Origin of the sequence: Wenjunlia tyrosinilytica (assembly GCF_014646055.1) — a bacterium.
Taxonomy (GTDB): domain Bacteria; phylum Actinomycetota; class Actinomycetes; order Streptomycetales; family Streptomycetaceae; genus Wenjunlia; species Wenjunlia tyrosinilytica.
This window is the reverse complement of record NZ_BMMS01000006.1, coordinates 169489-265849: the sequence shown is the minus strand read 5'-3', so window position 1 is coordinate 265849 and position 96361 is coordinate 169489. Positions and strand designations below refer to the sequence as shown.

The 96361-nt window shown below is 70.9% G+C and carries 81 protein-coding genes, 7 tRNA genes and 1 riboswitch (1 of these 89 cut by a window edge); of the genes, 42 read left to right on the top strand and 46 right to left on the bottom strand.

Going from position 1 to position 96361, the window contains the following annotated elements; all coding sequences use genetic code 11:
• Positions 1-465: 465 nt before the first annotated feature.
• Positions 466-1017: a MarR family winged helix-turn-helix transcriptional regulator gene (locus tag IEY86_RS09375; protein WP_189131075.1), complete on the bottom strand. Its 552-nt coding sequence runs from the start codon at positions 1015-1017 to the stop codon at positions 466-468.
• Positions 1018-1134: 117 nt separating this feature from the next.
• Here IEY86_RS09375 and IEY86_RS09370 point away from each other — a divergent pair, with 117 nt between their 5' ends.
• The gene (locus IEY86_RS09370) at positions 1135-2412 is read left to right on the top strand and encodes an MFS transporter (protein WP_189131109.1); all 1278 of its coding nucleotides are present in this window, start codon (positions 1135-1137) and stop codon (positions 2410-2412) included.
• 108 nt (positions 2413-2520) lie between these two features.
• Here IEY86_RS09370 and IEY86_RS09365 read toward each other — a convergent pair whose 3' ends face one another.
• Positions 2521-4398 (bottom strand): ATP-binding SpoIIE family protein phosphatase, encoded by a 1878-nt coding sequence (locus IEY86_RS09365; protein WP_189131074.1) that lies wholly within the window; start codon positions 4396-4398, stop codon positions 2521-2523.
• Positions 4399-4552: 154 nt separating this feature from the next.
• Positions 4553-5887, bottom strand: coding sequence for an NAD(P)/FAD-dependent oxidoreductase (locus IEY86_RS09360; protein ID WP_189131073.1), 1335 nt, complete (start codon positions 5885-5887; stop codon positions 4553-4555).
• A gap of 409 nt (positions 5888-6296) precedes the next feature.
• Between IEY86_RS09360 and IEY86_RS09355 the strand changes: the two genes are divergently transcribed.
• Complete coding sequence (locus IEY86_RS09355; RefSeq protein WP_189131072.1) at positions 6297-7136, top strand: TetR/AcrR family transcriptional regulator; 840 nt, start codon at positions 6297-6299, stop codon at positions 7134-7136.
• Positions 7137-7301: 165 nt separating this feature from the next.
• Positions 7302-9437, top strand: coding sequence for a sigma-70 family RNA polymerase sigma factor (locus IEY86_RS09350; RefSeq protein WP_189131071.1), 2136 nt, complete (start codon positions 7302-7304; stop codon positions 9435-9437).
• Positions 9438-9464: 27 nt separating this feature from the next.
• Here the strand turns inward: IEY86_RS09350 and IEY86_RS09345 are convergent, their stop codons facing one another.
• Entirely contained in the window at positions 9465-12692 is a 3228-nt protein-coding gene (locus IEY86_RS09345; RefSeq protein WP_189131070.1) for an AfsR/SARP family transcriptional regulator, read from the bottom strand.
• A gap of 906 nt (positions 12693-13598) precedes the next feature.
• Positions 13599-15689, bottom strand: coding sequence for an asparagine synthase-related protein (locus IEY86_RS09340; RefSeq protein ID WP_189131069.1), 2091 nt, complete (start codon positions 15687-15689; stop codon positions 13599-13601).
• Between the two features lie 888 nt (positions 15690-16577).
• On the opposite strand from IEY86_RS09340, the gene IEY86_RS09335 reads away from it, so the two are divergent.
• The 4 genes from IEY86_RS09335 (at position 16578) to IEY86_RS09320 (ending at position 21771) form a co-directional block, all read left to right on the top strand.
• Positions 16578-17969: an NsdA family TPR-like regulatory protein gene (locus IEY86_RS09335; protein WP_189131068.1), complete on the top strand. Its 1392-nt coding sequence runs from the start codon at positions 16578-16580 to the stop codon at positions 17967-17969.
• A 181-nt stretch (positions 17970-18150) separates the two neighbouring features.
• Complete coding sequence (lhgD, locus tag IEY86_RS09330; RefSeq protein ID WP_189131067.1) at positions 18151-19368, top strand: L-2-hydroxyglutarate dehydrogenase; 1218 nt, start codon at positions 18151-18153, stop codon at positions 19366-19368.
• A 12-nt stretch (positions 19369-19380) separates the two neighbouring features.
• A complete protein-coding gene (trmB, locus tag IEY86_RS09325; RefSeq protein WP_229698261.1) occupies positions 19381-20250 on the top strand; it encodes a tRNA (guanosine(46)-N7)-methyltransferase TrmB in 870 nt (289 codons plus the stop codon).
• Positions 20251-20331: 81 nt separating this feature from the next.
• On the top strand, positions 20332-21771 hold the full coding sequence (locus tag IEY86_RS09320) for a PrsW family intramembrane metalloprotease (RefSeq protein WP_189131066.1): 1440 nt from the start codon (positions 20332-20334) through the stop codon (positions 21769-21771).
• Positions 21772-22027: 256 nt separating this feature from the next.
• Here IEY86_RS09320 and IEY86_RS09315 read toward each other — a convergent pair whose 3' ends face one another.
• Positions 22028-22432: a VOC family protein gene (locus IEY86_RS09315; protein WP_189131065.1), complete on the bottom strand. Its 405-nt coding sequence runs from the start codon at positions 22430-22432 to the stop codon at positions 22028-22030.
• A gap of 59 nt (positions 22433-22491) precedes the next feature.
• Here IEY86_RS09315 and IEY86_RS09310 point away from each other — a divergent pair, with 59 nt between their 5' ends.
• Positions 22492-22947 carry a MarR family winged helix-turn-helix transcriptional regulator gene (locus IEY86_RS09310; protein WP_189131064.1) on the top strand — a complete coding sequence of 152 codons (456 nt, stop codon included), beginning with the start codon at positions 22492-22494 and terminating at the stop codon, positions 22945-22947.
• 26 nt (positions 22948-22973) lie between these two features.
• Here the strand turns inward: IEY86_RS09310 and IEY86_RS09305 are convergent, their stop codons facing one another.
• Both IEY86_RS09305 and IEY86_RS09300 read right to left on the bottom strand, forming a co-directional pair.
• Entirely contained in the window at positions 22974-23627 is a 654-nt protein-coding gene (locus IEY86_RS09305; RefSeq protein ID WP_189131063.1) for an HAD family hydrolase, read from the bottom strand.
• Between the two features lie 67 nt (positions 23628-23694).
• Positions 23695-24096, bottom strand: a complete 402-nt coding sequence (locus IEY86_RS09300) for a (deoxy)nucleoside triphosphate pyrophosphohydrolase (RefSeq protein WP_189131062.1) — start codon at positions 24094-24096, stop codon at positions 23695-23697.
• Positions 24097-24200: 104 nt separating this feature from the next.
• On the opposite strand from IEY86_RS09300, the gene IEY86_RS09295 reads away from it, so the two are divergent.
• A complete protein-coding gene (locus IEY86_RS09295) occupies positions 24201-27434 on the top strand; it encodes a DEAD/DEAH box helicase (RefSeq protein ID WP_229698260.1) in 3234 nt (1077 codons plus the stop codon).
• A gap of 272 nt (positions 27435-27706) precedes the next feature.
• Here the strand turns inward: IEY86_RS09295 and IEY86_RS09290 are convergent, their stop codons facing one another.
• Positions 27707-29869 carry an ATP-binding protein gene (locus IEY86_RS09290; protein ID WP_229698259.1) on the bottom strand — a complete coding sequence of 721 codons (2163 nt, stop codon included), beginning with the start codon at positions 29867-29869 and terminating at the stop codon, positions 27707-27709.
• Positions 29870-30108: 239 nt separating this feature from the next.
• On the opposite strand from IEY86_RS09290, the gene IEY86_RS09285 reads away from it, so the two are divergent.
• The 4 genes from IEY86_RS09285 (at position 30109) to IEY86_RS09270 (ending at position 31756) form a co-directional block, all read left to right on the top strand.
• A complete protein-coding gene (locus tag IEY86_RS09285; protein ID WP_373286981.1) occupies positions 30109-30303 on the top strand; it encodes a hypothetical protein in 195 nt (64 codons plus the stop codon).
• Positions 30304-30312: 9 nt separating this feature from the next.
• On the top strand, positions 30313-30837 hold the full coding sequence (locus tag IEY86_RS09280) for a DUF6879 family protein (protein WP_189131059.1): 525 nt from the start codon (positions 30313-30315) through the stop codon (positions 30835-30837).
• Positions 30830-31417, top strand: a complete 588-nt coding sequence (locus IEY86_RS09275; protein ID WP_189131058.1) for a GNAT family N-acetyltransferase — start codon at positions 30830-30832, stop codon at positions 31415-31417. Before IEY86_RS09280 ends, IEY86_RS09275 begins: the two co-directional genes overlap by 8 nt.
• A gap of 75 nt (positions 31418-31492) precedes the next feature.
• Entirely contained in the window at positions 31493-31756 is a 264-nt protein-coding gene (locus IEY86_RS09270; RefSeq protein ID WP_189131057.1) for a DUF1876 domain-containing protein, read from the top strand.
• Positions 31757-31894: 138 nt separating this feature from the next.
• On the opposite strand, the gene IEY86_RS09265 is transcribed toward IEY86_RS09270, so the two are convergent.
• The 6 genes from IEY86_RS09265 to IEY86_RS09240 all read right to left on the bottom strand — a co-directional run bounded on the left by IEY86_RS09265 (position 31895) and on the right by IEY86_RS09240 (position 40742).
• Positions 31895-32752: a M23 family metallopeptidase gene (locus tag IEY86_RS09265; protein WP_308425117.1), complete on the bottom strand. Its 858-nt coding sequence runs from the start codon at positions 32750-32752 to the stop codon at positions 31895-31897.
• A 120-nt stretch (positions 32753-32872) separates the two neighbouring features.
• A riboswitch (cyclic di-AMP (ydaO/yuaA leader) is annotated at positions 32873-33053 on the bottom strand.
• 198 nt (positions 33054-33251) lie between these two features.
• Positions 33252-34742, bottom strand: a complete 1491-nt coding sequence (locus tag IEY86_RS09260) for an MFS transporter (protein ID WP_189131055.1) — start codon at positions 34740-34742, stop codon at positions 33252-33254.
• A gap of 176 nt (positions 34743-34918) precedes the next feature.
• Positions 34919-36265, bottom strand: coding sequence for an extracellular solute-binding protein (locus tag IEY86_RS09255; RefSeq protein ID WP_189131054.1), 1347 nt, complete (start codon positions 36263-36265; stop codon positions 34919-34921).
• 152 nt (positions 36266-36417) lie between these two features.
• On the bottom strand, positions 36418-39519 hold the full coding sequence (locus tag IEY86_RS09250) for a vWA domain-containing protein (protein ID WP_189131053.1): 3102 nt from the start codon (positions 39517-39519) through the stop codon (positions 36418-36420).
• 4 nt (positions 39520-39523) lie between these two features.
• Positions 39524-39928, bottom strand: coding sequence for an effector-associated constant component EACC1 (locus IEY86_RS09245; RefSeq protein ID WP_189131052.1), 405 nt, complete (start codon positions 39926-39928; stop codon positions 39524-39526).
• A gap of 205 nt (positions 39929-40133) precedes the next feature.
• Complete coding sequence (locus IEY86_RS09240) at positions 40134-40742, bottom strand: hypothetical protein (protein ID WP_189131051.1); 609 nt, start codon at positions 40740-40742, stop codon at positions 40134-40136.
• 182 nt (positions 40743-40924) lie between these two features.
• On the opposite strand from IEY86_RS09240, the gene IEY86_RS09235 reads away from it, so the two are divergent.
• The 4 genes from IEY86_RS09235 (at position 40925) to IEY86_RS09220 (ending at position 44789) form a co-directional block, all read left to right on the top strand.
• Positions 40925-42505: a helix-turn-helix domain-containing protein gene (locus tag IEY86_RS09235; RefSeq protein ID WP_189131050.1), complete on the top strand. Its 1581-nt coding sequence runs from the start codon at positions 40925-40927 to the stop codon at positions 42503-42505.
• 424 nt (positions 42506-42929) lie between these two features.
• Positions 42930-43190, top strand: a complete 261-nt coding sequence (locus IEY86_RS09230; protein WP_189131049.1) for an acyl carrier protein — start codon at positions 42930-42932, stop codon at positions 43188-43190.
• A gap of 114 nt (positions 43191-43304) precedes the next feature.
• Positions 43305-44090 (top strand): 3-oxoacyl-ACP reductase FabG, encoded by a 786-nt coding sequence (fabG, locus tag IEY86_RS09225; protein ID WP_189131048.1) that lies wholly within the window; start codon positions 43305-43307, stop codon positions 44088-44090.
• Positions 44091-44267: 177 nt separating this feature from the next.
• Positions 44268-44789: an NADPH-dependent FMN reductase gene (locus IEY86_RS09220; protein WP_189131047.1), complete on the top strand. Its 522-nt coding sequence runs from the start codon at positions 44268-44270 to the stop codon at positions 44787-44789.
• Between the two features lie 131 nt (positions 44790-44920).
• On the opposite strand, the gene IEY86_RS09215 is transcribed toward IEY86_RS09220, so the two are convergent.
• On the bottom strand, positions 44921-45397 hold the full coding sequence (locus IEY86_RS09215; RefSeq protein WP_189131046.1) for an SH3 domain-containing protein: 477 nt from the start codon (positions 45395-45397) through the stop codon (positions 44921-44923).
• Between the two features lie 188 nt (positions 45398-45585).
• Between IEY86_RS09215 and IEY86_RS09210 the strand changes: the two genes are divergently transcribed.
• Positions 45586-45777: a hypothetical protein gene (locus IEY86_RS09210; protein ID WP_189131045.1), complete on the top strand. Its 192-nt coding sequence runs from the start codon at positions 45586-45588 to the stop codon at positions 45775-45777.
• An 89-nt stretch (positions 45778-45866) separates the two neighbouring features.
• Here the strand turns inward: IEY86_RS09210 and IEY86_RS09205 are convergent, their stop codons facing one another.
• The 5 genes from IEY86_RS09205 to IEY86_RS09185 form a co-directional block, all read right to left on the bottom strand.
• Positions 45867-47492, bottom strand: coding sequence for a M4 family metallopeptidase (locus IEY86_RS09205; RefSeq protein WP_189131044.1), 1626 nt, complete (start codon positions 47490-47492; stop codon positions 45867-45869).
• A gap of 373 nt (positions 47493-47865) precedes the next feature.
• Positions 47866-48861 carry a family 2 encapsulin nanocompartment cargo protein polyprenyl transferase gene (locus tag IEY86_RS09200; protein WP_229698275.1) on the bottom strand — a complete coding sequence of 332 codons (996 nt, stop codon included), beginning with the start codon at positions 48859-48861 and terminating at the stop codon, positions 47866-47868.
• 320 nt (positions 48862-49181) lie between these two features.
• Positions 49182-50597: a family 2B encapsulin nanocompartment shell protein gene (locus IEY86_RS09195; RefSeq protein WP_189131043.1), complete on the bottom strand. Its 1416-nt coding sequence runs from the start codon at positions 50595-50597 to the stop codon at positions 49182-49184.
• Positions 50598-50804: 207 nt separating this feature from the next.
• On the bottom strand, positions 50805-51884 hold the full coding sequence (locus tag IEY86_RS09190; protein WP_189131042.1) for a class I SAM-dependent methyltransferase: 1080 nt from the start codon (positions 51882-51884) through the stop codon (positions 50805-50807).
• Positions 51885-51995: 111 nt separating this feature from the next.
• Positions 51996-52217, bottom strand: coding sequence for a hypothetical protein (locus IEY86_RS09185; protein ID WP_189131041.1), 222 nt, complete (start codon positions 52215-52217; stop codon positions 51996-51998).
• On the opposite strand from IEY86_RS09185, the gene IEY86_RS09180 reads away from it, so the two are divergent.
• From IEY86_RS09180 to IEY86_RS09170, 3 genes are read left to right on the top strand one after another with little or no spacing between them, the layout of a single operon-like run.
• On the top strand, positions 52210-52575 hold the full coding sequence (locus IEY86_RS09180; RefSeq protein ID WP_189131040.1) for a hypothetical protein: 366 nt from the start codon (positions 52210-52212) through the stop codon (positions 52573-52575). The genes IEY86_RS09185 and IEY86_RS09180 overlap by 8 nt on opposite strands.
• Before the next feature lie 23 nt (positions 52576-52598).
• A complete protein-coding gene (locus IEY86_RS09175) occupies positions 52599-53300 on the top strand; it encodes a response regulator transcription factor (protein ID WP_189131039.1) in 702 nt (233 codons plus the stop codon).
• Positions 53297-54658, top strand: coding sequence for a sensor histidine kinase (locus tag IEY86_RS09170; protein ID WP_189131038.1), 1362 nt, complete (start codon positions 53297-53299; stop codon positions 54656-54658). The genes IEY86_RS09175 and IEY86_RS09170 overlap by 4 nt, the downstream gene beginning before the upstream one ends.
• A 60-nt stretch (positions 54659-54718) precedes the next feature.
• Here the strand turns inward: IEY86_RS09170 and IEY86_RS09165 are convergent, their stop codons facing one another.
• The 3 genes from IEY86_RS09165 to IEY86_RS09155 all read right to left on the bottom strand — a co-directional run bounded on the left by IEY86_RS09165 (position 54719) and on the right by IEY86_RS09155 (position 57923).
• The gene (locus IEY86_RS09165; RefSeq protein WP_189131037.1) at positions 54719-55522 is read right to left on the bottom strand and encodes a CAP domain-containing protein; all 804 of its coding nucleotides are present in this window, start codon (positions 55520-55522) and stop codon (positions 54719-54721) included.
• Positions 55523-55713: 191 nt separating this feature from the next.
• The gene (locus IEY86_RS09160; protein ID WP_229698258.1) at positions 55714-57651 is read right to left on the bottom strand and encodes an APC family permease; all 1938 of its coding nucleotides are present in this window, start codon (positions 57649-57651) and stop codon (positions 55714-55716) included.
• A 107-nt stretch (positions 57652-57758) separates the two neighbouring features.
• On the bottom strand, positions 57759-57923 hold the full coding sequence (locus IEY86_RS09155; RefSeq protein ID WP_189131036.1) for a hypothetical protein: 165 nt from the start codon (positions 57921-57923) through the stop codon (positions 57759-57761).
• A 140-nt stretch (positions 57924-58063) separates the two neighbouring features.
• Here IEY86_RS09155 and IEY86_RS09150 point away from each other — a divergent pair, with 140 nt between their 5' ends.
• Both IEY86_RS09150 and IEY86_RS09145 read left to right on the top strand, forming a co-directional pair.
• On the top strand, positions 58064-58564 hold the full coding sequence (locus tag IEY86_RS09150) for a DUF4396 domain-containing protein (RefSeq protein ID WP_189131035.1): 501 nt from the start codon (positions 58064-58066) through the stop codon (positions 58562-58564).
• Positions 58565-58587: 23 nt separating this feature from the next.
• Positions 58588-59067, top strand: a complete 480-nt coding sequence (locus IEY86_RS09145; protein ID WP_229698257.1) for a GNAT family N-acetyltransferase — start codon at positions 58588-58590, stop codon at positions 59065-59067.
• Between the two features lie 60 nt (positions 59068-59127).
• On the opposite strand, the gene IEY86_RS09140 is transcribed toward IEY86_RS09145, so the two are convergent.
• The 3 genes from IEY86_RS09140 to IEY86_RS09130 form a co-directional block, all read right to left on the bottom strand.
• Complete coding sequence (locus tag IEY86_RS09140) at positions 59128-59865, bottom strand: HAD family hydrolase (protein WP_189131033.1); 738 nt, start codon at positions 59863-59865, stop codon at positions 59128-59130.
• Positions 59866-60095: 230 nt separating this feature from the next.
• The gene (locus IEY86_RS09135; RefSeq protein ID WP_189131032.1) at positions 60096-61841 is read right to left on the bottom strand and encodes a SpoIIE family protein phosphatase; all 1746 of its coding nucleotides are present in this window, start codon (positions 61839-61841) and stop codon (positions 60096-60098) included.
• An 883-nt stretch (positions 61842-62724) separates the two neighbouring features.
• Positions 62725-62797 (bottom strand) — tRNA-Lys (locus IEY86_RS09130).
• A 64-nt stretch (positions 62798-62861) separates the two neighbouring features.
• Here IEY86_RS09130 and IEY86_RS09125 point away from each other — a divergent pair.
• Complete coding sequence (locus tag IEY86_RS09125; RefSeq protein WP_189131031.1) at positions 62862-63299, top strand: cupin domain-containing protein; 438 nt, start codon at positions 62862-62864, stop codon at positions 63297-63299.
• Positions 63300-63373: 74 nt separating this feature from the next.
• On the opposite strand, the gene IEY86_RS09120 is transcribed toward IEY86_RS09125, so the two are convergent.
• Positions 63374-65530 carry a DEAD/DEAH box helicase gene (locus IEY86_RS09120; RefSeq protein ID WP_189131030.1) on the bottom strand — a complete coding sequence of 719 codons (2157 nt, stop codon included), beginning with the start codon at positions 65528-65530 and terminating at the stop codon, positions 63374-63376.
• A 927-nt stretch (positions 65531-66457) separates the two neighbouring features.
• Between IEY86_RS09120 and IEY86_RS09115 the strand changes: the two genes are divergently transcribed.
• From IEY86_RS09115 to crcB, 3 genes are read left to right on the top strand one after another with little or no spacing between them, the layout of a single operon-like run.
• Positions 66458-66943: a fluoride efflux transporter FluC gene (locus tag IEY86_RS09115; RefSeq protein ID WP_189131029.1), complete on the top strand. Its 486-nt coding sequence runs from the start codon at positions 66458-66460 to the stop codon at positions 66941-66943.
• The gene (locus IEY86_RS09110; RefSeq protein ID WP_189131028.1) at positions 66940-67332 is read left to right on the top strand and encodes a DUF190 domain-containing protein; all 393 of its coding nucleotides are present in this window, start codon (positions 66940-66942) and stop codon (positions 67330-67332) included. The genes IEY86_RS09115 and IEY86_RS09110 overlap by 4 nt, the downstream gene beginning before the upstream one ends.
• Positions 67329-67682: a fluoride efflux transporter CrcB gene (gene crcB, locus IEY86_RS09105; protein ID WP_189131027.1), complete on the top strand. Its 354-nt coding sequence runs from the start codon at positions 67329-67331 to the stop codon at positions 67680-67682. The genes IEY86_RS09110 and crcB overlap by 4 nt, the downstream gene beginning before the upstream one ends.
• Before the next feature lie 60 nt (positions 67683-67742).
• On the opposite strand, the gene IEY86_RS09100 is transcribed toward crcB, so the two are convergent.
• Positions 67743-68093: a metallopeptidase family protein gene (locus IEY86_RS09100; protein ID WP_189131026.1), complete on the bottom strand. Its 351-nt coding sequence runs from the start codon at positions 68091-68093 to the stop codon at positions 67743-67745.
• 71 nt (positions 68094-68164) lie between these two features.
• Between IEY86_RS09100 and IEY86_RS09095 the strand changes: the two genes are divergently transcribed.
• The 3 genes from IEY86_RS09095 to IEY86_RS09085 all read left to right on the top strand — a co-directional run bounded on the left by IEY86_RS09095 (position 68165) and on the right by IEY86_RS09085 (position 69948).
• Positions 68165-69631: a metallophosphoesterase family protein gene (locus IEY86_RS09095; protein ID WP_189131025.1), complete on the top strand. Its 1467-nt coding sequence runs from the start codon at positions 68165-68167 to the stop codon at positions 69629-69631.
• A 134-nt stretch (positions 69632-69765) separates the two neighbouring features.
• Positions 69766-69838 (top strand) — tRNA-Glu (locus tag IEY86_RS09090).
• Between the two features lie 35 nt (positions 69839-69873).
• Positions 69874-69948 (top strand) — tRNA-Asp (locus IEY86_RS09085).
• 151 nt (positions 69949-70099) lie between these two features.
• Here IEY86_RS09085 and IEY86_RS09080 read toward each other — a convergent pair.
• Together IEY86_RS09080 and IEY86_RS09075 are read right to left on the bottom strand one after the other, a co-directional pair.
• Positions 70100-71425: an ATP-binding protein gene (locus IEY86_RS09080; RefSeq protein WP_189131024.1), complete on the bottom strand. Its 1326-nt coding sequence runs from the start codon at positions 71423-71425 to the stop codon at positions 70100-70102.
• Positions 71422-72210 (bottom strand): hypothetical protein, encoded by a 789-nt coding sequence (locus IEY86_RS09075; protein ID WP_189131023.1) that lies wholly within the window; start codon positions 72208-72210, stop codon positions 71422-71424. Before IEY86_RS09075 ends, IEY86_RS09080 begins: the two co-directional genes overlap by 4 nt.
• A 171-nt stretch (positions 72211-72381) precedes the next feature.
• On the opposite strand from IEY86_RS09075, the gene IEY86_RS09070 reads away from it, so the two are divergent.
• The 5 genes from IEY86_RS09070 (at position 72382) to IEY86_RS09050 (ending at position 74205) form a co-directional block, all read left to right on the top strand.
• Positions 72382-73044 carry a hypothetical protein gene (locus IEY86_RS09070; protein WP_189131022.1) on the top strand — a complete coding sequence of 221 codons (663 nt, stop codon included), beginning with the start codon at positions 72382-72384 and terminating at the stop codon, positions 73042-73044.
• Positions 73045-73046: 2 nt separating this feature from the next.
• Positions 73047-73499, top strand: coding sequence for a hypothetical protein (locus tag IEY86_RS09065; RefSeq protein WP_189131021.1), 453 nt, complete (start codon positions 73047-73049; stop codon positions 73497-73499).
• Between the two features lie 88 nt (positions 73500-73587).
• Positions 73588-73661 (top strand) — tRNA-Phe (locus IEY86_RS09060).
• Positions 73662-73683: 22 nt separating this feature from the next.
• Positions 73684-73758, top strand: a tRNA-Asp gene (locus IEY86_RS09055).
• 156 nt (positions 73759-73914) lie between these two features.
• Positions 73915-74205, top strand: a complete 291-nt coding sequence (locus IEY86_RS09050; protein WP_189131020.1) for a DUF6274 family protein — start codon at positions 73915-73917, stop codon at positions 74203-74205.
• Positions 74206-74695: 490 nt separating this feature from the next.
• Here IEY86_RS09050 and bldC read toward each other — a convergent pair whose 3' ends face one another.
• Positions 74696-74902 (bottom strand): developmental transcriptional regulator BldC, encoded by a 207-nt coding sequence (gene bldC / locus IEY86_RS09045; protein ID WP_003949541.1) that lies wholly within the window; start codon positions 74900-74902, stop codon positions 74696-74698.
• Between the two features lie 557 nt (positions 74903-75459).
• Positions 75460-76353, bottom strand: a complete 894-nt coding sequence (locus IEY86_RS09040) for a DUF8083 family protein (protein WP_189131019.1) — start codon at positions 76351-76353, stop codon at positions 75460-75462.
• A gap of 177 nt (positions 76354-76530) precedes the next feature.
• Between IEY86_RS09040 and IEY86_RS09035 the strand changes: the two genes are divergently transcribed.
• Both IEY86_RS09035 and IEY86_RS09030 read left to right on the top strand, forming a co-directional pair.
• Positions 76531-77637, top strand: coding sequence for a Leu/Phe/Val dehydrogenase (locus IEY86_RS09035; protein ID WP_189131018.1), 1107 nt, complete (start codon positions 76531-76533; stop codon positions 77635-77637).
• A 313-nt stretch (positions 77638-77950) separates the two neighbouring features.
• Positions 77951-78205: a DUF3073 domain-containing protein gene (locus IEY86_RS09030; protein ID WP_189131017.1), complete on the top strand. Its 255-nt coding sequence runs from the start codon at positions 77951-77953 to the stop codon at positions 78203-78205.
• A 104-nt stretch (positions 78206-78309) separates the two neighbouring features.
• On the opposite strand, the gene purM is transcribed toward IEY86_RS09030, so the two are convergent.
• The 3 genes from purM to IEY86_RS09015 form a co-directional block, all read right to left on the bottom strand.
• Entirely contained in the window at positions 78310-79422 is a 1113-nt protein-coding gene (purM, locus tag IEY86_RS09025; protein WP_189131016.1) for a phosphoribosylformylglycinamidine cyclo-ligase, read from the bottom strand.
• A gap of 37 nt (positions 79423-79459) precedes the next feature.
• Positions 79460-81019 carry an amidophosphoribosyltransferase gene (gene purF, locus IEY86_RS09020; protein WP_189131015.1) on the bottom strand — a complete coding sequence of 520 codons (1560 nt, stop codon included), beginning with the start codon at positions 81017-81019 and terminating at the stop codon, positions 79460-79462.
• Between the two features lie 232 nt (positions 81020-81251).
• Positions 81252-82040: a maleylpyruvate isomerase family mycothiol-dependent enzyme gene (locus IEY86_RS09015; protein WP_189131014.1), complete on the bottom strand. Its 789-nt coding sequence runs from the start codon at positions 82038-82040 to the stop codon at positions 81252-81254.
• A 159-nt stretch (positions 82041-82199) separates the two neighbouring features.
• Between IEY86_RS09015 and IEY86_RS09010 the strand changes: the two genes are divergently transcribed.
• Positions 82200-82595: a nuclear transport factor 2 family protein gene (locus tag IEY86_RS09010; RefSeq protein ID WP_189131013.1), complete on the top strand. Its 396-nt coding sequence runs from the start codon at positions 82200-82202 to the stop codon at positions 82593-82595.
• A 106-nt stretch (positions 82596-82701) separates the two neighbouring features.
• Here IEY86_RS09010 and purL read toward each other — a convergent pair whose 3' ends face one another.
• The 3 genes from purL to purS form a co-directional block, all read right to left on the bottom strand.
• Complete coding sequence (gene purL, locus IEY86_RS09005; RefSeq protein WP_189131104.1) at positions 82702-84993, bottom strand: phosphoribosylformylglycinamidine synthase subunit PurL; 2292 nt, start codon at positions 84991-84993, stop codon at positions 82702-82704.
• A 189-nt stretch (positions 84994-85182) separates the two neighbouring features.
• A complete protein-coding gene (gene purQ, locus IEY86_RS09000) occupies positions 85183-85860 on the bottom strand; it encodes a phosphoribosylformylglycinamidine synthase subunit PurQ (RefSeq protein WP_189131012.1) in 678 nt (225 codons plus the stop codon).
• A complete protein-coding gene (purS, locus tag IEY86_RS08995; RefSeq protein ID WP_189131011.1) occupies positions 85857-86102 on the bottom strand; it encodes a phosphoribosylformylglycinamidine synthase subunit PurS in 246 nt (81 codons plus the stop codon). Before purS ends, purQ begins: the two co-directional genes overlap by 4 nt.
• Before the next feature lie 237 nt (positions 86103-86339).
• On the opposite strand from purS, the gene IEY86_RS08990 reads away from it, so the two are divergent.
• The 3 genes from IEY86_RS08990 to IEY86_RS08980 all read left to right on the top strand — a co-directional run bounded on the left by IEY86_RS08990 (position 86340) and on the right by IEY86_RS08980 (position 87072).
• Positions 86340-86657: a histone-like nucleoid-structuring protein Lsr2 gene (locus tag IEY86_RS08990; protein ID WP_189131010.1), complete on the top strand. Its 318-nt coding sequence runs from the start codon at positions 86340-86342 to the stop codon at positions 86655-86657.
• Positions 86658-86812: 155 nt separating this feature from the next.
• Positions 86813-86884 (top strand) — tRNA-Gly (locus tag IEY86_RS08985).
• A gap of 112 nt (positions 86885-86996) precedes the next feature.
• Positions 86997-87072 (top strand) — tRNA-Gly (locus IEY86_RS08980).
• A 192-nt stretch (positions 87073-87264) separates the two neighbouring features.
• On the opposite strand, the gene IEY86_RS08975 is transcribed toward IEY86_RS08980, so the two are convergent.
• From IEY86_RS08975 to purD, 5 genes are all read right to left on the bottom strand, one after another.
• Positions 87265-88179, bottom strand: coding sequence for a phosphoribosylaminoimidazolesuccinocarboxamide synthase (locus IEY86_RS08975; RefSeq protein WP_189131009.1), 915 nt, complete (start codon positions 88177-88179; stop codon positions 87265-87267).
• Between the two features lie 175 nt (positions 88180-88354).
• Positions 88355-88909, bottom strand: a complete 555-nt coding sequence (locus tag IEY86_RS08970; RefSeq protein WP_189131008.1) for a hypothetical protein — start codon at positions 88907-88909, stop codon at positions 88355-88357.
• A 29-nt stretch (positions 88910-88938) separates the two neighbouring features.
• Positions 88939-90414, bottom strand: a complete 1476-nt coding sequence (locus IEY86_RS08965) for a N,N-dimethylformamidase beta subunit family domain-containing protein (protein WP_189131007.1) — start codon at positions 90412-90414, stop codon at positions 88939-88941.
• 237 nt (positions 90415-90651) lie between these two features.
• On the bottom strand, positions 90652-92283 hold the full coding sequence (locus IEY86_RS08960) for a hypothetical protein (RefSeq protein ID WP_189131006.1): 1632 nt from the start codon (positions 92281-92283) through the stop codon (positions 90652-90654).
• A 449-nt stretch (positions 92284-92732) separates the two neighbouring features.
• Entirely contained in the window at positions 92733-93983 is a 1251-nt protein-coding gene (purD, locus tag IEY86_RS08955) for a phosphoribosylamine--glycine ligase (protein WP_189131005.1), read from the bottom strand.
• 250 nt (positions 93984-94233) lie between these two features.
• Here purD and IEY86_RS08950 point away from each other — a divergent pair, with 250 nt between their 5' ends.
• A complete protein-coding gene (locus IEY86_RS08950) occupies positions 94234-95127 on the top strand; it encodes an SLATT domain-containing protein (protein ID WP_229698253.1) in 894 nt (297 codons plus the stop codon).
• 67 nt (positions 95128-95194) lie between these two features.
• Here IEY86_RS08950 and IEY86_RS08945 read toward each other — a convergent pair whose 3' ends face one another.
• On the bottom strand, positions 95195-95842 hold the full coding sequence (locus tag IEY86_RS08945) for a putative DNA-mimic protein (protein ID WP_189131004.1): 648 nt from the start codon (positions 95840-95842) through the stop codon (positions 95195-95197).
• 63 nt (positions 95843-95905) lie between these two features.
• On the bottom strand, positions 95906-96361 hold the 3' portion of the coding sequence (locus IEY86_RS08940) for a GntR family transcriptional regulator (protein ID WP_189131003.1). 261 nt of this gene lie beyond the right edge of the window; the window shows 456 of its 717 coding nt (coding positions 262-717); its start codon lies beyond the right edge, outside the window; it ends in the stop codon at positions 95906-95908.

The following is a 96361-nucleotide window of genomic DNA, read 5'->3' as shown; positions in this document are numbered from 1 at the left end:
CAAGACCCTTTCACCGGTCTCTCCGGGCGCTTCCCTTCTTGTTTCTCCAGCTTATCAGATCTTTTTCTCGATCCGATCCCGGCCGGCCGGGTCGTTCATTCGCTTCGGCCTTTCGGCTTCCACTGCTCGGGACTCTATCAGATCTTCCGATCGAGTCTTTCGCGGCTTGTGTCTTTCCGACCGGCTCGCGCCGCCCGTTCCGACGAGTGAAACGTTAGCGGATCCTCCCCGCCCGATGCCAATCGGGCCGGTTCCCCACCGCATTCCGAATTCAGACACAAAAAAGCAAACAGATGCCCGAGCACGTCGAACACTGCTGAGTTCTTGCGAATGAATTGCGGGATGGCTGCCCGGGGACGTCCGCGACAGACGCCGCGTCCGTTGCTCACGCCGGACAACTCGGAGAACACTACGCACCGGGCAGGTTCGTGTCAACCTCCGGGCTGCCCGGATCGGCCAAGACCATCAGCCGAGGTCGTTGAGCCGGCCGTCGGCGTCCGGCTGAGCTGCCTCGATGCGCACCAGCATGCGGGTCAGCATGCCCGCCAGGGTGCCCCGCTCCTCCGGGCTGAGGTCCTGGACGACGTCCGCCTCGAAGCCCGCGGCCATGCGCATCGCCTCGAGCCACTTGTCGCGCCCCTCGGCCGTCAGCTCGATATTCACGCGCACCCGGTTGGTCTCGTCCCTGGCCCGGGTCACCAGGCCGTCGGCCACCATCCGGTCCACACGGTGGGTCATCGCCGCCGGGGTCAGCCCCAGGCGCTTGGCGAGGTCGCCGGGGCCGAGCCGGTAGGGCCGACCGACCAGGACGAGTGCTTTGAGCACCTCCCACTCGGCGTTGGTGATGCCCAGGGCGGTGAGCTGTCGGCTGTAGGCGACGTTCATACGGCGGTTAAGGCGGGACAGTGCGGACACGATCGTTTCGACCTGGGGGTCCACCTCGGGGAACTCCCGCTGGTAGATCGCCACCTGCTCGTCGAGGTCGGGCTCCGCGGGATCGCCTGGGACTGAAGTCATGGCGGAAAGTATGCCACCAACCCATTCGCCTTTAAGTCTTCACTAGTATACAGTTCAAGTCTGAACTTTAGGTGTGAAGTCTTTAGATTTGTCTGAAGGGTGTGGGGAGTGACTGTCATGCAGGGGGCGCTGCGCCGGGTCCAGCTCGGCAACGCGTTGGGGGCGTTCGGCAACGGGTTCACGGTCCCGTTCCTGTTCATCTATGTCTCGCAGGTGCGGCACGTGGGTGCGGGGACGGCGGGGGCGGTCTTCGCGACGTTCGCCCTGGCCGCGTTCGCGGTGCTGCCCTTCGTGGGACGGGTGATCGACCGGCGGGGGCCCCGTCCGGTGCTGGTCGCGGGTTCCGTCGCGGCGGCGCTCGGCGCGCTGAACTTCGGACTGGCGACGACCGCTCCCCAGATGATGGTGGCCGCCGTGCTCATCGGTGTGGGGATGGCCGTCATCCAGCCCGCGCTCGCCACGATGATCGTCTGGTGCTCGACGAGCGCGACGCGGTCCAGGGCGTTCGCCACGCAGTTCTTCCTGAACAACCTGGGGATGGGCATCGGCGGGCTGATCGGCGGGCTGATCGTGGACACCTCGAGCCCGGCCGGCTTTACCCTGCTCTTCGCGATCGACTCCGTGATGTTCCTGGTGCTCGGCGCGGTCGTCGGCACGGTGCGGCTGCCGCGGACCCCGCGCATCGACGACGCCCTCCCACAGGACAGCGTTCCCGGCGGCGGCCTGCGGGTCCTGCTGAGGGACCGTGCGATGGTGCGGCTGTGCGTGCTCGGCGCCGTGGTCTTCTTCACCTGCTACGGGCAGTTCGAGTCGGGGCTCGCGGCATTCGCCACCGAGGTCACCCATGTCTCGCCCGCGACGCTGGGGGTGGCGCTGGCCGCCAACACCTCCATGATCGTGATCGCCCAGTTCCTCGTCCTCAGGCTCGTGGAGCGGGCGCGCCGCAGCCGGGTCATCGCGTCGGTGGGCGTGATCTGGTTCGTGGCCTGGGTGGTCGCCGGTCTCTCCGGCCTGCTCGCCTCGCACGTGGTGGCGACGGTCGCGCTGGTCAGCACCTACGCGCTCTTCGGCCTCGGTGAGGCCCTGCTGGCGCCCACGGTCGCGCCGCTCGTGGCCGAGCTCGCGCCCGAGTCGATGCTGGGCCGGTACAACTCGGCGTTCGCCCTGGTGAAGCAGAGCGCGCTCGCCGTGGGACCGGCGTTCGGCGGTGTGCTGGCCGGGGCGGGGCTCTACGGGACGTACATCGTCTCGCTCGTCCTGTGCTCGCTGCTCATCGCGGTCCTGGGTGTGCGGCTGGGCCGCCACCTCAGCGCCAGGCAGGACAGCCCGCCGCGTCCGGCGAGGGCCGTCGAGGCCGTCCGGCCGCGGAGCGCCGACGTGGCCAAGGCCGCCTGACGCCGCAGCCGAGGATCCGGGACCCGGTGATCGGCCCGAAGTCGCTGCCGGGACCACCTCCGCCCTGTCCGGCCCATCCACCCTTCCGGCCCATCCGCCCTGTCCGGCTCATCTGCCGGGCAGGGCGAACTCGCACCACACGGCCTTGCCGCCGTCCGGGGTGCGGCGGGCGCCCCAGGAGGAGGCGATGGTCGCGACGATGGAGATGCCGCGCCCCTTCTCGTCCGCCGGCTCCGCGCTGACCCTGCGCGGCAGGTGCTCGTCCCCGTCGGTGACCTCGATGATCAGGCGGCGGTCCGTGCGGCGCAGGCGCAGCCGCATCGGCGGGACGCCGTGCTGGAGGGAGTTGGCGACGAGTTCGCTGGCGGCGAGGACGCCGAGGTCGCGCAGCTCGTCGGTGAATCTCCAGCTGGCCAGGACTCCGGAGGCGAAGGCCCTGGCCCGGGGTGTGGCCTCGACTCCTCCGAGCAGGTCGAGGGAGGCGTTGCGGAACAGCTCGGCGTCGACGCCTTCGTGGTCCGGGAGCTGAAGGACGAGCACGGCCACGTCGTCGTCGTGGTCGGCGGTGATGCCCAGCGCTCTCAGCAAGCGGTCGCAGATGACCTGCGGCGTGCCGGTGGCTCCGCCGAGCGCGGTGGTCAGGGCGGCCAGGCCGTCGTCGATGTCCTGTCCGCGGCGCTCGACGAGGCCGTCGGTGTAGAGGACTGCGGTGGCGCCGGGGCCCAGCGACATGGAGCCGGAGGTGTGCATCCAGCCGCCCGCGCCCAGGGGTGGGCCGCACTCCTCCTCGGCGCTGCGCACGGTCCCGTCGGCGTCGCGGACGAGGATGGGCAGGTGCCCCGCGGATGCGTAGGTGAGCCGGGACTCATTGGGATCGTGGACGGCGTAGACGCATGTGGCGATCTGCGTTGCGTCGATTTCGGCAGCGAGGCCGTCCAGCAGTTGCAGGACTTCGTGCGGCGGCAGGTCGAGGCGGGCGTATGCGCGCACGGCCGTGCGCAGCTGCCCCATGACGGCTGCCGCGCGCACACCGCGACCCATGACGTCGCCGATGACGAGGGCGGTGCGGCCGCCGCCGAGGGTGATGACGTCGTACCAGTCCCCGCCGACGGCGGTGTCGGCTCCGCCTGGCTGGTAGGTGGCGGCCACCCGGATGTCGTCGGGCTGTTCGAGCTCCTGCGGCAGGAGGCTGCGCTGGAGGGTGACGGCTGCCTCGCGGTGCCGGCGTTCACTCTCCCGGAGCCGCTCGGCGGCCCGCACCTGATCGGTGACGTCGGCGCCGAAGACGAGGACTCCTCGCACGTCGGGGGCGGCGTGGGCCGAACGGCGCCTGATGCGCCGGGTGGGGGTGTCGAGCTCGTCGGCGGCCGTGGCTGCCTGGGCGGCGCCCGACTGGACGTCACTGGACTGGGCGGCGCCGGACTGGGCGGCGCCGGCGGCAGCGGAGTCGGCGGCAGCGGAGTCGGCGGCGGCCGCCTCGGTCAGGGTGGCGGCCTCTCCGAGTGCTTCTCCGGGATGGCGGCCCGCGCGGATGGGTGTGCAGACGAAGCTGAAGTAGCCGTGGCGCGGCTCGCCCCCGCCGTCGCCCGCGTACGTGACGCGCCGGGCCTTGACGGTCCGGGGGCGGCCGCTTCGGTAGACCTGGTCCATGAGGGAGAGCAGGCCGAGCTCGGCGAGCTCGGGCAGTCCGTCGCGGGCGGGTCCTCCCGCGCCCCGGGCACCGAAGACCTGGGCGTACGCCCCGTTGACGTACCCGATGCGGTGGGTGGGGCCGTAGGTGACCGCGATCAGGGCCGGGACCTGGCCGAGGACGTCGTGGACGGAGACACCTTCGGCGGGGTGCGGCTCGGGATGACCGTGCTCGCCCCTGGCCGGGGGTACGCCGCCGGGCGGCGCCGCTTGCGCGGGCCGCTGTTCGCCGCGGGGTGCCGAGGCGGTGCGCCGCTGTGTTCCGGGGAGCCGGGCGCTCCAACGCGTGAGGTTCAAACGTCCGATTCCTCGCGATTGTCACTCTTTGCAGGAAGGGGGGCACGCATGGTCACGCTCTCAGTGTGGCCGATCGCGCAGACACCCTGCGGCACCGGGGCACCGCGGAGGGTCTGCGGCGAGGTGCGCGCCGATCAGGCGTTCTATGCCTCGTTCATGATTTCGGGGGTTGGAGCGAGCCCGCCGCCTGCTCGAACTCGGCGCGTGGATGCTCGAGCGAGCCGAGCGAGACGATCTCCCGTTTGAACAGGCCCGCGAGGGTCCATTCCGCGAGCACCCTGGCCTTCCGGTTGAAGGTCGGGACCCTGCTGAGGTGGTAGGTGCGGTGCATGAACCAGGCGGGCCAGCCCTTGATCTTGCGGCCGTAAATGAAGGCGACCCCCTTGTGGAGGCCGAGGGAGGCGACGGAGCCCGCGTAGGAGTGGCGGTACTCCTGCTGCGGTTCGCCGCGCAGGTGGGCGGCGACGTTGTCGGCGAGGACCTTGGCCTGGCGCACGGCGTGCTGAGCGTTGGGGGCGCACTCCTGCCCGGGGTGGGTGAGGTCGGGGACGGCGGCGGCGTCACCCGCGGCCCAGGCCGCCTCGACGCCGTCGATCTGGAGGGTGGCGGTGGACTTGAGCCGGCCGCGCCCGTTGAGCGGCAGGTCGGTCTCGCCCAGCATCGGGTGCGCCTTGACTCCCGCGGTCCACACGATCGTGCGGCTGCGGAACCGTTCACCGTCGCTGAGGACGACCATGCGGTCCTCGCAGGAGTCCAGGCGGGTCTCCAGGCGCACGTCGATGTTGCGGCGGCGCAGCTCGCGCACGGTGTACTTGCCCATCTCCTCCCCGACCTCGGGAAGGATGCGGTCGCTGGCCTCGACGAGGACCCAGCGCATGTCCTCGGGACTGATGTTGTGGTAGTACCGCGAGGCGTAGCGGGCCATGTCCTCGAGCTCGCCGAGAGCCTCGACGCCCGCGTAGCCGCCGCCGACGAACACGAAGGTGAGGGCCGCGGCGCGCACGTCGGCGTCGCGGGTGGAGGAGGCGATGTCCATCTGCTCGAGGACGTGGTTGCGCAGGCCGATGGCCTCCTCGACGGTCTTGAAGCCGATGCCGTACTCGGCGAGGCCGGGGATCGGCAGGGTGCGCGAGATCGAGCCCGGGGCGAGCACGAGCGCGTCGTAGGGGATGTCGATGTCGCCGGAGCCGTCCTCGGTGCTGGCGAGGGTGGAGATCGTGGCCACGCGCTTGGCGTGGTTGATCCGCTTCGCCTCGCCGACGATGACCTGGCACTTCGACAGGACGCGGCGCAGTGGCACCACGACGTGGCGCGGGGAGATCGCGCCAGCGGCCGCCTCGGGGAGGAACGGCTGATAGGTCATGTAGGGCTGCGGCTCGACCACGATGATGTCCGCCTCACCGCGCTTGAGCTTCTGCTGCAGGCGCAGTGCGGTGTACATGCCTACGTAGCCGCCGCCGACGACGAGGATGCGTGCGGGCTCCTTCACGCATCCATGACGCCCTGCCCCGGTTGGGTTTGTCTACAGGTCTGGCGCAACAGCTGTCGGAAGAAGTCGTCGCGGGCTCATGATCACGTTCGCGGCGTCGCAGGTCAATAAGGGGGCGCACGGGGGCGTACAGGGCACGCGCGCGCCCTGACGGACCAGCGCACCGCCAAGGGGAACGCGAGCGGGTGTACGCGGGTGACCGCACCGTCCGACCGCCCGGGACGGACCTCGGACGGACGGCGTAGACGGACCGAAGCGCCCGGTTCCGTCAAGAGCGCATATGCCCCGACCCCTTCTTTCTGGTGCAGCGCTGAACTATGTTCTAACCCCGTCGGCGCGCAGCACCGAGCACGCCGACGACACATGGGGTGGGGAGTCTCCGGGGGGAGACTGCATTTTCGGGGGCAGTATGCGTATTCAGGACCCTCAATGGCAGACGGCAGTGGTGGCAACTGCTTCGGTCGCGGGTGGCACGAACGGCAGCGGGCGGGTGGCTCCCCTGCGCGTCGACGCCCAGCGAAATCTGGAGCATGTGCTGCGCGCTGCGCGTGAGGTCTTCGGCGAGCTCGGCTACGGCGCGCCGATGGAAGATGTGGCGCGACGGGCAAGGGTCGGTGTAGGCACGGTCTACCGGCGCTTTCCCAGCAAGGACGTCCTGGTCCGGCGAATAGCCGAGGAGGAGACCTCCCGGCTGACCGAGCAGGCTCACGCCGCGCTCGTGCAGGAAGAGGACGAGTGGACCGCTCTGACGCGGTTCCTGCGGTACGCGGTGGGCTCGGGTGCGGGCCGGCTGCTACCCCCGCAGGTGCTGCGGGCGGGGGCGGAGGCGGTGGCATCGCCGTCCGCCTCCGTCGCCGACGCGCTCGGCTCCGGTCCCGTCGCCTCGGTCGGGTACATGCCGCCTCAGCGGCTGGACGCACCGGTGGCGGGAATGGCCGGGGCCGCGGTGGCCGAGGCTCCGCCGGTCCGGCTCGCGGTCGAGGACAGCGGCGCCGCGGCGCTGCTGGAGGTCGTGGGCCAACTGGTGGAGAGGGCACGAGGGGTCGGCAAACTCCGGCCCGACGTGACCGTCGCCGACGTCCTGCTGGTGATAGCGACGGCGGCTCCCTCGCTGCCGGACGCCAACCAGCAGGCGGCCGCGTCCGCGCGGGTGCTGGAGATCCTCCTCGACGGCCTGCGTGCGCGGGTCGGCGAGCGGACCTCCTCGCCGGTGCTGGCACAGGCGATGGAGACAACCTCGTTCGAGTGACACCCGAGTCCGGGGGCGGTGAACGTCCCCGGACGGGTGGATCCCTTCAATGTCCGCCGTACGGTGGACGCCGCTGTGCAAGCCTGACCCAGTGGGCGGCCGCCGTGTGCGGCCGCCGCATCCGGACGGCCGCGCACAGGGGCGGGTCGTGCGGCGGACTCAGGGATGGTCGTCGTGACGGACGGGCGTGACGAGCCGGTCGGCGAAGAGGGTGTGCTGCCGCGACGGCAGGTGCCCGGACAGGGTTCCGGGCCGAGGCCCGGCGAGCCCCCGGGAACGGCGCCGGGGCAGGAGCATCCGGCGGGGCACGTTCCCCGGCAGGGCGGGCCCGCGGGCGCTTCCCGCGCGGAAACCTCCGGCACGAGGAAGTCCGGGGCGAGAACTTCTGGCGCGGGGACTTCTGGCGCGGGGACTTCCGGTGGAGGGCCTCCTGCGGGCGGGGCTTTCGCTGGTGGAGCTTCCGGTGGCGGGTCGTCCGGTGGCGGGGCCTCGCGTGACGAGGCTGACGAGTTCGACGGTCCGGTCTCCGACGCCGAGCTGATCTCCCGGGTGCGCTCGGGCGACGACAGCGCCTACGGGCTGCTGTACCGGCGCCATGCCGACGCGGTGCGCCGCTACGCGCGAGGCTGCTGCCGTGACGCGCACACCGCGGAGGACCTGACCGGTGAGGTCTTCGCGCGCACCCTTCAGGCGGTGCGCGGGGGAAGCGGACCCGATGTGGCGGTTCGCGCGTATCTCCTGACGACCGTGCGCCGGGTCGCGGCGTCCTGGGGGAACACCGCCAAGCGGGAGCACCTGGTCGACGACTTCGCGGTCTTCGCCGTCACCGCGGCGGGCTCCTCGACGGCCGCCGGCGCCACCGGGGCCGCGGCGGACGCCCGGGCGATGCAGCGGGCCGACCAGTCGATGGCGGTACGGGCGTTCCGCAGCCTGCCCGAGCGGTGGCAGGCGGTGCTGTGGCACACCGCGGTGGAGCGGGAGTCGCCCAGCGAGGTGGCGCCGCTGCTCGGGCTGACCGCCAACGCGACGGCTGTACTGGCGCACCGTGCGCGCGAAGGCCTGCGTCAGGCGTACCTCCAGGCGCACGTGAGCGAGACGCTCATAGGCCAGGAGGAGTGCGGGCAGTACGCCGACCGTCTCGGCGCTTATGCGCGCGGGGCACTGCGTCTGCGCGCGGACCGGGAGTTGCGCAGGCATCTGGACGAGTGCTCCCGGTGCAGGGCGGCCTCCGTGGAACTGGCCGACGTCAACGCGTCCCTGCGCGCTGTCCTTCCCACGGCGTTCATCGGCTGGTTCGGTGCCGCGTACGCCACGTCGGCCGCGGTCGCGGGGGCGGGGGCGGCGGCAGGGGCCGCAGGAGCCTCGGCGGGCGGGGCGGCGGGAGGTTCCGCGGGAGGGTCCGCCGGTGGCGCCTCGGGCGGCTCGGCCGCCGCGTCCGAGGGCCTGGGACTGCCCGCGAAGGTGGGTATCGGTGCGGGCGCGTTCGTCGTCGCGGCCGGGGTCGCGCTGGGCGCCGGGCTGATCAGCGACGACGGGGCGCCTCCCATGAGGGCGAGGTCCAAGCCCCCCGCGGTGGGGCCCCAGGTACCGCTGCCGCCCGCTTCATCCGATCCGTCGACACCCGGGTCCGCGAACCCGGCACCCGAGCCACCGGCCGCCGCACCGCACCGCCGGGCGGGCTCGTCACCGAAGCCCGGCCGGTCGGGGAGCACTGCCCCGCGGCCCGCCCCGCCGACGCTCGGCCCCGCGCCGAAGCCGACCTTCACGCGGCCGAACCCTCCGCAGACGCACCATCCGACGCCGAAGCCGACGCCCGTCCCGCCCAGCCCCCCGGGGCCGTCCAAGTCACCGAAACCCCCCAAGCCGCGTGTCTTCGCCCTCAACGAGCTCAAGTGGAGCGGTGAGGGAGGCGGCGGCCACGAGCCCACGGTCCGGCGGGGCGAGAGCAGCTGGATGTGGCAGCGGCACCGTATGCGGGTGGGCGGCACCTCCTACGCGGGCGGTGTGAGCGTGCACGCGCCCTCGTCGGTGACCATCGACCTGAACCGCTCCTGCGCCTCGTTCGACGCCATGGCGGGCATCGACGATCTGGGCCTCGGCCTGGGCGCGGCCCGCTTCGAGGTCTACGGCGGCGGCACCCGGCTGTTCCGCTCGCGTGTGGTGGAGGCCGGCGACGAGGCCGTACCGGTCAGCGTGAACCTCACCGGCCACCGCACGGTCCGCCTGGTCGCCCGCCCCGCCCACCTCGTCGAACTGGTGGACCTGGCGGACTGGGCGGACGCGAGGATCACGTGCCGGTAGCGGGACCGGTGCCGGGGACAGCCGTCGTCAGGCCTCGCCGAACAGCGCCGCCGCCTCGGCACCGCTCAGCCGCTCCCCCTCCGCCAGCGCGGCCGCCAGCGCCTGCGCGGGGAGCACCGGGCGCAGCAGTTCCAGCGCCGCCTCGACGTCGTCCTGCTCGGGAACGGAACGGGGCAGCCCGGCCCGCATCGCGGTGGCCGCGCCGAGCAGCCGTGCCGCCCGCGCCGGATCACCGTGCTCGGCGTCGATCAGGGTGGCCGCCTCCAGGATCGTGGCGTAGAGCCGTTCGTCGCACTTGTCCTGGAGGGCGATGTCCAGGGCCTGCCGGCAGTTCAGACGGGCCCGGGCGGCGTTGCCGTCGAGCAGGTCCAGGCGCGCGGACAGGCAGGCGACGGCGGCGGTGAACATCGGCGGGGGCGCTCCCTGGTCCGCCTCCCGTCGCGCCAGTTCCACCTGGGCGCGGGCATCCGCGACCCGCTTCCTGCGCAGATGCACCGCCGCCGCCAGATAGCGGGAGTATGTGCGGGCGTCCCACACCCCGTAGGTCTCCGACTCCTCCTCCGCGGCGCGCATCAGCTTCTCGGCCTCGTCGAAGTCGCCGGCCCGGTAGGCGAGGTCGGCGAGGCGGACGGTGAGGAACGGGCGCTCGTGGTCGGCGCCGAGCTCCTCGCTGAGGCGGATCGCCTCCTCGTAGCGCTGATGGGCGGCGTCGTAGTCACCGCGGAAGGTGTTGATCTCGGCTTTGGCGCCGAGGAGTTGCGCGCGCACCCACAGGTCGCCGACGTCGCCGAGCAGGGCCATGGCCTCGTCCACGTCGCGGTCGCTGTCCTTCAGGCCGCCGTACTGGTCGGTGGAGAGCAGCGCGCACAGCAGCAGCGCCATGGCCAGCTCCCATGCGCCGCCGTACTGACGGCAGGCGGCCACCGTCTTCCGGGCCCGTGGCAGCACTTGCGGGCTTCCGAAGGCCATGAACCCCGCGAACGCCCAGAGCACCCCGGGCATCCGGGCCATGTGCGGACCGGATCCGCCGTAGGCGTCGATGATCATATGTGAGAGCTCGGCGTTCTCCCGGGTCCTGCGGCTGCTCTCGCCCTTCGCCTCGGCGACGTAGAAGAGCAGGTAGAGGCGGGCGTCCATGCGCGGCCAGTACAGGGGATCGTCCGGGTCGAGCGGCTGCCCGGGGCCGTCCGGGGAACCGAGGGCGACGGCGGCGGTGAGCCAGGCGGTCGCCTCGTCGCGGTAGTTGCGCAGGACCCAGAACCACGACATGGCGTTGGTGATCGCGAGCGCGGACTCCTCGTCCCGTTGGGTGAGGCAGTGGCGCAGTGCCGCGCGGATGTTGTCGTGCTCGGCCTCGAGGCGCGCGAACCAGCGCAGCTGCCCGGCGCTTTTGAGGTGGGGTTCGGCGACGCGGACGAACTCGCGGACACCGGCGGCGTGACGGTCGGCGGTGGCCGCCTGATCGGGGCTGCCGGCGGCCTTCTCGGAGGCGTACTCGTGGATCGTCTCCAGCATCCGGTAGCGGAACCCGTCCTCGGGGAGCTCCCGGGACTGTTCTGCGACGAGCAGGGACTTGTCGACGAGTGCTCCGAGCAGGTCGAGGACGTCCTCGCGTTCGATGCCCTCGCCCGAGCAGACCTCCTCGGCCGAGGCGAGGGTGCAGCCGCCGGCGAAGACGGACAGGCGGCGCAGCAGGGTGCGTTCGGGCTCGGTGAGCAGCTCCCAGCTCCAGTCGACGACGGCGCGCAGGGTCTGCTGGCGGGGCAGGGCGGTGCGGCTGCCGAGGGTGAGCAGGCGGAACCGGTTGTCGAGGCGGTCGGCGATCTGGCGCGGGGTGAGCAGGCGCAGGCGGGCGGCGGCGAGTTCGATGGCCAGGGGCAGGCCGTCGAGGCGGCGGCAGATCTCGGCGACGGCGGCGCGGTCCTCGTCCGGGTCGAAGCCGGGGCGCACGGCCGCGGCGCGTTCGGCGAACAGGCGGTGGGCGGTGGGCGGAGGCAGCGGTTCGACCGGGCGCACGGCCTCGCCCGGGACGCCCAGGGGCTCGCGGCTGGTGGCGAGGACGGTGATGCCGGGGCAGGCGGCGAGCAGGGTGTCGGCGAGGTCGGCGCAGGCGGCGATCAGGTGCTCGCAGTTGTCCAGCACGAGAAGGAGGCGGCGGTTGGCGCAGTGTTCGAGCAGGCGGGCTGAGGGGTCGGCGGAGTCGAGGGCCGTGATGCCGTCGCGGGCCCGGCTGTAGACGGTGGTGGCGCGGCCGCCGAGGGCGTTGAGGACGGTGCCGGGCACGGCGGCCGGGTGCTCGACGGGGGCGAGTTCGGCGATCCACACGCCGTCGCAGTAGTGGGTCTGGAGGTCGTCGGCGACCTCTTCGGAAAGGCGGGTCTTGCCGGATCCTCCGGGGCCGGTGAGGGTGACGAGCCTGGCGCGCTCGAGTTCGTCGCGGATGGAGCGCAGCTCGCTCTCGCGGCCGACGAAGCTGGTGAGGCGGGCCCGCAGGTTGCCGCGGCGGCGCCGGCGGGGCGGCTCGGGCCGGGGGGCCTCCTCTCTCAGCAGTTCCTCGTGCAGGGCGCGCAGTTCCGGGCCGGGGTCGGCGCCGAGGCGTTCGACGAGGGTATGTCTGGCGTTCTCGTAGGCGGCGAGCGCGTCGGCCTGCCGTCCCGCCGCGCGCAGGGCGCGGATCAGCAGGGCGCGAAAGGGCTCGCGGAGGGGGTGCTCGGCGACGAGTTCCTGGAGCTGGGGCAGCACCTCGTCGTGGCGGCCGAGCGCGAGTTCGGCCTCGGCCCGGCGGTGCAGGGCGGTGACGCGCAGGCCCTCGGGGCGGGCGGCGGCGGCCGCGCGGTCCGGGAGGTCGGCGAGGACGGGGCCGCGCCAGAGCGCCAGAGCCTCGTCCAGCAGGCAGGTCGCCGCCTCCGGGTCCCCGCTGTCGAGCGCCGCTCCCGCGCGCGCGGTCAGCCGCTCGAAGGCGAACAGGTCGACATCGTCGGGCTCGGCGTGCAGGCGGTAGCCGCCGGGCCCGGAGGATATGGCGTCACGGCCGAGGCCGCGGCGCAGCCGGGAGACCAGGGCCTGCAGGGCGTTCGGCGCGTCCTGGGGCGGGTCGGCTCCCCACACCTCGTCGATGAGGACGTCCACGGGGACCGGGCGGCCCGGCCGCAGGGCGAGCGCGGCGAGGAGCGCCCGCAGCCGGGCGCCCCCGAGGGCCACGGCCCCACCGTGCTCATCACGCGCCTCCGTGGCGCCCAGGATCAAATACCGCACCGCTCCATTGTGTAGGTCCCCGGCCTCGCAGCGCGGCCCGCGCCCCGGCGGGCCATGGTGGGAGGCCGGATCGGTGGGCGCCGCCAGGCCATGAACGGGGCCCTCGACGGGCACGCGAACCCGCGTCGCACACGCCCGATGGGGTCGCACGCCCCCTCGTCACCGCGCGGGCCCCCCACCACCAGGACCATGGCGGACGGTCGATCCATGGGCACCTAGCGCCAAGGGCGCCATGTGCCGTGGGCGGCGCCTCGTACCACGGGCACCACACACCGACCCATGCGCCGTGGGCGCCTCGAACCCCTGGACGCCCCCGCACCACGGGCGCCTCGCACCCCTGGGCACCTCGCACCCCTGGGCACCACGTACCACGGACACCTCTTACCCCTGGGCGCCATACTCCCCGTTGTCGGTGCGCGAGCGGCGCCCGACCTGGACCATGGCAGACGGTCGATCCATGGGCACCATGCGCCGTGGGGCGCCTCGCACCTCTGGACGCCTTCGTACCACGGGCGCCTCACACCCCCCGGGCGCCACGTGCCGTGGGCACCACGTACCACGGGCACCTCGCACCCCTTGGCGCCGCACTCCACGTTGTCACCGAGCGGGCCGCACCCCACCAGGACCATGGCGGACGTCCGATCCATGGGCACCTAGCGCCATGGGCGCCATGTGCCGTGGGCGCCTCGCACCCCTGGGCACCTCGCACCACGGGCGCCTCGCACCCCCTGGGCGCCATACTCTCCGTTGTCACCGCGCGAGGGGCGCCCCACCAAAGCCTCTGGCGAACGCCAGATCTGTCGGCGTCACGGGCCCGTCCGCGCCGCATGCCCGGGTGCGCCGCACGGGCGTCAGTGCCACCCGCGCGCAGGCATGACGCCTCGCCGGCGCGGCGCTGAGCGCGTCTCACATCAGGGGGACCGCGCCGCCGCCTGCGCCTGGTCGGGGGACGCCCGCTGCCACCGCTCGCTGGCGGGGGGCGTCCGTGCCGGTCCAGCAGGAGCCGCGGCGGCTGAGGAGGCGGCCGAGCCACACCTCCGTCGAGACCAGCTCCGCCAGCCCGTCCAGCGGCAGCGGGGCTCCGTTCGCCGCCTCGACCAGGGCGTCGCGCACGACCCGGCCGTCGATCAGTCCGGCGTCCGCCAGCAAGGGCGCGTGGAAGACGTCGATCAGTTCGTCCAGCGCCGTTCTCAGCCCCGCCCTGACGGCCGTCTCCGTGGACAGATGGGTGTTGGCGCCCCACCCCTCGGGCAGGTCCCGGATCCCCGACCCCGCCAGCACCGCCCGCAGCACGGCCGATCTGGCGTCGGGCTGGACCCGCCAGTGCTCGGGCAGGCCCGCGCACGCGCGGACCACCTGGTTGTCGAGGAACGGGGCGTGCACCCGCTGCCCATGGACCTCGGCGGCCTGCTCGAAGACCCGGTGGTCGGCGGCGTGCCGGTTCAGCATCGCGCGTGCCCGCCGTTCCCCCGGACGTTCCACCGGCCCCGGCCGCCGGGCCGCGTCACTCAGCCGAATCGATACTCCAGCAAGGGTCTCCCCCGTCAGCCAGCGGGCCGCGGGACCGGGTCGGCACCAGCTCAGGGCGTCCAGCGACGCCTCCAGCGACGCGCCTCGCTCCATCGGCCCGCCGAAGCGCCGGTCCAGCAGCCGGGCGGCGGCCTCCTCCACACCCTGTTGATAAGGCGTGCGGGCCAGCCGCCGGGCCGCCCGGTACACGGAGAAAGGGATGAGCGCCGCCCGCGCCGAGGGCCCGTCCGCCCGCACCAGCGCCGCCGCCGGGCGCAGCAGGCTGCGGCGGCGCCGGTCGAGCAGGAGGTCGGCGAGGCGGGCCGGGTGCGCGTCGAGCACCTGCCGGGCGCCGTGCCCCACGAGGTGGTCGGCGCCTCCCGCGGCGAGCCGCCGACGGTTGCGTTCCGCCGTGACGAGGGCGGGTCCGGGCTCGTCGGTGAGCGGCAGCTCGCTCAGGTACGCGTACGGCAGCGCCTCGGCGCCCCCGGGGACGACGACATGCCGCAGCCGAGGGTCGGCCGCCATCCGCCGGGCGCGTTCCAGTTCGGCCTCGCGGCCGTCGACGGCGCCGGTGGACATGTCGTTGAACGTCACCGCCAGCAGCCGCTCCCCCGAGGAGGCGGCGAACGATCCGGGGATGCCCGGCGCCCCCGGCAGCCCCGCCGCCAGGAGGGCGAGCGTCGCCGAGGCGCTGCCGCCCGACAGATCGGCGCCGACCCCCGAGGCGGGTCCGCCGGGCCCGTCGGCCGGAATCACCCGGGGCGCTTCCATCCGCGCGCGGACCGCGTCGACGAGGGCGTCGCGGATCGATTCCACCGCCTCGTCGGCGGAGCGGGGGGTGGCGCCCCCGGCGAGGGAGGCCGCGTGCTCGTAGCCGGTGATCTGGGGCTGGCCCTCGCGCAGTACGAGCGCGCGGCCCGGTGCCACCCGGCGCACCCCCAGATAGGGGGTCCCCTCCCCCAGCGCCTCCGGGGAGTCGGGACAGGCGAGGAGCGCGGCCAGGTACTCGACGTCGAGCCCCGCCTCGACGAGGTCGGCGAGCGGCAGCGCCGCGGTGGCATAGGCGGTGCCGCCCTGCCACGGGGTGTGGAAGACCGGGCGGGCTCCGGCCAGGTCACCCAGCACCGTTGTCCTGCGCCCGAGTTGGAGGACGGCGGTGTAACTGCCGGGCCAGGCGGTCAGATGGCGCAGCGCCCCGCCGCGCGCGGTGTACAGGCCCAGTTTCAACTCGGCGTCCGTGGCCCGGCATCGGCCGAGAATCGCGAGGCGCGAGGGTGTGGTCCCGTTCCCATTGCGGGCTCCGGCGTGCGCGGGCCTGCCGGGTTCGGCGTCGACCACGCGGACCTCGTCCGGCCGCCAGTCCCCGACGGCCCACAGGGGATCGGGGTCGTCCCACAGGAGTTGGGCCCCTACCGGGAGCACAGTCCGGCGCGATGCCATGCCGAGGCGCAGGGGAGCGCTGCTCCACCCCACCAACCACCGCATGCCGCCTCCACAGGCTGTGGACAACTGGCCCGAGTCGCCGGCGAAGCCCGATCGAACACATCAGGGGCCCGGTGAACTCCGGGAACTCAGGAACATGGTGCCAGAGGGCAGGCCCGGAAGCGGCAGTTGGGGCGCAGCGCGCACATGCCAAAGTGGGGACCGGCCGGTCCGGGCCGCCCCCTCCGCGGCCCGGACCTGAGGGCGGGCCAACGAGCCGACGGGCGCGCACGAAGCGCCCGCACCATGTCAACTCCCTTGGCGCGGCGGTCGTTTCGCGCCATCGTTGCTCAAGGCCGTACATGTGGAAACACAGTCGGCAGGGGGGCGGCTGCCAAGCCGCAGTCCGGGAGGCGTCCGCACGCCCCCCGGACCGGTCCGCCGCCCGCGGGGAATGTGGCGGCGGCGTCCCCCGGCCCGCCAACGTTCTGCGCTGCGCAGTCTCGGCGGCAGGCCGACCCACGACTTCAAGGGAAGCGCTCCCTGGCGGAGGGAGGGCAGAGCGCACAGCCGGGCGCACAAGCACATGACGGGAGCACAAGCATGAAACCAACCGGAGCATCAGGTACTGATTCTCGCCATCCGGAACACTTGCTCTTAACGGTCGGGAGGCATGGAACTACGCTGGGTGCTACCCGAGCACGGACCGTCGCTGCATCTCGGCCCCGCTCCTCCGAAGACGCCGACCGCGACGACCCGCGGCCGGCGGCTCAGGGCTGTGAGGGCAGGGTACGAGCCGCTGCACGGGCCTATATGCGGTGGCAGGGGCGCCGAGGGGGTGGCAGGGGACATGGGTGAGCACGGCGGAACCGCATCCGGCGGATATGGCGTTGGCACATGCCGCACATGCGTCCTTCGTCTCGAGCGTCCGGAACGTTTCGAGGAGTCCGCATGAGCAAGGCAGCGCGTGGGCCCAATGAGAAGCTCGGCACTCTGCTGGCGCTGGCCGGAATCAGTAATGCCGGTCTTGCCCGTCGGGTGAATGACCTTGGCTCACAAAGGGGCTTGACACTTCGTTATGACAAGACCTCGGTGGCCCGCTGGGTTTCCAAGGGCATGGTGCCACAGGGCGCCGCGCCCCATCTGATCGCCGCGGCCATCGGCCAGAAGCTCGGCCGGCCCGTCCCGCTGCACGAGATCGGGCTGGCCGACGCCGACCCGGCACCCGAGGTCGGTCTGGCCTTCCCGCGCGACGTGGGGGACGCCGTGCGCAGCGCCACCGATCTGTGGCGGCTCGACCTGGCGGGGCGGCGGGACTTCCTGGCGGGCTCGTTCGCGGTGACCGCTTACGCCACCCCGGCCTCGCGCTGGCTGATCACCCCGGCGGACGGCTCGGTCGCCCGGCACGTCACCGAGCCGACCTCGCAGCGCGTGGGCCACAGCGACGTCTCCAAGCTGCGCGAGGCCGCGGAGGACGCCCGCCGCTGGGACAGCAAGTACGGCGGCGGGGACTGGCGTTCCGGCATGGTGCCGGAGTGCCTGCGCGTCGAGGCGGCGCCCTTGCTCCTCGGCGCCTACAGCGACGAAGTGGGCCGGTCGCTGTTCGGGGCGACGGCCGAGCTGACCAGGCTGGCCGGCTGGATGGCGTTCGACACCGGGCAGCAGGAGGCGGCCCAGCGCTACTACATCCAGGCACTGCGGCTGGCCAGGGCGGCGGCGGACGTGCCGCTGGGCGGGTATGTGCTGGCGTCGATGAGCCTTCAGGCCACCTACCGGGGGTTCGCCGACGAGGGCGTGGACCTCGCCCAGGCGGCCCTGGAGCGCAACCGCGGGCTCGCCACCGCCCGCACCATGAGCTTCTTCCACCTCGTGGAGGCCCGCGCGCACGCCAAGGCCGGCGAGGCGGCGGCCTGCGGGACGGCGATAGGCGCGGCCGAGGCGCAGCTCGAGCGCTCCCGCAAGGGCGACCCCGACCCGTCCTGGCTGGGCTTCTACTCCTACGACCGGCTCGCCGCCGACGCGGCCGAGTGCTACCGGGACCTGGGGGCGCCCCTTCAGGTGCGCAGGTTCACCGAGAAGGCGATGGCCAGCCCGACGGAGGAGTTCGTGCGCTCGCACGGCCTGCGCCTGGTGGTCTCGGCGGTGGCCGAGCTGGAGCTGGGCAATCTCGACGCGGCCTGCGCGGTCGGCACCCGGGCCCTGGAGGTGGCGGGGCGCATCAGCTCCGCCCGCACCACGGAGTATGTCCGGGATCTGCTGCACCGGCTCGAGCCCTACGGCAACGACACACGGGTGATGGAGCTCCGGGAACGGGCGCGTCCGCTTCTGGCGGCGCCCGCGTAGTGTCAAAGGCGTCGTGGCAGGCAATGATCGGGGACAGGACGGGGGACGGCGGAACGCCGGAGCGCGGCGGAAGGCCGGGCGGCGGCGAGAGGCCGGTGTCCGGCGGCAGGACGCCGGGGACCGGCGAGTGTCCCGGGCTCGGCGAGGATCCGGGGCCCGGCGAGAGGCGAGGAGGCGGCCGGTGGCGTACGGCTACGACGTGCTGGTGGTCGGTGGCGGGATCATCGGCCTTTCGACGGCACATGCGATCACTCAGGCCGCTCCCGGCACATCCGTCGCCGTCCTGGAGAAGGAGACCGCCCTCGCCACGCACCAGACCGGCCGCAACAGCGGGGTGATCCACAGCGGGGTGTACTACCGCCCCGGCTCGTTCAAGGCACGGTTCGCGGTGCGCGGCGCGGACGAGATGGTGAAGTTCTGCCTCGACCACGACATCGCGCACGAGGTCACCGGCAAGCTGATCGTGGCCACCGCCCGCGAGGAGCTGCCGAGGCTGCACGCCCTGGCCCAGCGCGGCCGGGAGAACCGCATCCCGGTGCGCGAGCTGGGGCCCGCCCAGATCGCCGAGCGCGAGCCGCACGTCGGCGGGCTGGCCGCGATCCATGTGGGCTCCACCGGTATCTGCGACTTCGGCGCCGTGGCCCGGACCCTGGCGTCCCTGGCCCAGGCGGCCGGGGTGGAGCTGCGCACGGGCACCGGGGTGCGCGAGATCGCCCGCCGCCCCGACGGCATCACGGTCCAGACGGACATCGGCGAGGTGCGCGGCCGGGTCCTGGTGAACTGCGCGGGGCTGCACTGCGACCGCGTGGCGCGGATGGCCGGGGAGGACCTGGGCATGCGCATCGTCCCGTTCCGGGGCGAGTACTACGAGCTCGCCGAGCGCAGCCGTGACCTGGTGCGCGGGCTGGTCTATCCGGTGCCCGACCCGGCGTTCCCGTTCCTCGGCGTCCACCTCACCCGCGATGTGCACGGCGGGGTCCATGTCGGGCCGAACGCGGTGCCTGCCCTCGCCCGCGAGGGCTACTCCTGGCTGCGGGCGCGGCCCCGGGACATGGCCGAGGTGCTGGCGTTCCCCGGCTCATGGCGGATCCTCCGGCGGCACTGGCGCTACGAGGCGGGCGAGCTGCGCCGCTCGCTGTCGAAGAAGGCGTTCGTCACGGCGGTGCGGCAGCTCCTGCCCGCAGTGAGCGCCGACGACCTGGTCCCGGCGGCGGCCGGGGTGCGGGCGCAGGCGGTACTGCGGGACGGCACGCTCGTGGACGACTTCCTGTTCGGGGGCTCGGGCCCGTTCGTCCATGTGCTCAATGCCCCGTCTCCGGCGGCCACGGCGTCGCTGCCCATCGGCAGAGAGGTCGCGCGGAGGGCGCTGGAGGCCCTGGCGGGGTCCCGCAGCACGTAAAATCGAGACATCGTGTCTACTACACCCATCGCCGCACCCGAGGGCGCGCGGATCGAGCCTCCGGCCGCGGCTCCGGCCTCGCCGACCGGGGCCCCGGCCTCGACGGCTCCCCTCCCGACCGAGCCGACTGAGGGCCCGGTCTCGACGGCTCCCCTCCCGGCCTCGCCGACTGGGCCCCCGGCCTCGACGGCCGAGGCCACGGGCGGCACCGCGCCCGAGCAGCGCATCCGCAGCTTCCACCCGCGGCGCGGCCGGATCACCGTGGCCCAGGCGGACGCGCACGAGCGCCTGTGGCCGACGTACGGCCTGGAGGTCGACGGGCGCCCCCTGGACCTCGGCGAGCTCTTCGGCGACCCCGACCTCCCCGTGGTCCTGGAGATCGGCTTCGGCATGGGCGAGGCGACGGCGGGCATGGCCTCGGCCGCCCCCGAGACGGGCATCCTCGGCTGCGACGTCCACACCCCCGGCCAGGGCAACCTGCTCGGCATGATCGAGGCCGAGGACCTGAAGAACGTGCGCATCGCGAACGGGGACGCGTTCGTGCTCCTGCGCGACATGCTGCCGCCCGCGAGCCTCGCCGGGCTGCGCGTCTACTTCCCCGACCCGTGGCCGAAGAAGCGGCACCACAAGCGCCGCCTGATCCAGCCCGGCTTCGTCTCCCTGGCCGTCTCCCGGCTCGTCCCCGGCGCCCTCGTCCACTGCGCCACCGACTGGGAGCCGTACGCCGAGCAGATGCTCGAGGTGCTCGGCGCCGAGCCGACGTTGAAGAACCTCCACGACGGCTACGCCCCGCGCCCTGCGTTCCGCCCCATGACCAAGTTTGAACGCCAGGGGATCAAGAAGGGCCATATCGTGCACGACCTGCTCTTTGAACACCTGTAGTACGCCCCCCGTAACCCCGGACAGCCCCGCAAGTCCCGGTACTCCGTGTCCGCCGTCCGCCCGCGCCCTTAGGGTCGTGTGATGAACCCGTACGCGGCAGGCTCCGAGCACGGCGGCGGCTGGCCGTCGGCCGGCCCGGTCGGTCAGCACCCGGTGCCCGCCTACCATCCGGAGCCCCGGTTCTCGCTGCCGCCCGCCGAGCAGTGGCGCTACCGGCCGCGCCGGGCCTTCCTGGAGAACAAGGCGCTGCGCGCGGGCGCCGTCACGACCACGCTCGCGCTGTGCGGACTGGGCATCCTGGCGCTCGTCCAGCAGTCGGTCGGCACGGAGGGGTTCTTCGTCGGCCTGGGACTGTCGTTGCTGCCGGTCCCGCTGCTCGTCGGGGCGTTCATGTGGATCGACCGCGTCGAGCCCGAGCCCTGGCGCAATCTGCTGTTCGCCTTCGCCTGGGGCGCGTGCGCCGCCACGCTGATAGCGATCTTCGCAAATGAGTGGGCCACCCACTGGCTGGGGTCGATCAACCCCGACGACTCCGAGACCCTCAGCCTGACGGTGGCCGCGCCGATGGTGGAGGAGACCACGAAGGGCGCGGCGATCCTGCTCCTGTTCCTGTTCCGAAGAAAGGACTTCGACGGGATCGTCGACGGGGTGGTGATAGCCGGGCTGACCGCGACCGGCTTCGCGTTCACCGAGAACATCCTCTACCTCGGCGACGCCTTCGGTGAGGACCTGGCGTTCGGGAACGAGACGCTCGGCGGCATCACGATCATGACCTTCTTCATGCGGGTGATCATCTCCCCGTTCGCGCACCCCCTCTTCACCTGTATGACGGGCGTCGGCTTCGGCCTGGCCGCCGTGACCCGCAACCGTGCGCTCCGCGTCCTCGCGCCCATCGGCGGCCTGCTGGTCGCGATGGTGCTGCACGGGGTCTGGAACGGCTCCTCGGTCATGGGCCTGCTGGGATTCGTGCTGATCTACGGGGTGTTCATGGTCCCGGTCTTCGGCCTGATGGTGTGGCTGGCGGTGTGGTCGCGGAACAACGAGCTGAAGACCGTGGGCAGGCAGCTGCCCGTCTACGCCGCCGCGGGCTGGATATCCCACCCCGAGCCGCTGGCGCTGTCCTCCATGAAGGCCCGCAAACTCGCCCGCGACCTCGCCAGGTTCACCCAGGGCGAGGCCGGTGTCCGGCTGATGCGCGAGTACCAGGGCTTCGCCACCGCGCTGGCGTTCCTGCGGGCCAAGGCGGCTCGCGGGGGCACACCCGCGGACTTCACCTCTCGGGAACAGGAACTCCTGCACCACCTGTGGCAGCGCAAGGCCGCGGTCCAACCGGCGCTGGCCCAGGCCGCGTTCTCCGTCTGCCGCCCGCCGGCACCCCCGCCCCCGCCGCCGGGGTGGGGCCCGCCGGGCTGGGCGCCAGGACCGGGACCGGGATGGGGCCCACCGGCCTGGAACCCCGGCCCGGGCCCGCTGCCGGGCAGCCCCCACTTCCCCCGCCAGGACCCGGGACGGCACCGATAGGGATCGGCCGGCGTCCGGTCCGGCCTGTCGCCGGGCCGGCCGGTCTGGCCGGGCTGCCCGGATCTGGGCGCTCCTCACCGAGGTCCGCGAAGCGTCCACCCAGTCACTCAGTGGGACTCGGTCGGACTCGGCAGGACTCGGCAGGACTCGGCAGGACTCGGCAGGACTCAGAAAGGATCGAAGGGCTCAGCAGGGCTCAGCAAGGGTCAGCGGGGCTCAGCAAGGGTCAGCGGGGCTCAGCAAGGGCCGGCAGAGGTCAGTAGGACTGAAGCTCGAGCAGATTCCCGTCGGGATCCCGCAGGTGCGCCGTACGGAGATTCGGCGCCCACTGCGGCCGGTCCCGCGCCGGGGCCACCACCACCGCCCCGTACCGCTCGCACACCGCCACCGCCTTGTCGACGTCGCCCACCCGCAGCACCAGCGCCAGCCCGTCCTGGTCCCGCGTCCGCGGCTCGGGCGGGGGCGCTCCGACAGCCGCCGCCATCGCGGCCCGGTCGAAGAGGACGAGAACGGCCTCGTCCCCGAGATCCCAGTTGGCGTAGGGCCCGCTCTCGTCGCCTTTGACGGCGGTCGCGCCCACGATCTCGCCCAGCACTCCTCGGTAGAAGCGGAACATCCGCCCGAAGTCGTCCACCAGCAGCCGCGGACAAAGGGCATCCATGGGCTCGCACTCCATTCGTTGGTTATCACCTACGATTGGTGACAGCCTACGATATGCCCATGCCGGAGACCCACTACCCGCCCAGCCTCCTCGACCAGGACGTCTTCGTTCTGTCGCGCATTGCCCTGACCGCCCGCCGCCGCCTCGCCGAGCGGTTGGCGGAGCGCGACATGAACCGCTGGGACGTGGCGGTCCTGGCGGTCCTCACCGACAGGGGGCCGACCGTCCAGCGCTCCATCGCCGCCGCTTTGGGCATCGACCCGAGCGATCTTGTCGACATCGTCGACCACCTGCTGTCCGCCGGGCTGGCGGCGCGGGACCGAGACCCCGCCGACCGGCGCCGCTACATCCTCCGGATCACGAGCGAGGGCCGTGAAGCCTTCGCCTGGGCGCGGAAGGAGGAACAGGCACTGCGCGAGGCCCTGTTGACCCCGTTGAACGCCCCCCAGCGAGAGGCCTGGCACACCCTCCTGACCGCGCTGCGCACCCACCCCGAAGTGACCGGGCAGCGGTGACGCCGGGGCGCCGTTGAGGCAGCCCCTCACCCCTCCCCGTTGGCCCGCGCCACCCACTCAGGCAGTTCATCGAGCCCGCCGAGCCGGACGTCGGGAAGCCGGTGATCCCCGTTCTCCCGCGCCAGGAACCCCCACGGCCCGCGCCGCAGCCACGCCGCCCGCATGCCCAGTGCCTTGGCGGGCACCACGTCGTTCTCCATCCGGTCACCCACGTAGAGGATCTCGCCGGCCGGGAAAGGCACTTCTTCCAGCACCCGCTCGAAGAAGGCGGGATCCGGCTTGGACACCCCCCACTCGGCGCTGACCCCGATCAGGTCCACGGGCAGCCGCAACGACTCCAGATTCCCGCGCGCCCGCTTCGGCTGGTTCCCGGCGATCCCGACCCACAGCCCGGCCGCCTTGAGCGCCTCGACGCAGGGCCGCACATCCGGATAGAGATCCGCCACCCCGAACCCCTCCGCCACCCCGGCGACGGCCCGCTTGCGCGCCTCGACCTCGATGTCGAAGTCGGGCTTGAAGGTCCGGAACACATCGAAGTGATCGACCTCCCGCGTCAGCGAGGCCCCGAACACCGCCGAAAACGTATGCCGCGGCACCCCCAACCAGTCGGCCCACGACCCAAAGACCTCGGTCTCGTCAACGAGGGTCTCCCCCACATCGAACACGACAGCTCTGATCATGCGCCTCAGGCTACGGACGCCCCCCGAATCCGGGGAGAGCTCCAGGGGCGACAGCCCACTCGAAGACTCAACTCCCCGTAGTGAGGAGCTTGGCCACGCACTCGAGAACCACTCGATCTTGGGGCAGCCAGTCCACGTGGTCCAACTGACCGGCGCTCAGCCACTTCAAGGCATCATGGTCCTGAAGTGGCCTAGGCTCCCCCGACACCAACTGGGCCGTCCAGAAGCGCAGAACGAGCCCTGGACGAAGAACGGACTCACCCTCCAACTGTGCTCCCACCTGGACCTCGATCCCGAGCTCCTCACGCAACTCTCGGGTCAACGCTTCCTCGGGGCTCTCTCCAGGTTCAACCTTTCCGCCCGGGAACTCCCACCGGCCAGCCATCTCGGGCGGCGCACTCCTGCGCGCAGCTAGCAACTGCCCACCCCTGATCACTGCTCCACCGACCACGACTTGTTGCGCATCCATGCCATCACCCTATGGGCCGGGGCAGCTACGACCTTCCTCCACCAGGCCCCGCCTGTCGGCGTTACCTGTTACAACGAGAAGACACACAGTCACTCGGAGGTGCCGTGCCCGATCGTTCCCCACGCCGACTCGATCAGAAGCTGCCCACGGGGCTCTACGAGGAGCTGATCACCGAACAGCTCTCGGTCACCCTTAAGGAGCTTCAGGAGGGCGGCTTGGAGCCGGTGCAAGGGATGGTCGAGGCGGAGCGAGCTCCTCATGCCCTCGCTGAACACATCCGCAATGCTGCGCAACAAGCACTGGCCGGCGTGCCCCTTGAGCTGCAAGTGAACGCGGCTAACAACATCCTTCAAGCGATCGCTGCAGCGAAGATGGCGACAGAGACAATCGACGGGCCCTTGCTGCACGAGCCGCCGAAGTCCTTGGATCGACTCATCCCTGGTCCGCGCGAACTGCTTGCTCTAGCTGAACCAGAGCCGGGAACTAAGGGTGTGTACAAGGTACGTCCGGTCCGGCCCACAACTCCGCTTGTTGAGGCCGGGCTGCTCACCAACGCGAAAGGTGACACGAGCCTCGGCGCAGAGCTTCGGGCCGAATTGACAACAGCCGACGGCGTAGACCTGTTGTGTGCCTTTGTGAAGTGGACAGGGCTTAGCGTACTGCATGATCAGCTCACCTTGGCTGCCGAGCGGGGCGTACCCATCCGGGTTATCACGACCACCTACATAGGAGCTACCGAGCGACAGGCCCTCGACTGGCTGGTAAGACGATTTGGCGCGCAAGTAAAGGTCAACTACGAAGTTTCCACAACTCGGCTGCACGCAAAAGCGTGGCTCTTCCGTCGACGCACTGGCTACGACACCGCGTATGTGGGTAGCTCCAATCTTTCCAAGGCCGCGCTGCTCGACGGGCTCGAGTGGAACGTCCGACTCTCCTCTATCGCCACTAAGAAGGCCTTGACAAAGTTCGAAGCCACATTCAACGCCTATTGGGAAGACGACGCGTTCGAGGCGTACGATCCTGACCGCGACGCCGAACGCCTCGATGCTGCTCTCCAACAAGCCTGGGGTTCGCACGGTGGGAAGGGCAATATTCCGCCAGAGACAGAGGCAAATCTTGGCCAGTTGACTAGCAACACAGGTATCCGAGTCCGCCCGCTCCCTCACCAGCTAGAAATGCTCGAACACTTGCGCGTCGCCCGAGAAGTCTATAATACCAACCTCCTGGTGGCGGCCACCGGAACGGGCAAGACCGTAATTGCCGCCCTGGACTATTTGGGCTTGCGACGCCAACTAGGCCAGAAGCAATTGAAACTACTGTTCATTGCCCACCGTCAAGAAATTTTGGAGCATGCCCAGCGAACCTATCAAGTCGTCTTGAGGGAGCCGAATTTTGGGAAGATTCTAAGCGGAAAGCAAAAGCCAGACGTCTGGGATGCTACCTTCGCAACGATTCAGTCACTAACTGGAAAGGTGGAAAACTTCGACAAAGACATGTTTGACATCATCGTCATCGATGAGTGTCACCATGCCGTCTCTCCGACTTACAAGAAGGTGATGAATCACTTCACCCCGCTACAATTTCTAGGCTTGACCGCAACCCCTGAACGAATGGATGGGAAGCACGTCCAGGACGTTCTATTTCAAGGACGAATTGCTGCAGAGATGCGTTTGTGGGAAGCGCTGGAAGATCGCCTTCTATGCCCGTTCCACTACTTCGGCCTCCATGACGGCACCGACCTCCGCAATGTAGATATCACGGGTGGAGAGTATGAAGTAGAAGCACTGACTGACGCACTGTTGGCCAATGGTGTTCAAGCACGCCACGTCATCGACGAAATTTACCGAAGGTTCGCCACACCACAGAAGATGCGGGCTATCGGATTCTGCGCCTCAGTGCGACACGCTGAATACATGGCTGAACACTTTCGCAGTGCCGGGCTGGAGGCCATGGCCGTAACCAGTCAAACTCCCGATAATGAGCGAAGGGATGCCTTGACGGGCCTTCACTCCGGGGACATTCAGGTCCTCTTTACGCGAGATTTGTTCAACGAGGGTATCGACATTCCTGATATCGATACCCTCTTGATGCTTCGTCCTACTTCTAGCGCCACCATCTTCCTTCAGCAACTCGGGCGAGGTCTGCGCCGTTCACCCAACAAGACAGTGTTGACTGTTCTCGACTTTATAGGGCATCAGCACCAGAAGTTCCGATTCGAGCCCCGCTATAGAGCATTGACCGGCTATACGCACAGAGAACTAGTGTCAGCACTTGAACGCGAGTTCCCTCAGCTACCTGCGGGTTGCGAGATCATTCTGGATGCAGTCTCACAGGAGAGAGTTCTCAAGAATATCCGCGACCAGGTCGATTGGAACGTCCAAACACTGGCTGCCGACATTAAAGCGAGCCAAGAAACAACGATCGCGGGCTATCTGCATCGGAGTCAGCGTGACATCGCCGACTTGTACGATAACCGAGATCGCTGTTGGACAAATCTGCTGCGCCGAGCCAAACTTCACACCGATGCGCCGAGGGAACGTGAGGCAGAGCTACTCAGCCGAATTCGCGCCTTCCTAAATGTCGACGATGCTGAACGTCTGGTGGCCTACTCCCGTCTACTCCAGGAAAATGCGCCACGTTATGAGGACTTGAACCCAAAGGATCAGGGCTACGCTCGAATGCTCTTCTTCTCGTTCTTTCCCAACGCCACCGGGTTGAGCACATATCAGCAGGGACTCGATCTCATCCGAAGGAACCCGGCAGTTGTCATGGAGCTTAGCCAAGTCCTTGCTCTTGACCTGAGCCGCAGCCCTTTCAAGCCTGCACCTCTACCAGATCCGTTCAGTGAGCTCTCCCTTGCACTACACGCTTCCTATACTCGAGAGGAAATCTGGACTGCACTCAACTACACTAAATTGGGCGGACGTCTACCTGCCTCATTCAATGCAGGTGTCGCCCACTGCAAGGAAATCAACACCGACGCCTTCCTCATTACAATCGAAAAGGATCAGAAGAAGTTCACTCAAAGCACGATGTACAACGACTACGCGAGCGCACCAAACATTTTCCATTGGGAAACCCAGAGCGGGGTGGGTGCCACAAGTGCAACCGCTCAGCGCTACATCCACCACGTCGAGCGGGGTAGCCATGTCCTCCTCTTTGCTCGCCGGCACAAAGAAACCGAGCGCAGACTTCCTCAGCCATGGCTGCTACTAGGGCCAGCTCGCCATATTTCACACGAGGGCAGTAGGCCGATGAAGGTGGTCTGGAAGCTGGAGCATGCGATGCCCAACGCGGCCTTCCAGGAGTTCCGAAGGGAAGCTTCGTCCTCCAACTGACCCGTCAGTTCGAGCTAGTAGAGCTAGAGGTTCTAGGCCAACGGACGGACCATGGTCAGCATGACGGGGCATCGGGGAAGGGTTGCTGTTCGTGAGGTCTGATTCCCATCCGGGGCGAGATGCATCCGAGGGAAGTCGGCGGTCGAAGGAGGCCCGGGAGCGAATTTGCTGCTCGAAGGATCACTGCGCGTTGGTGGACCGACGCCGACGGAGAGCCCCTTCCGCCCATTCCACTGAATCGGTCTCGGTTCGCGGTCCCCGGATCCCGGGTCTCAGAGAGGGGGTTGCGGTAGGTCCCCCAGTCGCGAGCGGACCGTTGATGCCTGTGGGTCGTCCAGTTCGGTGAGCAGGGCAAGGGCGCGTTGCCATGCCTGCCGGGCTGCCGCATAGTCGCTGGCCGTCGAGTGGGCTTGGCCCAGACAGTCCAGTACAAGGGCCTCGTGGCGGCGATCCCCGAGTCCAGCGAAGGATGCAGCAGCATCCTCGAACGCGCTGATTGCCTCATGGTGCCTTCCGAGATCCTGCAGGGCCAAGGCTAGGCGGAATGTGCCCAGCGTCTCGCTCCACCGGTTGTCCAGTTCACGGAAGATCTCCAATGCCGACAGATACTGAGCTACCGCTTGGTCCGGATGTCCCAGCCCATGCTGCCCTTGCCCGATGCTGAGCAGGCACATCCCCTGGCCTCGCCGCTCGCCGAGGTCGACGAGGGCGGGGAGTGCCCGCTCCGAGTAGTCGATGGCTCGCTCGAAGCTCCCCTGTTCCAGGTGCACCAGACTGATACCGCGTAGCGCGAATGCCTCACCCCAGCGGTCGCCGGTGTCCCGTGTCACCTCCAACGCCTGGGCATAGGCTTCTTGAGCGGAGCCGAAGTCCCGCAGGTCCCAATAGGCATCACCGAGACTGAGTGCCGTCCACCCCTCTCCGAACCGGTCGCCCAGGTTCCGGGCAGCGGCAAGGCCCACGCGATGTGTGGAGATCCAGTCGTCCCAGTAGGAGCGCCGCTCGAAGAAACCCATCAGCGCGACCGGCAGTTTCCAAGCGATCTCGTATCTTCCCAGCGCATCGGCTTGGCGTACCGCATCGAGAAGTACCAGCCGTTCCTGTTCGCACCAGGCCAGAGCAGCGTCCAGATCGGCGAACGTCTCCGGGTCAGGTTGGGGAGTCTGGTCAGGTAAGGGGACGGCGCGGCCCTGCGGAAGAATGACACGTGCGGCGGCACACGCGGTGTGGAGATACCAGTTCAACGTCCGGTCGACGGCATCGCCTCGAAGGATGTCCGACTCCTCAGCCATGGCCTGCTCCAGTGCATATGAACGAAGTAGATCATGGAAACGGTACCGATCCCGACTTGTCTGCTCTATTAGGTGAAGACCATGCAGTCTGTCCAGGCGTCGCCTCGCCTGCACCGCGGAGATACCGGACAGCGCTGCGACAGCACGGGTGCTGAACTCCGGCGCCGGATGCAGCGCCAGCAATCGGAAGGTCTGCGCGACCGCCTCGGGAAGGGCTCGGTATGACCACGAGAACACCGTGCGTACGGCCGTCACCTCGTCGTCGTCCGTGGCCAGCGCATCCAGCCGGTCGCGCTCGTCGGCCAGTTCACCGACGAGGTCCCGCAAGCTGCTGTGTGGATGACCCATCGCACGCTCAGCCACGATGCGCAAGGCGAGCGGTAGATGGTCGCAGCGTTCCGCCAGTTGAGCGGCCGCTGCCAACTCGGCGTCCACTCGCACGCGGCCGATAATCTCCCTGAGCAGTTGGAGGGATCCCTCGGGTGACAGGTACTGGAGGACCATGCGGGTGGCTCCCTCCCGGGCCACGAGACCTGACAGTCGGCTACGGCTGGTGACCAGGACTAGGCAACGGTGGGAACCCGGTAAGAGCGGCCGCACCTGGTCAGCCGCTGCAGCGTTGTCCAGGACGAGCAGCACACGCCTGCCGTCGAGCAGGGACCGGAAGAGGGCGGATCGGGCCCCCAACTCGCTGGGGATACGCGCGGCAGGCACATTGAGACAGTGGAGGAAGCCGTCCAGCGCCTGGGCTGCGGTCAGGGGAGGCCCTAGATCGTAGCCACGCAGGTTCACGTAAAGGTCGCCGTCCGGGAAGGCTTCGCGTACTCGGTGCGCCCAGTGCACCGCCAGAGCGGTCTTACCGACTCCCGCGGCTCCCGCAATCGCTGATATAACGATCGGCGAAGGAAGGAATACGGGTGATTGCTGAGCGCAGTGTGACAGGAGTGAGTCGAGCTCTGCAATGTCTCGGCGCCTGTTGACAAATCCGGTCACATCCAGAGGCAACTGCCTGGGGGCGGTCCAGCCCTCATCCGTCGCGACCGAGATATGTACTCCGCCCTGGACAGTGCCTGCTTGCACGACGGCTCCCGCAGTGCCTGACAAGTCGTTCCTGATCGCCCCCTGATCATGACCGCTACCCATGATTCCCCCGAATCCCTCACTGCACCTCAGCAGTCCATTCCGGCATGGTTACCACAGTCTTCGTGGGAATAATCCATTCTGCTCCGGGATGGCCGCGCCAGGATTGTCGATGGCCGAAACCCAGCTGCTTCCCATCGAGTCACACCCTGACCTCGGATAAGGCCGCACTGCGGTCTGGCGCGCCTCCCTGACCCCCAGTACGATGCACGCACGCACTGACATAGCGGATCGAAGGAGAGATGATGAAATTACGTTTCCTGCGCAGTTCCAGCAATTCCGGAAGCTGCCCGTCGCTCTACGAGACCGACTCGGGCGACATCGTGGTGCAGGGCTACGAGCTGACCGACCCCGAGGCGCTCTCACAGCTGCGTGACGTGCTGCCCGGCGAGCGGTTCGTCGTGGTCCCCCGGTCGCTCCTCGAGTCCTTCAAGTGAAAGCGTGACATGGGGGAACCGAACAGCGATCCGGACTCTTTCCTCGCGCTCTTCACTGATTTTGAGCACACTGCCTATCGCCTAGAGGTCAGGACCTCATATGGAGTCGCCGGGGAGGATGAACCGTATCAGCGCTTTCTCGCGGGCGATGATCCTGGCGTGAGCTGGCTACAGCCATGGCTCGATGTGATGTCCGAGCAGACAGGGCAGGGCAAACGCGTAGAGCGGGTACGAGTTGTCGACGATCCGCCCAGCGACTATCTGCGCTGGGAACTCGCCAACACGCCGCACAATCTCAAGGCCGGGGAGGACATCAGGTACTTATCGCGGGAGAAGGCCATGGAATTACGGCTACCCCAATACGACTATTGGGTTTTCGATAGCCGACTCCTGGTCTCGCTTAGGTTCGACAAGGACGACCGGTTCCTGGGATTCGAGTCGGACGACGACGCGGGCGCGGTCTTGCTGCATCTTCAGTGGCGTGACGCCGCGTGGCATCACGCATTGACGTTCGAGCAGTACATCAATGGTTGACGGCCCCGGCCCCGCTCACCATTCCCTCTGGGAGAACAAGCACATAAGGCTGCGGGGTTTCAAGGCTGACGACTGGCCCTACTTCTCTCGGTTCGAGAAGGACTCGAACGACGCCCGAAGTGTCTTCCGGATCGTTCCACCCAGAGCAGATGAGGCCCATGAAGCGGAGACTGCCGAACTGGTCCGCAAGCCGGTCGATGAGGACTGCTTCTCCCTGGCGATCGAGAGCCGGGATTCCGGGGAGATCGCCGGGGCGATATCGGTCATCGATGCTGACCGCCGGGCTGGGCGGTTCACCTGCGGTCTGGCGGTTGACCGTGACCACCGGCGGAGGGGCTACGCCACCGAGGCGGTGCTGACTCTTCTGCGCTACATGTTCGACGAGCGGCGCTTCCACAAGTGCGAGGTCTACATCTATGCCTTCAACACTGCGTCGCTCGCCCTGCACGAGAAGATCGGCTTCACGCAGGAAGGGCGGCTGCGGGAGCGAGAGTTCTTCGAAGGCCACCACTGGGACGTCGTCGTCATGGGGATCACCTCCGACGAGTACAGGGAACGCCGTTCCCCCGTGTCCCTTTGATCACCCTTGCCAGGGTGGGCACGGCAGGCGCAGGCTGGGAGGTGGCGCAGCGCTATGCCGAAGAGGTGGTCCGCCATGAAGAACCGTTGGAATATCTACCTGGCATTCGAAGAGGACGAGCAGCGCACGGCCTGCACGGCGACGCTGAGTGGAGAGGGCGCCCCCGATGTGAGGGGTCACGGGTACTCCCGGCGCAATCCGCAGGATGAGCCCGACACCCGGATCGGGGAGGAGATCGCCGCCGCGCGGGCGTGCTCGAACCTCGCGCACGAGATCCTGGAGAAGGCGGCCGGCGACATCGAGGCGCGGACGCACCGGCCCGCGCACCTGTCGGTGTAGCCCGCGCACCTGTCGGTGTAGCCCGCGTATCTGTTGGTGTCCCGCGTAGCTGTCGGTGTAAGGGAGAAGGGAGCCGACGGCCCTGATGACGGGGGTTTCACCAGGGCCGTCGGGATCCAGGGGTGGAATCGGGGGGCGTCAGACGTTGAGGCCCTTGCTCTGCAGCCACGGGCGCGGGTCGATGGGGGTGCCGCCGCCCGGGCGGACCTCGAGGTGGAGGTGGGGGCCGGTCACATTGCCGGTGGCGCCGACGCGGCCGATGGTGTCGCCGGGGGCGACCTTGCCCGAGGTGCGGACCATCGAGGAGAGGTGGCAGTACCAGGTCTCGGTTCCGTCGGTGTGCTTGACGATGATCCGGTAGCCGTAGGCGCCCGCCCACCCGGCGGAGGTGATCTCGCCCTGGGCCACCGAGTACACCGAGGTGCCGGTCGGGGCGGCGAAGTCGAGGCCGGTGTGGTTGTGGGACCACAGGTTGCCCGCCTGGCCGAAGCCGGCGGTCAGCTGGAAGTTGGTGGTGGGCAGGACGTAGCGGCCGAGGTTGGCCTTGCGCTCGGCCTCCTCCTTGGCCTTGCGCGCCCTCTCGGCCTTCTCCCGGGCGGCCTTGTCGGCGATGGCCTTCTTCGCGGCCTCCTCGCGGACCTTCCTGGCCGCGGCTTCCTTCGCCGCCTTGCCGGCCGCGTCCTTCTCGGCCTGGGTGCGGTCCGCGTTCTCGGCGGCGCTCTGCTGCCCTTCGGCCTGGGCGAGTATGCGGGTGCGCAGCTGCTCGCCGGCGTTCTGCACATTGGCCGCGGCCGTCGTGGTCCCGGCCGCGTCGGCGGAGGGGTGCCCGTCGCCGAAGCCGAGGTCCGGCATGGACAGGGAGACCGGGGAGCTGCCCTCCGCCGTGGCCACACCGCCGACGCCCACCGCCGCCATCGTCGCCACGCCGAGAACCGTGCCGCCCCTGGACATCGAACGCTGCTTGGGGAGCCGGTGGCGCCCGCGAACCGCAGCCACGTCCTCTTCCGAGGGGTTCCAGGTCGAAACGGGTTCCGGAACCGGTTCCGAAACGGGTTCCGAATCGGGCTCGGAAAGAAGTTCCGGGGCAGGCTGGTTGGACGCCACGACTGGCGCACTCCTTTCCTTCCTTCTCGCCGACCGGGTTAGCTGACGGGTTCGGAGCAGGAAGGTCCCCTACGAGTCTGCTGGTTGCCCAGCCGACCCGATTCACCCCAGTTCCCTCCGCGTTGGGAGGGAGGTGGTTCCCCGGTTCCCTGACACCCTGACCAGGGTGTTCGGGATTAGGCGATGGCGCACGGTGCCGCTTGGGACGGCGTTGCCGACCGCGCTGCGTTATCAGACGTTAATAGAACTCCCCCGTAGATACCAAGCTGTTCCGCTGATTGCTTCACGGATCATTGCGGACGAAAGGGGTGTTGGGGGCGACCTTGTCGAACGGGAGGTCTCGGGGAGGTCTCGGGGAGGACACGGAGGCGGATCAGTCGGTTACGTTCCGTCAGACCGTCGCCGAGCGGGGTGCGGGGACGGCGGCCGCCTGAGCGGACAGCGGCTTGGCGATGTTCTCGAGCGAACGCCCCTCGGCGGCGACGGCGAAGAACGCCGCCACGAGCCCGGCCGCGACCATCAGCGCCGCCCCGATGCAGAACGCCAGCACGGTGTCCCCGACCACGCCGCTCGATGTCAGGTCGGCGAAGAGCATCGGCCCGGTGATGCCGCCCGCGGCGGTGCCGATGGCGTAGAAGAACGCGATCGCCATGGCGCGTGTCTCCATGGGGAAGATCTCGCTGACCGTGAGGTAGGCGGAGCTCGCCCCCGCGGAGGCGAAGAAGAGGACGACGCACCAGCAGGCGGTCATCGTGAACGCGTTCAGCCAGCCGTTGTTGAACATCCACGCGGTCACGAAGAGCAGGACACCGGAGACGATGTACGTTCCGGCGATCATGGGCTTGCGGCCGACGGTGTCGAAGAGCTTGCCCAGCAGGAGCGGCCCGAGGAAGTTGCCGAACGCGATGACGACGAAGTAGTACCCGGTGTTGCCGCTGGAGACGTCGAAGAACTTGACCAGAATCGAGCCGAAGCCGAACGTGATGGCGTTGTAGAGGAACGCCTGCCCGATGAAGAGGGCGAGACCCAGCACCGCCCGCTTCGGGTAGGAGCGGAAGAGCGTGCGGGCGATGGTGAGGAAGCCGATGCTGTGCCGCTGCTTGATGGTGATGGCGTCCTCGGGCTCGGGCAGCGGTCGGCCGGTCTCCTCCTCGACCTGCCGCTCCACGTCCTCGACGAGCTTGTCCGCGCCTTCGGCCCGGCCGTGGATGAACATCCAGCGCGGGCTCTCGGGCACATGGCGGCGCACCAGCAGGATGACCAGGCCCAGGACGACACCGAGGGCGAAGGTGAGCCGCCAGCCGATGTCCTTGGGGAAGATGTCGGTGTTCAGCGCCAGCACGGACAGCAGCGAACCGCCCATGGCACCCAGCCAGAAGCTGCCGTTGATCATCAGGTCGACCCGGCCGCGGTACTTGCTCGGGATCAACTCGTCGATCGCGGAGTTGATGGCCGCGTACTCACCGCCGATGCCGAAGCCGGTGAAGAACCGGAAGACGAAGAACCACCACGGCGCGAAGGAGACCGCGGTGAGCGCGGTCGCGGCCAGATAGACGGCCAGGGTGACGAGGAAGAGCTTCTTTCGCCCGAACCGGTCGGTCAGCCAGCCGAAGAACAGCGCTCCCGCACACGCTCCGGCGACATAGAGGGCGGCCGCGAGACCGGTGACCTGGGCGTCGCTGATGGCGAGTCCGCTGCCCTTCTCGGACAGGCGCCCGGCGATATTGCCGACGACGGTGACTTCGAGGCCGTCGAGGATCCACACCGTGCCGAGGCCTATGACGATCATCCAGTGCCAACTCGACCACGGCAGGCGGTCGAGCCTGGCGGGAACCTTGGTCGTGATGGTTCCGGTCCGAACTCCAGCTCCTGTTTCGGTCATGGGTGTCCCCCTGCCGGCGGCGCGAACGTTGCTGGCTTCGGTTACCCGGCCCTGAACGCCGGAAACGGGGGGTGGGGGGTGCCGGGGGCGGGGCGGGAGGGGGAGGGGGAGGGGGAGGGGGGCGGGTGCGGGAGGGGGCGCGGGACGCGGGACGCGGCCACGAGTCGCGGGCGTGGTCAGCGGCCCTGGAGCGTGCGGGCGGACCGGTGCATCAGCGTGTCCGCGGCCTCGTTGCCCGTGATCCGGTTCCTGAGCATCGTTGCCGCCGTGGACTGCACGGAGTGCGTGAACGCGGCGTAGTACGGGGTCACGGGACGCGCCCGGGCACGTTTGATGGAGGCGAGCAGCAATGGGTACTTGTCGGCGGGCAGGGCGCTTTGGGCGGACGGCCTGCCCTCCCCGGCTGGGCCGGTCCCCGCACTTCCCGCACCCGTACTTCCCGCACCCGCACTGCCGCCCTCCGGGGTGCCGTTCTCCGGGGTGCCGTTCTCCGGGGTGCCGTTGTCCGGGGGCGCCGGGACCCGGGTGCAGATCTGCCCGCCGTTCCCGAGGTAGGCGGATTCACGGGTGGCGGCGAAGCCGCGCTCCAGCAGGCACCGCTCGCTCTGCCTGTCGGTCAGGTACCTGATGAGCCTTCTGGCCCAGGCCGGATTTCCGGCGTGGGCGGTCACCGCGAGATTCTGGCCGCCGAGCACCGAAGGTCCGGGCAGTCCGGTGACCACGACCTTGTCGGCGAACCCGGGCATGCGGTCGGCGAGCTGGTTGTAGGCGAAGGGCCAGTTGCGCATGAACGCGACCTTCCCTCCGCTGAACTCGGTGACGGACGCCGTCTCGTCGACCGTGAGCGAGTCGTCGGGCATGCCCTGCCGGTAGAGCTCCTTGAGGTTGTTGAGCCCTTCCTGGATCCGGCCGCTGTTCCCGTCCTCGGCGGGCAGATCGCCTCCACTGGCCCAGATGGCCTCCATGACATTGACGGTCAGACCCTCGTACTCCTTGAGCTGGGCGGTGTAGCCGGACTCGGCGTGCCGGTCCTGGATGTCCTCGGCGACGCTCATCAACTGGCCCCAGGTACGGGGTGCCTGGAAGCCGTACTTGTCCAGAATCTCCTTGTTGTAATAGAGCAGCGCGGCATCGGTGTTGAAGGGAACGCCCCACACCTTGCCGTCGTGGACGACGGTGTTCTTCACCGATGCGATGAAGTCGGCCGGAAGGGGCTCCGGCCACCGCTGGATCAGCCCTCCGGCGGCGAACTCCGCCGTCCAGGTCACATCGAGGTTCACCACGTCGTAGCCACCGCTGCCCGACTGGAGGGCGCCGACGAGCTGGCTGCGCTGGAGGTCGGCCTCGTCGGGCAGCACGACGATCCGCGCCGGGTGGTCGGGGTGCTCCACGTTCCACTGCTTGATCAGGCTCTGCCGTATCCCCGAACTGGTGAGGTCGCTGCCGCTGGCGAGGAGGATGGGCTCGGTGGCGGCGCCGTCGGCCCGCGGTGCCTGCCCGGCGCAGCCCGCTGCGGCGAGCACGCACAGCGCGGTGAGGACCGCCGCGGCTGTCGCGGCCTTCGCGGCGACGGTCCGGTGGAGCGGACGGCGAAGTGGGCGGTGCGGTGGACGGCGAAGTGGGCAGTGCGGCGGGAGGGGAAGTGCGCGGTGCGGCGGGCGCCGACGAGGTGGGGTCACGGTGTCCTCCCGTCCGCGGGATCCGGTGTGTCGACCACCGCGAGCTTCCCGGCGAGTTCCTTGGCGACATCGCCCTTGGCGGGCAGGCACTGGGAGGAGCCGCTGATGATGTCGAGCTCATAGGCGCCGCATCCGGGACGGCCGACGTCCACGACGACGAAAGGGACCGTGGCCGCGGAGTCGTCCTTCAACCGGTTGAAGAACCTGTGCGCGGCGGTGGCCTGCCCCTTGTCGCCGGGCTCCCGGTCGTCACCGCCGTCGGTGACCAGCAGGATCGCCTGCTCGGTCCGCTCCTTGCCCGGCGCATGCCGCATGGTGTCCAGCGCCTTGGTCAGCACCTCGTACATCGCGGTGCCGGTCGTCCTGCCCAACTCGGCCTTCTCCACAGCACGCAGACCCTCCCGCGCCTGCTTGACCCCGGTGCCGAGGGGAACCAGTTCACGGTGGCCGGTGCGCTGCGTATCGGACTTGGGGTAGGCCCAGACTCCGAAAGTGTCCTCCGGGCCCAGCACCTCCAGGGCTCTGGCCACCACCGCTTCCGCCTCCGCCTTCTTGCGTCCCTCCCGCATGGACGGCGAGACATCGAGCAGGATCAGGACCCGGCTCGGGGCCCGGGCCTTGTCATAGGCGCCGATCACCGCCCGCAGCCGCCGCGCGGTGAGGTCGGCCGCATGGATGGGTATGGACGGCTGGGCCCCCGAGTGGGAGCACCCGAGCGCCGAATCGTGGTCGGCGAGCGGGGGGACCCCGCCGGTTCTGGCCTTGCGGTAATCGGCGGCGGCCAGTTGGGACTGGCCGTCCTTGCCGAGCAGCCACGCCCGGAAGCGGTTGACGGCGTCGGAGCGCTGAACGCGGTCCTCGTCGGCGCCCGTCCAGGAGACGGGGACGAACGGGTGATCGAGCGCGGGAACGCCCTTGAGGTAGTACGCGGTCAACGATTCCGCGGCCCGGAAGCCGGAACAGCGGTCGCCGCCGTCGCCCGTTCCGGGCGCCCCCTCCGCGGCCCGGTTGAAGTCGACGAGCGCCTTCTCGGAGACCAGGGCCTCGAGGTTCTCGATTCGGCGTCCCGGCCTGGCGGCCGCGCGGTGCGCCACGCGGTCGAGGAGTTCGGTGCTGTCGCCGGAGGGGAAGCCGGAGGCGGACAGCTTCTGCTCGATGGCGGCGACCACGTCGGGCGCCAGGACCGTGTCGAGGCCACCGCTCGTGTCGGCCCCGGTGTCCGGCAGGCTCCCGTCCCCGGCCAGATAGCGGCCCACGGTGTGCAGGAGGCCCGCTCCCGATGTGGTCGGGCTCGGACGCAGCAGGCGCGGCGGGTCCGGCAGGCCGCTCACCGCCTTGAGGAGGTCGTTCCAGGTGATCTCCACGGATACGCCGGGCAGTTGAACGGCGGTTCGTGAGGGCAGACCCAGGACGAGGGGCGAGTAGGCCACGGGGGTACCGGTGCCCAGCCGGACGACGGGGGATCCACTCGTCGCCTCCCGGGCCAGCGCCACCTCGGCGGAGGTGTCGGGAATCCAGATGTCGGGCTGCGGTCCAACGTCGTTGAGGGGGATGAAGTGCTTGGCCGAGTCGGCGCTCCCGCCGGGCGTAGCGGCCGAGGTCCCGGTACCGGCCGAACTCCCGCCCGCCGTAGCGACCGAGGTCCCGCCCGCCGTACCGGCCGAACTCCCACCCGCCGTAGCGCCCGCGGACCCGAACGACGTCGTCCCGCTCGCCGTCTGCCCTGTCGTGTCCGGATTCGAGGGGTGGACGGAGTCGAAGGCGTCGGTCGGATCGGCCGGGTCGACTCCGGCACCGTCCTCGGGCGGGGCGCCGACCGGATCGCCGGAGTCGGTCCCGTCCTCGGACACCCGCGATCCGCTCCAGGTGTCGGCGCGGGCGAAGGCGTCGCCGACCTTGTCGGAGGGGGCGTCGAAGACCGTCAGATGGACGGCTCGGCAGCCGTCGGGGGCCGAGGCGTGCCCGTCCCCCCGGCGTAGGGCCCGCTGGTTGGCATCGGACTCCTCGTAGGCCGTGGCAGCGGTCCTGACGGCGCCGCGGATCTCGGGCGAGGTGAGGACCCGCAGCTCCAGTGGGGGAGGGCAGGACGTATCGGACCCGGCGAAGCCGTACTGGACACCTGCCGCGAGGCCGCCGAGAGCCGCCACCACCGCCAGCCAGGCGACGCAGCGCCGCCACAGCGGAACGGTCCCGTCGAGAAGCTGCTGTTTGGCCGCGGTGGCGGCGCCGAGGATTCCGGCAGGCAGCGCCTGGACGCCCGGGAGCCGCCACAGTGCCTGGAGGCGGCTGCCGAGGGAGGCGAGGAGAGCGGGCTGCGGGCTCTCGGAAGCGCTCACGCCGTCTCCGGGGACGTCCCGGGCATGGGAGACGACCACCTCGGGCCCGGCCTTGTAGTGGATGAGCCAGGGGTCGAACACCTCGGTCCGCTGCTGTCGCATCGTGTCTTCGAGGCGCCCGCACAGCGCGCCCATGGTCACCCGGGGCGCATGGGGGACGCCGTCACTCAGCACGGCGGCGAACTCGCGGGTGAACGGGGTGCACCCGTCCTCGCCCGAGGGTTCGCAGGAGACCTCGCGGGTCGCCGATGTGGAGGCGAGCACCCAGTAGTGGGCGCGGGCGGCCTCGGTCCCGGCCTCCAGAACGGCCTGGCCGGAGTAGCAGCAGTCCAGGACGAGGACGATGTGCAGCGGGGCGCACTGGTGGCGGATCTCCTCGAGCCGCTTGAGCAGGTCCTCGACCGCGAGGCCGTTGACGAACAGGTTGTCCGGGGTGCAGTCGCTCAGGCTCAGGTAGAGCTTGTCGTACCGGTCGTCCACGCGGGCGTGGCCGGAGTAGTAGCACAGCAGCACGTCCTCGGCCCGGGCGGCCGCCGCGTCGATCCGCTCCCAGACGACGCCGGCGTGCTCGGGGTTGTGGACGGTCTTGACCTTGCCGGACGAGCAGACACCGGACCCGGGGTCCTTGAGGACCTTCTCCAGCTTCTTGATGTTCTGCTCGACCGCCGGGATCCTCGAGAACTCGTTCGCCGCGCGTGCGTAGCCGCTGACCCCGATGAGCACGGCGACGGCCCGCCTGCCGCCGCCCGCCGGAGCGGACACCGGTCTACTCCCCCTCCCCGGGGGGCTGCGGGGGATCACCGTCCAGCAGGCGCCGGACGAGCTCCGCTATCTCACCCGGAGTCGCACCCTCGACACCGGTCAGCCGGATCACCCTGCCGTTGCGCCGGACCTCGACGAAGGCCTCCTGGTCGCGTTCGCGGCGGTTGCGCAGCCAGCTCAGCAAGGAGCGGATCAGCATGGCCAGGAGCGCTCCGGCGCCATTGGTCGTCAGGTCGAGGGCGAAGTCGGTGACGACACCGAGAGTGCGGTCCTCCGACTCACGCTCGACGGCGGTGACGCGCTCGTTGATCTCGGGTTCCTTGGCCAGCCAGTTGCGCAGGCCCTTGGCCCTCGACTCCCGCTCCTCGGTCGTGCCGGTGCGGCCGATGACGACCACGACCTCACTCATGCCTGCCCCCGCCTGGCCGTTCTTGATGGGTCATCAAGTAATCAATCCTCGCACGGGCGGTGGCGGTGCGTCACGGGGATGTGTGTGACGGATCACATCGGCGGGTGGGTCGCAGGACGGGTGCCCGCGGGCGCGGGCCTGCCGGGCCCGTTCCCCGACCACCCCCGTGGGACGAAGAACGGGCCCGGCTCCGCCAGGAGAGCCGTCAGTAGAGCTTGGCGACGGCGGTCCTGGTCGTCTTCTTGAAGCCCTTGAGGGGGGCGTCCTTCAGATCGCCCATCTGGCCCCAGTCGACGTAGGTGACGGTCCTGCCGTCACGGCCCACGGAGGAGAGGTTGATGTCGGTCGAGCCGACCTCGGTGTCCTTGGTGTCGAGGCTGTAGACGTAGGCGCCCTCCTCGACGTCGATCCTGCCGTGGTACTTCCCCTTGGCCTCAACGGAGGGGTACTTGTGCTCCAGGCGGTCGGCGCAGCTCGCGAACGCCTTGCGCAGGTCGGTGACGAGCTTCTTCGCCTTGGCGGTGGTGGCCGCGGTGTGGGTGATCTGGCGGGCACCCGTGTCCAACTCCGTGCGGAAGTCGCGGTAGCTGGTCTTGGCCGCCGGGATCACGCCGCGGGTGCAGAACGACTGCGACCCCGGCAGGCCCTTCTTCACCTTGTCGGCGTGCCACGGGGTGGACGCGTGCGGGAGCTCCGACGCCGTGAGGAACTTCGGCGCGGGAGCGGCGGTCGCCGCCGAGCTGAGCGGCGCGGCGGCGACGGTCAGGCCCGCGGCGAGGACGGCGGTGGTGAGAGCGGCACTGATCTTGTTCATGGACGGGTGTTCCCCCGGGTTGTCGGTTGCGGCTGAACGCTCATCAGCTTCTGCGGAAGCGGTCGGGAACAGCAATGGCCGCGGGGCATTCCGGGAAGGTGGAACCATTCCAACCCCCTTGACGTGGGGGAATGTGGGTGGGGTGGAACGCCGTCCTGGAACGGTTGGGGGAACGGGAGCCAATGGGCGCGCCGAAGGAAGCCGAAGTCGATGAGTTCGCCGAGCGGTTGCGCAAGCTCAAGGACCGGTCCCGGAAAAGCTACGGGGCCTTGGCCGGACGGCTGAACGTGAGCCCGTCCACGCTGCACAGATACTGCTCGGGCGAGGCGGTCCCCGTGGAATTCGCCCCGGTGGAGCGCCTGGCAAGGCTGTGCGGCAGCGAGGGCGAGGACCTGATCGCGCTGCACCGGCTGTGGATCCTGGCGGACGCGGCAAGGAAGAAGCGCAAGGACGCGACGGGCGTCGTCTCGGGTTCGGACTCGCCGCCGGATACGGACGCGCGCCAGGGGCGGGACGCGGGCCAGGGGCAGGACACGGTCCTGGGTCCGCTTCGCGGACCACATGGGGACGCGGACCCGGATCCCGGCACGGGCACGGGCACAGGTACGGGCACGGGCACAGGTACGGGCACGGGCACAGGTACGGGCACGGGCACAGGTACGGGCACGGATACAGGTACGGGTACGGATACAGGTACGGGCACGAGCTCGAACTCGGGGGCGGGCGCCTGCCCTGACGCGGACGCACGTGCCGCGGTGGATTCCGGTCCGGGTGCGGACCCTTCGTCCCGTTCCGACTCGGCTTCCGGCTCCGCCATCAACGGCAGCCCCTCCCCGCGGGCGCGGCGTCTGCGGTGGGGAGCGCTTGTCGCGGCCGTCGTTGCCGGGGCGGTGGCGTCCACCGCGCTGGGGTTGGGGGAGGTTTCCCACCGGGGTGCGGGCGAGCGGTCCGGCGCCTCCGGTACCAAGCCGGGGCTTGCGTCACGGGCGCCTGTTGGTCAACCGCCCGGCTCCTCCCCCTCCGGCTCCCCCTCCGCCGCTCCCTCCGTCGAGGCGTCCAAGTCCGGCGCCCCCAAAGGGTCGCCCTCCCACCGTTCCGACGCACCCAAGCCCTCCCGCCCCGCCGGACCCGAGAACGCGAGCGGCGTCCCGTTCACCTGGACCGTCAACGATCAGATCTGGCAGAACGGCTGCGACCACGTCTACCTCGTCAACCGCGGCCCCGCCGACGTCCCGCCGCCGCCCCCGGAGCAGGACGCCGAGCAGTGGGTACGGGCCACCGGAGCCCTGCACGGGCGGGACACCCAGGTCCGGATCACCCTCCAGGGCAAGTCCGGCCGGGCCGTGGTGCTGGAGGCGCTGCGAGTGCGCGTCACCGACCGGCGCACCCCCACTGCGCGGAACGCCTACTTCATGAGCAACGGCTGCGGCGGGGCCCTCACCCCGAGGCTCTTCGACGTCGACCTCGACAGGCCGCGCCCGGTTGCCCACTCCGAGGCCGGCTCCGACGGTGAGCACGAGATCCCCGCGGTCTCGTTCCCGTACACCGTCTCGGCCATCGACCCGGAGGCCTTCCTGGTGACCGGCCGCTCGGCCGACTGCGACTGCGGCTGGTACCTGGAGCTCGAATGGAGCAGCAACGGCCGCTCCGGATCAGTCCGGATCGACGACCACGGACAGCCTTTCCGTACGAGCGGCATCAAGGGCATGACGGCGTACGGCTACGACACCGCCCAACACCGCTGGGCCACCGACCAGTTCTGACCCGAGCGCGATTTCCGCGGTTGACCTCAACCTCGCTTGAGGTCGCACGCCGCCATCGACCTGGCGGACTTCCCCCTGCCCACCGCCTTGATGGCGGCCCCCGTCGTCGACGGCGCGTCTGGTGGGGCGTGGCACTGCGTACGGCACGGGCCGCCCGCCCGCCCGGTTCATGGATACGCCCGGCACACGGTCGCGGCACCGAAGCCGAGAAGGCGGGTCCCCTTCGAAGGGGCCCGCCTTTCGCGTGCCACAGGACGACATGAGCACGCACGACCCGCCCTATAGCCCTTTGCCCCTCCGCGCTCCAGAGGTATCTGGAAACTTCGGATCCGGTGTGCGCCTGACGAGCGCGTGCGCCCTCGTATCCGGGCTCGCCCCTCCCGCACACGCCAGCGCACCAGACGGAGAAGGGAAGCGGACCCCCATGCCCAAGACACCCCTCACACTCGAGGACCTCAAGCGCATCCTGAGCGAATCCGCCGGCACGGACAGCGGGGACATCGAGTTCGACGGCTGCGTCCTCGACATCGACTTCTACGAGCTGGGCTACGACTCCAAGGCCATGCTGAAGACCGGCAGCTTCATCCAGCGCGAGTACGCCGTGGAGATCGAGGGCGACACGATCGCCTCCGCGCAGACACCCCGTCTGCTGCTGAGGATGGTCAACGGGACGAGGGCCGCCTGAGCGCTCCGCCACCCGTCACGCCCCTGCCCCGCCATGTCCCGTTCCGGCTTCGGACCAGGACTCGGCCACGGCTGGGCACCACAGCGCCGTAGATCGCAGTTTCTGGAGGAATGCATGTCGGATCAGGGGCGGCGGGTCGCCGTCGTCACCGGGGCCACGAGTGGAATCGGACTCGCGGTCGCCACACTGCTGGCCGAACGGGGAGCCAGCGTCTTCATCTGCGCGCGCAACGCGGGCTCCGTGACGGCGACGGTGGGGCGGCTTCGGGATGGCGGGCTCGAGGTGGACGGGACCACCTGTGACGTCCGCTCCCGGGAGGACGTCCGGTCCTTCGTGCGGGCCGCCGTCGACCGGTACGGTCCGGTGGACATCCTGGTGAACAACGCCGGGCGCACCGGCGGCGGAGTCACCACCGAACTCACCGACGAGCTCTGGTACGACGTCATCGACACCAACCTCAACAGCGTCTTCCTGATGACGCGGGAGGTGCTGACCACCGGCGGTATGCAGCGCAGGGCCAAGGGGCGCATCATCAACGTGGCCTCCACGGCGGGCAGGCGCGGGATGCCGCACGGCGCTCCGTACTCGGCCTCCAAGCACGGTGTCGTGGGGTTCACCAGGGCGCTCGGCAATGAGCTGGCCAGGAGCGGCATCACGGTGAACGCGGTCTGCCCCGGCTATGTGGAGACCCCGTTCGGGGAGAGCGTCGTGCGCGGGCACATCGCCGACGGCGCGGGCTCCGAGTCCGACGTCCTGCAGAAGTTCCAGGCGGAGATCCCGCTGGGCCGCTACTCCACGCCGGAGGAGGTGGCCGGGATGGTCGAGTACCTCGTGTCCGACACCGCCGCCTCCATCACCTCCCAGGCCATCAACGTCTGCGGGGGCCTGAGCGGCTGCTGACCCCGGCCACCGGGCCGGCGTCGACAGGGTGTCGTCGAGCGGGTCAGGGCGGCGGACGCCCAACGGCTCAGCGAGAACGGCCACGGCCGGGGCAAGATCGTCCTCACCGTCGGCTGACGGCCCGCCCGTCCTCGAGCCCGCGAAGGCCGCGAAGGCCGCGGGGGTAGCGTCGCCGGTATGAAGTTCTTCGCGCTGTGCGGCAGCCTGCGGGACGGATCGCTCAACGCGGCCGTGCTGCGAACGGCGGCGGGGCTGTGCCCGCCCGGTACCGAGTTCTCGGTCCACCCGGACCTGGCGCGGCTGCCGTTCTTCAACCACGACGACGAGTTGGCGGGGCCGCCCGCGGTGGTGAAGGACCTGCGGGCCCAGGTGGGGGAGGCGGACGGTGTGGTGATCGCGAGCCCGGAGTACGCGGCGGGCACCTCTGGGGTGCTCAAGAACGCGTTGGAGTGGCTCGTCGGGGGCGTCGAGATCGCGGACAAGCCCGTGGTGATCGTCACCGCCTCCCCCTCCGGCGGGTACGAGGCGCAGAAGTGGCTGCGCCAGACGCTGACGATGATGAGCGCACGCGTCCTGCCCGAGTCGCTGCCGATCCCGGCGGCCGCGAGCAAGATCGCGGACGGGCGTGTCGTGGACGAGGGGACGCTGCGCGCGCTCGAGGAGCTGATGGCCGCACTGGCCCGCGCGGCTCGGGAGTAGGCAAACCGGCGCCCCGCGATGAGCGTGCAGACGCCCCGGCAGGTGACGATGGCTCACCTGCCGGGGCACTGTCGTGCCGGCCGTCCACCGGGGCCGCAGCCGCGGGCCCGGTCTACCGGACTGCTACCGGATCAGCGGCACCACGGCACGGGGCTGAGGTTCTGCACCCAGCGGGCGGCGACGAAGCCGGGGCGGTCGTCGAGCTTGTACCAGCGGTTGTTGCCCAGGACGCTCTCGCCGATCACCTTGCACTCGATCTTGATCAGCGCGCCGGAGCGGAAGCTGCCCAGAACCCGCCCCTTCGTGGACGGCGTGGACCGGATGTTCACTCCGGAGCGGGCGACGACGCGGCCGAGGATCTCGCGGTCACGGCGGTTGTCCTCGCGGCGCTCGTCCTGCCGGCCCTGCTGCCCCTGCTGGCTCTGCTGGCCCTGGCCCTGCTGGCTCTGACCCTGCTGGTTCCCGGTCGAGGTCGAGTTGCTGCTCTGCGGGCCGTCGTCGTGCGGGCCCGCCACAGCGGGCGCCGCGCCCAGGACACCGAGGGCAACGGCCCCGACGGCACCCACGGCGGCCGCCGTCTTGAGGTTCTTCCATGACGAGATGTGCACAGCCGACTCCCTGAGGTGGTGAGACAAACCGGTGGATCGACCACCACCGTCCCGCGAGGGTCCATCACCACTGGGGGCGACATGCCAGAACTGCCCACTAATGAGGTAGTACGACTACTCTGACTGGCCTCTCCCCCGTCCGGCCTGCTCCGCGCACACCGTGGACAGCGCTCCCGAGCGGTTCCACCTTGCGCACGAGAGCGCTCAGCGAGGAACAGCGGAAGGCGATCCTGGCACTGGCAGCGGCACCAGTGCGGTGCTCGGAGTTCCGGGCGGACTTCTTCAACGCCTGGAACGCGAGCGAGCTCCAGCGGCGGGTGAGCGGCTGCGTCAACGCCGGATACATCTGCGGCAACGACGGCAGCCCGATCCAGCAGTGACCGCACCCCGTCAATAGCGGCGGCGGGCCCCGCCGGCGCTTCTCCTGCCGACGGGGCCCGCCCATGCGCTGCCGGGCCGGGAAGGGGGACTACTTGACGTTGACCCCGGTCCAGGCGGCGGCCACGGCCTTGGCCTCCGCGCTGTCGGCGCCGTAGAGGTCACCGGCCGCCTTCAGGGTCGCTTTGCGGGCCGCCTTGTAGTCGGTGGTGGAGGTGAAGTACTTGGTCAGGGCGTTGTACCAGATCGCCTCCGCCTTCTCGTGGCCGATGCCGGTCACGGTCGAGCCGTCCTGGGTGGGGCTGTCGTACTCCACGCCGTTCACCGTCTTCTTCCCGCTGCCCTCCGACAGCAGGTAGTAGAAGTGGTTGGCGACGCCCGAGGAGTGGTGCACGTCCTTGTCCCCGACGCCGGCGGCCCAGTAGTCGGCGGAGCTGCCGTCCTTGGACGGCTTGTCCATGTAGCGCAGCGGGCTGCCGTCGCCCCTGATGTCGATCTCCTCACCGATGAGGTAGTCCGGCTTGTCGTCGGCGAGGTTGGCGTGCCACTCCACACCGGTGCCGAGGATGTCGGAGGTGGCCTCGTTCAGGCCACCGGACTCACCCTCGTAGACCAGCTGGGCGGTGGCGCTGGTGACGCCGTGGGTCATCTCGTGGCCGGCCACGTCCAGGGCGGTCAGCGGGTGGTTGTTGCCCTCTCCGTCGCCGTAGGTCATGCAGCGGCAGTCGTCGGACCAGAACGCGTTGACGAAGTCCTTGCCGTAGTGGACCCGGCTGACGGCGCCCTTGCCGTCGTTGAAGATGCCGGCGCGCTTGAAGACCTTCTTGTAGAAGTCCCAGGTCGCGGCCGCGCCGAACTGGGCGTCGACCGCCGCGGACTGCGGGTCGTCCGCCTTGCCGGTGCCCCAGGCGTCGTCGTCGTCGGTGAACGGCGTGCCATTGCCGTCGGTGCCGCCCTTGAGGTCGACGGTCGAGCCGTCGCCGCGGGAGGGGTCCTTCAGCTCGAAGCCGCTGCCCGACTTCTTGGTCGAAAGGTCCACCGTGCCCACGTGCACGCCCTTGTCGTCGGCCGCGCCCTTGATGCCCTCGTACTTCGTGAGCACCTTGCCGGTGGCGGCGTCGCTGACGACGTGCAGCTCACTGGGGCCGTTGTCCTGCTGGACGCCGTTGACCGTGGTGTCCCAGGCCAGCGCCGGGGTCCCGGAGGCGGCCCAGACGATCAGGTCAGGGCTCTGCGCGCCCTTGACCCGCTTGAGCGAGTCGCTGTCGCCGCGCCCGCGCTCAGTGGCCATCGACTGGGCCACCCCGTGCGCCTTGTTCTCGGCCGAGGCCCTGGAGACGGCGGGCTTGACGGCGCCCAGGCTCAGCGAGCCCTTGTGCGCCCAGGTCACGGACTTCACCCGCTGCTTGGCGTCCTCGTGGACGACGAGGTCTCCACCGATCACACGGAGCCCGTCGTAGGTGCGGTCGTAACGGACGTGACGGACGCCGTTCTCGCCCACCACGACATCGCGGGGGACGAGCCTCTCCTTGCCGCTGAGGGCGAGGGACTTGGCTATGCGCGGAGCGGCCTTGTGGGCCTGGTCCATCAGCTGCGCCCGGCCCGTCGCGGCGTGGGTGGGTGCCGCGTCCGGGGCTGCGTTGGCGGCAGCCTGCACACCTGCGGCGATGAGGGCCGAGGCGGCGGCGATGGCTCCGAAAGCCAGCTTGCGGTTCACATGATCTCCCGTTCGATCGCTCGACGAATCGTTCGATGCGTGCAGTGGGGCAAGTGCACAGGGATCGTGAACCTCGGTACGACACAAGCGGAATGACGGTCACCGCTTGAATTCGAAAACTGACCAGCCCCTTCACAACTGTTACGAAACCGCGGGAATGGTATTTCTCGAATGCCTCAACTACCCCTGGGAAGTGCGGCTGTTGGGGGCATTGCCCGATAAGCCGGGACATCGCCGCCGCTGGTAAGGGCCGCGAAGAGCCGCGGTCGGCACCCGCGGCGGCACGGTGGCCTCGTGGTGATCCGGTCATGAGCGGAGGTCGGCGAGCGGATGACGGGACCCCGTACCCGGGGCCGGCACCGGCGGGTTCCGGCTATTTGTTCCGGCGGGTGACGAGCTCCGCCAATGCGAGCAGATCGCCGGCCGCGGCGGGCTCGGGCACCGCCTCGGCCAAATGCTCGATGGCCGCCGCCATCCGGTCGAACGCCTGGATCTGCGCCCAGTTCCGCCCGATGGCCCGGTCGATGGCGTCCGCGGCCCGGCGCAGGTCCTCGGCCTCCAGTGGTCCCGGAGCGAAGTAGACGTCGGCGAGGTCGGAGGCGGCGGCCGTCCCCGAGGTCAGCGCCGCCACCACCGGCAGCGACTTCTTGCGCGCCGCCAGATCGGCGCCGACCGGCTTGCCGGTGACCGAGGGATCCCCCCAGATCCCGATCAGGTCGTCGATCAGCTGGAAGGCCAGCCCCATCTGACGGCCGAACGCGTCCATGGCATCCGCCACCGCCGTGTCCGGACCGGCGTACAGGGCGCCGATCGCGCAGGCGCACCCCAACAGCGCCCCCGTCTTGGCCTCGGCCATGGCCAGGCACTCGTCGACCGACACATCGGCGCGGTGTTCGAACGAGCAGTCGGCGTGCTGTCCCTCGCACAGTTCCACCACGCACGCGGCGAGCCTGGCCGCGGCCGCGATGGCCGCCGGGTGGTCGTCCTCGGCGAGGATCCGCAGCGCCAGGGAGTGCATGGCGTCACCGGCGAGGATGGCGTCCGAGGAACCGAACACCGACCACGCCGTCGCCCGGTGCCGCCGGGTCGCGTCGCCGTCCATGACGTCGTCGTGGAGGAGGGTGAAGTTGTGCACCAGCTCCACCGCGGCCGCCGCGCGCACGGCGTGCTCCGGGCTGCCCCCGAGCGCCTGGGTGGTGGCCAGGACGAGGGCGGGCCGCAGCGCCTTGCCCGCGGGTGCCTCGGCCTCGGCGCCGTCCGCGTCGCGCCAGCCGAAGTGGTAGGCGGCGATCGCGCGCATCGCGGGCGGTAAGGAGCCGACGGCCGCTCTCAGCGCCGGATCGACCAGTCGGCGGGTGCGGCCCAGCACCTCCTCGGCCTCGTGCTCGTGCCCTTCGCCGTTCCTGTCCCCCTTCCGGCCCCCGTCCGCTGTGTTGCCGTCTCCGGCCCGGTGGTCGCCTGCGGCCTGGTCGCCTGCGGCCTGGTCGCCTCCGGCCTGGTCGCCTCCGGCCCGGTGGTCGCCTCCGGCCCGGTCGCCTCCAGCCCGGTGGTCGCCTTCGTGGTCCTCACGATCGAGCGTGGTCGTCCCCACTCGCCCCTCCCCCAACACATGTCCGTCGTCCGCCGGGACCGGGCGGCCCGGGCCCTGTCCTCCGGGCCGCCCGTCATTGCCGTGCCGCCGCGCCCTCTCTACGCGTGCCGGGAGATCTCGACGTTCTCGAGGACGCCGAGCGCGTCGGGCACCAGCACCGCGGCCGAGTAGTAGGCGCTGACGAGGTAGGAGATGACCGCCTTCTCGTCGATGCCCATGAACCGCACGGACAGGCTGGGCTGGTACTCGTCCGGGATGCCGGTCTGGTGCAGGCCGACGACACCCTGGCTGTCCTCGCCGGTGCGCATCACGATGATCGAGCTGGTGCCCTGCTCGGTGATCGGGATCTTGTTGCACGGGAAGATCGGCACACCGCGCCAGGACGGCACCATGTGCCCCTGGACCTCGACGCTGTCGGGGTAGATCCCCCGGGAGCTGCACTCCCGGCCGAACGCGGCGATCGCGCGCGGATGCGCCAGGAACAGCCGCGAGTTCCTGCGGCGGCTGAGCAGTTCGTCGAGGTCGTCGGGCGTGGGCGGCCCGCTGTGGGTCTGGATGCGCTGGCCGTAGTCGGCGTTGTTGAGCAGGCCGAACTCGGCGTTGTTGATGAGCTCGTGCTCCTGGCGCTCGCGCAGCGCCTCGATGGTCAGCCGGAGCTGCTGCTCCATCTGGTCCATCGGCTGGTTGTAGAGGTCGGCGACCCGGCTGTGCACCCGCAGGACGGTCTGCGCGACGCTCAGCTCGTACTCGCGGGGCGAGAGCTCGTAGTCGACGAAGGTCTGCGGCAGGGCCGGCTCGCCCACGTGACCGGACGAGAGCAGGATGTCGGCCTCGCCGCGCTGGTTGGTGGGCCCGTGGTCGTCGCAGTGGTAGCGCCGGACGTGTTCGCGCAGCGCCGCGTGCTGGTCGGCCAGGGTCTGGAACGCCGACCGGGGCAGGACCAGAACGGTGGCCCTGGTGGTCGCCTTGACGGTGAAGTCCCACTCGCCGTCGGCGGCCGCCAGCGAGTGCTCACCGAAGTGGTCTCCGTCGGCGAGGACGCCCAGCACCACTTGTTCGCCGTATTTCCCGGATCCGAGCCTGGTCACCTTTCCATGCGCGACGAGGAATACTTGGTCGGCGGGCTGCCCGGCTTCAACGAGGATCTCCCCCGGCCGGAATTCCCGTTGTTCGAACTGCTGGGCAAGCGCGCTCAGGACGTCCGCGTCCTCGAATTCACGCAGCAGTGCCAGCTCCCGCAGCTCGTCCGGAATGACCCGCACGTCGGACCCGGTCTGGACGAAGGTCACCCGGCCGTCGCCGACCGTGTAGGTCAGTCGCCGGTTGACCCGGTAGGCGCCGCCCGAGACCTGGACCCAGGGCAGCATGCGCAGCAGCCAGCGCGAGGTGATTCCCTGCATCTGCGGAACGGTCTTGGTGGTCGTCGCCAGATTCCGCGCCGCCGCAGTCCCCAGGCTCGACTGCGCGTTCTGCCCGTTCTGCGTCTGCGCGCCGGTCTGTGCGTCAATCGACATCGGCAATGCCTCCCCTTGGTGTTCCTGGCCTTCGCCGTGATCGTGCCCGAGAGTGCTCCCCGGCCACTCCACCTCTTCGAGTGAGACTGGATGCGCCGACACCGGATTTGGAACACGTGTTTAAGGAAGAGGCGTCCGACACCGCCGGCACACGGCGGTCGGTTTCCGCGGCGAGCTCCGCGGCCGGCTCAGCGGCCGGCCCTGCGGTCAGCTCAGCGGTCGATTCTTCCGGGCCACGTAGTACACATTGAGGATGTCGTCCTCGGCCTTCTCGACATCCACGCATCCGAACCCCGCCGCGCGCAGCATCCCCAGCGCCCTCTGCTCGCCCCACACCGTTCCCAGGCCCTCGCCGCCCTCGCTCAGGGAGACCGTCATGCAGTAGAAGACCGAGAAGGTGTAGAGCACCGGGCCCAGCGGGTGGTCGACGTTCTCCTCGAGATTGCTCGACGCCGCGATGTCGCCCATGAGGAACACCCCGTCGTCCCGCAGCGCACGGGAGACGGCCTCGAGCGTCCTCGCGGGCCGCGCCAGGTCGTGGACCACGTCGAACGCGGTGACGAGGTCGTACGTCCCGTCCAGCTCCGCCGAGTCCCCGACGTCGAACGAGACGTTGTCCAGCCCCATCTGCCGGGCCTCCCGGCGGGCCGCCTCGATGCCCTTCTCCGAAATGTCCACCCCGCGGAACCGGCTGCGGGGGAAGGCCCGGCCCAGCACATTGACCGCGTGCCCCTGACCGGTTCCGACGTCCAGGACGTCGATGCCCTCGCGCAGCCGCTCGGTGAGCCCGTGGGCCAGCGGAACGATGGTGTCGACGAGGGCCGCGTCGTAGACACGGGCGGTCTCCTCCGCCTGGAGCTCCTGGAAGCGCGGATAGGCCGAGTACGGCACTCCCCCGCCCTTGCGGAACGCCTCCAGCAGCTGCGGTTCGACATTGCCCATGAGGGCGAGGTCCTGCATCAGACCGGCCAGATTGCCGGGACCGGCGGCTCGGGTCAGGGATGCGGCGTGTTCGGGCGGCAGGCGGTAGGTCCCCGCCGACGGCTCGTACTCGATGAACCGGCCCACCACCATGCCGCCGAGCCATTCACGGACATACCGCTCGTCGAGGCCCGCGGCCTCCGCGATCTCCTCACTGGTGGAGGGCGGCATCTCGGCCATCGTGTCGAACAGGCCGGTCCGGTGGCCGAGGCTGCTCAGCAGGCCCAGGCAGGCGTCGTTGAGCACCTCCACCACCCGGCCCGCGAACTCTTCCTGCTTCGCGGTGTCGAATGTGTGGACTGTCATGCGACTCACCTCACGGCAACCACGCTACGCCCGGGCCGGAAGGTCCCGCGCGCCGTCGAGGGGGCGCGGGGCGCTGTGGAACCGCTCACACCGCGCCGGTGGGAGGCGGCGCTACCAGGAGACCTCTCGGATCGTCGCCTTGCTCTGCGGGATCGTGGTCGCCGTGATCTCCGAGCGGTGCCGGTCGCCGGAGAAGGTCACCGTCAGCTCCTGCGGGCCGGACCGGCCGGTGGTCACCGTGAAGCCGCGGGTCGGCACCGCCGAGACCAGGCACACCCCGCGCTCGCCGAAGCGCACCGACGCCTGACCGCCCTGGGACTGGAACGTGTGCACCCCGGCCCCGCCCTCCCCGCAGTCGACCGCCGAGCCGTCCCCCGAGGGCGGGCGGTGGGTGGCGGTGCTCAGCACCGGTGTGCTCGGCCGCGGCTTCGGGCTCGCCGCACTGGGGGACGGCGAGGGGGACCGTTTCGAGGCCTTGGGACTGGGCTTGGGTTTTTCGGACTTCGCCGACGTCACCGATGCGTCGGGCGACGAGGTGACCACCGCGGGCATGTCACGTGCGACCGGCGGTGTGGGCCGGGTGGAGCCGACCACGAACCGCACGGCGAGGATCACCGCCGTCACGCTCAGAGCGGTGCACGACAGCCATATGACGACGTTGCGCAGGTACCGGGACACGACGCCATACTGACGGACCGGCTACCGTGCCTGCCCATGGCATCCGTACTACTGGTCGAGGACGACCCCGCGATACGCGCCAGGCTCATCGAGGTCCTGACCGCGCACGGGCACGTGGTGCGCAGCTCGTCCCAAGGTTTCGAGGCCCTGCGCGAGGCGACGCAGCGGCCTCCGGACGCCGTCGTGCTCGACCTCGGCCTGCCCGACCTCGACGGGATCGACGTCCTGCGGATGCTGCGCGGCATCTCCCAGGTGCCGGTGCTGGTCGCCACCGCCCGCGACGACGAGGCCGAGGTCATCCGGCTCCTCAACGCGGGCGCCGACGACTACCTCGTGAAGCCTTTCTCGGGCGGCCAGCTCGCCGCCCGCCTCGGCGCCGTGCTGCGCCGCTCCTCCACCGCGGCCCAGCAGGCACCTGCCCCCCAGGCCGCCCCCGAGGCGGTGCGTGTGGGCGGCCTGGTGGTCGACCCGCTGGCCCGCTCCGCCCGCCTGGACGGGCGGGAGCTGCGGCTGACCCGCCTCGAGTTCGACCTGCTCGCCTACCTCGCCGAGCACGCCGACCGGGTCGTTCCCCGCCGCCGCATCCTCGCGGACGTGTGGCGGCAGCCGTACGTGGAGGACCAGACCATCGACGTCCATGTCTCGGCGCTGCGCCGCAAGCTGGGCGAGCGGGCCGCGCAGCCCCGCTACCTGCACACCGTGCGCGGTGTGGGAATCAAGCTGGTGACCCCGAGATGAGACGTGCCCTGGCCGGGGTGGCCCTCGCCGTGACCTCCATGGTGGCGCTGTCCTTCCTCATCCCGCTGGCGCTGCTGGTGCGGTCGGAGGCCAGGTCCCGCGTGACCACGGTGGCCGAGCAGCGGGCCGCCGCCCTGGCCCCCGTCCTCGCCATCACCACCCGCCCCGACGACGTCCAGCAGGCGGTGGCCGGGCTCGACGCGGGCGATCATCTGAGCGTGCACCTGCCCGACGGGCAGCTGATCGGGTCGATCCACGCGCCCGCGAGGGCGCTGAAGCGGGCGGCGCGCGAGCGCGAGACGATGGCCCTGGACACCCCCAGCGGCTGGGTCTACCTCCAGCCGGTGATCCTGGCCAGGGAGCGGGTCGCGGTGGTCGAGGCGTTCGTCCCCCGCGAGGACCTCAACCGCGGGGTGGGGGCCTCCTGGGCGGTGATGTCGGTGCTGGCGCTCGGCCTGGTGGGCGGGTCGGTGCTGGTGGCCGACCGGCTGGGGGCACGGGTCGTACGGGCCTCGCAGGGCCTCTCGCGCGCCTCCCACGCCCTGGGGAAGGGGGATCTGGAGATGCGAGTGGAACCGGGCGGCCCGCCCGAGCTGCACGAGGCGGGGCAGGCGTTCAACGCGATGGCCGACCGGGTGGTGGACCTGCTGGCCATGGAGCGTGAGCTGGTCGCCGACCTCTCCCACCGGCTCAGGACCCCGCTGACCGCGCTCCACCTGGAGTCGGAACGGATCTCCTCCATCGTCCCCGGGCACGACGCGGACCGCCTGGAGGCGGCCATCGCCAGCCTGGACAACGAGATCGACTCGATCATCACCGCCGCCCGCACCCCGCTGTCCGTCACCGCGGACAGCCCGCTGCCGGGCAAACGGTGCGAGGTCTCGGCGCTGGTCGGCGCCCGCGTCGACTTCTGGTCGGTCCTGGCCGCCCAGCAGGGGCGGGAGTGCAGGCTGTCCATGACCACCGAGGCGACCCCGGTACTCCTGCCGGAGGAGGATCTCGCGGCGGTCGTCGACGCCCTGATCGGCAATGTGTTCCGGCACACCCCGCAGGGCAGCGCCCTCGCGGTCTCCGTGGAACGCACGGCCCAGGCGGTGGTGCTCACGGTGGACGACGCCGGGCCGGGGATCAACGACCCGGACCTGGCGCTCGCCCGAGGGGTGAGCGTGGGCGGCTCCACGGGGCTCGGCCTCGACATCGCCCACCGCGCCGCGAGCTCGGGGCAGGGCCGGATGGAGATCGGCCGGGGACCGCTGGGCGGCGCGAGGGTACGGGTGGTGCTCGGGCTCGCCCCCGAGTCGCTCACCCGGCCCAGGCGCGCGGCACGGCGCGAGCGGCGTCGCCGACCTCCCGTCTAGCGACACCGCCCGCGGCATCCGGCCCGCACCGGCCCTCGGGCCGGCGCCTGCGGGGAGCGGTCAGCGACCCTTGCCGAAGTCCTGCGTCCACCAGGGACCGGACGAGGCGGTGTTCACGCCGACGCCTATCTCGCGGAAGTCGCAGTTGAGTATGTTCGCGCGGTGGCCGGAGCTGTGCATCCAGGCGTCCATGACGGCGGCGGCGTCCTTCTGCCCCTGCGCTATGTTCTCGCCGAGCGCGGACCAGGAGTATCCGGCGGCCTCCACTCGGGAGGTCATCGTCGAACCGTCGGGGCCGGTGTGGGACAGGACTCCGGAGCGCGCCATGACATCGGTGTAGTCCTGGGCGGCGCGCGCCAGCTTCGAGTTGAGGGTCACGGGTCTGCAACCGGCGGTGGCCCGCTCCTTGTTGACGAGCTGGACGATCTGGCCCGCGACCCCGCCCGTGCTCGGCGGCTTGGTGCTGCTGTGGGTCGGCCTGGGGGTCGACGGCCTGGGGGTCGTCGGCGTGGGCTTCGGCTTGGGCTTGACCGGCCCCTTCGTGGGGGTCACCGACGCCGTCGGCTTCTTGGTCGGCTTGTGCTTCGGCTTCTTGTGCTTCTTCGCCTTCTTCGGCTGCGCGGACGGGCTCCGGGACGCCGACCGCGCCGCGAAGGTGTCGGTCGTGGGGGCGGAGCCGCCGTTCGGCGCGGCCTTGGACTCGGCCACCGTCGACGAGCCGTGGCCGCCGCCCGTACCGCCGATCGCGACACCGGCGCCGACCAGCGCGCCCACCGCGACCGAGGCCGCGCCCAGCGCCAGCGGCCAGCGCCGACGTGCGCTCTGACGGCTGTGGGAACGGTGTCTGCTCTTGCGGGAACTCATGTTTCGGGCACCTCCGGGCGAAGTGAAGCCCGAGCGCGGCGAGAGGGGTTTGCCGCGCACGGGCAGGTTCGACCCTAGGGGCGCCTCGGAGTCCGACCCCGTTCTTGAACAAGATCTTCAGGAACGCATAAGGATCCGCTCAGGCTGGGCTAACCGCCCCCGCCCCGCTGCGTCGCTCGCACACCCGGCGCTCACATCCGGCTGCGGGCGTGCTGCCGCTCCCGGTCCCTGGCGGACCGCAACTGGTACGGCACGCTCGTCACCGTCACCCCCGGAGTGAAGAGCAGGCGGCCCTTCAGGCGCAGCGCGCTCTGGTTGTGGAGGATCTGCTCCCACCACCGTCCCGGTACGTACTCGGGGATGATGACGTTCACCGTGTCCCGGGGGCTCTCGGTGCGGCGGCTGCCGACGTAGTCCAGCACCGGACGGGTCACCTCCCGGTACGGCGAGTCCAGGATCTTCAGCGGCACCCCCATGTCGTGCGCCTCCCACTGCTCGCGCAGTTCCTCGGTCTCGGCCGGGTCCACGGAGACCGTCAGCGCCTCCACCGTCTGCGCGTGGATCGCGTGGGCGTACCCGACGGCCCGCAGCGTCGGCGCGTGGATCTTGGAGACGAGGATGATGGCGTAGATGCGCGACGGCGGATCGGGCCGGGCGCCGGGGGCGATCCGCAGCTCCTCGGCGACCCGGTCGTAGTGGCCCTGCACCCCCTTCATCGCCATGAAGATCAGCGGCATCGCGATGATGACGATGTAGGCGCCGTGCGTGAACTTGGTGATCAGGACGATCACCAGCACGATCCCCGTCATACAGGCCCCGACCGCGTTGATCGCCTGCGAGTGCCGCATGCGCAGGCGGGCGGACCGGTCGGTGGTGGCGGCCAGTTCCTTGGACCAGTGCCTGACCATCCCCGACTGGGAGAGGGTGAAGGAGATGAAGACGCCGATGATGTAGAGCTGGATGATCGAGGAGACATGCGCCTTGAAGGCGACGATCAGCCCGATCGCGGCCAGCGCCAGCAGGATGACGCCGTTGGAGTAGACGAGCCGGTCCCCGCGGTTGTGCAGCTGCCGGGGCAGGTAGCGGTCGCGGGCCAGGATCGAGGCGAGCAGCGGGAAGCCGTTGAACGCGGTGTTGGCGGCGAGGATCAGCACCCCGGCGGTGGCGGCCTGCACGTAGTAGAAGAGGAAGTGCCAGTTCGCGAATGTCGCCCGCGCGATCTGGGCGAGCGCGGTCGGCATGGAGGTGCCCGGGGGCAGCCCCAGCCGGCGCGGGTCGGTGGCGACATGGACGTGGTAGACCATCGCCAGAACGGTGATGCCGGTGAACATCGTCACCGACAGCAGGCACATGACGGCCAGGGTGGTGGCGGCGTTGCGGCTCTTGGGCTCCTTGAACGCCGGAACGCCGTTGCTGATCGCCTCGACGCCGGTCAGCGCGGTGCAGCCGGAGGCGAACGCCCGCATCGCGAGGAGCACCGTGCCGAGCCCGACGAACGTTCCGCTCGAGTGGATCGGCAGATGGGCGGACTCGGCCCGGATCGTCGCCCCCGTCGCCATCCGCACGGCGGCGAACGCGAACATCACATAGATGCCGAGGACGAAGCCGTAGGTGGGGACGGCGAAGGCCCGGCCGGACTCGCGCACCCCGCGCAGATTCATCAGCGTCAGGAGCACGACGAAGCCGACCGACAGCCCCACCGCGTGGGGGCTCAGCGCGGGCGCCGCCGAAGTGATCGCCGCCACCCCCGCGACGACCGAGACGGCGACGGTGAGCACGTAGTCGACCATGAGGGCGCTGGCCGCGGTGAGGGCGGCATTGGGGCCGAGGTTCTCCGAGCCGACGATGTAGGCCCCGCCGCCGCCCGGATAGGCGTGGCAGGTCTGCCGGTAGGAGGCGACGACCACGATCATCAGGAGCACGATCGCCGCGGCGACGTACCAGGTGAGGTGGAGCAGTGCGGTGCCGCCGAGGGCGAGGATCAGCAGGATCTCCTCCGTGGCGTACGCGACCGAGGAGAGCGGGTCGCTGCAGAACACCGCGAGGGCGATGCGCTTCGGCAGCAGCGTCTCGCCGATCTGCGTCGTGCGCAGGGGGCGGCCGAGGAGAAACTGCTTGGGGAGGCTCACGCCAATGGATACTAAGCAGGCCGAAAGGGCACAACCTGGTATCAGTGGCGTGAATGGCGCGCGCCGCCCCGCTCCGCCTTCCGGGGAGGACGCTCGTACCCGAGCACTCAGTACTCGAAGTCGTCCCCTTCGGCCTGGGAGGTGTCCTGGGCGTGTGCGGTCTGTTCGGAGGTGGAGTCCTCGACCACCGCACTCCGGTCCACCTCGGCGGGGTCCTGAGGAGCCATCTCGCGATTCGCGTCCGCGGCGCGGTCCTGGTTCCGCTGTGTCATGGCTGCCTCCTCGGCGAGGGCCTCTGACTCCAGCCTGCTCCTCGGCGCGCCGGCCGCCAACTCCCGAGGGATCCAGGGAATACCCCCCAGGGGTATATTGCTAGGAAGAGGGCAAGGGCAGGCAACCGGGAGGAAGAGCCATGAACCACCAGCACAACGGTCACCCGCACGCTCATGCGGCCCCGCCCTCCCGTGCTGAGACCTGGAGGACGGCCGCGCAGGCGACGCTGCACTGTCTGACCGGATGCGCGATCGGCGAGGTGCTGGGCATGGTCATCGGGACGGCGGCCGGTCTGCACACCGGCGCCACCGTGGCGCTGTCGATCGCCCTGGCCTTCGTCTTCGGCTACGCGCTGACCATGCGCGGGGTGCTGAGCGCCGGGCTGGACGTCCGGCAGGCGCTGAAGGTGGCGCTGGCGGCGGACACCGTCTCGATCGCCGTGATGGAACTGGTGGACAACACCGTGATGGTCGGTGTGCCGGGCGCCATCGACGCCGGGCTCTCGACGGTGCTGTTCTGGGTGTCCCTGGGGGCGTCGCTGGTCATCGCCTTCGTCGTGACCGTCCCCGTCAACCGCTGGCTCATCGGCCGCGGCCGCGGCCACGCCGTCGCCCACGCGTACCACGGCGGCTCGCGATGAGGCCCGGGGCGCGTGTCGCGCCCATGACCGAGCACCACGCCGACGAGGTTCTCGCGATCTATCAGGCGGGCATCGACGAGGGCGAGGCGACCTTCGAGACCCTGGCCCCGACCTGGTCCGCCTTCGACGCCTCCAGGCTCCCCGACCACCGGTTCGTGGCGCTGGAGGAGGGGACGGGGAACGTTCTGGGGTGGGTGGCGGCGAGTTCGGTGTCCAGCCGCTGTGCCTACGCCGGAGTCGTCGAGCACTCGGTGTACGTCGGCGCCGGTGCCCGTGGCCGGGGCATCGGACGCGCCCTGCTGGACGCCCTCTTCGCGTCGACGGAAGCCGCCGGGATCTGGACGATCCAGTCGGGCGTCTTCCCCGAGAACACCGGCAGCCTCGCCCTCCATCGGGCCGCCGGGTTCCGTGACATCGGGATACGCGAGCGGATCGGCTGCCATCACGGCAGATGGCGCGATGTCCTTCTCATCGAGCGGCGCAGCCGGGTCGTGGGCGTCTGAGCGCAGGCGCCCGCCCCGCGCCGGGCGGGGCAGCAGGATGAGGACGGCCAGGAGCTCCGGTCATGCTCCGGCCCTCCGGGCCAGGTAGGACGGCAGGTCGGCGAAGTGGGCGATCACCGGGATCCGCTCGTCCAGGCCCGGCGGCCGTCCGTCCGGGGCGACGAGGACCGACCGCATCCCGTGAGCCCTCGGCCCGAGGATGTCCTTGTCGGGGGTGTTGCCGACGAAGAGGATCTCCTGCGGCGGGCAGTCGGCGGCCTCGACCACGGCGGCGTAGAAGGCGGGGTTGGGCTTGCGCACGCCCAGTTCGCTGGAGAGCACCAGGGCGTCGAAGCAGTGGCCGATCCCCGCTCTCTCGAGCGTGCGGCGCCGTACCGCCTCCGGGCGCTCGGTGTCCGCCGCCATGACGCACACCAGCCCGGTCTCCCTCATCAGCCGCAGCGCTCGGGCCGCCTCGGGATCCACCTCGGCGTCGGGCAGCGCCGTGAAGACCACCGGCACCGCGCCTTCGGGGTCGGGGACCACCGCGCCGCACTCGCGGGCCGTCCGGCGGATCTCCTCGGCGAACGGTGTGTGCCCGCCGTTGGCCCGGTCCGCCTCCCGTACCCGCTGGTGCACGGTGTCGAAGAGCGGCGCGAAGCCGTCGGGGATCCGCGTGCCGGCCATGCCCTTGAGCGCGGCCGCGACCACCTCACCGGTGGGCCGCGGCCCCGGCCGGGCCAAGGTCCCCCCGAAGTCGAGCGCCAGCGCCCCCACCGTCATCCGCCCATCCCCGTCCGCACCGCCCACTCGCTCCACAGTGCTGGTGTACCGCAGCCGCCCGCCAGACGTCAGCAGGCATGCCGGACCGGACGGCGCCGTTGAAGGCGTCCTGATCGGCAGCGCCCGCGGCCAGGAGCGGCCATTGGCGTTCGCCGACTCACGACCGCGCTGTGCTCGCACGGCCCCGGCGATGGCCCTGCCCGTGTCCGCTCACGCGAACGCCCCCGGACGAGGGGCGAATTCAAGGGGCCGTCGGATGAGGTGGGTCACCGGCCGACGGGGGTGCGCACCGCGATGACGGTCATGTCGTCGCCGGGATCCCCAAGGGCGTTGATCAGCGCGGTGCACATCTCCTCAAGGGGACGGCCGACTTCGGCGGCCGCGCTCCGGCGCAGGCGAGACATGCCGACGTCGATGGACCGGGTGCGCGATTCGACAAGGCCGTCGGTATACAGCAGCACAGTCGCGCCAGGAGGGAGCATGGTCATGTCGGTGGGTCGGGGCTGGCCAGGTGCGACGCCGAGCAACAGCGTGCCGCTGCCCTCCAGCCAGGCGGTCTCGCCGTCGGCTGTCAACAACAACGGCGGAGGGTGGCCGGCGTTGGACCAAGTGAAACGCCAGCGGTGCTGCCCGGCCGGGCGCAGGCGGCTGTAGATGGCCGTGGCCGACTCGGCCACATCCAGGTGCACCATGGCTGCATCCAGGCGCTGCATGATCTCCCCGGGGGTCCTGGCGCGGTCCACCGCCAAAGCCCGCAGCATGTTGCGCAACGCCCCCATGCGGGAAGCTGCTTGCAGGTCGTGCCCAACCACGTCGCCGACGACGACGGCCAGGTCGCCGCCGGGTAGAACAAAGGCGTCGTACCAGTCCCCGCCGATCTCCGCCTCCCGCTGGGCAGGCCGGTAGGAGGCGGCCAACTCCAGATCCTCCACGTTCGGCAGGTCGGTGAGCAGGCTGCGCTGGAGCACCGTGGCGATGCCGGCCTGCTGCCCGTACAGGCGGGCGTTTTCCAGACTCAGGGCGGTCCGCCGAGCGACTTCCTCGGCCAGCACCACCTCGTCGTCGGTGAACGGGCGGGCGGGATCGGTACGCACCAGGGTCATCGCGCCAAGGGCGTCCCCGCGCAGGCGCAACGGCAACAGCAGCACGAAGACCGCTCCCAGGGCCGCGAACTGCTCCCTTTGCGCCTCGTCCATGGCGTCGCGGCCTGGCCCCGCCTCGCCGACGTCGGTGAGCAGCCGAGTGCCGGCGCCGCCCAGTGCCCGAGCCAGCGGGGTTGGCGACGACGGCGCGAACCGCGGCAAGGGGCCGACACCGGCCCGCTCGATTGCGGGTAGGCCGTCGCTCCAGGCGCACGCCATCCGCCGCGCCTGGCCCGGCCCGGTCGCCACATCCAGCGCCGCCCAGTCGGCCAGGCGCGGCACCAGCAGCTTCGCAAGCCGCCCCAACGCCTCCTGCGCGTCCAGCGTGGACACCAGTGCGTCTGTCACCTCCACCAGCCAGAGCACCGCGGCATGCGCGTCCTCAGCCTGTCGGCGGGCTTCCTGTCCGCGCGCGTGCCGCTCGGCCCGCCGTGCCCGCGCCTGATGCCGATGCGTGACGTCCCGCAGGACGACCACCGCTCCGGTGATGCGCCCCATCTGCCGCAACGGCGCACTCGTCCACGCCACAGGCAGGACACCGCCATCCGCACGAACGAGAAGATCCTCATCGCCGGCAGCGAGCCGACCGGTGCGCGCGACCCGCAGCAGCGGACACTGCGACGTCGGCTCCGCCTGCCCGCCCGGACCGCGGAAACAGACGTCCTGATGCAGACCACGGCCGAGCAGTCCGCCCGGCGGGTGGCCCAGCAGCCATTCGGCCTGTGGATTGCAGGCCGCCACCGCGCCGCCGGTATCCACCACGAGCACCCCTGCCCCCATGCTGGCGAACGCAGCCTCCAGCAGCGCGGGATCCGGCGATGCCCCGGCGCGGGCCGGATTCCGCTCGTCGGGGTTGATGCGATCTTGCATCCGCTGATTGTGCGACACGGGCCACCAGGGCACGACACGAGACGCCGCGCCCAGTCCCTCTCTGTGCGCTCTGCCTCCACGAACCGGGACGGGACGTGGAGGAGGCGGCATCCGCCCCGGCGCGATCCTGTCTCAGGCGGCGGGACGATTGACGTCATCGCGAGAGTAGTGGGTTATCGCGGCGTCCGTGCCTGCTTCTCGAACCTCTCTCTTGGCCGACGGAATGAGCCGGGGGTGCGGCGCCCCTAATGGATCCGAACGGGAGTACGGCGAATGAATCGAACGCATTTCGCATGCCGGCACCGTGGCGGACGTCATACTCCGGCAGAAGCTCGCCAAGCCCAGCGGATTCCAGCATCTGTCCTCGGCCAGCAAGGGGAATTAGCAGGTAGAGAGCGCACGCTCTGGGGCGGGAGTGGTGCTTGTGGCATCCCGGAGGCGAAAGCGACCCCGGTGCTTTCGCACCGAGGTCGCCCCTTCCAGGCCGTTGCACGTGAGAGTGCACGACCCGTATTCAACGTTACCGCGAGTCACAGCCCCCGAGGCAGAGCGGGCTCTCGTCGTACCCGGGAACGCCAGGAAGAGGAGAGAAAGCGTTACGTGTGTCGACGACGGCCGTGCGGGGTGTATCGCGGGCCCGTCCGGCGCTCGGCCCGGGGAGCGCCGCGAGCGGCCTGCTGCCCGAGGTCGGCAAAGCCGCGGCCGAAGCCGCCGCGAAGCTTGTCCCGCGTGCCCGTTCGGCATCCGCTTCGGTGGGGGATGCCGGGCATCCCCTCACCCGTCGCTCACGCGATCGGCCCGAGAACGGAACAGCACCCCGGTCAAACGAAGTGACCGGGGTGCCGCGTCGCGGGGCAGGTGCGGTCCGGTGCCGCGTGACCGGTGGGCCGCCAGGGGCTCGAACCCTGAACCTACGGATTAAAAGTCCGCAGCTCTGCCAATTGAGCTAGCGGCCCCGGGTGGCAAGACTACCTGGCCCGCCCTGTACGTCGTCCACGGCATTCCGCGAGGATGACGGGCATGGCAGACACCTCTGAACTGGTCACGCTTCTCGGCCTCGAGCCGCACGTCGAGGGCGGGTGGTTCCGGGAGACGTGGAGGGCGCCCGGTCAGGTCGTGCCCCCGGGGTACACCGGGCCGAGGGCCTTCGCGACCGGGATCTACTTCCTCCTCCACCCCGGCGAGCGCTCGCGCTGGCACCGCGTGCGTTCGGACGAGTTGTGGCTCTGGCACCGGGGCGGCCCCCTGCGGCTGCGCCTCGGCGGCAGCGGGGAAGCTCCGGACGAGGCCCGGGTCAAGGATGTGCTCATGGGGCCGGGGATCGAGCGGCACGAGCGCCCCCAGATGCTCGTACCCGGCGGCGTCTGGCAGTCCGCCGAGCCCGCGGGCGACGAGCCCGTCCTGGTGACCTGCGTCGTAGCCCCCGGCTTCGACCTCGAGGACTTCACCTTGGCGTGAGGCATCCGCCGAATGGGACGGGCCCGTGCGACGCGGATGCGTCGCACGGGCCCGGGGGTCTGCCGTCGGCCGGGTCAGCCGTTGCGCTTCCAGCGGGGCTTGCGCTCCGCGACGCCGGCGCGGCTGCCGCTCGGGCGGTCGTCACGGCGGTCGAAGGAGCGCGGCGCGCGGTCGCGGTCGAAGGAACGGCCGCCACGGTCGTCACGGCGGTCGTGGCCGTGGCCGCGGTTCTCCGGACGGTCGAAGGAACGGCCGCCGCTCGGGCGGTCGTCACGGCGGTCGAAGGAGCGCGGCGCGCGGTCGCGGTCGAACGAGCGGCCGCCGCGGTCGTCACGGCGGTCGCGGCTGTAGCCGCCGGCGGAACGGTCGTCACGGCGGTCACGGCTGTAACCGCCACCGGAACGGTCGTCACGGCGCTCGAAGGAACGGCCGCCACGGTCGTCACGGCGGTCGAACGAACGGGGGGCACGGTCGCGGTCGCGGTCGTTGCGGTCGCGGTCGAAGGAACGGCCGCCGCGGTCGTCACGGCGGTCGCGGCTGTAGCCGCCGGCGGAACGGTCGTCACGGCGGTCACGGCTGTAACCGCCACCGGAACGGTCGTCACGGCGGTCGAAGGAGCGCTCCTCGCGGCGCGGCTGCTCCACCTTCTCGGCGGGTTCGTCGGCCACGGGCACGACCGGCTCGGCGGGCTGGGCCGGGATCGTGACCTCGGCACCGGCGGCCGGGACCTCCTCGCCGCGCTCGCGGGCGGCGCGGGCGGCCAGGCGGTCGGCGTCGCCGCGCAGTTCGTCGGCGCGGCGCTGCACCTTCTCCAGCTGGCGGGTCAGGTCCTGGACCTCGCGCTCGGCCTGCTTGGCGGCGTTGGCCGCCGACTCGGCCTGAACCTCGGTCAGCGAGCGGGCACCGGTGATGGCGGCCAGCTCGCCGTCGAAGGCACCCCCGACGATGTGGCGGGAGGCATCCACGCCCGCGTCCTCGAGGAGGCGGAAGGTGGAGCGGCGCTGGTGCGGCAGGACCAGGGTGACGACGGTGCCGCTCTGGCCCGCGCGAGCGGTGCGGCCCGAGCGGTGCAGGTAGTCCTTGTGGTCGCCGGCCGGGTCCACGTTGAGGACCAGGTCGATGCCGTCGACGTGGATTCCGCGGGCGGCGACGTCGGTGGCGACGAGGACGTTGACGTAACCGTCCTTGAAGTCGGCGAGGGTGCGGGTGCGCGCGCCCTGCGTCATACCGCCGTGGAGCGCGTCGGCGCGCACCCCGGACTCGATGAGCTGCTCGGCGACGCGGTCGGCGCCCATCTGGGTGCGCACGAAGATGATGGTGCGGCCCTTGCGCGCGGCGATCGCCGCGGTCACGGGGGCCTTGTCCTTGGGCTTCACCACCAGCAGGTGGTGGGTCATCGTCGTGACCGCGCCCGCGGACGGGTCGACCTCGTGGGTGACCGGGTTGGACAGGTAGCGCTTCACCAGCGAGTCGATCTCGTTCTCCAGCGTGGCGGAGAACAGCATCCGCTGGCCGCCCGGGGGAACCAGGTCGAGGATCTCGGTGACCTCGGGCAGGAAGCCCATGTCGGCCATCTGGTCGGCCTCGTCGAGGACGGCGATCTCCACCTTGTCGAGCGAGCAGGCGCCGCGGTCGATCAGGTCGCGCAGACGGCCCGGGGTGGCGACGAGGATGTCCACGCCGCGCTCGAGAGCGTAGATCTGACGGGGCATCGAGGTGCCGCCGCAGACGACCTTGAGGTTCAGGCCGAGCACGGAGCCGTAGGGCTCGAGCGCGTCGGAGACCTGCATGGCCAGCTCACGGGTGGGGGTGAGGATGATGCCGCGGGGGCGCTTGGCCTGGGTGCGGCCGCCGTCCGCGAGGCGGGTCAGCAGCGGAAGACCGAAGCTGAGGGTCTTGCCGGAGCCGGTACGGCCGCGGCCGAGGATGTCCTTGCCCGCCAGCGCGTCCGGGATGGTCGCGGACTGGATCGGGAACGGCGTGGTGACGCCGCGCTTGGCGAGGGCGCGCACGATGTCCTCGTGCAGGCCGAGGTCGCCGAAGGTGAGGGTGGGCTCGTCGGCCGGGGCGGTCTCGGAGGCGCCGGTCATCGAGACGGCAGCCTCGGAGGCGTTGGTCTCGGAGACGGCGGTCTCGGAGACGTTGGTCTCGGGAGCGGTGGTCGCGTCGTTGAGCTGCTCGTCCACGTCGTCGATGGGCATGGCGAAGCTGTCAGCGGCGGTTACAGACATGCGAAAGTAGAACCTTCCGGGATGTGGCACGCGCCAGTTCCCGCGGTTCGCATAGACCGCCTCATGCGGTCAGCCACGGAATGATCGGAACGCGCCGTAGGGCGCGTCTCGTTCAGCGCCGGGCAGATGGGATCAAACGATCTATCAGCGTACGCTCCGGGCCCACCGAACAGCAAATCGCATCTTCAGGGCTGTGCGCACACGATCGTCCGAGGAAGCTTAACACGATGGGGTCACCCCCACCGAATCCAAAGGATTCAGGCGGCGGAACCCTCCGGTGGCGTCGAATCCGTCGGTGTGGGGGTCGGGGTGGGCGTGGGAGCCGGCGGAGTCGGGGACGGGGTCGGGGGCGCCGGGGGCTCCGTGGTGGGTTCCGGCCGGGGCTCCGCCGGCAGCGACGGAGGCGGGCCCTTCGGGCCGTCGGGGGCGCTGGGGCCCGGGGTGTGCCCCCGGGGGCGGCCCCCCTTCTCCTCCCGCGGACGGGACGACCGCTCGGGCCGTGAGGACGGGTGGCCACTCGCACCGTGCGTCTCACCGGGCGCCACCGCGCCCTCGTCCCTCTGCGCACCCCGCCCCACACCGGCGCCCGGACGGCCGTCCACCCTCGGGACGGCGGAGGCCCCCGGTCCCGGACGCCCGACCTCGTCGCCCACGCTCATGCATCCCCCGCACAGGACCAGGACGGCCGCGGGGAGCAAAGTGAGCGCGCTGCGCCGGGCTGCCACTGTCCTCGACATGCACTGAACAACGCCGCCGCTCCCCGCAGGACACGGATCCCGCCGACCGGATCGAAAGCCGCGGCCCGTCGAGAGCGACCGAGCGGAAGCGACCCAGCGGAAGCCACCCAGCGGAAGCGACCCAGCGGAAGCCACCCAGCAAAAAGAGCCGCGCTCCGCCCGGCACCAACGAGGTGATAGGAGTCTGTCCATGGCTGCGGCAAGACCAGGACATCCCTCCCAGTGGCCCGTACTCGCCGCGGTGGCGCTCGGCGGTGTGCTCGGGACGCTCGCCCGCTACGGCGCCACCGAGGTCCTGCCCACGCGCCCCGGCCACTACCCGTGGACGGTCTTCGGCATCAACGCCCTCGGCTGCCTGCTGATCGGCGTGCTGATGGCAGCGGTCAACGAGGGCCCGCCCCCGCACCGCCTGGTCCGCCCCTTCCTCGGCATCGGCGTCCTCGGCGGCTTCACCACCTTCTCCGCCTACATGGCCGACATCCGGGCCCTCCTCGCAGAAGGCGCAGCCGCCACCGCCGCCTTCTACTGCCTCGGCAGCGTCCTCGCGGGCCTCGCCGGGGTCTGGCTGGGGACGGCGGCGACCCGGGCGCTGCTGCGCAGAGCGGCGCGCGGGGGAAACGCCACGCCGGACGATCGGGAAGACCAGGAAGAACTGCCCGAAGGAGCCCAGCCGTGAAGGAACACCACCGCGGTCGCCGCGTCACCGTCTTCGTCAGCGAGCAGGCGACCTGGCACCACCGCCCGCTCTACGCGGAGATCGTCCACCGGGCGCACCGGGCCCGGCTCGCCGGGGCCACGGTGCTGCGCGGCTTCGAGGGGTTCGGCGCCTCCCACCGCGTGCACACCAGCCGCATCCTCAGCCTCAGTGGCGGGCTGCCCGTCGCGGTGCTCATCGTGGACACGGCCGAGGCGATCGACGCGTTCCTGCCGCAGCTCGACGAGATCCTGGAGCGCGGCACGATCACCATCGACGACGTGGACGTCATCCACTACACACCCGGCGGCCACGACGCACCCGGCCGCCGTACCCCCGGTGGTCCGGCGTCCGGCGGCGAGGGCTCGTGAACGTCCTTCTCGTCGCCCTCGGCGCGGCCGTGGGGGCGCCGCTGCGCTATCTGACCGACCGCTGGGTGAGCGCCCGGACCGCGTCGGGATTCCCCTGGGGGACGTTCACGGTCAACATCGTGGGGTCGCTCGTCCTCGGCGTGGTGCTGCGGGCGGGTTCGCCCGATCTGCGGCTCCTGATCGGCACGGGGCTGTGCGGAGCGCTGACGACGTTCAGCACCTTCGGCTACGAGACGCTGCGGCTGATCGAGTCGGGCGCCAACGGGCAGGCGGCGGCCAACGTCGGCGTGAGCCTGGCCGTGGGCCTGGGCGCGGCGGCTGCGGGCTGGGCCCTCGGCTCCGCGCTCTGAGGGCTGCGGTCCTCCCCCGGCGGCGCCGCCCCCGTGGCAAGGCCGAGCCGACCGCCCCGCTCACCCGTACCCGAGCGCGTGCAGCCTCTCGTCGTCGATGCCGAAGTGGTGCGCGATCTCGTGGACGACGGTGATCTCGGTCTCCTCGATCGCCTCCTCGCGGGTGGCGCACATGCGCAGCGTGGGGTTGCGGTAGATGGTGATGCGGTCCGGAAGCACCCCCGCGTACCACTCGCCGCGCTCGGTCAGGGGGGTCCCCTCGTACAGTCCGAGCAGCTCGGGGTCCTCGGGGGCCGGCTCGTCCTCGACGAACACCGCCACGTTGTCCATGAGCCGTGTCAGCTCAGGGGGGATGCGGTCGAGGGCCTCCCCGACCAGCTCTTCGAACTCTTCCCGCGTCATCTCCAGCACAGCGCCATTCTGCGGGACCGAGGGCCCCGACACACCCGCATAACCGCCCTGCGGCTGGGCATGGGTCGGCAATGGCGCCAGTGCGACTCGGACCCGAGGTCCAACTCGAACCGGACCAGCCACCGTTGCGCCGTGCCCTGGTCCTCGCGGCCGTCACCCTTGTCGGGGCGTGGCTCGGCCTCGTCGTGGTCGGCGCGGTGCACGCGCCCGTGGGCCCGGTGGATACGCGGATGTCGCTGCACCCGTCGTTCAGCGGGGGCACCGACGTCAACGTTCCCCCGCTGGGCGCCCTGGAGTTGGACACCCATCACGCGCCCGTCCGCCTCGACGTGGATGTGCGGCGGCTCGACCCCGTGCGAGCCGGCGCCATCGTCAACCACCCCGAACGCCTCGAGGGTCTGGACGAGGAAGTGGCGGGGGACGTCCGGGGCAACGCGGTGAACCTGGCGGTCCGCTCCTCGGCCGCCGTCGTCGCCGGGGCCACCGCCGTCGGCCTGGTCGTCTACCGCAGGCCCCGCCGGGCGATGGCCGCGGGCGCTCTCGCCCTGGCCCTGCTCACGGCCAGCGGGGTGACCGCCTGGGCCACCTGGAATCCGAAATCGGTGCTTGAGCCGCGCTACTCGGGGCTGCTCAGCAGCGCCCCCTCGGTGGTGGGCAACGCCCGCAGCATCGCCACGAACTTCGACGTCTACCGGCAGGAGCTCGCCCGGCTGGTCACGAATGTCACCAAGCTCTACGACACGACCTCGTCCCTGCCCGCCTACACCCCGGACCCGACGACCCTGCGGGTGCTCCATGTGTCCGACATCCACCTCAACCCCACGGCCTGGAACCTGATCCGGTCGATAGTGGCCGACTACAAGGTGGACGTGATCATCGACACCGGCGACACGATGGATCACGGGACGGCGGCCGAGAACAAGTTCACCGAGGCCGTCCCCGACCTGGGCGCGCCCTATGTATGGGTGCGCGGCAACCACGACTCCATGTCCACCCAGGAGGCCATGGCGACCCGCAAGGGCGCGCACGTGGTGGACAACGGGGACGTGGTGAGCGTCGCCGGGCTGAGGATCGCGGGGATCGGCGACCCGCAGTTCACCCCCGACCGGTCGGTACGGGCGGAGGGGGACCCGGCGGAACGGGGCGCCGGGCGCCGGCTCGCGGACGCCATCCGGACCAGGGACGGCCGGGTCGATGTGGCGATCACGCACAACCCGGTGGCGGCCGAGGAGACCGATGGCGTGGTGCCCCTCGCCCTCGCCGGGCACACCCACCAGCGGGACACGACCGTCCTGCGCCGGGGCACCCGGCTGTTCGTACAGGGCACTACGGGCGGTGGGGGCCTGCGGGCGGTGGAGAGCGACGAGCCGCAGAAGGTGCAGACATCCGTGCTCTACATGGACCGGGACACCCACCGGCTCCAGGCCTGGGACGACATCACGCTCGGCGGCCTGGGGCTGGCCAAGGCGGAGATCACCCGGCACCTGCCGAAGGAGAACGAGAAGGCGGCGATGCCCCGCTCGGAAGGGCAGCCGTGAGCCCCCTGGTGAGCCCCCTCCCCGGTGCCCTTCCGGGGCGCGGCCGGGCCTGGGCAAACCCGTTTTGGCGAAACCCCCGGCATCCCATATGCTTCTCACGTCCCCGGCGGCAACAAACGCCAGGAAGGCCACCAGCCCTCATCGTCTAGTGGCCCAGGACGCCGCCCTTTCAAGGCGGTAGCACGGGTTCGAATCCCGTTGGGGGCACGTACCATCCTGTTCAGGCGTTAGCGCCTGCGCCAGGTCCTGTGGAGCAGTTTGGAGTGCTCGCCACCCTGTCAAGGTGGAGGCCGCGGGTTCAAATCCCGTCAGGACCGCAGTCGAGTGAGCCTCGGGCCAGTGGCCCGGGGCTCGCTGCGTTCCCGCGGTTCTCCATGAGCCCCTTACGTCTCGTCCCTCCGTGAGCCCCCACGCCTCGACTGTCCACGTCTCGACTGTCCACGTCTCGTCCCGCTACGCCTCGTCCCGCTACGTCTCGCCTCTCCAGGTCTCGTCGTTCCCGACCTCGTCCGCGAGGCCGGGAACCGATCTCAGGACGAGCGTGGTCACGGCGCCGCCGTCGGGGGCGTTGGAGAAGTGCAGATCCGCGTTGAGGACCTGCGCCTGGCCGACGGCTATGGTCAGGCCCAGGCCGTGGCCCTTCTTGCCCGAGGCCGTGGACTCGGTACGGAACCGCTGCGGTCCGTGGTCCAGAAGATCGTCCGGGTAGCCGTCACCGTGGTCGCGCACGCTGATGAGGGACCCGTGCACGGTCACGACGACCGGTGGGCTGCCGTGCCGGTGGGCGTTGGCGATGAGATTGCCGATGATCCTGTCGAGGCGGCGCCGGTCGGTCTCCAGCACCGCGTCCTCCACCACGTGCACCTCGGCGTCGAGGCCCGTACTGAAGACGGCCTGCGAGACCAGCGGGCCGAGGCGGTGCATGTCGAGGTTCGCCTGCTCCACACGTGCGTCGAGGCGGGAGATCTCCAGCAGGTCCTCGGTGAGACGGCGCAGGGCCTGGACGCGGTCGCGGACCAGCTCGGTGGGACGGCCGGGGGGCAGGAGCTCGGCGGCGGCGTGCAGACCGGTGAGCGGGGTGCGCAGCTCATGGGCGACGTCGGCGGTGAAGCGCTGCTCGGTCTTGATCCGGCTCTGGAGCGCGGAGGCCATGGAGTTCAGGGCGTGGGCGACGGCGGTCACCTCGTCGTGCGCCCGTTCGGGGCGCGACGAGGTGCACCCCTTGCCGACCCGGGCGTCCAGGTCACCGGCGCTTATCCGGCGGGCGACCTGAGCGGTGTCGTGGAGCCTGCGGCTGATGCGGGAGGCGGCGAACAGACCGGCGAGTGCGGTGATGCCCACGGCCAGGACGGCGGAGCCCGCGATGGCCCGGTCCAGGCTGGAGATGGCCTTCTCGGACTGGGCGTAGTCGACGCGGACAGCGAGCGCCTTGCCGTCCGCGGGGCCCGCCGCCCACATCGTGGACCGGCCCTTGTAATGGCCGAGCATCGTGCCGCGCCCTCCGTGCAGGGCGACGCTGCGCAGGCTCGACGGCAGGTCCGGCGGGTCCACGCCCGCGTAGGACTCGAGCGGGTCGCCGAACGAGTAGTTGTCGGCGGCGCTGTCGAGCCTGGCCAGGGCCTCCTTGCGCGCGAAGTCGGCGTTCTGGCGGGCGGCGGAGTTGTGCACCAGCAGGCTGAGCACGACGGCGACCAGGCAGGCGACACCGGCGATGGTCACGGCGAACTTCCAGTAGAGGGTCGCCGTGAAGGAGGGAATGCGGGGCCGCAGCCGGCCGTGGCGGTGCTTGGTCATCGTGGCGCCGCCGAGGGCAGGACGGGGGGGACCGTGGTTTCGGTGCGAGGGGCCTTGGTGGGGCCCGGGGCGGCGTTCGGCGAGGTGGGCGCCTTGCGCGAGGGGGTGGGGGCGGGCTTGACCTCCAGCAGGAGGTTGCCGAGGTAGACCATGCCCTTGTTCCAGCCGTCCCAGCCGTAGAAGGTGGCGTTCTCGAAGCCCGCCGCCTGGTCGGGTGAGCGCATGGTCAGTTGCTGGTCGGAGACCTCGACCGCAGAGGAGACGTCCACGGTGGACAGGATCCGCACCACCTTCTTGTTCCGGAGGGCGTAGGCGCGCACCGAAAGATAACCCGCGTCCATGTCGATGGCGACGATCAGATCGGCCTTCCCGTCCCCGGTCAGGTCGTGGTAGGCGGGGGTGCGGACCGGGCAGTCCTCGGGGCAGTCCCGCACCCGCTGCCGCGTCTGGTCGTCGAGGGCGTCGGAGCCGGTGACGTTCTGCGTGTCCGCGACGTCCCTCTGCACGATCCTGAGGGCGTTGGCGTCGCGGATGTCGTCCGAGGGCACCTCGGGGACACCGTTCACGCGTGAGGGCCGGTTCGCCGGAGCGTCGCCGGGCGGAGGCGGAGGCGGCGAGGGGGTGTGGTCGGGCCAGAGCCTGACGGGGGCGGAGGCGCCGGGGGTCGGCCCGGAGCTGCGCAGCTCGCCGGGGGCTCCGCAGCCCGCCAGTACGGCGGCGACCGCCGCGGTGACGAGCAATGCACAGGCCGCCCGGGCTCGCCGGGGGGCGGACATGGTGGACAACGGCGGCATGATCCCCAGTAAACCGTCCCGGGGAGCGGATGGGGGCGTGGTGCCGAAGCACGGACGACGGGCGGCTGCTGTCGTTCTGTTACATAACCTAGCGAGCACTGCAATACCCGACATTTAACGTTGTCGTGAAGGGCCGCCGGCCGACCACGATCAGGAGAACGGATGCCCAACGGGAAGAGCAGGAGCAGGCGCGCGCCGCGTGCCGCCGTGGCGGTGGTGGCGCTCGGAGCGGCCGTTGTCCTGCCCACGACCGCCCGGGCCGACCACGGGGGCGGCGCCGCGGTGGAGGGCGCGGTGGTGGGCGCGGTGGGCAAGAGCGCCGCCGAGAAGTCGGTGCCGATCAGCGGCGGCAAGATCGACCTGACGAACGGGAGGGGCGGACCGAGAGCCGTAGTGAAGTCCGCCACACGCGGCACCCTCGGCGTGTTCGACCGTCACCACCGATCGGGCAGGACGGCCGGCCTCCGTCTGAGGATCACCGACCTCGGCGGCCCGAGCCCCCGCCTGGTAGTGAGCACCGCCGCCCGGGCGCCCCGTACCTACGCCTTCCCGGAGGCATCCCCGAACACGCCGGCCAGGACGGCCGACAGGACCGCCGCCAAGGCAGCGGCAACGCGCCCGGACACGGCGTCGGCCGACAGGGGCGGGACGGTCGGCAGGGCCGGGACGGTCGGCAGGGCCGTACACACGGCAGCGGGGGCGGCCGCTGCCGAGGCGGCTCCCGGCGCCGCGCCGCCGCTCGGCCGGGGCGTCGGCCATGGCCTCCGAACCGGCGTCAAATCCGAGGGCGTGGCCGTGGGCCGTACGTCTCGGGGGAGGTGGTGATCTTGGCTCCCACCTCCTGCACCCCTGCCCCCTCCCCCGTCCCTTCCCCCAGTGGCGGGGCGCCGTGGTGGCGCTTCCTCGGGCCCGCGCTGCGGGCCGCCGGTGCCGGGGCGTTCATCGGGGTGCTCTTCGTCGCCGCCATCGCCACCGAGGGGGTCAACAGCCGCCCGGGCACCACCGACGGGACGACCGCGCTCGTGCTGGCCGGGGTGGCGGCGCTGCTGGCGTGGCCCGCCCTTCAGGTGGCCGGGGTGCGCCTGGCGGGCGCGACCGCCCTCCTGGCGCCATGGACCGTCCTCGCGCTCGGCTGGCTCGCCCAGGAGGCCACCGGGGCCCGTCACCGCCCCGCGCTCGCCTTCGTGGTGCTGCCCGCCGTCGGCTACGCGGCCGCAGCCGCGCTCGCCGTCGCCCTGTGCCCTCGAGGCACCGCTCTCCCGCCCCGGAACGGCCGTTAGACCGGCCCGCGCCGACGGCACATATGCGTTCGGAGGCACTCCACCCCATCCGGTATGCTCTTTCCCAGTGCCCGGGCGACCGGGCATCGGCCAGGTAGCTCAGTTGGTACGAGCGTCCGCCTGAAAAGCGGAAGGTCGCCGGTTCGACCCCGGCCCTGGCCACTGCGCGGCTCGCGCAACACCAGGTCCTGTGGAGCAGTTTGGAGTGCTCGCCACCCTGTCAAGGTGGAGGCCGCGGGTTCAAATCCCGTCAGGACCGCAGTGATTCGGCCCGGATTCCCTTGGGGATCCGGGCCGTTCGTCGTTTCTCGGCTCCCGCCCTTGACGCAGACCCCCGCACCGTGGCTAGCTGTTCGCCAAGGGCGATTGGACGATCACATTGAGTGATTGACCGCGGGGGAGTCGGAGGGGTGAGATGGGGTCCGCCAGGCACGAGACCCGGGCGTTACTGCGCGCGCACCTGTCGGCCGCCGCTGACGGCGGCCACCTGACCCGTCACTGCGCCGTCTGCCACCGACTGCACCGGTTGGCGATGCTGCTGCCGGCCGAGCCGCCGGAGGACGCCGACGACGCCGTGGAGTCCTCCGGACCTCTGGAGCCGCCTGTGCCCCTGGAGCCGCCTGTACCTCTGGAGCGCCCCCGGGGGGCACCCGGCCCCCTCGACAGGGCGCTCGAGCCGACCCGTCGCGCGGCAGGGGAAGGGTGAACCCGCTCTGAACCGTCACCGCGAGCCCCGGCGCGCCCCGACGGCGTCCTCGGTGCCCTGGAGATCCCCGAGCGCCCCTCGGCCGACCGTCCGCGAAGGTGTGACCGGCGTCACGAAATGAGTTTTGATTACCTGGGAACTCCCCCACCCCTCCAGCACCATCAATTTAATATATGCAATTACACTGCTGTGGGAACGCTCCCTACTTGGCCGGATTGCACCCATGGAAGGCCGGATTCCAACCGGAGTGCCAGCCACCGCACCGGGCATGGACCCCTCATGCGAAAGGCCCCGGGGGTCAAGTACCCGGAGCCTGTGGAAGCCGGTGGAACTCGGCAAAACACACGAGAGACCGCAGCGGACCCGGCGGAGTCCGATGCGATCTCTCGTTGAAAGCCCTGATTGGACTGCCCCAGTTGGATACTGGGCGCCCGGTCCGGGGCGGGTGCTACGGGTTTGGGGGACCCGACGACACGCCTCGGAAGGGGTGTCAGGCCTCGCTGCGCTGCTGGGGAATGCCCGCCAGCAGAGCGCGGACCTCCGCCTCGCGGTAGCGGCGGTGCCCGCCGAGCGTGCGGATCGACGTGAGCTTGCCTGCCTTTGCCCAGCGCGTGACCGTTTTCGGGTCAACGCGGAACATGGTGGCGACCTCAGCCGGGGTCAGCAGCGGCTCGGCATCAGGGGTGCGAGCGGTCATGAGCGGCCTCCTCGGGAGAACCGAACCAACACGGTTCTTTCCTTCAAATTCTGCACCTTGACCCGCGATGCCCGAAATGGCGCACGCGAGCCGAGTCGGTAATAGGACGAACGGCTTGTCCTCGGCACTACAACTACACCATCTGTCCAGCCCCATCGGCCAAACCGATGGAATTGACCCCTCAGGTGCGCAACCTCGGCGGATGCCGATGGACCGTGCCATAACGGACGGTCACCCAAAGGTAACGATCAGTCACAGCGGGCCCACAGGCCCCCATCCCCCCTAAAGGTGTCGAACGTAGATCAATCCACTCGAAAGTGGATGGAAGCCCCGTTCCCGAGGTCGCTTGTCCTACTTTGGCACATGTGAAGCGCTGCTAACCAGATGTCCTCGAGTGCTCTCCGTCACGCTTAGGGCCGCTATACCCGGAACGGGACAAACGTCCCCCCGGAACAGCCCCGGACGGCCCGACCCGCCCGGGAAGCCCCGCCGACGTCCCCGCCGATGTCCCTGCCCACGCCCTCCGCCCGCCCCTCGCCCGGCTCCGGAGACCCCGTTCAGCTGGCGAACTGCAGTTCGCGGATCGTGCGCCACCGCTCCGTCAGACGCTCGTACGCGGCCCCCGCCCGCACCCCGTCGCTCTCCCGGAGCGCGGCCAGCCCCTCCGCCACATCGGCCGCCGAGCGGTCCCGCTCCAGCGCGTCCTCCGGGATCGCGTGGACCAGTCCGCCGTAGTCCAGCTCGACCAGGGACCGGGGATGGAAGTCCTCCAGCCACCGCCCGACCTCGACCAGCCCCTCGATCAGCGGCCCCTCGTCCATCGTCTCCTTGAGCACCTTCAGCCCCCGAGCCACCCGGCGCCTGGCCTGCACCATCGGCGTGCGGTACCGCAGCACGGGCCCGGAGCGCCGCTTGCCGTTCTCGGAGGCCTTCCCGGACTCCTCCGTCCCCTCCTCGGCCTCCAGCCGCCCCGGCTGGAACTCCCGCTCCTCGTCCCCGAAGAGCACGAACCAGCGCACCGGCACATGCCAGGTGCTGGAGAGGATCCACGGCCGCACATCGGGGTTGCGCTCGCGCCAGCGCTCGTAGTCGGACTCCACCTGCACCCGCACCACGGGCGGCAGCACGGCGTCCAGCACCGGAGGGGAGAACTGCTGCTTGAGCTCCTCGAGCGCCAGCCAGGACCGCAGCCTCGTGCGCCACGGGCAGATGTGGGTGACCCCGTCGACGAAGGCCACGAAGGCGTCCCGGCTCTCGTGTACGGGAACGGGCATCGGCGGCATCGGGACGAGATCCGCCAGCGACTGCCGCATCTCGTCCTGGGCGGTCGGCACATCGGCCGCCGTCGCGTATCCGTACCAGTGCGAGCGCTCGGGCTCCGGGAAGGCCGCCAGGGGCTCGTAGACACGCAGGTATGCGTTGTACGGCACCGCGATTGACGACTGCGCCACGCGCTCACTCCCTAGTGCCTCAAGTAAGGGCCGTCAGCATCGTCGCACGTGGCAGGGGTTCCTGGAGAGCGATCCGGGCCACTCGTCACAGCACGCGGACCCCAGGTTCTACGCTGTGCGCATCCTTCCCGCCCCAACCCCTGGCGGGACACCTTCTCGACATCGGGAGTCACCACCGTGACCGACGTACGTCAGGCCGACAGCGTGGTCAGCCGGCTGTTCACATCCGAGCAGGGCGGCCACGAGCAGGTAGTGCTCTGCCAGGACCGCGCCAGCGGCCTCAAGGCGGTCATCGCCATCCACTCCACCGCGCTCGGCCCCGGGCTCGGCGGCACGCGTTTCTACCCCTACGCCTCGGAGGACGAGGCGCTGGAGGACGCGCTGAACCTCTCGCGGGGCATGTCCTACAAGAACGCCCTGGCCGGGCTCGACCACGGTGGCGGCAAGGCCGTCATCATCGGGGACCCGGACACGGTCAAGAGCGAGGAGTTGCTGCTCGCCTACGGGCGCTTCGTCGCCTCTCTCGGCGGCCGCTACTTCACTGCCTGCGATGTCGGCACCTACGTGGCCGACATGGACGTCATCGCTCGCGAGTGCGCCTGGACGACCGGCCGCTCGCCCGAGAACGGCGGCGCCGGCGATTCCTCGGTCCTGACCGCGTTCGGTGTCTTCCAGGCCATGCGCGCCTCCGCCCGGGCACGGTGGGGCGCCCCGACGCTGCGCGGCCGCAGGGTCGGCATCGCGGGCGTCGGCAAGGTGGGCCACTACCTGGTCAAGCACCTGGTGGAGGACGGCGCCGAGATCGTGATCACCGATGTGCGCGACGAGGCGGTCGACCGCATCCGGGCCAAGCACCCGCAGGTGGCCGCCGTGGCGGACGCCGAGCGGCTGATCCGCGCCGACCTGGACGTGTACGCGCCGTGCGCCCTCGGAGGCGCGCTCAACGACTCCACGGTCCCCGCCCTGACGGCGACGATCGTCTGCGGCGCGGCCAACAACCAGCTGGCCCACCCGGGGGTCGAGAAGGACCTGGCCGACCGCGGGATCCTCTACGCGCCCGACTACCTGGTCAACGCCGGAGGTGTGATCCAGGTCGCGGACGAGGTCCACGGCTTCGACTTCGACCGCGCCAAGGCCAAGGCGGCCAAGATCTTCGACACGACGCTGGCGATCTTCGCCCGCGCGGAGGCCGACGGGGTGCCGCCAGCGGTGGCCGCCGACCGCCTGGCCGAGGCCCGCATGGCCGAGCGGGTGCCCGCCGACACGTGGATCCTGCCCGTCTGACCGGTGCCGCCGGACCGGAGGGCGCCGGGTCGGGGGCTGATCGGGGGCCGTCCGAACGGGGGTCGTGGACGGAACGGGACGAGTCCGGCCGCGTTGCGCGGGCCAAGACCGTAAAATCGGTGCTGACCAGCGGGAACGGGGCCGGATTCGGTACCCGCCGACCCCGTGGTCGTGCGGGCGGCGTACCGTACGGCCTCGGAAGCAGGTACCGTTGGTGGCCTACGGACCGGTCTTTCCTTCGAGGGACCGTTCCAGATCATGAACGCGTGTCAGACTCGGGGCCGTCGAGCCCCGTCGTTGAGGGGGTCGAGCCATGGGGCGCGGCCGGGCCAAGGCCAAGCAGACGAAGGTCGCCCGCCAGCTGAAGTACAACAGCGGTGGGACGGACCTTTCCCGCCTGGCCGAAGAGCTGGGCGCATCGACATCGCAGCCGGTGAACAACGAGCCGGTGCATGACGATGACGAGCTGGACGACGACCCGTACGCGGCGTACGCCGCGTACTACGACGACGATGATGACGACGACTACGGGGACGGCGAGTCCGGCTCCAACCGTCGTCGCGCCTGAGTCGCGAGGGATTGTCTCTCACGGACCCGGTCCGGGGCATTTGCCCAGGACCGGGTTTCGTCGTGCCTCCGTACCGGGCGCGGCCCGACCCGGTCCTGACCGGGTTATGCCCCGGCCGGGTGGTCGCCGCTGAGCGCCGCGGCCTCGGGTGCGGTGTCGGAGCGGTCGACGACGTCGCCGAGCACCCATGCCTCGACGTCGCGGTCGGCCAGCACGGACAGGGTCACGTCCACCGACTCCTGGGGGACCACGGCCACCATGCCGACGCCCATGTTCACGGTCCTCTCCAGCTCCAGCCGCTCCACGCCGCCGAGCTCCCCGACCATGGTGAACACCGGGGAGGGGGTCCAGGTGCCGCGGTCGAGGCGGGCGCTGAGGTGGTCGGGAACGACCCGGGCCAGGTTGGCCGCCAGGCCCCCGCCGGTGATGTGCGAGAACGCGTGGACCTCGGTGGTGCGGGCGAGCGCGAGGCAGTCCAGCGAGTAGATCCTGGTCGGCTCCAGGAGTTCCTCGCCGAGGGTGCGGCCGAACTCCGGGACCTCGCGGTCCAGGCTCCAGCCGGCCCGGTCGAAGAAGACATGGCGGACCAGCGAGTACCCGTTCGAGTGAAGTCCCGAGGCGGCCATCGCGATCACCGCGTCACCTGATCGGATACGGTCCGCGCCGAGGACCCGGTCGGCCTCCACGACGCCCGTACCGGCGCCGGCGACGTCGTACTCGTCCGGATCCAGCAGGCCCGGGTGCTCGGCCGTCTCACCGCCGACCAGGGCGCATCCGGCCAGCACACAGCCCTCGGCGATGCCCTTGACGATGGACGCGATCCGCTCGGGGTGGACCTTGCCGGTCGCGATGTAGTCGGTCATGAACAGCGGCTCGGCGCCGCACACCGCCAGGTCGTCCACGACCATGCCCACGAGGTCCCGGCCGATGGTGTCGTGCTTGTCCATCCGCTGGGCGATGGCGACCTTGGTGCCCACACCGTCCGTGGAGGTGGCCAGCAGGGGCCGCTCGTAGGACCGCAGGGCGGAGGCGTCGAAGAGCCCGGCGAAGCCGCCGAGGCCGCCCACGACCTCGGGACGGGTCGCCTTGCCCACCCACTGCTTCATGAGCTCGACGGCGCGGTCGCCCGCCTCGATGTCGACGCCTGCGGCGGCGTAGCTGGAGCCAGAGGTCGAACCGGGAGTCGAGCCGGGATTCGAACCAGGAGTCTCGGACACGAGAGTGCTCTTTCGGGTGTCGTTGTGCGGGGGTCGGCTACGGGCGGCGCAGCGCGTCCGACGCCCCGGGGCCGCCGAGCAGGCCGGCGACGCCGTCCACGTCGGTTCGGGCGGGGGCGGCGGCCTCGGACTCGAGCAGGTGCTTGCCGAGCAGTTCGGGGTCCGGCAGGTCGATGGGGTACTCCCCGTCGAAGCAGGCACGGCACAGGTTCGGCTTGGCGATCGTGGTCGCCGCGACCATCGAGTCGATCGAGATGTAGGCGAGGGAGTCCGCGCCGAGCGACTTGCCGATCTCCTCGACGCTGAGGCCGTTGGCGATCAGCTCCGCGCGAGTGGCGAAATCTATGCCGAAGAAGCACGGCCACTTGATCGGCGGGGAGGAGATCCGGATGTGCACCTCGGCGGCGCCGGCCTCGCGGAGCATCCGCACCAGAGCGCGCTGGGTGTTGCCGCGCACGATCGAGTCGTCGACGACGACGAGGCGCTTGCCCCGGATGACTTCCTTCAGCGGGTTGAGCTTGAGCCTGATGCCGAGCTGCCGGATGGTCTGGCTGGGCTGGATGAAGGTACGGCCCACATAGCTGTTCTTGACCAGACCGGAGCCGTAGGGGATCCCACTGGCCTCGGCGTATCCGACCGCGGCGGGCGTCCCGGACTCCGGCGTCGGTATGACCAGATCGGCCTCGGCAGGGGACTCCTTGGCCAGCCTGCGGCCCATCTCGACGCGCGAGAGGTAGACATTGCGGCCCGCGATGTCGGTGTCGGGGCGGGCGAGGTAGACGTACTCGAAGACGCAGCCCTTGGGCTTGGCGTCGGCGAACCGGGAGGCCCGCAGGCCGTCCTCGTCGATCGCCACGAGTTCGCCCGGCTCTATCTCGCGGACGAAGGAGGCTCCGACGATGTCCAGCGCCGCCGTCTCGGAGGCCACCACCCAGCCGCGCTCGGTGCGGCCGAGGACCAGTGGGCGGATGCCCTGCGGGTCGCGGGCGGCGTAGAGGGTGTGCTCGTCCATGAAGACGAGGGAGAAGGCGCCCTTGACCTTGGGCAGGACGCGCAGCGCGGCGTCCTCGATGGGGAGCGGCTTGCCGTCCTCGTCGGTCTGGCCCGCCAGCAGGGCGGTCACCAGGTCGGTGTCGTTGGTCGCCGCCACCTGGGCCGCGCGTCCGCCCGAGGTGGGCAGCTCGGCCACGAGCTCGGCGAGCTCGGCGGTGTTGACCAGGTTGCCGTTGTGACCGAGGGCGATCGAGCCGTTCGCCGTCGCGCGGAAGGTCGGCTGGGCGTTCTCCCAGACCGAGGCACCGGTCGTCGAGTAGCGGGCGTGGCCGATGGCCAGATGTCCGCTGAGCGAGCTGAGGGAGGTCTCGTCGAAGACCTGGGAGACCAGGCCCATGTCCTTGAAGACGAGGATCTGGGAGCCGTTGCTCACCGCGATTCCCGCGGACTCCTGTCCACGGTGCTGCAGTGCGTACAGCCCGAAGTAGGTGAGTTTGGCGACCTCTTCGCCCGGAGCCCAGACACCGAAGACGCCGCAAGCGTCCTGGGGGCCCTTCTCGCCGGGGAGGAGATCGTGGTTGAGTCGTCCGTCACCACGTGGCACGTCACCGAGTCTAGGGCAGGTCGGCACGTCGGCCGAACGAGGAAGGGCCCCAGGGGTCGTCCGGGCCCGTCCGGGCGGGGCGACGACCGGTGGCAGTGCTGGTGAGCACGGAAACGATCTCGCGTCCCGCCCGCCGCGATTGAAGCGCAGATCACACCCGAGGGGCCGCGAGAGGGCGGGGAGTTGGCGGCGAGGAGGCCCGAAGCGGACCGGCGCGGGCCCGAAGCCGGGGCTACCCCAGGACCGGGAGGAGCTCCGAGAGGTCCGAGCGCTCGCCGCTGGCTGTGATGTGCGCCTCATCCGCGGCCCGGGCCCAGGACAGGCGGCCCGAGGCGAGCCGGAGCCAGGTCAGCGGGTCGGTCTCCACGACGTTCGGCGGGGTGCCGCGGGTGTGCCGGGGGCCGGCCACGCACTGCACGACGGCGAACGGCGGCACCCTCAGCTCCACCGCTCCGCCGGGCGCCTTGTCCGCGAACGCGTCGGCCAGCAGCCGGGTCACCGCCGCCAGCGCCTGCCGGTCCAGCGCCACCTCCACGCCCGTGGCCGCCGCCAGGTCGTCCGCGTGCACGACCAGCTCCACGAGCCGGGTGACGGCGAAGTCGGCCACGGGCAGCGTCCCCGGCCAGATGTGGACCAGCCGGTCGGGCAGGGGGCCCGCCAGGGCCCCGTCCAGCTCCTCCACGGCGGCGTCCAGCCGTGCCACCGGGTCCGGGGTCTCCCCGGCGACCGAGCGGGTCTGGGCATCCAGGCGGTCCGCGAGCGAGGCGGTGGACCGCGCCCAGCGCACCGGGGACAGATCGGCCGGCCCCGCCGCGGGCTCCTCCCCGAGGACGCGCGGCAGCGCCTCGGTCTGGAGGGCGATGTGGACGATCAGCTCGCCCACCGTCCAGTCCCCGAGCCGGGTCGGGTCGGCGAAGCGCTCGGGGTCCAGGCCCCTGGCCGCCTGTCGTAGGGCGTGGGCCTGGGCGAGGACGGCCTTGCGGGTCCTGTCGGGGTCGTAGGAGCGGGAACGCGGCGGCATGAGGGGGAGCGTAATGGGGCGGGGCGACACCGAACCTGGACAGCCTCACCGAACCAGGCGGACGATAAGGATGAAAGCTGACATCCCAGGACACGCTGATATCTCAGGACACGCTGACATCTCAGGAAGTGTTCCTGGAAACGAAGGGTGTGAGTGGTGATGGCTGAACATCCGGACTGCGCCTTGGTACGCAGGGGCTACGAGCTGTTCAACAAGGGCGACATGGAGACGCTGGCCACGATGATGACGCGGGACTGCGCCCACCATGTGCCCGGCAGCAACCCGCTGTCAGGACACCACAAGGGCATCGACAACGTCATGGCGCTCTACCGGCGCATGGGCGAGATGACCCAGGGCAACATGCGGGGCGAACTCGAAGGACTCTTCGCCGACGGGCGCGGACACGTCATGTCGGTCCACCGGAACGTGGCCGAGCGCGACGGCCGCGGCTACAACCAGCGCGGCGGCATCTTCTTCACCATCGTCGGCGGGAAGATCTCCGACCTCGACGAGTGCGTCGAGGACATCGACCTCGAGGACGAGTTCTGGAGCTGAGCGAGCGCGGACCTCCATGGGTCGGCCCCGCCCCGGTAAACGGGAGCGGGGCCGATGGACATCCGGCTCGGGCGAGGTCGGCTCGGACGAGGTCGGCTCGGACGGATCAGGCGAGCAGGGCGGGGATGGTCGACTCCCCGGCCTCGCGCAGGTCCTCGAGGCCGATCGCGAACTGGCCCTGGATGTCGAGGCTGTCGCCGTCCACGACACCGATCCGCGTGGCGGGCAGGTTCCTCGCCCGGCACATGTCGGTGAAGCGCAGCTCCTCGCTGCGGGCCACGGCCACCACGGCACGGCCGGTCGACTCGCTGAAGAGGGCGACGAACGGGTCGGCGCCCTCGGGGAGCACGATCCTGGCGCCCCTGCCGCCGCGCAGGCAGCTTTCGACCAGCGCCTGCACCAGACCGCCGTCGGACAGGTCGTGGGCGGCCTCGAGCATGCCGTCCCTGGAGCCCGCGATCAGGACCTCGGCCAGCAGCCGTTCGCGGTCGAGGTCCACGGCCGGCGGAAGCCCGCCGAGGTGGCCGTGGGCGACCTGGGACCACGCTGAGCCGCCGAGCTCCTCCTTGGTGTCGCCGAGGAGGTAGAGCAGATCGCCCTCCGAGGCGAACCCGATCGGGGTGCGGCGGGTCACGTCGTCGATCACGCCGAGCACCGCGACCACTGGGGTCGGGTGGATCGCGGCGGCGCCGGTCTGGTTGTAGAGCGAGACATTGCCGCCCGTGACCGGGGTGCCGAGCTCCAGGCAGGCGTCGGCCAGGCCCCGGCAGGCCTCGGCGAACTGCCACATGACCGCGGGGTCCTCCGGCGAGCCGAAGTTCAGGCAGTCCGAGACGGCGAGCGGCTTCGCACCGGACGCGGCGACATTGCGGTACGCCTCCGCCAGGGCGAGCTGCGCGCCCGCGTACGGGTCGAGCTTGGTGTAGCGGCCGTTGCCGTCCGTGGCCACCGCGACGCCGAGGTTGGTCTCGTCGTCCACGCGGATCATGCCGGAGTCCTCCGGCTGCGCCAGCACGGTGTTGCCCAGCACATAGCGGTCGTACTGGTCGGTGATCCAGGACTTGGACGCCTGGTTCGGGGAGGCGACCAGCGCCATGACCGCCGCCCGCAGCTCGTCCGGGGTCCCGGGGCGGGGCAGCTTGTTGGCGTCGTCCTGCTGGAGCGCGTCCTGCCACCGCGGCCGCTCGTACGGGCGGTGGTAGGTCGGGCCCTCGTGGGCGACGCTGCGCGGGGGGACGTCCACGATCTGCTCGCCGTGCCAGAAGATCTCCAGGCGCTCGCCGTCGGTGACCTCACCGATCACGGTGGCGATGACGTCCCACTTCTCGCAGATCTCGAGGAAGCGGTCGACCTTGTCGGGCTCGACGATGGCGCACATGCGCTCCTGCGACTCGCTCATGAGGATCTCCTCGGGCGAGAGCGTCGCGTCGCGCAGCGGAACGGTGTCCAGCTCCACCCGCATGCCCCCCGAACCCGCGCTGGCGAGCTCGCTGGTGGCGCAGGAGAGGCCGGCGCCGCCGAGGTCCTGGATGCCGGCGACCAGCTTCTCCTTGAAGACCTCCAGGGTGCACTCGATGAGGAGCTTCTCCTGGAACGGGTCGCCGACCTGGACGGCGGGCCGCTTGGCGGGCTTGCCCGTGCCGGAGGCGCTGTCGCCCGCGGCGTCGAAGGTCTCCGAGGCCAGCACGGAGACGCCGCCGATGCCGTCGCCGCCGGTGCGGGCGCCGTAGAGGATGACCTTGTTGCCGCTGCCGGAGGCCTTGGCGAGGTGGATGTCCTCGTGCTTCATCACGCCCACGCACAGGGCGTTGACCAGGGGGTTGCCCTGGTAGCACTCGTCGAAGACGACCTCGCCGCCGATGTTGGGCAGGCCCAGGCAGTTGCCGTAGCCGCCGATGCCCGCCACGACGCCCGGCAGGACGCGCTTGGTGTCGGGGTGCTCGGCGGCGCCGAAGCGCAGCGGGTCCATGACGGCGACCGGACGGGCGCCCATCGCGAGGATGTCGCGCACGATGCCGCCGACGCCGGTGGCCGCGCCCTGGTAGGGCTCGACGTAGGACGGGTGGTTGTGGGACTCCACCTTGAACGTGACGGCGTAGCCCTGGCCGACGTCCACGACGCCCGCGTTCTCACCGATGCCGACGAGCATGGCGTCGTTCTCGGGGGCCTTCTCGCCGAACTGCTTGAGGTGGACCTTGCTGGACTTGTACGAGCAGTGCTCGGACCACATCACCGAGTACATGGCCAGCTCGGCGCCGGTCGGGCGGCGGCCGAGGATCTCGCGGATGCGCTCGTACTCGTCCTGCTTGAGCCCGAGCTCGGCCCACGGCTGCGCGGAGTCCGGGCTCTGCTCGGCATTCTTCACGGTATCGNCCGGGCTCTGCTCGGCATTCTTCACGGTATCGAGGGTCACGCTCGCTCGCTCCTTCGCGCGACAGTGGTCCAATAGCCGCCGAACGGGGCGCTCAGTCGCTCACTCGCCGTTCCGGTGTCAAGGGTCACGCTCGCTCGCTCCTTCGCGCGACAGTGGTCCAATAGCCGCCGAACGGGGCGCTCAGTCGCTCACTCGCCGTTCCGGTCTCGAGAGTCATGCGTCCACCAGTCGCTTCAGGATCGAGGCGAAGAAGCCGAGCCCTTCGGTGGTCGGGCCGGTCAGCGGCTCGACGGCGTGCTCGGGGTGCGGCATGAGGCCGACCACGTTCCCGGCCTCGTTCGTGATACCGGCGATGTCGCGCAGCGAGCCGTTGGGGTTGACGTCGAGGTAGCGGGCGATGACCCGTCCCTCCGCCTCCAGCTCGTCCAGCGTGCGCTCGTCCGCGGTGTAGCGGCCGTCCATGTTCTTCAGCGGGACGGTGATCTCCTGGTCCTGCTCGTACGCGTTGGTCCAGGCGGTGTCCGCGTTCTCGATACGCAGGCGCTGATCGCGGCAGACGAAGTGCAGATGATTGTTGCGCAGCATGGCGCCGGGCAGTAGGTGCGACTCGGTGAGCACCTGGAAGCCGTTGCAGATACCGAGGACCGGAAGGCCGTCCTTGGCTCCCGCAATGATCGTCTCCATCACCGGAGAGAAACGCGAGATGGCGCCGGCGCGCAGATAGTCGCCGTAGGAGAAGCCGCCGGGCAGGACCACCGCGTCGACCTGGCGCAGATCGGGGTCGCGGTGCCACAGGGCGACGGGTTCCGCGCCCGCGAGCCGGACCGCGCGCTGGGCGTCACGGTCGTCGAGCGATCCGGGGAATGTGACTACTCCGATACGAGCGGTCACGATTCCACCTTCACGGCGAAGTCTTCGATGACAGTGTTCGCGAGGAACGTCTCCGCCATCTCACGGATACGGGCGAGGGCGGCATCATCGACCGGCCCCTCCACCTCGAGTTCAAATCGCTTGCCCTGTCGAACATCGGAGATTCCTCCAAAACCCAGGCGCGGCAGTGCTCGCTGCACCGCCTGGCCCTGGGGGTCGAGAATCTCCGGCTTGAGCATGACGTCGACGACGACGCGTGCCACTGGCACTCCCGGTGGTGTGGTGCGTGAGGCTGTCCCCACAGGGTACCGGCCCTTCGAGGGAGCCTTCCCCTCCGGACCTTGATCACAGTTGGGCATCACCCCGTGCCACCCCTGTAGAAAACCACAAAGTAAACGTATCTTTCCCTTCCGGGAACTGGGCTCCGCAATATGCGGCGGTATATGTTCGCCTGGACAATTGAAAACACCGGGATACTCCGACCATAAGGACCGACATCCATGGCTCAGCGCGTAGTGGTCACCCTCTTCGACGACATCGACGGCGGTGAAGCGGCAGAAACGGTCTCCTTTGGCCTCGACGGAAAGACGTACGAGATCGACCTTTCCTCGGCCAACGCCGACAAATTGCGTGACGCGCTCGCCCCCTTCGTCGGTGCCGGCCGCCGCCGCAGCAAGTCGGGCCGGGCGTACCGCACGACGTCCGTCGCGCCGGACCCGGCCACCGTGCGCGCGTGGGCCCGCTCCCACGGGATGGACGTTCCCCCGCGCGGCCGCATCCCCAAGAAGGTCTACGAGGCTTTCGCCGAGGCGAGCTGACTTCCCGCCACCGGCCCGAGCGCGGCCCCCGCCCGACCGTCAACATGGCGGGCGGGGACCGCACTTGAACGGATTGGACAGGCACCCCGGTTGATCCGCTATGGTTCTGGCACGCGCCGGGGACACGGGCCGCAAGGCAAGTGGAACCGGATCTCGCGGGTGTAGCTCAGTAGTAGAGCGCCCCCTTTCCAAGGGGGAGGCGCAGTGTGCAATCCCTGTCACCCGCTCTGACTCCCTCCCGGGAGCCTCCGCAAGGGCACCGCCCGAGCACTCCGGAGGATCCGGTAGAGTAGTCCTCGCACCGGCGGCCCCGAGAGGGAATCCGCTCGGCGGCACCATGCGGACGTGGCTCAGTTGGTAGAGCATCACCTTGCCAAGGTGAGGGTCGCGGGTTCGAATCCCGTCGTCCGCTCCACATACGAAGGCCCCACTCGATCGAGTGGGGCCTTCATCGTTGCCGGGGACCGTCTCGCCGGGGATCGCGCCGCCGGGGACCGTCTCGCCGGAGAACGCCCTGGCCAAGGACGGCCGTTCCCGGGTCCGCGGGCGGGGGCGACGGGCGCGCCGGGCCCGGTGCGGGGCCCGGCGCGTGCGTATTGGGGGTGGCTCAGGCCCAGGGAGTGCCGGTCAGGCGCTCGTACGCCTCGATGTACTTGTCCCGGGTGCGCTCCACGACGTCCTTCGGCAGCGGGGGCGGGGGCACCTCGGACGCCCGGTCCCAGCCGGACTCGGCGGACGTCAGCCAGTCGCGCACGTACTGCTTGTCGAACGACGGCTGGGAGCGGCCCGGCTCCCACTGCTCCGCCGGCCAGAAGCGGGACGAGTCCGGCGTGAGGACCTCGTCGGCCAGGACGAGCGTGTCACCGTCGAGCCCGAACTCGAACTTGGTGTCCGCCAGCACGATCCCGCGGTCCCTCGCCATGTCCCTGGCCCGCCCGTAGACGGCGAGGGTGGTCTGGCGCAGCTGGGTGGCCGTCTCGGCACCGACCTCGCGGGCGACCTCCTCGTAGGAGACGTTCTCGTCGTGCTCGCCGACCTCGGCCTTCGTCGCCGGGGTGAAGATGGCCGCGGGCAGCTCCGAGCCGTCGACCAGGCCCTCGGGGAGGGCGAGGCCGCAGACCGTGCGGTCGCGGTTGTACTCGACGAGGCCGGAGCCGGTGAGGTAGCCGCGGGCCACGCACTCGACCGGGAGCATTCGCAGGGAGCGGCACACGGTGGTGCGCCCGGCCCAGTCGGCCGGGGCGCCCTTGGGGAGTTCCCCGACCGTGTTGAGCGGCCGGATGATGTGGTTGGTCACCAGGTCGGCGAGCTGGTCGAACCACCACAGGGAGAGCTGGGTGAGGACGCGCCCCTTGTCCGGGATCTCGGTGGGCAGCACCCAGTCGTACGCGGACATCCGGTCGCTGGCCACCATCACCAGCTCGCCCTCGTCGTTCTGGTAGAGGTCGCGCACTTTCCCGGTGTGCAGATGCACCAGGCCCGGGACCTGTACAGGCTCGGGTTTGTCAACAAATCCGGACATGTGTCCTCCCCGCTCGTCTGGGCCGCTACCGATTCTCTCCTACGTAGCGGTATACGGCCCCTCTGGGCCCGCCCGATGGTATGGAGCCCCACGACGGGTACATGATCCAGCGGTGTGAGTCCCGCGAGGTGAAGCCCGCCGGTACGGGGCCGGGCGGTCAGGGGACGCCGGGCGGTCAGCGGACCACGAAGACCGTGGTGCCCACCGCGGAGAACCTCCAGAGCCGGTCGCCCTCGGCGGGGCGCACCCGTATGCCGCCCGTCCTGCGGCCGGGTACCGGCTTCGGCGACGAGCCGTCCACGGCGGCGGAGAAACCGATCCCCCGGGCGGTGCCGAAATATACGACATGTTCAATGGCGACGCCGTCGCCTCCCGTGGTCGCCTCCTTCCTCGCGTAGACCCGCTGTTCGCCCAGTGCCGGATCCAGCGTTCCCGGCCACACCGGGAAAGTGGCGATCTGCGCTCCGGTCGAATCCACCAGCCACGCCCGGTCCTGGCTCAGTGAATAGACGACCCGCTTTCCCGTTCCCGACTTCCCCGGAACGGCGGGGGATTTCGGCGGGCGCGGCTTGCCGCTCGGACGCGAGGGTCCCGCGCTCGGTGTTCGCGCCTTCCCGGCGGAGTGTTCGGCCGGGGATCCGTCCGCCTGGAAAGCGAGAACGGAGAGCGTGACGAGCGCTGACGCTGTGAGACCTGTCACGGCGATCCAGGACGGTATCGGTCGGGCCATGGCGCGATCGTATCCGGGCCGCGAGCGGGCTAGCCGCGCTTGCAGAGGCGGTCCAGGAGGTTGGCGGTGGTGCGCTGGATGCGCTCGTCCACGTGACCCGGGCGGTCGAGCGCCGGTGACCAGGCAAACGTTCCCGCGGCGAAGACCAGCGCTCCGCTGGGCGCGCGGTACAGCGACGTCTCCTGGTGACGGCGCACCCCCTGGGTGTCCTCGTACGGGGAGTGGGCCAGCAGGATCCGCCCCCGGTACTCGGGCAGGGCGGTCCGCGGGTAGTAGCGGTCGGCCTCCCCGGCGACGAGCCCGGACAGCTCGTCTCCCTCCCCCGCACCCGTGGCCTCCCACATCCAGTGGTCGGCGTTCCGCACGACCAGGGGGGCGGGCTCGGGGACCCGGCCGGCGTACTGGATGCCGAGCAACAGCTGCTCGGGCATGCCGGCCTCCCGCCACAGCGCCGAGCGGCCCCGCCGGTCGCGGCGGTGCTTGCGGCACCGCAGAAGCCGGTCCTGGTCCCCCGAGGGGGAGGGGCCGAGTTCCACTTGCCAGTACATGGTGTTGGCGGAGAGGAACACCAAAGACGTTCCTGCATCCCTGGCCCGCTCGACCGCCTTGCGCATCGGGGCGGTCCAGTACTCGTCGTGACCTGCGAAGACCAGGCCGCGGTAGCGCGAAGGATCGATCCGCCCGGCATGCAGGTCCCGGGTGTCGGCGTGGGCGACGTCGTAGCCCCACCGGTCGGCCCAGCGGATGAAGTCGTAGGCATGGCCCACGTGGAGCGGCAGCCCCGCGCCCGCGTAGGGGCGGTCGAACGAGACGGTGACCGCGGCCTCGTCCTCCCCCAGCAGCCGCCCGTGCTCGTCCCAGGCGTGGTAGAGGCTCGCCCCCGTGCGGCCGTCCTCGGGATAGAGGTTGTACGCCTGCCAGGTCAGGTCCGGCAGGACCAGCAAGAGGTCGGCGGGCCGGTCGTCCCGGACGGTGAACGGGATGTGGCTGCGGTATCCGTCGGCGGTGGTGAGCACGGCGACGTACGCCCCGCTGCTCCAGTAGGAGGGGATCTGGAGCCGCCAGGACAGCCACCAGTGGTGGCAGGAGACGGTCCGCCCGGCCACGAGCGGCATCGGCTGCACGATCCCCGACAGTCTCGGGCTCGCGGTGATGTGCCGGGCGCCGTCCCCGCCGTAGTGGCCGATGCGGTAGACGTCCACGCTGAACTGCTGCGGCGGATCGACGGTGATCCGGAAGTCGATCGACTCCCCCGGGGCCACGGAGCCGGAGGAGGCGAAACCTTTGATCTGGCGGTGGACGTCGTCGGCCGTGCGGGGCTCGGTGTGGGTGCCGGTCGAGCCCGCCCGGCCGTCGGCGGGCCGGGCGTACCAGGGCACCACCTGCCCCTTGTCGTCGAGGTACTGCTCGCTGTCGCGCAGCCAGGGCAGAGGGCCCTGTCCGAACGGGTCGCTGACGGCGTGCGCCAGCGCACCCGACTCCCAACGCCGGATCTCCGTACCCACGACGTGTCGCCTCCCGGCCCTGCCCATGCTTCCCCCGTCCGGCTCCAGCACATCACAATCAGCACCAGAGCCGTAACTGTTCGTGGCGAATCTGTTGCACCGCGGGCCGGGGCGGCCGTCGCCGAGCCCGCCCGCCGCGTCGGCCCCAGTCGGTGTGCCCGGCCGTGCGCCCAGCCGGTGCGCCCAGCGGTGCGCCCAGCGGTGTGCCCGGCCGTGCGCCCAGCGGTGTGCCCTGCCCTACACGAGCCGGACCGGCTTCTCCAGGCGCACCCCGGCACGGCCCAGCCAGGAGCGCAGCGGTGCCGCGTCGCCGTATTCGACCAGGCGGCCCACCGGCCAGGCCAGGTCGGAGCGGCGCTCGCCACCGACGAGCAGGGTCGGGCCGTCGAGCCAGTCCAGCCCCGGCCGGGCGCCCGCGGTGTCCACGGCGGCGCAGCACACCATCGCGATCACATGCTCGGTCAGCAACTCCCGCGCCGTGCGGGGCGACTGGAGCTGGTAGACGGGTACGAGCACCGGGGCGTCGGCGCCGTCCGGCCCCGTCGGCCGGCCGGCCGCCTCCTCCCTGGCCACGGCGCCCATCAGGCTCGCCGCCAGGTCCTCCGCGCCGCCGCCGCCCGCGAGCCGGTCCAGCACCCGGGCGACCGTGGCCCGGGAGTCGTCGACCGTCACGGGCGCCAGCTCGTCCAGGACCCGGTGGAGCCGGGCGGCCTCGGAGCGCCAGATCCGGTCCACCACCTGCTCGGGGTAGTCGTCCCAGCCGACCGGCGACCAGTCCGGGCCCGGCTCGACCGGGCCGCCGTGGAAGAGCCTGGCCGCCAGGAGCGAGGCGGCCTCGTCCACCAGGCCCGGCTCCTCCAGCAGATCGCAGGCCGGGCGCTCGCCGAGGCGGCTCTCGAACCCCTCGGCCAGCCGGTCGCGGCGGGACAGCTCGGTCAGCGCCGCGACCACGCCCGCGTCGAGCCGCGACGGCCAGCGGCCGATGCGCCAGGCGGGCAGCGCCACCCGCGTCAGCAGCCGGTCCCAGCCCGCGTAGGCGAGACCCACCTGCTCCTGCGCCACGATCCGCAGGCCGTAGTCGACCTGCTGGGCGCGCTCGGAGGCCCAGGCGGCCACCGCCCGCTCCATCTCGGCGGCATGGCCCCGGCAGGCCCGCAGCAGGGCCCGGGAGGTCCAGCTGAGGACGGCGAGGGCGGGCCTGCGCATCAGGGCCGCCCACCGACGGCCCCGTGGGACGTGGGGCGGGGGTGTGGCGATGGCCACGGCGGCGTCGAGCCCGCGCACGAACCTGCGGGCGGCGGCCACCTCCACATCGGCGGCGGGCCCCGTGCCGGCGACGACGGGTGCGAGGAGGGCACGCAGCTCGGCCACCCGCATCCACCACAGGAACGGGGAGCCGATCACCAGGACGGGAGCCACGGCCTCGGTCCGGCGGCGGGGCCGGGGCAGGCGTGGACCCGCGCCCGTCCTGGCCGGGCGGCGCTCCTCGAGCCAGCTGTCGCAGTCCGGGGTCAGGGCTATCGCCGAGGGGGCGGGCACCTGTAGCCGCTCGGCGAGGTCACGCACCATCCGGTACAGCTCGGGGGCGGACGACTCGTCGACCGGGACGGTCGGGCTCTGCGCGGGGCTGGCCCGCACGAGCACGGCGGCCACCGCGGCGGCGACGAGCAGGACGGCGAGCGCGCAGCCGACGGCGATCCAGCGGACCGTCGTCCAGGCACCCGTGCCCGACCCGCCTATCCGCCCGGTGGCACCGCCGAAGAGCAGCACCACCGCGACCGCGGTGGGCACCAGGGCCACACCGAGCGCGGTGCCGCGGATGCGCAGCACCGCCAAGGCGCGAGAACGCGCCATTTCTGCACCGGCCATGACCCTGATCACCCCCAACGGACGATGGAGCGGGCCCAGGCGGGCACGGTCGGCGGCACGTGGCAACCCGGTGGCGAGGAGGGGCCGTGCCCCGCGCACCGGGTGGTGCGCCGTTGCCTCGCCGTGCGTTCCCACGCGACACCTGCCGCGCCGTCCACTCCACTGTGACACCGCGCACTGACAGTGCGTACCGGCAGCGACCGGCCGTTCTCGCGGGATCGCCACGAATCCGGCATGGCGTTGCGGAAGTGCGCTTGCCGCGCACCATAGTTGGGCAATCGTGGCGGCGTCAGCCCGTTACCCAGGGCTTCACTCGATGGGATTGCCGGGCGCGGCAGTCGGTGCAGGTGCCCCCACCCGTGTCTTCCAGGCCGGATCCAGCCGGGGGGCAAGCCCTGGGACGGGGGCGGCGCGCTCGGAGGTGAGGTGGGGGCGCGAGGCGCCGCGGGTCACTCCCCCGCAGCCGCCTTCGCGATGTCCGTGCGGTGGTGGGAACCGTCCAGGCTGATGCGCTCGACGGCCCGGTAGGCGCGCTCACGGGCCTTGGCCAGATCGGCACCCGTGGCGGTGACCGACAGGACCCGGCCGCCCGCGCTCACGGTGCGGCCCTGCTCGTCCAGTCCGGTGCCCGCGTGCAGGACGTAGGCGTGCTCGTCCTTCTCGGCGACGGCCTCGAGTCCCTGGATGGGGTCGCCGGTGCGCGGGGAGGCCGGGTAGTTCTGCGAGGCGATCACCACGGTGACGGCCGCGGCGTCGCGCCAGCGCAGCGGCGGCTCCTCGTCGAGGCGCCCGGTGGCCGCCTTCAGCAGCACTCCGGCGAGCGGGGTCCTGAGCCGGGCGAGGACCACCTGGGTCTCGGGGTCGCCGAAGCGCGCGTTGAACTCGATCACCCGCACACCGCGCGAGGTGATCGCCAGGCCCGCGTACAGGAGTCCGGAGAACGGGGTGCCGCGGCGGCGCAGCTCGTCCACGGTGGGCTGCAGGACGGTCTCCAGCACCTCGTCGACCAGCTTGGGGTCGGCCCAGGGCAGTGGCGAGTAGGCGCCCATGCCGCCGGTGTTGGGGCCCTCGTCGTTGTCCCCGACCCGCTTGAAGTCCTGGGCGGGCTGGAGCGGCAGCACGGTGGTGCCGTCGGTGACGGCGAACAGGGACACCTCGGGGCCGTCGAGGAACTCCTCGATCACGACGCGCCCGCAGGCGGCGGCATGCTGCCGGGCGGTGTCGAGGTCGCCGGTGACGACGACGCCCTTGCCCGCGGCGAGGCCGTCGTCCTTGACCACGTACGGCGGGCCGAAGGCGTCGAGCGCCTCCTCCACCTCGTCGGCGGTGGTGCACACGTAGGAGCGGGCCGTGGGCACCGCGGCCGCGGCCATCACATCCTTGGCGAAGGCCTTGGAGCCCTCGAGGCGGGCGGCCTCGCGGGACGGGCCGAAGCACGCGATGCCGCGCTCGCGCACGGCGTCCGCGACGCCCGCCACGAGCGGGGCCTCGGGGCCGACGATCACCAGCCCGGCGCGGAGTTCGGCGGCGAGATCGGCGACCGCGCGGCCGTCGAGCGCGTCCACCGGGTGCAGCTCGGCGACGTCCGCGATCCCCGCGTTACCGGGGGCGCAGTGCAGCGCGGTGACGTCGGGGTCGAGGGAGAGGGAGCGGCACAGGGCGTGTTCGCGGGCGCCGCCGCCGATAACGAGGACCTTCACGCCGCCCTAGCGTAGTGCCTGGCCGGACCGGCTCCGCGGGTCGCTCTTTCGGGTGAGAGCGCGCGGGGTGCCGTACCGGCGTTTGCGCCACTTCCCGGCGAACTCTTCCCGGCGAAGCCCACGCGCCACCGCGACCGGGGTCAGCCGTTTGGAGGTAGGAAGGTCCCTTTGCGGCTTCGACGTCCGCCGTCACACCCCGGACCCGATGAGCCCCAAGCACCCAAGTCCCCCACCTCGCAAGGAGTGCACGGTGAGCCAGCCGGACATGCAGCCCGAACAGGCTCCTCGGCACGAGGGCGTCCCCCGCGGGGCCGTCCCCCGCGGGGGCGGCTCCCCCGAGGGCGTCTTCCACGAGGGCGTCTTCCACGAGGGCGTCTTCCACAGGGGCGTCTCCCAGGAAGGCGTCCCCCGCGAAGGGGTCTCCCGCGAAGGTGTCCCGGAGTGCACCGGCAGGCGCGGCCGCGCCGGCGATCTACGGGCCCGTCCCTTCCCGCTCGGCGACTGGGGCGAGCCCGCGGAACGCCTGGACGAGCTCTATCTGTGGGCGGAACGGCGGGCGCTGAGCACCGTCGACTGGTACCTGCGCGACCGTGAGTGGAAGCGGCGCGGGGCTCGGGCGACACGGCCGGCCGCCGTGGTGCTGACGGCGGTGGGCGCGGTGCTGGCGCTGCTGGACCACGGCTCGGGGCTCGGCGGGCCCGCGCAGTGGGGCTGTGCGGCGCTGCTGGCGGCGGCCGCCTGCCTGGGGCTCGACCGCTGTTTCGGGCTGACGTCCGGGTGGATGCGGGATGTCGGCACGGCGCAGGCGGTGCGGCGCAGGCTGGAGGCGTTCCAGTTCGACTGGGCGTCGGAGAGCGTGCGGGAGGTGCTGGGGCCGACCGAGGGCACGGCGAGCGAGGCGGCCGAGCGCTGCCTGACCGTGCTGCGGCGGTTCTGCGAGGACGTCTCGGAGCTGGAGCGGGCGGAGACCACGGAGTGGATGCTGGAGTTCCGCTCCTCGATGGCGCACACGCGGACGCAGGGGCCCGTGGCGTGGGAGGCGGCACGGGTGGTGGAGCCGGGTCCGCCGCCGACGAGGATCCAGCTGCCGCCGGGCAGCCGTCCGAGCATGCCCCGGCAGCGGCCGCCGGAGATGCCCCGTTAGCGAAGCGACACGAAGCCGGAAGGCCGGGCAGCGGCGGGGCGCGGGCCCGCGAGCCTGCAACGGCCCCTCAGCCGAAGATGATCATCGACCCTTGGCCGAGACTGCGCGTCGCGGCGGCGTGCAGCCCCAGCCACACATGGCGTTCCCGGGCGAACGGGCTGTCGTCGTAGGGGATCGGCGCCGCCGGCTCGTCCAGGGTGGTGGGCGCGGGCGGCAGCGGGGCGGGCGGCGGGTTCTGCGGATCGATCCCGAGGGCCGGGGCGATTGCCTCCAGTTCCCGCAGAAGGCCGTGGCTCGAGCCCAGCGGCCCGCCCGAGGCCAGCAGTTCGTCGTCCACGAGCGGGGTGGGGAAGTCCACCGGCACATAGGCCCCGGCGTGGTCGTAGTGCCAGACGAGGTGCGACTGCTCGGCCGTGGACTCGAACATCTCCAGCATCTGCGCGTAGTCGTCGCCCAGTCCGTCCCCCGGTGTGACATCGAGCCCGGTGAGCTGGAGGAGGTAGGCACGGCGCAGGAAGTGCAGGGCGTCGTAGTCGAATCCGGCGACGGGCGCGACATCGCCGGAGAGCCCCGGCATGTAGCTGTACACCGGCAGGGGCGGCAGCCCCGACTGGGTCAGCACCCGGTCGTAGACGGCGAGATCGTGGTGGAAGGGGTTCTCGGGGCTGTGGCAGAGCACGTCGACGAGCGGGACGAGCCAGAGGTCACATGCCACGTGCGCTCCTGATCGGCCGGGGACAGGCAGGTCGGCCAAGGGTACTGGTCGCGGGCCCCGCCGTCAGGAGTGCGCCGCCTCGTACGGCTGTTCCCCGGCGAGGCGCCGCATGACCTCCACGGAGCGGGAGTTGTAGCCGTCCACTATCCGCTGCGACTCCTCGATGTCGTTCGCCGCGATGGCCTCCACCAGCTCGAGATGGCCGCCCCAGCACAGCTCCGCCAGGTCTTCACGGCCACGCAGGTAGGGCACGCAGAACATCCAGGACTGCACCCGCAGCCGGTCGAGGAAGTCGCAGATGTGCTCATTGCCGCTGAGGGCGTCGAGTTCGCGCCAGTAGCGCAGGTCGCAGCCGATCAGGACATCCAGCTCACCGGTGCGGGTGGCCCGTTCGGTGGCCTCGGCCCGGCGGCGGATCGAGGCGGTCACGGCCTCGGGCACGGAATAGTACTCATGTCCGGCGATCTTCCCTCGGGCCTTGCGGAAGACGCCCTCGTTGACGAGGGTGCGGGCCTCGAC

Bases quoted from the DNA above. Each gene is read 5' to 3' on its own strand.
- IEY86_RS09375 (WP_189131075.1), bottom strand. From the start codon at position 1,017: ATGACTTCAGTCCCAGGCGATCCCGCGGAGCCCGACCTCGACGAGCAG.
- IEY86_RS09370 (WP_189131109.1), top strand. From the start codon at position 1,135: ATGCAGGGGGCGCTGCGCCGGGTCCAGCTCGGCAACGCGTTGGGGGCG.
- IEY86_RS09355 (WP_189131072.1), top strand. From the start codon at position 6,297: ATGCGTATTCAGGACCCTCAATGGCAGACGGCAGTGGTGGCAACTGCT.
- IEY86_RS09350 (WP_189131071.1), top strand. From the start codon at position 7,302: ATGGTCGTCGTGACGGACGGGCGTGACGAGCCGGTCGGCGAAGAGGGT.
- IEY86_RS09340 (WP_189131069.1), bottom strand. From the start codon at position 15,689: ATGCGGTGGTTGGTGGGGTGGAGCAGCGCTCCCCTGCGCCTCGGCATG.
- IEY86_RS09335 (WP_189131068.1), top strand. From the start codon at position 16,578: ATGAGCAAGGCAGCGCGTGGGCCCAATGAGAAGCTCGGCACTCTGCTG.
- IEY86_RS09320 (WP_189131066.1), top strand. From the start codon at position 20,332: ATGAACCCGTACGCGGCAGGCTCCGAGCACGGCGGCGGCTGGCCGTCG.
- IEY86_RS09315 (WP_189131065.1), bottom strand. From the start codon at position 22,432: ATGGATGCCCTTTGTCCGCGGCTGCTGGTGGACGACTTCGGGCGGATG.
- IEY86_RS09310 (WP_189131064.1), top strand. From the start codon at position 22,492: ATGCCGGAGACCCACTACCCGCCCAGCCTCCTCGACCAGGACGTCTTC.
- IEY86_RS09305 (WP_189131063.1), bottom strand. From the start codon at position 23,627: ATGATCAGAGCTGTCGTGTTCGATGTGGGGGAGACCCTCGTTGACGAG.
- IEY86_RS09300 (WP_189131062.1), bottom strand. From the start codon at position 24,096: ATGGATGCGCAACAAGTCGTGGTCGGTGGAGCAGTGATCAGGGGTGGG.
- IEY86_RS09290 (WP_229698259.1), bottom strand. From the start codon at position 29,869: ATGGGTAGCGGTCATGATCAGGGGGCGATCAGGAACGACTTGTCAGGC.
- IEY86_RS09285 (WP_373286981.1), top strand. From the start codon at position 30,109: ATGATGAAATTACGTTTCCTGCGCAGTTCCAGCAATTCCGGAAGCTGC.
- IEY86_RS09280 (WP_189131059.1), top strand. From the start codon at position 30,313: ATGGGGGAACCGAACAGCGATCCGGACTCTTTCCTCGCGCTCTTCACT.
- IEY86_RS09275 (WP_189131058.1), top strand. From the start codon at position 30,830: ATGGTTGACGGCCCCGGCCCCGCTCACCATTCCCTCTGGGAGAACAAG.
- IEY86_RS09270 (WP_189131057.1), top strand. From the start codon at position 31,493: ATGAAGAACCGTTGGAATATCTACCTGGCATTCGAAGAGGACGAGCAG.
- IEY86_RS09260 (WP_189131055.1), bottom strand. From the start codon at position 34,742: ATGACCGAAACAGGAGCTGGAGTTCGGACCGGAACCATCACGACCAAG.
- IEY86_RS09245 (WP_189131052.1), bottom strand. From the start codon at position 39,928: ATGAGTGAGGTCGTGGTCGTCATCGGCCGCACCGGCACGACCGAGGAG.
- IEY86_RS09240 (WP_189131051.1), bottom strand. From the start codon at position 40,742: ATGAACAAGATCAGTGCCGCTCTCACCACCGCCGTCCTCGCCGCGGGC.
- IEY86_RS09235 (WP_189131050.1), top strand. From the start codon at position 40,925: ATGGGCGCGCCGAAGGAAGCCGAAGTCGATGAGTTCGCCGAGCGGTTG.
- IEY86_RS09230 (WP_189131049.1), top strand. From the start codon at position 42,930: ATGCCCAAGACACCCCTCACACTCGAGGACCTCAAGCGCATCCTGAGC.
- fabG (WP_189131048.1), top strand. From the start codon at position 43,305: ATGTCGGATCAGGGGCGGCGGGTCGCCGTCGTCACCGGGGCCACGAGT.
- IEY86_RS09220 (WP_189131047.1), top strand. From the start codon at position 44,268: ATGAAGTTCTTCGCGCTGTGCGGCAGCCTGCGGGACGGATCGCTCAAC.
- IEY86_RS09195 (WP_189131043.1), bottom strand. From the start codon at position 50,597: ATGTCGATTGACGCACAGACCGGCGCGCAGACGCAGAACGGGCAGAAC.
- IEY86_RS09190 (WP_189131042.1), bottom strand. From the start codon at position 51,884: ATGACAGTCCACACATTCGACACCGCGAAGCAGGAAGAGTTCGCGGGC.
- IEY86_RS09175 (WP_189131039.1), top strand. From the start codon at position 52,599: ATGGCATCCGTACTACTGGTCGAGGACGACCCCGCGATACGCGCCAGG.
- IEY86_RS09170 (WP_189131038.1), top strand. From the start codon at position 53,297: ATGAGACGTGCCCTGGCCGGGGTGGCCCTCGCCGTGACCTCCATGGTG.
- IEY86_RS09165 (WP_189131037.1), bottom strand. From the start codon at position 55,522: ATGAGTTCCCGCAAGAGCAGACACCGTTCCCACAGCCGTCAGAGCGCA.
- IEY86_RS09155 (WP_189131036.1), bottom strand. From the start codon at position 57,923: ATGACACAGCGGAACCAGGACCGCGCCGCGGACGCGAATCGCGAGATG.
- IEY86_RS09150 (WP_189131035.1), top strand. From the start codon at position 58,064: ATGAACCACCAGCACAACGGTCACCCGCACGCTCATGCGGCCCCGCCC.
- IEY86_RS09145 (WP_229698257.1), top strand. From the start codon at position 58,588: ATGACCGAGCACCACGCCGACGAGGTTCTCGCGATCTATCAGGCGGGC.
- IEY86_RS09135 (WP_189131032.1), bottom strand. From the start codon at position 61,841: ATGCAAGATCGCATCAACCCCGACGAGCGGAATCCGGCCCGCGCCGGG.
- IEY86_RS09125 (WP_189131031.1), top strand. From the start codon at position 62,862: ATGGCAGACACCTCTGAACTGGTCACGCTTCTCGGCCTCGAGCCGCAC.
- IEY86_RS09120 (WP_189131030.1), bottom strand. From the start codon at position 65,530: ATGTCTGTAACCGCCGCTGACAGCTTCGCCATGCCCATCGACGACGTG.
- IEY86_RS09115 (WP_189131029.1), top strand. From the start codon at position 66,458: ATGGCTGCGGCAAGACCAGGACATCCCTCCCAGTGGCCCGTACTCGCC.
- IEY86_RS09095 (WP_189131025.1), top strand. From the start codon at position 68,165: ATGGCGCCAGTGCGACTCGGACCCGAGGTCCAACTCGAACCGGACCAG.
- IEY86_RS09080 (WP_189131024.1), bottom strand. From the start codon at position 71,425: ATGACCAAGCACCGCCACGGCCGGCTGCGGCCCCGCATTCCCTCCTTC.
- IEY86_RS09070 (WP_189131022.1), top strand. From the start codon at position 72,382: ATGCCCAACGGGAAGAGCAGGAGCAGGCGCGCGCCGCGTGCCGCCGTG.
- IEY86_RS09050 (WP_189131020.1), top strand. From the start codon at position 73,915: ATGGGGTCCGCCAGGCACGAGACCCGGGCGTTACTGCGCGCGCACCTG.
- bldC (WP_003949541.1), bottom strand. From the start codon at position 74,902: ATGACCGCTCGCACCCCTGATGCCGAGCCGCTGCTGACCCCGGCTGAG.
- IEY86_RS09030 (WP_189131017.1), top strand. From the start codon at position 77,951: ATGGGGCGCGGCCGGGCCAAGGCCAAGCAGACGAAGGTCGCCCGCCAG.
- IEY86_RS09015 (WP_189131014.1), bottom strand. From the start codon at position 82,040: ATGCCGCCGCGTTCCCGCTCCTACGACCCCGACAGGACCCGCAAGGCC.
- IEY86_RS09010 (WP_189131013.1), top strand. From the start codon at position 82,200: ATGGCTGAACATCCGGACTGCGCCTTGGTACGCAGGGGCTACGAGCTG.
- IEY86_RS08990 (WP_189131010.1), top strand. From the start codon at position 86,340: ATGGCTCAGCGCGTAGTGGTCACCCTCTTCGACGACATCGACGGCGGT.
- IEY86_RS08975 (WP_189131009.1), bottom strand. From the start codon at position 88,179: ATGTCCGGATTTGTTGACAAACCCGAGCCTGTACAGGTCCCGGGCCTG.
- IEY86_RS08970 (WP_189131008.1), bottom strand. From the start codon at position 88,909: ATGGCCCGACCGATACCGTCCTGGATCGCCGTGACAGGTCTCACAGCG.
- IEY86_RS08960 (WP_189131006.1), bottom strand. From the start codon at position 92,283: ATGGCCGGTGCAGAAATGGCGCGTTCTCGCGCCTTGGCGGTGCTGCGC.